Raw genomic sequence first — 115,343 nt, 5'->3', positions numbered from 1 at the left:
TTCCGCCACCAGCTCGAAGCCGATATCGAGCCTTTCCGTGGCATCTTGCTCGGCCTGTTCTTCCTCGCGGTCGGCATGTCGCTCGACTTGAGCGTTGTCGCTGCCAACTGGAAGACCGTCATTTTCTACGTCATCGCCTTCAAGGTCGTGAAAGCGACAGGGATCTATGCCGTTGCACGGCTGCTGAAATCATCCAACCGCGAGGCGATCGAACGCGCCGTCATCATGGCCCAGGGCGGAGAATTCGCTTTCGTGCTCTATGCGACCGCGACGGCCGTGGGCATTCTCGACGGCCAGGCAAATGCAATTCTTACCGCCGTGATCATCTTCTCGATGTTTCTGACACCCCTGCTTCTCGTTGCCCTGCGTTTTCTCATGCCGGAAGAAAAACAGGACCTGGAAGCGGTCGAGGTGGCGGAAGGCCTTTCGGGCAACGTGCTGATCATCGGCTTCGGCAGGTTCGGACAGATTTCCTGCCAGCCGTTGCTGCTGCGCGGTGTCGATATCTCGATCATCGACAACGACGTCGAAATGATCCAGGCGGCATCGCAATTCGGCTTCAAGGTCTATTACGGCGATGGCACTCGGCTTGATATTCTGCACGCCGCCGGCGCCGGTCGGGCCCAGGCGGTTCTCATTTGCGTCGACAAGGCGGAGACAATCCTTTCGATCGCCAATCTGCTCAAATCCGAATTCCCGCTCGTGCAAATCTATGCTCGCGCCTACGACCGCGGCAACACGATCGAACTCATCAAGATCGGCGTCGATTACCAGATGCGCGAGACCTTCGAATCGGCGCTGATCTTTGGCGAGAATACGCTCGTCGGGCTCGGCGTCGACAGGCGCGAGGCCGCCGACGTGATCGAGGACGTGAGACGGCGCGACGCGGAACGTCTCGACCTTCAGGTGGCTGGCGGCATTCGCGCCGGCATCGACCTCATGAAGGGCAATGCCCCGGTTCCCGGCCCGCTTATCAAGCCGCGCCGCGCCGGTCAGGTAATCAACCCCGAGGTCGCCGGGGTGCAACCGCCGCAAAACGCCGACGCAAATTGAAGGGATCATCATCATGCCTGACACGGACGATGCGAAGATCACAGCCATTGTCGATTTCTGGCGCGAGGCCGGAGAGGAAAAATGGTGGACCAAGGACGAGGCATTCGATGAACTGTGCCGCGCACAGTTTCTCGACGACCACTATGTCGCAGCGCGCCGCGAATATGAACACTGGGTCGATACTCCCCACGGAGCTCTGGCACTGATGGTTTTGCTCGATCAGTTTCCCCGCAATTTCTTTCGCAATACCGGCCACATGTATGCGACGGACTCGCTGGCCCGCATGTATGCCCACCGCGCGCTCGAACAGGGTCACGATATCTCCATCGAAAATCCCTTGCGCGCCTTCTTCTATCTCCCCTTCATGCATTCCGAAGACCTCGACGATCAGAGGCGGTGTGTCGAACTTTGCAGCGGTGGCTCGCCGGCCAATGTCGAATACGCCCATGACCACTACGATATCATCCAGCGCTTCGGCCGCTTTCCGCATCGCAACGCCATTCTCGGCCGCACAATGACTGAGGACGAACAGGCATTTCTCGATACCGGCGGGTTTGCCGGGTAGCCAAAACACCCGGCTACCCCTTGAACTCGGACCTTGCGGCTGCCATTATAGGCGTATCTGGCACACGCAATTTTCACTTTGACAGCCAGTCAAACAGGGACTGACCGCGCATCGATGCCGGACGATCAATCTGAAGAGCCTCCAAGTCCGGACTTGCGAAGCATGCCGACTCTGCATGCGCAGCGTCAGCGACTACACTCCTATTGCGCTATTTATTCCGTTTTCCCCCACGCCCGCGGTTCCCGCTGTGGCGTTGCGTTGTCACGCGTCGGCGCGTCCGCCCGCCGCGCTGCGCGCTGATCATTTTCTTCGAAAGGACCTGACGTTCCAATGGAATGGACCCTTGACTGGATTGCCGATCCCAATGCCTGGATAGGACTCCTGACCCTGATCGTACTCGAGATCGTTCTCGGCATCGACAATCTCGTCTTCATCGCGATTCTTGCCGACAAGCTGCCTGCGCACCAGCGCAATCGCGCGCGTATTCTTGGCCTTTCGCTGGCGCTGATCATGCGCCTGCTGCTGCTTGCCTCGATTTCCTGGGTGGTAAAGCTCACGACCCCGCTGTTCAGCGTGGCAGGCTTCGGATTTTCCGGGCGTGACATCATCCTCATAATCGGCGGCGTGTTCCTCCTGTTCAAGGGCACGATGGAACTGCACGAGCGCCTTGAAGGGCATCTTTCCGCCAAGGAAACGAATGCCGCCAACGCGGTCTTTTGGCAGGTCATCGCCCAGATCGTGGTTCTTGATGCTGTGTTCTCCCTTGATAGCGTCATCACCGCTGTCGGCATGGTGAAGTATCTCGAAGTCATGATGATCGCGGTCGTCATCGCCGTCGGCGTGATGATGCTGGCGGCAAAGCCGCTCATGAATTTCGTCAATCGCCACCCGACGGTCGTCATCCTCTGTCTGGGCTTCCTGATGATGATCGGCTTCAGCCTCATCGTCGAAGGCTTCGGCTTCCACATTCCGAAGGGCTATCTCTACGCTGCGATCGGCTTCTCGGTCCTCGTCGAAGCGGCCAACCAGCTGGGACGCCACAACCGTGAAAAACACGTCACCACGATGGATCTGCGCGACCGCACCGCCGGCGCCGTGCTGCGCCTTCTCGGCGGCGGACGCGGCGCGGAGGCGCCGCATTCCGATACGCTCGATGTCATTGCCGAGCACAGCGCCGCAAGCGACGTTTTCCATCCGGAAGAGAAGGAAATGATACGCGGCGTGCTCGACCTCGTCGAACGCCCGGTGCGCTCGATCATGTCGCCCCGCAATGAAGTCGAATGGCTCGATCTCGACGAGACCAACGAGGAACTCCTTGCCGAGATCCGCACCCTATCCCACAGCCGTGTGGTGCTGGCGCGCGGGCGCGTCGATGAATTTGTCGGCGTTGCGCTGACCAAGGACCTCCTGTTTGCCATACTCGACGGCGGCAAGATCGATTGGGAAAAAGTGACGCGCCAGCCGCTGATCTTCCACGAAAACGCCAATGTGCTGCGCGTCATGGAACAGTTGCGCGGCTCATACGTGCAGATGGGCGTGGTGCTCGACGAGCATGGTTCGTTCGAGGGCATCGTCACGCCTACCGACGTACTTGAAGCGATCGCCGGCGACTTCCCCGAGGAGGGCGAGGATAGTCCGGTCATCGAGCGCGCCGAGGACGGCAGCATGGTCGTTGACGGCTATATCGACATTCGCCGCCTTGGCGGCCTGATCGATCGCGACCTGGTCGACGATGGCGACCGCTACACGACGCTTGCGGGCTATATCCTGTGGAATATGGGTCACATTCCCGCAGCGGGCGAGAAACTTACCGTCGACGACCTCGAATTCGAGATCGTCGAGATGGAGGGACGCAACATCGGGAAGGTCCGCATTTCGCCGGCCCAGACCGCAGCCTTCATCTGACGCCAGCCGCGGTCCGGACATTCCGGACCGCAGTTGCCATCAACTGCCGAGTATGGCCTTTTTGAACGTCTCGATATTGTGGTGCATCATGTCGATGTAGGTGCTTGCACCCTCGTTCGGCTTTGACAATGCATCCGAATAGAGCGTCCCGCCGACCTTGAGCTTTGTTTCGCTGGCGATCTGCTCGATGAGGCGGGGATTGGTGATGTTCTCAACGAAAATCGCCGAGGCCTTGTCTTCCTTGATCTGCTTGATCAGGGCGACAATATCGGCGGCAGAGGCCTCCGAATCCGTCGATATTCCCTCCGGCGCGAGGAAGGTCAGACCATATTCATGCTGGAAATAGCCGAAGGCATCATGTGACGTGATGACCAGCCGCTTAGACTCCGGGATAGAGGCGATTGCCGCCTTGACCTCGGTTTCGGTGGCGTCGAGCTTTGCCGTATAGGCGGCCGCGTTGCTTTTATAAGTGTCGCAATTTGCAGTGTCGGCCGTGCAGAAGGCATCGACGATATTCTTCACATAAATCTTGGCGTTGCTGATCGATTGGAATGCATGTGGATCGAACGCCTCATGTTCTTCGTGCTGCGTGCCGCCGGCGGCTTCATGATGATGTTCGTCCTCGGCGCTCTTGATCGGCTCAACGCCCTTGCTCAGTTCGACGATCGGCGCCTTTGTGGCGCTCGCCTCGACGAGACGCGGCAGAAAGCCTTCGAAATGCAGGCCATTCACCAGCACCACATCGGCGCTGGCGACCGCCGCGGCATCAGCGGGCTTCGGTTCATAGACATGCGCATCGCCGTCCGGGCCGACGAGGGTCGTCAGCTTGATCTTGTCGCCGCCGACATTTTTGGCGAAGTCCGAAATCACCGTGAAGCTGGAGACCACCTTGAGCGGATCCGCAAATGCGGTCGAGTAGGCCCCGCTCAGTAATAGTATAACATTCACAGTTGCGGCAAGTTTGAAGGCTTTTTTCATGGATTCCATTCCTGGTTTGGCTAGGCGGTTCTGTGGCGGTGAGGACGCAGGCGGCTATTGATGATGCCACGTGTGCCGATAACGATCGAACTCAGATAGATCGCACCGGCCGATAGAATGATGGCGGGTCCTGAAGGCACGGCAAAATGATAGGAAATCAAAAGCCCGCCGGCGCATGAAATGCAGCCGATGACGATGGCAAGACCGCACATCGGTCCGACGCGCGAGGTCCAGAAGCGGGCAGCGGCGGCCGGCAGCATCATAAGGCCTACGGCGAGCAAGGTGCCCAGCGCCTGGAAGCCGCCGACGAGGTTGATGACAACCAGGGCAAGGAAAATGAAATGCACCGGCGTGCCGATGCGGCTTACCGAGCGCAGGAAGAGCGGATCGAGGCATTCGGCGACAAGGCCGCGCCAGAAAATAGCGAGCGTGACGATGCTTATGGCGGAGATTATCCCGATCAGGCTCAGCGCTTCATTGTTGAGTGCAAGCACCGTTCCAAAAAGCACATTCATCAAATCGACATTCGAGCCGCGCAACGAGACGATCAGGACCCCGAGCGCCAGTGAAATCAGATAGAAGGCCGCCATCGACGCGTCCTCCTTCTGGATGGTGAAGCGCGAGACGGCGCCGGCGCCGAGCGCGACGATGACGCCGGCCACAAGACCTCCAATGGTCATCGGCACGATTTGCAGCCCGTAAAGAAGAAAGCCGACCGCGGCGCCAGGCAGGATGGCATGCGCCATCGCATCGCCGGTCAGGCTCATGCGCCGCAACATCAGGAACACACCGACCGGGCAGGAACCGAGGGCAAGCGCGATCGAGCCAAGCAAGGCGCGCTGCATGAAGCTGTAGTCGGCGAACGGCGCGATAAAGAAATCATACATGGTCGCGCTGCCCGTGATGATGGTGCTCGTGATCATGATGCGCGTGATGGTGATGACCGTCGTCGTGGTGGTGCGCCGCTATATGGGCGTCATCGTCCTCGCACCAGGGCGCACCCTCTTCCCAGGCCTCGTGAAATTGACGCGCATGCAGGAGATTTTCCGGCCGCAGCGTCTCACGCGATGCGCCCCAGGCGATGGGTTTTCGCGCAAGGAGCAGCGTCTCTGGAAAATGCTCGCGCACAAGGTCGAGATCATGGACGACGACCATGATCGTGCGATTTTCGCCGTGCCAGCGTTTGATAAGATCGATCAGGTCGCTGACGGTTTTTGTGTCGATCGCATTGAACGGCTCATCGAGCAGGATGAGATCCGCATCCTGCAGCAGGACCCTGGCAAATAGAGCACGCTGCAACTGTCCGCCGGACAGCGTGTCGATCGGGCGCAGTTCGAAGCCTTCGAGCCCGACGCTCATCAGAGCCTTGGACACTCTTTCCTTGTCTTCAGCCGTGATGCGTCCAAGCAGACCGCGCTTTGGCCAAAGGCCAAGCGAGACGAGATCGACAACACGCGCAGGGAATGAGCGGTCGAGTTCGGACTGCTGCGGCAGGTAGGCAATGCGCGTCCCCTTCTCGACCGTACAGGACCCCGACATCGGCTTTAAAACACCGACAATCCCCTTCATAAGAGTGGATTTGCCCGACCCGTTCAGGCCAACGACGGCCGTAAGCGAGCCGCGGCGAACGCTTCCATTCAAATGATGCACGGCCGGGTGCCGGTGATAGCCGAGCGTAAGGTCGCGAAAGGTCAGGCAGGGTACGGGCATTGTTTCTACTGCGTTCGCTGAAGGTGCCGCCAGTGCGCGGGCTTTGCCAAATCGATATGTGATGTTATTACATTAGTCAACAATGGCGAATTTGAGAACCGCCGAAAATCGTGTATCCACTGGCACCAAGGCCCAAGACTGACTATCTGCTACTGATGATCAAGGAGCATTTTCGGCAATGACATCGACGCAAGAGCTGACCAAGAACCAGGCGCTGGTTTTCAATGCCCTGGCTCGCGCCGAGGGGCCTCTCAGCGCTTACACTATACTCGACCAGCTGCGCGGCGAGGGTTTCCGCGCCCCGCTCCAGGTCTATCGGGCCCTCGACAAATTGCTCGACTACGGCATGATCCACCGGCTCGAAAGCATCAATGCCTTCGTCGCCTGCTCTCATCCACACAACCACAGCCATAGCCATGGCATGACCGCCTTCGCCATCTGCGAGAAATGCGGTCAGGTATCTGAATTCTCCGATGATGTGATCACCGGACGCGTGCGGGAGTGGACAAGCGAAAACGGCTTCAGGCAGTCGAAAACCACGATTGAAATACGCGGCGTTTGCGCCAACTGCGCGGCAGCCTAGCCGCCATCTTCAATTAGCGTTTGTAGGCCTTCAGCCAAATATCCACGCCGGATGTCACCGTCTTGCGAATAAGCGCGGGCGACGGAGGCGTCGCCATGCAGCCGAATATGCGCTTCTTGAAAAGTCCCGACATGAAAAGGTCAGCCAGCTGATAGGTTGCAAGCTCGGTGTCCTCGATGTCGAGGGTCCCAGCGGCGACATGCTTGTCGATCAGCGCCCGCATCAGTGCCTGGCCACGCCGCGGACCCCTTTCGTAGAAATCGCGGCTCATTGACGGCATACGCTCGGCAACGCCGATGACGACCCGCTGGGCGCGGATGACGACATCGGAGGTTACGACCGTCGCCAGAGCAGTGCCGAACTCGATCAGAGCGTCGCGCAGATCGCCTTCGCTTTCCAGCGCATGGTAGATGTCGGCAAACAGCACTTCGCGATAGTGATTGCAGAGCTCCATGAAGAGCTCTTCCTTGCTGTCGAAGTAAACGTAGATCGTGCCCTTCGAAACGCCGGCCTCACGCGTGATGTCATTCATGCTGGCCGCATCAAAACCCATCTGCGAGAAAATGCGGTTTGCCCCCTCGAGGATCTGCTGACGCTTGGCCGGATCCTGGCCCGCTGCAAGACGACCCGGACGGTCCCCATCGGTCATGAACTCGGCATCCGAAAGGGGGTGCGCCTTCACGACGTATGGCTTGGTAGACGACATATGAAAGTATTTTCCTTATTTCCGATTCTTTTTCGAACCAGTCGGTTCGATCCACTTGATATGCGCCTCCATTTGCGCTATGTCAATGATCGAACCGATTGGTTCAATCACTTTTCAGAGTGAATTCCATAAGAAAGAGCCTTTCAATGCCAGCGTCCAAAGCAAAGAATGAAGCTGATATCCGTCAGTTTCCGGCCCCGGCTCCTGCCGCCAAGGTAGAGGCTCCGGCGAAGGTCGAAGCGCCGCAAGCCGACGTTGCCGCGGCAGCGCCGGCAGCGCCGAAGAAGCGTTCGAAGAAGCGCTTGATCCTGCCGGTCGTGGTTGTCGCTGCCCTGTGCGCAGGCGCCTGGTACGGCCACGAATGGTGGACGACGGGCCGTTTCATGGTTTCCACTGACGACGCCTACGTTCAGGGCGATATCACCGCCATTGCCCCGAAGGTCATGGGCTATATCGACACGATCAATGTCGTTGCCAACCAGCGCGTTAAGGCGGGCGACCCGCTGATCACGCTCGACAATGGCGACTATACGATTGCCGAGAAGCAGGCCGAGGCGCAGATCGAAACGCAAAGACTTTCTCTCGACCGTATCAAGGCGCAGACGGAAGCCGCCAGGGCTTCGTTGCAGCAGGCCCAGGCTGGCAAGCTCGCTGCCCAGGCCGTGCTGACCAATGCGCAGAACTCTTCGGTTCGTGCCAAGCAGCTTCATGCAACGAGCTTTGCATCGCAGTCGCAGCTCGACGACGCGACGGCAGCTCTCGACCAGGCAAAGGCAAACATTGCCTCGTCCGATGCACAGATTGCCACGGCAAACGCCAATATCGGCGTGCTCGACGCCCAGTATAAAGAAGCTGAAAGCGCGATCGCCTCGCTGCAACTCGCCAAGGACAAGGCCGCTCGCGACCTGGGCTTCACCATCATCCGCGCGCCCGTGGATGGCGTCGTCGGCAATCTTGCCGCCAAGAAGGGCGATCTTGTCAGCTCGGGTCAGCGCCTCGCGGCCCTCGTTCCGGTAAACGCGCTCTATATCGATGCAAACTACAAGGAAACGCAGCTCAAGGATATCGAAGTCGGGCAAAAGGTGCATGTACGTGTCGACGCGCTGTCGGGCGAGACCTTCGAAGGCACCGTTGCCTCCGTGGCGCCCGCATCCGGCGCCGTCTTCTCGCTGCTTCCGCCTGAAAACGCGACCGGCAACTTTACCAAGGTCGTTCAGCGCGTACCCGTCCGTATCGCCTTGCCTGCCGACGTGCTTGCCAGCGGCAAGCTCCAGGCTGGTTTGAGCGTCGTCGTCGACGTCGATACCCGCACGACGCCGAGCTCATAGCCGGATAGGCCGAGAATCATGTCAAAAGCCGCCGCCATCGGAGGGCCCGCAACACCTGCGGTTCCGGACGAACATATCGATCCGAAGAAGGCTATCGCCTTCCTCGCCATGGTCTTCGGCATGTTCATGGCGATTCTCGACATTCAGATCGTCTCGGCCTCGCTGGCCGAAATCCAGGCCGGCCTCAGCGCCAGTTCCGATGAAATCTCCTGGGTGCAGACGTCCTACCTCATCGCCGAAGTCATCATGATTCCGCTGTCCGGGTTCCTCGGACGGCTGCTTTCGACACGCGTCCTGTTTTCGGCATCGGCCGCCGGCTTCACGCTCGCCAGCATTCTTTGTGCGACGGCGACGAACATCGACCAGATGATCATCTACCGCGCGATTCAGGGCTTTATCGGCGGCGGCATGATCCCCAGCGTTTTTGCTGCGGCCTTTACCATCTTCCCGCCTTCCAAGCGCTCGATCGTTTCGCCGATGATCGGTCTCGTCGCCACGCTCGCGCCGACAATCGGGCCGACAGTCGGCGGCTATTTGAGCAACGCTTTCTCCTGGCACTGGCTCTTCCTCGTCAACGTCATACCGGGCATTCTGGTCGCCGTCGCCACCTGGAACCTCATCGACTTCGACAAGGGCGATCGCTCGCTGCTCAGCAAGTTCGACTGGTGGGGGCTTGCCGGCATGGCAGCGTTCCTCGGTTCGCTCGAATACGTTCTGGAGGAAGGCCCGCGCAATGACTGGCTGCAGGACACGACGATCTTCTATTGCAGTATCGTGCTCGTTATCGGCGCCGTCACCTTCTTCTATCGCGCCTTTACCGCCGAACAGCCGATCGTCGACCTTTTCGCCTTCAAGAACCTGAACTTCGCGTTCGGGTCGGCATTCTCATTCGTCCTCGGGATCGGCCTCTATGGCTTGACTTATATTTATCCGGTCTATCTTGGCCGCATTCGCGGCTACGACGCGCTCATGATCGGCGAGGCGCTGTTTGTCAGCGGCCTTTCCATGTTCCTGACGGCACCGATTGCCGGCTTCCTTTCCGGCCGCATGGATCCGCGCATCATGATCATGATCGGCTTCCTTGGCTTTGCCGCAGGCACCTGGACCATGACGCATCTCACCGCCGACTGGGATTTCTACGAGCTTCTCATTCCGCAGATCCTGCGCGGCTGCTCGCTGATGCTGTGCATGGTGCCGATCAACAATCTGGCGCTCGGCACATTGCCACCGTCGCGATTGAAGAATGCTTCGGGCCTTTTCAACCTGACGCGTAATCTCGGCGGTGCGGTAGGGCTTGCGGTTATCAACACAATTCTCACGGACCGGGGCGCATTACACTATGCGCAGCTTTCGGAGAATGTTCGCTGGGGTAATCCTGAAGCGCAGGAACTCATCGACAGCATGACCAGGAAGTTTGCGGCCAACGGCCTCGACGGCCCGACAACGGCGCTGAGCAAGGTCTCGGGGATGGTGCATCAACAGGCCTCGCTGCTGTCGTTCATGGATGTTTTCTACATTCTGACGCTGCTCTTCGCCTCGCTTGCGGTCTTTGCCATTCTCATGCGCAAGCCCGGCGCACCTGCGCCCGGTGGCGGCGGCGGCCACTGAGCGGAATAACTATTTAGTCGGCGCATATTGCCTGCGGGTTCCCCTTGCCATTTCCGGGTCGGCTAAGCTACTCGAACTAATGCGTAAGATGTACCTTTCGTATTAATTGCTAAGCCACGAAAAAAGTGGTTCACTCCAGCGTACCCGCTCAGGGAGAAGACGTTCACCAGCTTGTCATCGGTCTGTCATCCAACTGACATGAGAGACCTTTATCGGGGAGCAGAACGTCCAAAAGAGCCAATGACGTATCGCAAAAGGGGTTTACCAAATGATCGATTATTCCAAACGATTGCTCGCGCTGTCGACGGCTGTGCTGTTCGCGGGTACGACGATTTCGTTCGCCGAAGCACCGGCCGAACTGGTCGCCGCGGCTAAGAAGGAAGGCACGTTGACGACGATCGCCTTGCCGCACGACTGGTGCGGATATGGTGACATCATCGCCGGCTTCAAAGCCAAGTACGGCCTCGAAGTCAACGAACTCAACCCGGATGCCGGTTCGAAGGACGAAGTCGAAGCCATCAAGGCGAACAAGGACAACAAGGGCCCGCAAGCTCCTGACGTCATCGACGTCGGTCTTTCGTTCGGTCCGGATGCCAAGAAAGACGGCCTGACGATGCCTTACAAGGTATCGACCTGGGATTCGATCCCGGCCGAACTGAAGGACGCCGACGGCCATTGGTTCGGCGACTATTATGGCGTCATGTCGCTGCAGGTAAACACCGATATCGTCAAGAACGTCCCGAAGGATTGGGCCGACCTGCTCAAGCCGGAATATGCCAACAGCGTTGCGCTGGCCGGTGATCCGCGCGCCTCGAACCAGGCGATCCTCGCCGTCTCGGCTGCCGGCGCCTCGACAGGCGCCAAGCCCGGCGCCGCAGGCGGCGAAGCCGGCTTGAAGTACTTTGCCGAACTCAACAAGGCTGGCAACTTCGTTCCGGTCATCGGCAAGTCCGGCACGCTCGCACAGGGTGCAACCCCGATCATCATCAGCTGGGACTACAATGCTCTTGCCGGCCGTGACACGCTCAAGGGCAACCCGCCGGTTGAAGTCGTCGTTCCGCCGTCCGGCGTTCTGGCCGGCGTCTACGTCCAGGCCATCAGCGCCTACGCACCGCATCCGAATGCTGCCAAGCTCTGGATGGAATACCTTTATTCCGACGAAGGCCAGATCGGCTACCTCAAGGGCTATTGCCACCCGGCCCGTTTCCAGGACCTGGTAAAGAACAACAAGGTCCCGAAGGAACTTCTCGACAAGCTTCCGCCAGCAGCAGCCTACGAGAAGGCATTCTTCCCAACGCTCGATGAACAGGCTGCCGCCAAGGAAGTCATCACCAAGGGTTGGGACAAGGTCGTCGGCGCCAACGTCCAGTAAGCCGCATTCAGCGATCCCCGCGGAGCACTCCGCGGGGATTCCTGCATTGGGCAACGCGTTGTGCTAGGTTGCACACGCGGGCTTATCTGAAAGCGATTGTCGGCTCATCCTGTGCTGGTATCCTGCACCAGGAATTGGAACCCAAGAAGCGGTCTCGAACACTCCATGAGTGCAATCTCAGAACCAGGTCCTACACTTCCAGTCGCCGCGGCCGAGAAAAAGCGGCTTTCGCTCGATTGGCTCGGCGTCATGCCGTTCATGATCTTCGCCCTCCTGTTCCTGGTCCTGCCGACCGTCTTTCTCGTTGCAGGCGCATTCCAGGATCCGCAAGGCAAACTGACCTTTGCCAATATCGCCAACCTCTTCCAGCCGTCGATCCTCAATGCCTACTGGATCTCGATCAAGATTTCGCTGGCCTCTGCCCTTCTTGGCGCGGGAATTGGCTTCGCCATCGCCGCCGCCGTCGTCCTCGGCGGTCTGCCTGCATGGATACGCGCACCGTTGATGACCTTCTCCGGCGTCGCATCGAACTTTGCCGGCGTTCCCCTCGCCTACGCCTTCCTGTTCACATTGGGGCGCACCGGGCTCGTTACCTACCTTTTGTTGAACGTCTTCGGCTTCAACCTCTACGCCCACGGCTTCAACTTGCTGAGCTTCTGGGGCCTGACGATAACGTATCTCTACTTCCAGATCCCGCTGATGGTCCTCATCATCACGCCGGCGCTTGACGGACTGAAGCGGGAATGGCGGGAAGCTGCGCTCATTCTCGGCGCGACGAAGAACCAGTATTGGCGAATGGTTGCGTTTCCGATTCTCTGGCCGGCATTGCTGGGCACGATTCTGCTATTGTTTGCAAATTCGTTCGGAGCAATCGCCACCGCCTATGCGCTGACCGGGTCTTCGCTCAGTATCGTTCCTATCGTCCTTTATGCGCAGATTCGCGGCGACGTCCTGCAGGACCCGCAACTCGGCTACGCGCTCGCCTTCGGCATGATCGTCATCACCGGCATTTCCAACGGAGTCTATATCTGGATGCGTGCCCGCAGCGAACGGTGGCTCAAATGAAGACGAATCGCTTCTGGTCCTGGCTCGCGCTCGCCTTCGGCATCCTCTATTTCACATTGCCGCTGATCGGTCTTCTCGAGTTTTCGCTGCGGATGCGGCGTGGCACCTATTCGCTTGACGCCTACTGGGTCGTCTTGAGCGATCCCGGCTTTCAGGCAACCTTCGGTTATTCCGTGGTCATGGCCATCGCGACGATCATCGTCGGCGTAGTCCTGGTCGTTCCGACCGCCTATTGGGTACGGCTGCGACTACCGGGGCTGCGTCCATTCATCGAGTTCATCACCCTGTTGCCGCTGGTCATTCCCGCAATCGTTATCGTCTTCGGCTATATTCGCCTCTATAATACCTCGTCGATCTTGCCTCTGACCGGATCTGCGATGGGAACCAACATCCTGCTTTGCCTCGGCTATACCACATTGGCGCTGCCCTATATGTACCGTGCTGTCGACACGGGCCTTGGCGCCATCGATATACGGACCATGACGGAAGCCGCAGAAAGTCTCGGCGCAAGCCGGATCACCATCATGTCGAGCATTATTCTGCCGAATGTGCTTGTCGCCGTGCTTTCGGGTGCATTCCTGACCTTCGCCATCGTCATCGGCGAGTTCACCATGGCGGCGCTGCTCAACCGGCCCGCATTCGGCCCGTTCCTGCAATTGCTCGGCGCCAACCGTGCCTATGAACCGGCGGCGCTATCCGTGATTGCCTTTGCCATTACCTGGGTCTGTATGGGCCTCATCCAGGTCGTTACCCGCCTTAACAAATCTCTCGCTGCGACCCGGCGATAATCGGAAGAAACAACACCATGTCGTTCCTTACCATCAGCCATTTGAAAAAGAGCTTCGGAGCCACAACCGTCGTTCATGATTTCAATCTTAACGTCGAGAAGGGCGAATTCATTTCGTTCCTCGGGCCGAGTGGCTGCGGCAAGACGACGGTGCTGCGCATGGTTGCTGGCTTCGAAACGCCATCTTCGGGCAGCATCAGCATCGGCGGCAAGGATGTCGTCAACTTGAAGCCGAACCAGCGCAATATCGGCATGGTCTTTCAGGCCTATGCGCTCTTTCCCAATATGACGGTTGCGCAGAATGTTGCCTTCGGTCTGAAGGTGGCAAAGAAGCCGCAGGCTGAAATCACTGCGACGGTGCAAGAGATGCTGTCCTTGATCAAACTCGATCACCTGGCCGAGCGCTTCCCCTATCAGCTTTCCGGCGGACAGCAGCAGCGCGTCGCGCTGGCGCGCGCGCTCGCGACGAAGCCGCAGGTGCTGTTGCTCGATGAACCGCTCTCGGCCCTCGATGCCAAGATCCGCGTATCGCTGCGCGAGGAAATCCGCGCCATCCAGCGCAAGCTCGGCATCACCACCATCTTCGTAACGCATGACCAGGAAGAAGCCCTGTCTATATCCGATCGCATTGTCGTCATGTATGAGGGCCGTGCCGAGCAGGTCGGCGCTCCCTTCGAGATCTATAATCAGCCGGCATCACGCTTTGTCGCTTCGTTCGTCGGAACGCTGAATACGATCGACGCCGTGGTTCGCGACGCCAAGACGGGCATCATCACGGTTGACGGCAAGGATGTCGCCATCGGTCCGCGCCTCAACGGTCACCAGTCCGGCGACCGGATTTCGCTCGCGGTGCGCCCCGAGGCGGTCAGCCTTGGCGAAGCCACGGACAAACGCGAGACAACGCTCGACGGAAAGATCAACAGCGTGCACTTCCTTGGCTCGGTGATCCGTATCCGCGCATCGCTTGGCGAAAACGTCGTCTCGTTCGATACGTTCAACAATCCGAGCGCTCCGCCGCCGGAACCCGGCGAGAACGTCAAGGTCAGCCTTGCGGCAAAGGATCTCCTGGTGCTCGGGCACTAAGTCTTGAACTCACGAGCCATGCAATCTATGTTAGCTAAGTAACTCTAGCTAAGGCTTGGTCAATGGTTACCGTAAACATGCATGACGCAAAAACGCGTCTGTCCAGTTTGGTTGAAAGCCTCGAGCTTGGACAGGAAAGCGAATTTATCCTGGCACGCAATGGCGAGCCGGTTGCGAAGCTTGTGCCATTCACCCTGCCCAAACGCATTGGGGCAGCGCGTCACATTCTCGCCGGCCTCGACATTCCCAAAACCGTGGAAGCTTTTAATGCCGGCGACCCAGATGCCAGCGAAGATTTCGAGAGCAGCGCTTCGAAGGCGATAATCCCGTGAAGCTTCTACTGGATACGCATATAGCACTTTGGATTGCCGAGGGTTCCGATAGTCTCTCGAGTAAAGTCATCGAGATGGCCGCAAATCCAGACAACAGCTTGTACATCAGCGGTGCCGCCATCTGGGAAATTTCGATCAAGCACTCGAAGGGCAACCTCAAACTGCATCCCCGCGATGCTCGCTCGGCGTTCCATCTTGCAGGGATCGTCGAACTTCCGGTTTCGGGTAATCATGCGGAAGCCGTGGCATCACTTCCATACTATGCCGATCACTCTGATCCATTCGATCGCATCATGGTCGCCCAGGCACTGCACGAGGCTATGCCACTGCTCACCGCCGATGCCAGGCTGTGGCGCTACCACGCGACACTCGTAATTCCTGCCTGACATCCACTCAATTTGACTGAAGGGAGCGCCGTTCCCGCGCCCCCTTGTTTAATCGCAGTATCTACGGCTATCCCGCAATTGCCTCATCAAGCAGTTTCAGCGCCGCTTTCTTGGTGAGTTTCACTGGATTGCCGCCGGCCGTCGGATCGACAATCGCCATATCCGCGATGTGTTCCTTCTGCTTCTTGCTCATGTCCAGATCCTTGATAAGGCCGGGCAGCGTATGCGGGACTTTCAGCTCCTTGCGCAGTTTGAGCACCGCCTTGGCAAAGCCGTCGAAGCCCCCCTTGATGCCGATATAGTCCGCAAGGCGGCCAATTCGCTCCTCGACGGCGTCCCGGTTGAAGGCGAGCACATAGGGCATGAACACCGCATTGGTCATGCCGTGATGCGTGTCGTAGATCGCGCCGATCGGATGCGACAGCGAATGGATTGCGCCAAGACCTTTCTGAAACGCCGTTGCACCCATGGCCGCTGCGCTCATCATGTGTGCACGCGCGGTCAAGTCCTTGCCATCGGCAAAGGCCTTGGGCAGGTTTTCGAATACCAGCCGGATGCCTTCGACCGCGATGCCGTCGGCCATCGGGTGATAGCCCGGCGCGCAATAGGCTTCGAGGCAGTGGGCGAGCGCATCCATGCCCGTGCCTGCGGTGATGAATGCCGGCATGCCGACCGAAAGTTCAGGATCGGCAATCACGATCGCCGGCAGCATTTTCGGGTGGAAGATTACCTTCTTGGTGTGGCTTTCCTCATGGGTGATCACGCCGGCACGGCCGACCTCGGACCCGGTTCCCGCCGTTGTCGGGACGGCAATGACCGGCGCGATCGCATCGCTATTTGCCCGCGTCCACCAGTCGCCGATGTCCTCGAAATCCCAGAGCGGTCGTGTCTGCCCGGCCTGAAAGGCGATCAGCTTGCCGAGGTCGAGCGCCGAACCGCCACCAAAAGCGATGACGCCATCATGCTTGCCCTTTTTGAAGGCGGCGATACCCGCCGTCAGGTTCGATTCCACCGGATTGGGTTTCACATCCGAGAATACCCCATAGGGCACTTTGGCGTCGTCGAGGATTTTCAGCGTGCTCGCTACGACCGGCAGTCTGGCGAGCCCTGGATCGGTGACGAACAGCGGATTTTTGATCCCCGTCGCTTCCAGCACTTCCGGCAGTTCCTTGATGCGCCCCGCGCCGAAACGAACCGTCGTCGGATAATTCCACTTGGAAATGAGTTTGCTCATGTGATTTTTCTTTCGGATGGATGGGATCAGTATGTGAGGCTACCTCCTCTGTCCTGCCGGACATCTCCCCTGTCGGGAGATGGGCGGTAGCCCAGAGAAGGGTAGATCATCATCAAATGGCTTCGCGCAAATGATACGACTTCGGCCGGGTGAGATTGCCATAGCCGATCGCCGACATGGCACCGCCCTTGCCCGTCTCTTTGACCCCGGTCCAGACCAGCGCCGGATCGATATAGTCGCAGCGATTCATGAACACTGTGCCGGTTTCAATCCGATCGCCGATCTTGGCGGCGTGGTCGGTGTCGGTCGTCCACAGCGATGCCGTAAGGCCGTACTGGCTGTCGTTCATCAGCGCGAGCGCCTCCTCGTCATTACGCACCTTCATGATGCCGACGATCGGGCCGAAACTCTCTTCTCGCATCACGCTCATCTGATGGTCGACGCCCGTCAATACCTCCGGGGCGAGGTAGGGCGAACCTGCAATGTCCTTGGCGACACGCATGTTGACATGGGCCTTGGCTCCCTTGCGGAGTGCCTCCGCCTTTTGCTCGCGGACAAGATCGGCAAAGCGCGTCTGCGCCATCGGTCCCATTGTCGTCTCCGCATCCAGCGGATTGCCGACCACATATTGCTTGGTCAGGTCGATGAAACCATCGACGAAGCGGTCATAGACGTTCTCATGCACATATATGCGCTCAATGCCGCAGCAGCATTGTCCCGAATTGAAGAACGCGCCATCGACGAGGTTGGCGACGGCATGGTCGAGGTTAACATCCGGCAACACGTAGGCCGGATCCTTGCCTCCAAGTTCAAGGCCAAGCGTCATGAAGGTTCCCGCTGCCGCCTTCTCGATGGCACGACCACCCGCCACCGACCCGGTGAAATTCACATGGTCGATACGGCCTGAACCCAGCAGCTTTTCGGTCTGGGTGTGGCTGAGCACGATGTTCTGGAAGACACCCTTGGGTAGTCCCGCCTTCTCGAAAGCCTCCGCGAAGCGTTCTCCAACGAGCAGCGTTTGCGCCGCGTGCTTGAGGATCACGGCATTGCCGGCCATCAGCGCGGGAATGATCGTGTTGACTGCAGTGAGGTACGGATAGTTCCACGGCGCAATGACCATGACGACGCCGAGCGGCACATGCTTGATGTAACGGCGAAAGCCCGGCCTGTCGTTTTCGACGACCGGCGCAAGCGCCTGCTCGGCGATGCGGACCATATAGCGGGTACGCTCCTCGACGCCGCCCTTTTCACCGCCATAGCGCACGGGACGGCCCATTTGCCAGGCGATCTCCGGCACGATCTCGTCATTCATGGCGAGCAGCGCGTCAAGCGCCGCAAGACAGAGCCGTCCCCGCTCTTCGACGCTCGTCTGCGCCCAATCCGTCTGCGCAAGTTTCGCTGCTTCCACCGCTGCATCCACGGCCTTGTCGGTAGCGATGGGGCGTTCCGCATAGACGGAGCCGTCAATGGGGGTAATCAGTTTGACCGTGTCGGCCATGGTTCAACCTCTAGTTTGGTTCTGGTGTCCGTCTTCAATACCGTTCGAAGCCGCGATGCAACTCCCAGTCGGTCACGCGCCGATCATATTCGAACTGTTCCCAGCGCGCGGTGTGGACATAGTGCTCCACCACATCGTCGCCCAGCGCGGTTTTGAGCATCTTGGAACGGGCAAGCGTTTCGGTGGCGTCACGCAGTGTCTTCGGAATTTCCTTGAGACGAGCGCCGCCATAGGCGTCACCCTTGAAGGGCGCGGCAAGCTCCAGTTTCTCGTCGATTCCCGCCAGCCCCGAGGCAATCAGTCCGGCGAAGGCTAGGTATGGATTGAGGTCCGCGCCGCCGATGCGGCATTCGATGCGGATGCCCTTGGTGCCTTCGCCGCAAAGACGGAAACCGGCCGTGCGGTTGTCGAGGCTCCATACATTCTTCGTCGGGGCGAACGTACCGGCCTGAAAGCGCTTGTAGGAGTTGATGTAGGGCGCGAGAAAATAGGTGAAATCATCGGCATATTTCAATTGGCCGGCCACCCATTGACGCATCAGGGCCGACATCGTGTGTTCGGCGTTCTTGTCGTAGAAGAGCGGGGTCTTGCCGTCGGCGCTCCATAGCGAATTATGGACATGGCTCGAACTGCCGGCGAGAGAATAATCGTACTTTGCCATGAAGGTGATCGCCTTGCCCATCTGGGTGGCGATCTCCTTGCAGCCATTTTTCATGACGACGTGGCGGTCGGCCATTTCCAGCGCCTCGGCATAGCGCACATTGATCTCTTCCTGGCCCGGGCCCCACTCGCCCTTGGAATTCTCGACTGGAATGCCGGCGTCGAACAGGCCATTGCGGATCGCCCGCATGACCACATCTTCCTTGGTCGTCATCTGGATAATATAATCCTGGATATAGGGCGAAGCGGTGGCCATGCCCTTCCAGCTCTTGGCCCGTGCCGTCTCATAGGTCTCGTCGAAGAGATAGAATTCGAGTTCCGATGCAAAATAGGCGAGATAGCCGCGGTCCTTCAGTCGCGCGATTTGGCGCTTCAGGATGCTGCGCGGCGAATGCGGCAGGTCCTCGTGATGGTGATGGTCGAGAATATCGCAGAGAACGAGGGCGCATTTTTCGAGCCACGGAATATGGCGGATGGTCGAAAGATCGGGCTTGATGACGAAATCGCCATAGCCCTGCTGCCAGCTCGCGGCCTTGTAGCCTGGCACTGGCTCCATATCGATGTCGTTGGCCAGGAGATAGTTGCAGCCATGCGTTTCGTCATGCGCCGATTCGACGAAATAGGAAGCGTGGAACCGCTTGCCGACGAGGCGGCCCTGCATGTCGACGAAACAGGCCAGCACCGTATCGATCTCGCCATTGGTCACGTGGCGCTTTAGTTCGTCGAAACTCCAATGTCCGGGCATAGTCTTTCCTTGTACGAGAGATAGTCATCGCGGGCAAAATAAGGGCGGCGACCAGCAAGCCGGTCGCCGCCTTTGCGGTGGGTCAGCTTCGTTCGCCGACAGCCTGCTCGGCCGCCTTGATCGCAGCCTGACGTGCGGCAATGATTTCGCCGAGTGGCGGGCCCTGGAACCGGCGCTTTTCGAAGGCGAACCAGACGATTGCCGTCAGGATGAAGAAGCCTACCGTGATGTAGAGCGCCCAGTCATTCGGCGGTTGAATGCCGATGATGAAGATCAGGATCATCGAAATAACCGACAGGATCGCGAACAGCGTGAAGATGCCGCGTCCCATGTTCCACGGTCCCATCTTGTCCCACTTCGGCGTTCCCCAGGCGAGGAGGCCGAGAACGATCGGAACGGTGAACGACAGGAACAGGAAGATGACCGTGCACGAAACGACGATCGTATAGGCCGAGGTACCGGCAACGGAGACGATCGACGAGCCCCAGACGAACAGAACCGAAAGCACTGCGGCCGTCCAGATCGCGGCAACCGGCGTGCGGTAGGTCGGGCTGACCTTGGCGAGTGCAGCGGAGCCCGGCAGGCCCCCGTCACGCGAGAATGCGAAGATCATGCGCGACGCCGATGTCACCGTGGCGAGACCGCAAAGCAGCTGCGCCAGGAAGACGACGATATAGACGAATTCCTTGAGGCCGGTGCCAACGCGCTGGTCGAAAGCCCAGAAGAAAACGTTCCAGCCCTGTGCGGCGGCCTCGTCCATGTTCGGAATCATCAACACGAAAGCGGCAAGGAACAGGTAGCCGAAGATCGCCGACCAGACGACCGACATGACCATCGCGCGCGGCACGGAACTTGCGGCCTTCAATGTTTCTTCGGATGTATGCGCGGAGGCATCGTAACCGGTGATCGTATAGATCGGCAGCAAGAGCCCGAGTGCGAACACCCATGCGTTCGATACCGACGGCCAGACGTTGCCGCCCGCTTCGCCGGAATAGTTGTGGAACGAGAAGAGACGGCTGAAGTCCCAGGTCTCGGCGGAGAGCAAGCACACGACCGCAATCAGGATCGACCCGAAGAAAATCAGATAGCCGGAGAAGTCGGTGAGTTTCGCCGTGAGCTTAATGCCGAGGTGGTTGATGAGCGCCTGGGCGCCGGTGATGATCACAAGAAAGATCATCTGCGTCGTCAGCGTGTTCTCAATGCCGAGCGCCGGGCCGAAGGCACCGACGAAGAACGTCCAGGTGCCGACATTGATGGCGCCAAGAACGGTGATGAGACCAAGGAGATTGAGCCAGGCCGTCACCCAGCCGGTACCGCGATTGCCGAGGATCGAGCCCCAATGGTAGAGACCGCCCGCCGTCGGATAGGCGGAGCTGATCTGCGACATGGCGACGGCAAAGGTCAGCGAGACGAAGCAGCCGACCAGCCAGCCGATGCCGATGCCGATGCCGCCCGCGCCCGAAGTGGCCTGGGCCAGCGAGTTGATACCGCCGGAAAGAATGCAGATGATCGAAAAGGAGACGGCAAAGTTGGAAAAGCGGCTGAGCCGCCGCTCCAGTTCCTGGGCGTAGCCCATGCTATGAAGGACCTTTATGTCCTCCGATTTGTCTGTGTCAGTATAGTCCTGCTGTGTCATCACGTTCCCCTGTTATTCTGGTAAGTTGCAACGTCAGATACTCGCGAGCGCTACTCCGTAGGTTTTGTCTATGCCGTCCCCGTTCTTGGTGAGCTCACCGCTTGCGCAAGCGGCCGCTCCACAATCTCCCTGAGCAGCCTTGAGAGCGTTTCGCCCCAGGCCATTTCTTTTTGGGCGGTGGTGATGAGATCGTTACGGATCTCGATCATCACTGCCGGAAACCCGAGAGCGGACGCGTGCCGCTCCAAAGTGTAATAAACGCGGTCCGCCGGCGAATAGGGTTCGTTGACGCCGACGCAAAATTGCGTCAGCGCCTCAAGGCCGGCAATGAGGGGTGCGGCGATCCTGTCATCGGCATCGTGGATGATGCCGATGTCCCAGGGGCGCGAAATTCCCCGATAGACCGGCGTATAGGAATGCACGGCGACATAGATCGGGTCGGGCAGACCCTTCGCGGCACGCGCACGCGCCAGATCCTCGATCGCCGCATGATAGGGTCGATGCGAAATGCCAATGCGCCTTTGTCTCTCTTCCTCGCTCAATTCGGCATTGGCCGGAATTGTCGTTGATTCGCTGAGCGAAGGAATGAGGTCGGGCGCATCCAGCGGGCGATTGCAATCGATGATCAGCCGCGACACGCAGGATTCGACCAGCGGCGCATCGAGAAGGCTGCTCATAACCATGCTTACGCCGATGGCGCCGGGATCCCAGGCAATATGCCGCTTCAGGTCGATCGGCGTGAGTCCAAGCGTGCCATAGCCCTCGGGTATATGATTGGACGCGTGATCGCATAAAATGATGAACGGGCCGGCGCCATCCGCGTTAGACACACGGACCACATCCTCGCTTTTTACCGTTGCCTGCGACATTCCCATTGCGGCTCTCTGGCAAGCTGTAATTTACGTTACATTTTGTATTTTTGTTTCCACTCGCGTATGATTTGATACACAACGATAAAATTTGTCAAATCCGAATTTACGTTCCAGCGGATATTGGCGGCGAAGATGGGGAAGCACCGATGCAGACCAGCATTTCCGAGCTGATCGCCGAAAGAATCGACAGTATGTCGACCTCGGAGCGCAAGGCAGCACAGACCCTCGTCGCCAACTATCCATTGATCGGACTGCGAACGGTCGCAGAATTTTCGACTCAGGCGGGCGTGAGTTCACCCACGATACTGCGCTTTGTCTCGCGCCTTGGCTTCCAGAGCTACCCGGAATTCCAGGGCGCGCTCCAGGAAGAGCTTGCTGCCCAGTTGCAGTCGCCCTGGAACCGCGCGGCAACCATCCAGGCGAGCAATAACAGCGCCGAATTTCCGTTGATGGAAGCCGCGATAGACAATATCCGCGAAACCTTCCAGCATCTTTCCGTACAGCAGCTCGGCGATGTCGTCGAGGCGATCAGCCGCGCACGCGCCCGCATCTACCTGCTTGGCGGGCGCTTTACCGATCCCATTGCCCGCTACATGGCGGCACACCTCAAAATAACGCGTCCGGGCGTAACGCACCTTACCGGCCAGGAAAGCCATTGGCGCGATCAGCTGATCGACATGGGCAAGAAGGACGTCCTCGTCATTTTCGACATTCGGCGCTATCAGGACAGCCTCATCCGCTTTGCCGAGAAGGCACAGGCTCGGGGCGTGGAAATCGTGCTGATCACCGACCAGTGGCTCTCGCCGATTGCGCGCTTTGCACGGCACGTGATCGCCGGCCGCACCGCGGTCCCATCGCCATGGGATTCGTCCGCAACACTGTTTCTCGTCGCCGAGACCTTGATCGCCGAGGTCACGCGCAAGCTCGAAAAAAGCAGCGCCAACCGTATACGCGACATGGAGCAACTGCGCGACAAATGACAGGCGGGGCATTGCCCCCTCGCCCGATTGATATACAAATGCGGTTCCCGGCCAGCGGGCCCGCCAGGCGCGTGCCTGCGCTGAAAATATTATCGGATTGATCAAGGACAAATATCATGCAGCAAGCTGACATCGGATTGATCGGCCTTGGCGTCATGGGCGCCAACCTGGCGCTCAATATTGCCGAGAACGGTTATCGCGTCGCGGTCTTCAACCGGACGGTTGCAAAGACCCACCAGTTCTACGAGGACGCCGGCGACTTGAAGGACAAGATAGTTCCTTGCGAAACGCTCGAAGATCTTGCGAAGAACATCAAGGCGCCGCGTCCGATCATCCTGATGGTCAAGGCTGGCGAGGCCGTCGACGAGCAGATCGCTGCCCTCAAGCCGTTCCTCGCCAAGGACGACATCATCATCGACGCCGGCAATGCCAATTTCCATGACACGGTGCGCCGCCTGGCCGCTCTCGGCCCCAATGATCCGACCTTCGTCGGCATGGGCGTTTCGGGCGGCGAGGAAGGGGCGCGACATGGTCCCTCGATCATGGTGGGCGGCACGCCTGAATCCTATGCTCGTATCGAGCCGGTGCTCACGGCCATATCGGCAAAATACAAGGGCGAGTCCTGCTCGGCGCTGCTCGGGCCCGATGGCGCCGGTCACTTCGTCAAGACCATCCACAACGGCATCGAATATGCCGACATGCAGATGATCGCCGAGGTTTACGGCATATTGCGCGACGGCCTTGGCCTTGCGCCGGATGCCATCGGCAAGATTTTCGAGAAATGGAACGAAGGCCCGCTCAATTCGTACCTCATCGAGATCACGGCCAAGGTTCTTGCGGCCACCGACAAAGATACCGGCAAGCCCGCCGTCGATGTCATCCTCGACAGCGCCGGCCAGAAGGGCACGGGCCGCTGGGCCGCCATCGAGGCGCAGATGCTGGGCATCCCGGCAACGGCGATCGAAGCGGCGGTCGCGGCGCGTTCGATCTCCTCGCTGGTGGGTGAGCGCAAGCTGGCCGCGGACGCCTACGGCGATCTGCTTGCCGGTAGAAAGCTCGTCCATGATGCCGCGTTTATCGACGCGCTTGAAGATGGACTGCTTGCCGGAAAGATTGCGGCCTATGCGCAGGGCTTCGAAGTCATGGCAGGCGCTTCAAAAGAGAATGGCTGGAACGTCCCGCTGGCGACAACTGCCCGTATCTGGCGCGCGGGATGCATCATCCGCTCGCAATTTCTTGACGAGATCGCTGCCGCCTTCGAAGGCAGCGAGGGCAAGAACCTGCTCCTGGCGCCAGCCTTCGTCGAGCGCATGAAGACCGGGTCGGCATCCCTGCGCAAGGTGGTCGCGGAAGCGGCGCTCGCCGGTCTCCCGACACCTGCTCTATCGGCCGCGCTCAACTATTTCGACGGCTACCGGCAGCAACGTGGCACGGCCAATGTCATTCAGGCGCAACGCGATTTCTTCGGTGCCCATGGCTTCAAGCGGCTCGATCAGGACGGTGACTTCCACGGCCCCTGGTCGGACGTCGATTGATTTTTGGCGTCGTCGCGGCGCCATTGTCTACGGGACGGCGACAATACATCAAGCGGGAGCCGGGTTTAAGCATGCCCGGTTCGGCGACATATAGCAGGCATGTAACCTAACAAGAGGGCCGGTAAATACCGCGCCGGAGTGACGGATCATGTCAGTCAGCAGCTATCACCATCACATTCACAAAGCAGGGGAACCGGGCAAGCCGCTGTTTTTCGTTTTCCACGGCACCGGCGGCGACGAGAACCAGTTCTTCGATTTCGGCCGCAGGCTGCTTCCTGAAGCCGGCATCGTCTCGCCGCGCGGCGATGTCTCCGAACATGGCGCAGCCCGGTTCTTCCGTCGCACGGGCGAAGGCGTCTACGATATGGACGATCTCGCCCGGCGCACCACGGCTATGGCCGATTTCATCCGTGCCCACAAATCTGAAGCCCAGCCTTCGAAGCTCATTGGCCTTGGTTATTCCAATGGCGCCAATATTCTTGCCTCAGCCCTATTGGCGCAGCCCGATCTCTTCGATGCAGCCGTGCTCCTGCATCCGCTCATCCCGTGGCAACCGGCGCCGCAGCCGGCGCTCAAGGGCAAGCATGTGCTCATCACGGCGGGACAGCGCGACCCGATCTGTCCGCCCGCGCTGACGCAGGCGTTTGCGGATTATCTGACGGCGCAGGGCGTTGATACCGAACTCGTCTGGCATCCGGGCGGCCACGAGATTCAGCAGAGCGAAGTCACCGCCATCGAGCGTTTCGTTAGGGAATTTGCCTGACAATGCCTGGCCCCCTCTGGTGGAGGGGGCTCTCGCGGCTACATCGAAAAGCGCAGGGAAACCGGCGCCGCCTGTGTTGCACGTGACGGCTTGCGACCGCGCGGCGACAAGAGGCCATGTGCACCCGCAAGGTGGCCGGGCTTGAGTTCCAGCGCCAGGAACCGGCGGCGCTCGACTGGGCCAGGCATGGCAAGCAGCGCTGTCTTCTCGCCCTCAAAGCCAAAGCGCTCATAATATTCCGGATCGCCGACGAGGATGATCGCGCCGTGACCAAGGCGAGCAGCCTCGCTGATGCCATGGCGCATCAGGGCAACGCCGATGCCGTGACCCTTGAGTGTGGGCTCGACGGCAAGCGGTCCGAGCAGGAGCGCGCGCACCGGCTTGCCAGCCGCGTCATGACCTGCCTGAATATCCCAAAGCCGCACCGAACCGAGCAGCATTCCGTCATTGCCGCGAGCGACAAAGGCGAGGCCTTCGGAAGGCAGGCGCCCACGCCGCAGCTTTTCCGAAGACTTGCGGCGACGTCCCTCGCCCATGGCGCGGTCGAGCAGCGCTTCGCGCGACGCTTCGTCCTGCGCCGTCTCGTTGCGTATCGTATAGGCCTGTGCACCTTGGACGTGCAGGTTCTGGTTGAAATCTACTGCGTTCATCTTCTTGACCAATCTTCAATCATGGGCGTCATCAAGGCCGGCAAATTGCCGGCCAAATTCCAAGATCGGGCGATGCCCGATCAGATGACGTATGATCGGAGTGGTTCGAAGCCGTTGAAGGCAACCGCCGAGTAGGTCGTTGTGTAAGCGCCCGTTCCCTCGATCAGCACCTCGTCGCCAATGGTCAGCGAGATCGGCAGCGGATAGGGGTTCTTCTCGTACATCACGTCGGCGCTATCGCAGGTCGGGCCGGCGAGAACGCAAGGCGCATTGTGATCGCCATCACGCGGCGTGGTGATCTGATAACGGATTGCCTCGTCCATCGTCTCGGCGAGACCGCCGAACTTGCCGATGTCGAGATAGACCCAGCGCACATTGTCGTTGTCCGCCTTCTTCGAGACGAGAACGACCTCGGCCTTGATGACGCCGGCATTGCCGACCATGCCGCGGCCGGGCTCGATGATCGTCTCTGGCAGGCGATTGCCGAAGTGACGGCTCAGCGCCTGGAAGATCGCCTGGCCGTAGGCCTGTGCGGTCGGCACGTCCTTGAGGTAACGGGTCGGGAAACCGCCGCCCATGTTGACCATCTTCAGCGTGATGCCTTCCTTGGCAAGCGCATCGAAAACCTGCTTTGCATCGCCAAGCGCGCGATCCCAGGCAGAGAGATCCGTCTGCTGCGAGCCGACATGGAAAGAAACGCCATAGGAGTCAAGGCCGAGCTTCTGCGCAGCGCGCAGGACGTCGACAGCCATCGCCGGAACGCAGCCGAACTTGCGCGACAGCGGCCATTCAGCGCCGGCGCCATCGGTCAGAACGCGGCAGAACACGCGCGAACCGGGAGCGGCGCGGGCGACCTTTTCAACTTCCTCGACGCAATCGACGGCAAAGAGACGGATGCCGAGTTCGAAGGCACGTGCGATGTCGCGCTCCTTCTTGATCGTGTTGCCGAACGAAATGCGGTCCGCCGTTGCGCCGGCGTCCAGAGCCATTTCGACTTCGGCCACGGAAGCCGTATCGAAGCTCGAGCCAAGCGAGGCGAGCAGGCGCAGGATCTCAGGCGCGGGATTTGCCTTCACGGCATAGAAAATCTTCGACTCCGGCAGAGCCATTTCGAAATTGTGGAAATTTTCCCGAATGACTTCAAGATCGACGACGAGGCAGGGGCCGTTCGGGCGTCGGGTGTTGATGAAGTCGAGGATGCGCTGCGTAGCCATCTTGGGTCTCCAATCCGTAGCGGCACTTGTGGCCGCCTTGAGCAAGTGGCGGTTTCATGGGACGCGCCCGATGTACCGCATGGACAAAGTGCATGAGTCGGTCCTGCGTGAGGCCAGCCTTTGGAGATGCTGAAACCACGAGACTTTTTTCATGCGGCGATGGACCGACGCTGAATCCAGCGTAAATCCGCTTTGTCTGCCTTGGCTTGGATGGACCCATCCGCACTACAGGCAATGAAGGTGTGCCTCTTCAGTAATCCCGGCTTATGGACAGCCGGAAGACACCAGAAAGGCCCGCACCGTCGTTGCTTCAAGATGTCCTCAGTTCAGCAGTAGGCCGCTAAACTGACTGGAGGGGTTAGTTCCAGGTACCATACCGTTTCCTCACCATTATGAAGATCGGCGGACACCCACAGGCACGTGCGACTTTGGGCAAGCGCCATATAAGGTGAAAGATGTGTCCAATCAATGAAAATTCTGCGGCAACGCCAATTTTTTTATTCGTTGAACAACGTGACGAAAATGGCCTAGAATCATTGAACGATGCACACAATTCCGCCCCTGAATGCCCTGCTCGACGTTCCGTTACCCGCGCTTGCTTCGGGGCGCGGGCCCCTGACCGGCGAGACGCTCGCCGTAAAGGACATTTTTGATGTGGCCGGGATGCTAACGGGCGGCGGTAACCCGCAAAAAGCGGCCGAATCACCCCCTGCCATGCACACGGCGCCGGCCATCCAGATGCTGCTCGACAACGGGGCGAAATTCGCGGGAAAATCCCAGACGGACGAATTTGCTTTCTCGCTGCTTGGCCAGAACGCCCATTTCCCGCATCCGGTCAATCCGGCAGCGCCCGACCGCGTGACCGGAGGATCGTCGTCAGGTTCAGTCTCCGCCGTTGCGGGCGGTCTGGTCACCATCGCAGCGGGCTCCGATACGGGCGGTTCGATCCGCGCACCGGCAAGTTTTTGCGGGCTCCCGGGCTTGCGGACGACGCATGGGCGTATCACGCTCGAAGGTGCATTGCCGCTCGCGCCTTCGCTCGACGTCTTCGGCTGGTTCGCCAAGGATATTGCGCTTTACGAAAAAGTCGGAGCTGTCCTTCTCGGCGCCGACGCGCAGGAATTCAAGCTGACGCGCCCGCTTTTCATCCCGCTGCTCGAACATTTTCTGATCGGCGAGGCAGAGGATGCCGCCTATAGAAAAATGTACGCCATCGTTTGCGCCTATCTGGGCCAAGCCCGTTCCGCACGCCAGCCGACTGCGTCAATGGACGATCTATATCTGTGTTTTCGCCAGACACAGGGTTTCGAGGTCTGGCAGGCGCATGGCGCATGGATCGCCGCCAAGGATCGCGGCCTTGGACCGGGCGTGCGCGAGCGTTTCGAATATAGTTCAAAGATCGACCGGGCCACTTACGATACGCAGACGCGCCGCCGCGATCTCTTCCGTTCCGAACTCGGCGACCTGTTGCGCGACGATGGCGTCCTCATCCTGCCGACTGTGCCCGGCGCGGCGCCGCTTACCGCAGCGGCCTTCGACGATCTCCAGACCTATCGCGAGCGTATGCTTCATCTCCTTTGCCTGTCGCCCCTCTCCGGCTTCCCGCAGTTAACCTTGCCGCTAGGCGAGGTGCACGGCGCACCTTTCGGCATATCGCTGCTTGGACCGAAGAACAGCGACCGCGCGCTGATCAGGCTCGGCCGGGCTATTCTCGACACATCGCCAAGGGCGATCTGAGATGGACACGCTCACCCGCATGCGGGCTTTCATCGACGTGGTCGAGGCCGAAGGCTTTTCGGCGGCGGCGCGCAAGATCGGACGTTCCAAGGCCCTGCTTTCGAAATATGTGCGGGAACTCGAAGATGAACTCGGAGCGCTGCTCCTCAATCGCACCACGCGGCAGTTCTCGCTGACCGAAGCCGGGCACACCTACTACCAGCGCGCCAGCGAAATTCTGCGCGAAGTCGAAAGCCTGCAGGAGGCGGTGCGCGAATCGAGCAGCGATATCAAGGGCCGCATCAAGATATCCGCGCCGCGCACCTTTGCCGATGCCGAGATCGGCCAGTGCCTCATCGACTTTTGCGCCGAGCAGCCGGACATCGTCCTCGACGTGCGGCTCGACGACCGCTTCGTCGACCTTGTGGAAGAAGGGTTCGACCTTGCCATCCGCATCACCCGCATGCAGGACTCCTCGCTTATAGCCAAGCGCCTCGCACCCTTCCATGTCATTGCCTGCGGCTCGCCGGACCTGATCGAGCGGCTGGGGCGCCCGCAGCGCCCGGAGCTTCTCGCCTCCCTGCCCTGCCTTGTCGATACCAACAATCGCTCGCGCAATACCTGGCAATTCCTGAATGAAGACGGGGCACCGTTATCCGTCCAGGTATCGGGGCCGATCGAAATCAACAGTCCGCTTTCAACGCGCCGGGCCGCCCTTGCCGGCCTCGGCTTTGCCCTGCTGCCGGATTTTGTTGCCCAGGCCGATATTGACAGCGGCAGGCTGGTCAGCGTTCTTGAGCAATTCATTCCACGCGATGCCGGCATTCATGCGGTCTATCCGCACCGCCGCTACCTGCCTGCAAAGGTGCGCGTGCTCGTCGATTATCTCGCCAAGTGGTTCAAGGACAATCGCCGCCCTTAATTATGTTAAATGTTATATTATATCGTCCCAATTTCGCCAATTTCGGCATATCCCTTAGCGCAACTCACGAAAGGCTTTTCATGCAGCAGAGATTCGCGGTTTTTATCGGCGCAATGGCGGCGGGACTGATCTTTGCCACCCCTGCCTATGTGCATCCGCATGTCTTTGCCGAAGCGCGCCTGGATGTGTCGATCAAGCCCGATGGGACCGTTGAAAAGCTCGGCCATGTCTGGCGTTTCGACGACATCTTTTCGAGTACTGTGCTGGTCGAGTTCGACAAGAACGCGGACATGAAACTCGACGAAAAGGAACTGACGGAACTCGCCTCGACAATCAACGCGTCGATATCGGAATACGACTATTTCCAGTCCGTCACGCTCGATGGCAAGCAGATCGCCATGGGAGCGCCACAGCACCTCATCGCGGACTTTCAGAACAACCAGTTGTTGATCATCTTCGAGAGTGCGCCGAAGCAGCCGCTAAAGCTCGGCAAGAAGACCAGTTTCGGCGTCTATGACCCGACATTTTATACGGCAATCGACTATGTGAACGACACGGACATCCATGTCAGCGGCGTGCCCGCCGGCTGTACGCAGAAGGTGGTCCGTCCTGACCCCGACGAAGCGATCGCCGCCAACCAGGCGACGCTGACCGATGCCTTTTTCAACGATCCAACAGGGACCAACATGTCGAAGATCTTTGCGACCCGGCTGGAAATCGAATGCCCCAAGGGCTGAGTGAAGGATAGACCATGCGCAAACGCACCCTGGTGGGTACCCTGGCAATCCTCGTTCTTGTCGGCGGGCACGCCCTCGCCCAGACCTCTTCGCTCGGGATCGGCTCCAACGAGGTTGCCATGCAGCCGACAGGGCCGTTCGCCGAGCTCATCCTCTGGATAAACATCCAGCAGCGCAATTTCTATCTCGCCATGACCCACGCCCTGAAAGGCATGCGCGAGGATCCCTGGCAAGTGTCGATCCTCGTCGGCCTGTCATTCCTCTACGGTATCCTCCATGCCGTCGGCCCGGGACATGGCAAGGCTGTCATCTCCTCCTACATGTTGGCCAATGAGACGACCTTGCGGCGTGGCGTGCTCCTGTCATTTGCGTCGTCCATGCTGCAGGCGTTCACCGCGCTCTTCATCATCGGCCTGACATTTCTGGTGCTACGCGGCACCACGGTTTCGATGAACGACGCGGCTCGATATATGGAGATCGCGAGCTTCGTACTGATTATCGCCTTCGGCCTTTCATTGCTCTGGCGCAAGGTTCCGCTGCTGTTTCACCCGCGCGTGGCTCAACTCGTGGCACACAGCGACGGCACTGCGGCACTCGCGCACGATCATCACCACCACCATCACGACAATGATCATCACGCCCATCACCAGCATGATCACGTGCACCATACACATGCCGGGCACGATCACGATCATCACCATGCTCATGGTCATCATCATGGCGAGGGCGACGTGTGCGAGACCTGCGGGCATTCGCACGCGCCGGATCCTGCCATGCTTGCGGGGGAGTTCAACTGGAAGACAGCCTGGGCCGCGATCGTTGCAGTCGGTTTGCGTCCCTGTTCGGGCGCGCTGATCGTCCTTACCTTCTCGCTGCTCAACGGGCTTGTTCTCGGCGGTGTGCTTTCGGTGTTCGCGATGGCGCTCGGAACGTTCATCACCGTCGCGGTCCTCGCCACACTGGCAGTGACGGCAAAGAATGTAGCGCTGAGGGTTTCGGGTGCCTCCGCGCTTTCCGGGCGGGTCCAGAACATTATCGAAGTTGCCGGGGCACTCTTCATCGTGCTCTTCGGAATCCTGCTCCTGACCGCATCGCTGCGATTCTAGAGCTCGGGATCAGTCGTCCTTGTGCTGCCGTCTGGCACGCAACCAGAACACCACGAAGAAACCGGCAACGAAGACGATGGCAAGGACCCCGGCGGCCGGTGCCGATCGCTCGCCAAGCGCCAGCATCAGCGTCGGCATGAAATAGGCGACAATGCCAAAACCAAACATGATGCAGGCAGCCGCGATGGCGGCACTACGGGTTTTCGGATCCATCACGCTTCAAACGCCTCGATTGCTGTTGGCAGGTTTGTAGCGGCAGCACGTATTTATGCAAGGGGCGCTTTCACGCAGCGCGAAACTCTTCGAGCCGCTTGATCTGCTTGCCCGCGGCATCGAAATTCTCCGGTGAAAGCCATTTCTGGTAGGCGGCCTTCAGCGCCGGCCATTCACTGTCGATGATCGAGAACCACGCCGTATCGCGGTTCTTGCCCTTTTGCACCATATGCTGGCGGAAAATGCCTTCGAACTTAAAGCCAAAGCGCTCTGCCGACCGTTTGGAGGGCTCATTGGCATTGTTGCACTTCCACTCATAGCGGCGGTAGCCGAGTTCGTCGAAAATATAGGCCATGAAAAGAAATTGCGCTTCGGTGGCTGCGGGTTTGCGCGAGATCAGCGGGCCCCAATAGATATTGCCGATTTCGATCACGCCGAACGCCGGATCGATGCGCATCAGCGTCTGCCGTCCGGCGACCTTGCCGCTCGCCTTGTCGATGACGGCAAAGAACAGTGGGTCCTTGCTCGCGGCAACCTTTTCCAGCCATTCATCGAAAGCCGCGCGGTTCTCGGGCGGAGCCTCAAACAGATAGCGGAAACGGTCGCCGGCATCGGTGACGCTCGATGCCTCGAAGAGGCCGTCGCCATGTTTTGCCGGATCCAGCGGTTCGAGGCGGGCGACGCGCCCTTCGAGGGGTTCGCGCGCAGGCACGGGCCGGGGTGTCCAGTTCGTCAGGTCGGTCATGGTGAAATTTGCTCGCTCAGCGTCATCCAGAATGTTTGACTTGTTACTGTACTCAAAGCACAAAGCAGAAGTTGAAAATTGTATGTGGGACAAGAATATGCTGCGCACTATTCCGGGGTTTGACCGCATCGGTGAAGAGAATGCGTTTGCCGTGCTGGCACGCGCGACTGCTCTGGGCGCCCAGGGCAAGGACATCATCAATCTCGGCATTGGCCAGCCGGACTTCAAAACGCCCGCCCACATTGTGGACGCCGCAATAAAGGCGCTGCGCGATGGTCACCATGGCTATACGCCTGCCACAGGCCTCGTCGCAGCGCGCGAGGCCGTCGCACGGCGCACCCTGACAACGACCGGCATCGAAGTCTCGCCGGACAACATCATCATCGTCCCTGGCGGCAAGGTGACGATGTTTGCGGCGATCATGATCTTTGGCGAACCTGGCGCCGAAATCCTCTATCCCGATCCGGGTTTTCCGATCTATCGCTCCATGATCGAGTTCACCGGCGCCAAGCCTGTTCCCGTCCCGATACGGGAAGAAAACGGCTTTGCCTTTTCGGCGGATGAAACGCTGGCGCTGATCACGCCGAAGACGCGTCTCCTGATCCTCAACTCGCCGGCCAATCCGACTGGCGGCGTTACGCCCCGCGCGGAAATCGAAAAGCTGGTCAAGGGCCTTGAAGCCCACCCTCATGTTGCGATCATGTCGGACGAAATCTATGACGTCATGACCTATGACGGCGAGGAGCATCTCTCGCTCCTGACCTTCCCCTCAATCCGCGACCGTCTGATCGTGCTCAACGGTTGGTCCAAGACATGGGCGATGACCGGCTGGCGCATGGGCTGGTCGATCTGGCCGGACCAGCTTTACGACAAGGTGCGCAAGCTCGCGGTCAATTGCTGGTCCTGTGTTAACGCGCCAAGCCAATATGCCGGCATCGCCGCCATCGACGGGCCGCAGGACGATGTCGAAAAGATGTGCCGGGCCTTCGACAATCGCCGGCGCATTGTCGTCGACGGGCTGAACAGCCTGCCCGGCATCAGTTGCGCGACGCCGAAGGGCGCCTTCTATGCCTTCCCAAATGTCAAGGAAACCGGCTGGCCTGCCAAACAGCTGGCGTCAGCCCTACTCGAGGAGGCAGGCGTTGCACTGATCGGAGGGCCGGATTTCGGCATTCTCGGCGAAGGATATGTGCGCCTTTCCTATGCCAACTCCGAAGAGAACATCCTGCGCGCCATCGAGCGGATCGAGAAGTTCCTGGCGAAGTAGGGCGGAGATTTGTCAGCGTCCATGGCCGGGCGCGGGAGAGTGGGATGCTTTTGATATCCCGCCGTGATCTCGCTTCGCCCCTGCACTGCCGTCCTCCTCTGCGCCCCCACACCACCGTCATCCTCGGGCCCTTGTCCCGAGGATCCACTTCTATGACAAGTGATGCGTCGATGGCTTGAACTGCATGGTCATGGACCGGGACAAGAACCCGAGGATCCAATTACAGGGCCCCGAATCCCTCTACGCAGAAACGCGCCTTAAGCGGCCGTGTTCGCCTTGGCGTTCGCGACCGTCGCCTCAATGTGATCGATCAGGCTGTCCGGCAGTTTCAGCCGGCCTGCAAGCAGGTCGAGATAGCCGCGTTCGGCTCGGGTCTTCGGATCGATCGCAAGGCGGGAAGCCGTATAGAGCTCAACTTTCTGCGCGTCGGTGACGGCCGCGGCAACGATCGCGTCGAGGTCGACGGGCGCATTGAGTTCGTTCGTGAGAAACGCCTGCGTATCGCTGTTGAGGCCGGAAAGGGCGAGCTTGTCGGCAATGCGCTTGCGCTCCTCATCATCCACATGGCCATCGGCACGGGCGGCCGCAATCATCGCGCGCACCAGCACCAGCGCAAATTCGTGCTCGCCCTGCGGCGCGGTTTCGGGATGGAAGCTCGAGTCATTCGGAGGCGGCAAGAGTTCGCCGTCGAGCGCCGTCGGCTGCTCGGACTCGGCAGGCGTCTTGCCCGACTGGTAATTCTGATAGGCTTTGTAGGCGAGGCCCGCCACGGCGGCGAGACCGCCGAGCTTCAGGGCACCGCCCGCAACGTCCCGGCCAGTTCCGGTGCCAAGCAGGATAGCTGCGATCGCGCCGGCTGCCAGCGGATTGTCCTTGGCCATCTGCGTCGCCTTACCCGCAGTGTCCCGCACGGACGTGCCGACGCCGGGGATATTGCTTCCAAGGAAATCATCGAGAATCTTCTTCGGATCAAGCATGCTAATCTCCTCTTTGGCTGCATGAACTGGCCTGGCTTAGTTAGGACCGGGTTCATGGCATTGCAATGACAGGAAGGAGATTTGTCGTCCGGGCTTCAGCGGCGCGGGCCTACGAGCCTATGTGCTCTTTGGCGCCACGCGCACGGGCAAGACGCACCTGCTTCTGCCGCTCGGCAAATCGGGCACGGTCAGCCTCGGTTCGCTCATGATAGCAATGGGGGCAGGAAACGCCTTCTTCGAACAGCGGCGAAAGCTTATCCTCGGGCGCGATCGGATTGCGGCAGGCGTGGCAAAGCTCCGCCTCACCCTCGACAAGACCGTGACCGACCGACACTCGCTCGTCAAATACGAAGCATTCGCCTTCCCAGCGGCTTTCCTCGGCCGGCACGTCCTCGAGATATTTCAGGATGCCGCCTTTGAGGTGATAGACGTCCTCGAACCCGAGGCCCTTGACGAAAGCCGTCGCCTTTTCGCAGCGTATGCCCCCCGTGCAGAACATGGCAATCTTCTTGCCTTCCAGTTCGTCGCGGTGGTCTTCGACCCATTGCGGAAATTCGCGGAAGGTCTTTGTCTGCGGATCGACCGCCCCGGCAAAGGTGCCGATCGCCGTCTCGTAATCGTTGCGCGTGTCGATGAGGATCGTATCCGGGGCCGCGATGAGCGCGTTCCAGTTCTCGGGCTCCACATAGGTGCCGACGCTTTGCAAGGGATCGATATCAGCGACCCCCATCGTGACGATCTCCTTCTTCAGCCGCACCTTCATCCGCTTGAAGGGCATTTCGCTGGCATAGGAATATTTCAACTCCATGCCGGCGATAGCAGGCTCGGCATTAAGGAAATCGACAAGCTGCTGGATGGCTGCGGCCGATCCCGCGACAGTGCCGTTGACACCTTCGGCGGCAAGCAACAGGGTTCCCTTGATGCCGAGACCGCAGCAAAGCTTCGCCAGCGGCTCCTGCAGCGACTGGTAGTGATCCAGTCGCGCAAAGCGATAGAGCGCGGCCACTTTGAAGGGCAGGTTTGAAGAAAGGTCTGTCATGATCGCCTCCAACTACTGTGCCGGCAGGCGGATTTCAAGCATTTTGGCAAATCGGCGCGGTCGCCTCACACTCTCGTCGCACTTGTTTGCCAGTATTTGCGGGTTTCGATGGACAAAACCGCCCCCCGCTACTAAATCGATTGAACCCAAGGCTAGTGGAGAGAATGACATGACCCAGAAGACCGATTTGCTGTTACCCGTCCTCAAGGGCCAACCGGTCATTCCGGTCATTCTCGTGCACGATGTAGCGCACGCCGTGCCGCTCGCGCGGGCGCTTGCTAAGGGCGGCCTGCCGGCGATCGAGATCACCCTGCGCACGCCCGCCGCCCTTGACGCCATCCGCGCTGTCGCCGCGGAAGTGCCCGAAGCGATTGTCGGCGCGGGCACGATTCTCAATGCGCGCCAGTATGAAGAGGCCAGCGCTGCGGGCTCGCGCTTCATCGTCAGCCCCGGGGCGACGCCGCAATTGATCGAGGCTGCGAGCGACAGCAACGTGCCTCTTTTGCCCGGCGCGATAACGCCTGGCGAGATCATGGCGCTGCGCGAGGAAGGCTATACGATGCTGAAGTTTTTTCCGGCCGAGCAGGCAGGCGGAGCGACTTTCCTGAAATCGCTGGCTTCCCCGCTTGCGGGCACCATGTTCTGCCCCACGGGCGGGGTCAGCGCCGCCAACGCCAAAACCTATCTGAGCCTGCCGAACGTCGTCTGTGTCGGCGGATCGTGGGTTGCGCCGGAAGAGCATGTCAAGGCTGGAAATTGGGACGAGATCACCAGGCTTGCGGCAGATGCCGCAAAGCTGGCGGGCTGACGTCGCGTAGCTCTGGCCTCTCCGACGTCATCTTCGGATCGACAGTCTCGCAGGGCATCCTCCGCCTCTGCCCCGCCATACCCTACACTCCGCCGTCCTCGGGCGTTGTACCGTGGATCCACCTTCAATTCGGATACGTGTGCGGCTCGGTTACGTGGTTATGGGTCCTCGGGTCAGGCCCGAGGATGACGGCGGTGGTGGTGGATAATGGTGGTGCTGGATGAAGGCCGGGATGGATGGATCGATGTATGCATGACGCCAGTCTTACCGGATAAGGTGATACTATCCACACGCATTGGGAGGTGGTCACGTGACCGCGATGTTATCCGCAGTTCAATCGCATTCCCGCACTATCCCGCGGCGACCACCGCGACACTGCTAATTCCACACTGGATTTGAACGGCCAATAACGGGTTCGGAGGGGTGTCTTCTCTAATCCCTACCCTCCGCCGTCATCCTCGGATCGAGCGTCTCGCGGCATCCCCCGCCTCTGCCCCGCAGTACCCTCCTCTCCGCCGTCATCCTCGGGCGTTGTCCCGAGGATCCACCTTCGATTCGGAGGCGCATGCGGCTCGGCTACGTGGTTATGGGTCCTCGGGTCAGGCCCGAGGACGACGGCGGTGGTGGTGGTGGGACGAAGGTAGTGACGTATAACGCCTGTAGTGGCTTATAAAACACTACCCTCTCAGTGTCGCGGGAGGGGAACTTAAGACCCGCTAGTCGGGCTGAACTTTGCGATCTGCAGGAACGTCACGGCCTTGCCGGTGAATTTGTTGGCGTCGACCGGCGCATCATGCTGGAAGCCCGTGACATAGACTGTCGTCGGCGCGGTGCGCAGCAAGGCGTTGCGGATCACTGCCGGTTCGACGTGCGGCGCCACCGCTGCTACCTGCCGGGTCGAGAGCGCGCGATCGGGCACCTCGTTGCCAACCTGGATTGCCCGCGGAGCCTGTTCCTCCGCCGCCTTCCGGTGCGGTTTGGCACCCTTCGTCGTCGTCACGACGCCGCTGTTGAGCATCGCGGCAGGATCGCCTTTGGCATGCAACATAGTCTCGCGCAGCGTCGCCATCGGCCCGGCTGAAGCCAATTGCAGGTTTTGCTGCGCGGCCGGTTGCGGGTGAGCCACGCGGCCACCTGTCGAACTTTGAACGGTTGGCAGAACTTTGGGCTGCGACGCCGCTACCGACTGGCGCAGCAGCGCCTCCGGTGTCGGGTCCTCGTCCGGTATGGTGATGACATCCTGTTCGGCCAAAGCGTTCTGCGCTGATGGAGTGTTTGCCACGGCTGAAGCACTCGCGAGCGCGGGCCGCTGATCGGGAACGATCGACGCCATCAGCATGTCATTGTGCTTCGGCTTTTCGAACGGCACGGGCACCAGCGCATTGACCATCTCGGCCTGCGCCTTGCCGGCATCGCTGTCGGCATCGTCGGGGTTGGCCGCGATCAGCTCGCGGATGGCGCTCGCGCTATCCTGGGGACGCGGCTCGGGCAAAGCAGCTATCACCGTCGCCTTGTCGGACGCTAGCGCGTTGAGCGTTGCCGGAGCCTCCGGCGCGGGCGTCGGCGTATAATCGGGGCGGCGCAGCGGCACCGGTACGTTCAAGGCCAATGTCTGGCTGTCGTCCGGCGTACCGGCTTGGTCCTGTTCGGCCGGTTGCGGCGCCTTGGCCGTCGTCGCGACCGGAGCGGCCGTACCCTCGGCCTCATCCGCGACGGATGCGGGCTTGGTCACGGTGCTTTTCGCCGGCTTTGCCGCCGACGCTACAGCAACTGAACCTTCGCTGTTGTCTTCGTCTTCGTCGGCACCGCCGCCAAAGAGCATGCCGAACAACGTCTTGCTGCGGCCGGAGCGCGAAGCGCTGGCGATCTGGATGGAGCTACCATTGCGGCGGCGCGCTTCATAGGCGGCAACGGCCTGTTCATAGCCAGGCAGCGGCTTGCCATCCGAAGGAATGTGCAAAGTCTTGCCATCGGGGAATACGGTGAGCAGTTCCTTGCGGCTCATGCGCGGCCAATAGCGCACATTACCGACATCGGTATGAACGAAGGGCGAGCCGGATGTCGGATAGTAACCGACGCCGCCGGCCTGGAACTTCAAGGCGGTGTAGCGAAGCGTTTGCAGCTTCACGCCCGGCAGGTACCAGTCCATGGCCTTGCCCAGAATATGCTGGCTTTTTTCAGCAACGCCGCGCGAGCGCGAGCGCAACATGGAATTGGTCGATGGCGAACGATAGCCGCAGACAACATAAATATAGTCGCGACCGCCGACCGTCTGGTAAATCTGCCAGACCAGATCGAACAGGCGCGGATCCATCTTGGTGGGTTCGTTGCGGCGCCAGTCGCGCAGGAACTGGTTGAGCTTGTTCAAACCATCCTGCTGGAATCGGCCATCTTTCTTGAACGTGACTTCGATGCGTTCATTCGTGTGGACGGCGTAGAGCTTGAGGGTGCGGGTTTCTGCATTTGCCTGGGTGGAGGCAAAGAGCATCGACGCGAAGATCATTGTGACGGCAAACCACGCAGTACGCGCGAGCGAGGCAACCGTCAAACCGCCGTTCTTTGCATGCTTCATATATGCCAATTTCGTCCCAACCCTGACCGCGATACACAACCCCCGGATGGCTGAATTATCGGATTTAATGGTTAATGGTCGCTTTACTGAAGAACAAATACGTTGAGAGCATGGCAAAAACGCACGAAGAATCCATCGTTTTGTGACATGGTCAACGGGTTGTTAACAGCACAATTAAGGCGTTTTAACGAATGAATCCATCCTGCAAAAGTCTAAAAAGTGCTTCAATGTAAAATAAGCTAGATGCTACTAGGACCATTGCAAACTCGTTTTTAAGGTTTAGCAATTTCCGACTGATCACTCCGATTCGATCCTTCACGGATTGTTTCACTGCTTTAACATGGTGCTGAAATGACTTTGGAAACAGATAGATACAGAGGCGAAGATGCTGTGCGGGCTGCTCCTGCAAAGTGTGCTGGCAATCCGGCGAAGGCCGACCAGGCCGCACTCGGCGCGCTTCCAGTATGGAACCTGGCGGATCTTTATCCTTCCGCGGACAGCAGTGAACTCAAGGCCGATCTCGTCCGCGCCAACGCGCTTGCGGTGTCATTCGAAGACCGCTGGAAGGGCAAACTTGCCGCTGAAGCCGGAAAGCCGAACGGGGGCGACTTCGTTCAATCCATCACCGAGTTCGAGGCGCTTGAAGAGTTGATCGGCAAGATCGTCTCGTTTGCCGGCCTCGTCTATGCCGGTGATACGTCGGACCCCAAGCATGCCAAGCTTTATGGCGACATCCAGCAGAAGATGACGGATGCCAGCACCCACCTCATCTTCTACAGTCTCGAATTGAACCGCATCGATGACGCCATTCTCGACAAGGCGATGAATGACAATCCCGCAATCGGTCACTATCGCCCCTGGCTGACGGATCTGCGCAAGGACAAGCCCTACCAGCTCGAAGACCGACTGGAGCAGTTGTTCCACGAAAAGTCGATAACCGGGCGCGGTGCCTGGAACCGTCTGTTCGACGAAACGATGACGGCGTTGCGGTTTACGGTAAACGGCGAAGAAATGGCGCTGGAGCCCACTCTGAACCTGCTGCAGGATGCAGATCCGGCTCTCCGCAAGGCTGGATTCGAAGCACTCGCTGCAACATTCAAGGACAATTTGCGCACCTTCACCCTCATCACCAACACGCTCGCCAAGGACAAGGAAATCTCAGATCGCTGGCGCGGCTTTGAGGATATAGCCGACAGCCGGCACCTTGCGAACCGGGTCGAACGGGAGGTGGTGGATGCGCTGGCGGCGGCGGTTCAGGCCGCCTATCCGAAACTGTCGCACCGCTACTACGCGATGAAGGCGAAGTGGCTCGGCCTTGAATTTCTCAACAACTGGGATCGCAACGCCCCGCTGCCGGAAACGCCACAGGCGGTCATCTCCTGGAACGATGCGCGTGAAACCGTGCTTTCCGCCTATAGCGGCTTTGCCCCCGAAATGGCCGATATTGCGCGCCGGTTCTTCGACAGGAACTGGATTGACGCACCCACCCGGCCTGGCAAGTCACCGGGGGCCTTCGCACACCCCACCGTTCCCTCCGCCCATCCCTATGTGCTTCTCAACTATATGGGCAAGCCGCGCGATGTGATGACGCTTGCCCATGAACTCGGCCACGGCGTGCACCAGGTGCTTGCGGGCGGTCAGGGCGCCTTGATGGCCTCGACACCGCTGACGCTTGCAGAGACGGCATCCGTCTTCGGCGAAATGCTGACGTTCCGATCGCTCCTCGAACAGACGCGCGACAAGCGCGAGCGCAAGGCGATGCTGGCACAAAAGGCCGAGGACATGATCAACACCGTCGCGCGCCAGATCGCCTTCTACCAGTTCGAGCGCCGTGTTCACACCGAACGCATGGAAGGGGAACTTACCTCCGACCGTATCGGCGAAATCTGGCTCGACGTGCAGAAGGAGAGCCTTGGGCCGGCGGTGCATTTCGCCCCGGGCTACGAGACCTTCTGGACCTACATCCCGCATTTCATCCATTCGCCGTTCTATGTCTATGCCTATGCCTTTGGCGACTGCCTGGTGAACTCGCTCTATGCGGTTTACCAGAATGCCGAAGCGGGCTTTCAGCAAAAGTATTTCGACATGCTCAAGGCCGGCGGCACCAAGCACCATTCCGAGTTGCTGGCGCCATTCGGCCTCGATGCCACCGATCCGGCTTTCTGGCAGAAGGGCCTTTCGGTCATCGAAGGCATCATCGACGAACTGGAAGCCATGGACGCCGACTGATGGATGCAGAGTCACCCTGGCAAGCCCCGACGCACACACCCTATGACGGTTCGGCGCAACCTTTCACCATTGGCTTGCAACAGCTCGACCACAGGGACTGGATCGAAATTGACGATCATCTGCTCGGCTATCTTGCCGAAAAGCAGCGGCTTTTTGCACGCCACGGCGAGAAGATTTTCGTAGAGGGGCCAGGCAGCGAACCGGGCCAGAAGGAGGTTTTCGACCTGCTGACCGCCCACCTCATCGAACATTTTCCCAAACGATATGAGCGCAAGGGCGATGCTGTCATTGTCTCTGGCAGGGACGATGCCATTGCGCTCGGCGAAGCCGCAACGCCCTACCTGCACCAGGCGGCAAACCTCGTGCAAGAGGACCTTGTGCTCATGCGCAAGGACGAAAGGCGCGGCTGGCACCTCGGTGCCGCCTCGCTGTCCTTTCCGTCATCATGGACCCTTCTCGAAAAATTCGGCCGTTCCATGGAAGAGATTCATGCGCCCGTCCCGGATTTCGGCGCAGGCACCCGCAATGCGGGCCTCATCGCGCGCATGTTCGACAATTTGCGCCCGGACCGCTCGGTTTTCCGCATGAACTGGTCGCTTCAGCCGGATGGCGAGCTCTACCACCCCTTGGCAAGCCATGAGAAAGGCGCGCTCTACACGGACGACGACATTGGAGCGCAGAGTTTCGTTCGGGTCGAGCGTCAGACGTTGCGCAAGCTTCCCGTCTCCGGCGATATTCTCTTCACCATCCGCATCCACCTCGACCCGATAAAGGCGCTCAAGAAACACCCGGAGTGCCGAGCCGTCGCTGAAGCTTTTTGCCGGCAACTCGAGGCATTGAACCCGGCGCAATTGCACTACAAAGGTATTATGACGATCCGCGATCGGCTTTTAACCGCGCTGAGAACCCTATAATCGCGCCTCGATTAACAGTAGATTGAAATTTTCAACATGCGGCGCAAAGGGTTGTTTGCTCTTTGTCACATCTATGCTCTATGGTTTCTTTGATGCCGATCTATAGCGGCTGCCTCAATGATGGAGATCAAAATTAGGAGCACGAAAAAAATGGCGAAGGCTGAATGGCCTATACATGGAGAAATTACTGGTCCGATCGTGATGATCGGTTTTGGATCCATCGGTCGGGGTACCCTGCCCCTCATCGAACGCCACTTCAAATATGACAAATCCCGCCTGGTCGTTATCGACCCCAGCGATGCCAACAAGAAGCTGCTCGACGAGCGCGGCATCCGGTTTATCCAGCAGGCGATCACCAAGGACAATTACAAGACCGTCTTGAAGCCCCTTCTTACCGAAGGCGGCGGCCAAGGCTTCTGTATCAATCTTTCCGTCGACACCTCTTCCGTCGATATCATGCATTTGTGCCGCAAGAACAACGCACTCTATATCGACACCGTGATCGAGCCGTGGATCGGCTTCTACTACGACAACGACATGGACAATGCCGACCGCACCAATTATGCGCTGCGCCAGACATTGCTGGCGGAGCGCAAGAAGCATCCGGGGGGACCGACCGCTGTTTCGTGCTGCGGCGCGAATCCCGGCATGGTGTCGTGGTTCGTCAAGCAGGGCCTGCTCGAGCTCGCCCGCGATCTCGGCATCGACCATAGCGAACCGGCACGCGACGACCGCAAGGGCTGGGCCAAGCTGATGAGCAAGGTCGGCGTCAAGGGCATCCATATTGCCGAGCGCGATACGCAGCGCGCTGGCGACCCGAAGCCCTTCGGCGCATTCTGGAATACGTGGTCGGTCGAAGGGTTCATTTCCGAAGGCTTGCAGCCCGCCGAACTCGGCTGGGGCACCCATGAAAAGTGGATGCCGAAAAATGCGCGCAAGCAAAAGAAGGGCAACAAGGCGGCGATTTTCCTTGAGCAGCCTGGCGCCGACACGCGCATTCGCACCTGGTGCCCGACCGAAGGCGCGCAGTTCGGCCTGCTGGTGACCCATAACGAGTCGATCTCGATCGCGGATTTCTTCACGGTGCATGACAAGAAGGGCAAGGTTTCCTACCGCCCGACCTGCCATTATGCCTATCATCCCGCGAACGTCGCGACGTTGTCGCTCGACGAGATGTTCGGTGCCGCCGGCCAGCCGCAAGCGATCCAGCACGTGCTCGACGAGTCTGAAATCGTCGATGGCGCCGATGAACTCGGCGTTCTGCTCTACGGCCATGAGAAGAACGCCTACTGGTACGGCTCGCAACTGACGATCGAGGAAGCGCGCAAGCTTGCCCCTTACCAGAACGCGACCGGACTTCAGGTCTCGTCGGCGGTCATGGCGGGGATGGTATGGGCGCTGGAAAATCCGGACGCCGGCATTGTAGAAGCCGACGAGATGGATTTCCGCCGCTGCCTCGAGGTGCAGACGCCCTATCTCGGACCGCTCAAGGGCCACTATACGGACTGGACGCCGCTCCACAACCGGCCGGGTCTGTTCAAGGAAAATCTCGACATGGATGATCCCTGGCAGTTCCGCAACATCCTCGTCCGCTCGTGACGCAAACGGCAGCCTCCGGGCTGCCGTTTTCATCCGCCTCCGAGCGTCATTCCCTACCCCTCGCCGTCATCCTCGGGCCTGTCCCGAGGATCCATCTTGCAAGAATGACTCTGCGAAGACGACCAGTAGAACCGCCGAGGGTGCGGCACCCAAGCTTCAAAGCGATTCTCCTGACCGCCTGACCGCGCCTAAGCCCATTTGCAGACATTCGCGTCAGTTTTGCACGCGGAAAGCCGTTGCGGGTCGTTCGCGTGATCGTCATCACACAACTATATGGTGGACCGGCGAAGAACGAGGCAGGAATTGATCGCATCCCTGCCTGTCGCGGTTCGAACGATCATCTAGACCCGCTGGGAACAGTGTCAAGCTGGATGCATACCGAGAGTTGAATGTCTGGATGGAACAAATGGTAGCCTCAAACACTTCACGTCTGCAACTAAACTTAGGTCTTGTTTCTGCTTGATTTTAACGGCATCTAGATATCCAGAACCATGGGAGAATATTGGATGAGACGTTTTTCGCTGCCCGTCGCCGTTACGCTTAGCCTTTCCCTTGCCGGCTGCGTGAGCGGGTCCATGCAGGATGGCGCAGGCGTGCAGGTCGCCAAGCCGACGGACGCCGTCCAGGGCCAATGGTTCGACACCTCGGGCGTCGCCTTCTCGAATTTCAACGGCGGCGTCTTCGAGACCCGCGCCAATGATACCAAGGAAAAACTCGCTGAAGGCAATTATCGCTTCGCCTCCGCCAATCTGATCGAGATCAGCATGCGCTCGCTCGCGCGCGGCACCCAGTCCAAGGTGAATTGCGCCCTCGTCAGCACCGGCCAGCTCAACTGCACCTCGTCCAGCGGCCAGCAATTTTCGCTGACGCGGCGCGGCCCGCAAACGGGCTGACGCCGAAACATTCGACCAATTGCTCGATTGCATGGCGGTCAAAGGAATGAAACCATTGCTCGTCAACCGATGCTCCACGCGCCGATTTGGAGCCAGTCAACCGGGAGCAGATCATGTCCGGAATTATTGCCCGACTTCTCGTTGCAACTTCAGTGGTTGGCCTGTCGGCCGGTGCGGCGATGGCCGACTATACGCTCAACATCCTGCATATCAACGACCAGCATTCGCGCATTGAGCCGATAAACAAGTACGATTCGACCTGCTCGGCTGAGGAAACAGCCAAGAACGAGTGCTTCGGCGGCATAGCCCGGGTCAAGGCCAAGATCGACGAGCGCCGCGCCGCGCTGTCGAAGGATGGCGGCAATGTTATCGTCCTCGATGCCGGCGACGAATTCCAGGGTTCGTTGTTCTACACGACCTACAAGGGCGACGACACCGCCGAATTCATGAACCAGATGGGCTTCGACGCGATGGCCCTCGGCAATCACGAATTTGACGACAAGCCGGAAAGCCTCGCGAAGTTCCTCGAAAAGGTGAAGTTTCCGATCATTTCCAGCAATACGGAAGCCGCGCCGGATTCGCCGATCGCCGGCAAGTTCAAGCCCTATCTCATCAAGGAGATCGGCGGCCAGAAGATTGGCATCATCTCGGCCTTGACAACCGATACGGCGGAAATATCCAGCCCTGGCCCGAGCGTGAAATTCGCGAATGAAGCCGATGCATTGCAGAAGGTTGTAGACACCCTCAAGGGCGAAGGCGTCAATAAGATCATCGCGCTCAATCACGATGGCTATCTCAGGGACAAGGAATTGGCGGCTAAGGTCGACGGCATCGACGTCATCGTCGGCGGCCACAGCCATACGCTGCTCTCCAACACCGATCCCGAAGCAATCGGCCCCTATCCGACGCTGGTCAAAGGCCCTTCCGGCCGCGATGTGCCGATCGTCCAGGCCAAATCCTATTCGAAGTATCTCGGCGAACTCAAGGTCACCTTCGACGACGAGGGCAATGTCATCAAGAGCAAGGGTGCGCCCATCCTCCTCGATTCGACCGTGACGCCTGACCCGGCCTTCGTCGCCCGTATCAAGGAACTCGCCCAGCCAATCGAGGAATTGAAGTCGCGCAAGGTCGGCGAGTCGACCGGCGTGATCGAAGCCGCCCGCGAGGTGTGCCGCGCCCGCGAATGCAGCATGGGCGATCTCGTTGCCGATGCCATGCTGGACCGGGTCAAGGGCCAGGGCGTGACGATCGCCATCATCAATGGTGGCGGCCTGCGTGCCTCGATCGATGCGGGCGACGTGACCATGGGCGAAGTGCTGACCGTGCTGCCGTTCCAGAATACGCTGGCGACATTCCAGTTGCGCGGATCGGATGTCGCTGCCGCACTCGAAAATGGTGTCAGCCAGATCGACCAGGGCGCGGGGCGCTTCCCGCAGGTTGCCGGTCTCAAATACACATTCGACATATCAAAGCCGGTCGGCAGCCGCATCTCCGATATAGCGGTGATGCAGGGCGACAGCTTTCGGCCGCTCGATCCTGGCGCAACCTATGGCGTGGTTTCGAATAATTACATGCGCGCCGGCGGCGACGGCTACAAAATCTTCTCGACGAACGCAGTCAACGCGTATGATTACGGTCCGGGACTGGAACTCGTTCTTGCCGATTATCTCGGCCAGCACGTCCCCTACAAACCCTATACGGATGGGCGCATAACGATGGCCGCGCCGGTTGTCGATCCGGTGCCAGCGCCCCCAGCGCCGCCCGAAACGCCGAAGGCGCCCGAACCGGCAAAGCCGGCCGCGCAAACCGCCGCCAATCATCATCCGGACAGCTATACGATCAAGCGCGGCGACAATTTCTGGGAGATTGCTGAGGAGATTTACGGCAAGGGCATCGAATGGAAGAAGCTTGCCGGAGCCAATCCCGGGATGAAACCGCTGAAGCTGCCGATCGGCGCGCAAATGAAGGTGCCCGGCCTTTAGCCTGATTGTACATGACCGCGCCTAAAGTGGATCCTCGGGACGAGGGCCCGAGGATGACGAGCGGAGGGGCTGGGTCGGTGGAGCAGGCGGACGCGATGCGGCGAGGGTCAAAGATTGCAGCGCGCAGCCGGGAAATCGATGAAACCCTCCGCTCCCGTAGTTGCCAATTGAAGCCGGCGGCTTCGCCGCGACGCGATCGGCTCGCGCGGGAGGCAACGCTGCGACTTGATGGCGCTGTGAGCACCGATACCATCCGCTCTAACTACTCGACCGTGATCGCCAGGACCAGCGCCACCAGCACCGCCGTCGTAACCACACTGCCATCGTCCATTCCCACTGCCGTCATCTTCGGGCCCTTGTCCCGAGGATCCATGATCATTTGTTCAGAACCACAGCATCCCTCGAGGTTGATCATCGCATCAAAATCCAAGGACAAGCATGCGGCCTTTCGCACTCTTGCAATAAAGCCTGCCCGCTCTACGTTCCACCGCGCAAGCGTGGAGTATGGATATGGCAATTTCAGACGAGGCCCGGGTGGCGGTGCGCAAGCCCGGCGATCATCCGGCAATCGAAACGTCGAAGGTCGGCGTTCTTCTCGTCAACCTTGGAACGCCCGATGGCACCGACAAGGTTTCCATGCGGCGATACCTTGCCGAATTTCTTTCGGACAAGCGCGTCATCGAGTGGCCGCGGGCCATCTGGCTGCCGGTGCTCTACGGGATCGTGCTCAACACCCGCCCGAAGAAATCCGGCGCGCTCTACGACAAGATCTGGAACCGCGAGCGCAATGAGTCGCCCTTGCGCACCTATACGCGTTCGCAAAGCGAAAAACTCGCCGCAGCGCTTTCCGCCCATCCCAACGTCGTCGTCGACTGGGGCATGCGCTATGGCCGGCCCTCCATCGAGGAAGCGCTGCAGCGGCTCGACCGGCAGGGCTGCAAACGTATCGTCCTGTTCCCGCTCTACCCGCAATATTCAGCGACGACCACGGCAACGGTGAACGACAAGTTCTTCGAGGCGCTGGTCAAAATGCGGTTCATGCCGGCGACCCGTACCGTTCCTTCCTATCAGGACGAGCCGGCCTATATCGATGCCCTGGCGACCTCGATCGAAAAGCACTACGCGTCGCTGAGCTATGAGCCCGAATTGCTCATCGCTTCCTATCACGGCATCCCGCAAAGCTACTTCAAGCGCGGTGATCCCTATCCATGCCACTGCTGGAAGACGACGCGACTGCTGCGCGAACGGCTCGGCTGGGGCGAAGACAGGCTTATCACCACCTTCCAGTCGCGTTTCGGCCCGGAGGAATGGATGCAACCCTATACCGACAAGACGTTGGAGCAGCTTGCCAAGGACGGAGTGAAGTCCGTCGCCGTCTTCAATCCGGGCTTCGTTGCCGATTGCCTCGAAACACTAGAAGAGATTGCCGGCGAAGGCGCGGAAATCTTCCATCACAATGGCGGCGTGAATTTCACGCATGTCCCCTGCCTGAATGATTCGCAGGAAGGCATGAAGGTCATCGAGACCCTTGTGCGCCGCGAATTGCAGGGCTGGATTTAGAGGGACCCCGCGGGCTCGCTCGAATCGCTGCTTTGTTCTATCTTGCGCTTGCCGGCTCACGGGCGGTAACATTTCGTAACGCCGCTTGAGCGGTTGTCGGCCAGGGAGAGCAGCATGCCGTTGAGCGGATTCGACTTCACCATACCGGTTCTGGTCATCCTTGTGCTCGTGGTCCTGTTTGCCGGCGTCAAGACGGTGCCCCAGGGCTATAATTACACCGTCGAGCGCTTCGGCCGCTATACGCGCACGCTCGCGCCGGGTCTCAACCTGATCGTGCCCTTCTTCGACCGCATCGGCGCCAAGCTCAACATGATGGAGCAGGTGCTTGACGTTCCGACCCAGGAAGTCATTACCAAGGACAATGCCAACATTGCCGTCGACGGCATCGCCTTCTACCAGATCCTCAACGCGCCGCAGGCGGCCTATCAGGTGAGCGGCCTGCAGAACGCCATTCTCAACCTGACGATGACGAATATCCGCACGGTCATGGGCTCGATGGTGCTCGACGAACTTCTCTCCAACCGTGATGCAATCAATGACCGGCTGCTGCGCGTCGTCGACGAGGCGGCGCATTCGTGGGGCATCAAGATGACACGCGTCGAGATCAAGGATATCAACCCGCCAAAGGATCTGCTCGATTCAATGGCAAGGCAGATGAAAGCCGAGCGCGACAAGCGTGCGGTCGTTCTTGAAGCCGAAGGCACGCGGGCGGCGCAAATCCTGCGTGCCGAAGGTCTGAAACAGTCGCAGATTCTCGAGGCTGAAGGGCGGCGCGAAGCCGCCTTCCGCGAGGCGGAAGCGCGCGAGCGCCTGGCGGAAGCCGAGGCCAAGGCGACGGAAATCGTCTCTGCCGCCATTGCGGGTGGAAACGTCCAGGCGCTCAATTATTTCGTTGCCCAGAAATACACCGAAGCTTTCGGCAAGTTTGCTGGAAGCTCCAACCAGAAGATCATCTTCATGCCGATGGAAGCGTCTTCACTCGTCAGCACGCTGGGAGGCATTGGCGCGCTCGCGCGCGATGTCTTCGGCGACGGCGCGCAACCGGCTTCGCCATCACCCTCGACGCCACCGGTGCGCGGCCGAACGGTGCCCGGTACTGGCGGAACGAATAGCTGACGCCGGCGAAGGAGCATAGCCATGCTTGAGCGCCTGTTTACCGAACTTGGGCCATGGAACTGGGTGGTGCTCGGCCTCGTGCTGATGATCTTCGAAGTTGCGGCGCCCGGCATCTTTTTCCTGTGGTTCGGCATCGCAGCCATCATCGTCGGCGGGCTCGCGATCCTCTTTGCCGAGGCGCTCGGGCTTACCTGGCAAATCCAGGTCATCATCTTCCTTGTGCTTTCCGTAATTGCCGTCTTCATCGGCCGCAAGCTTATCGGCGCGACAGATGCCGTCTCCGACGAGCCATTGCTGAATCGCCGCGCCGAACAGATGGTCGGTCTTGTCGTCACGCTGGAGGAAGCAACCGTCAACGGACGCGGCAGAGCCCGCGTCGGCGATAGTCTGTGGCGGGTTAACGGACCGGATCTCGCCGCCGGCACGCGCGTGCGCATAACCGCCGTCGATCATGGGATCCTGGTCGTCGAAGCAGCCTAGGCCGCTCCAATACGCAACAGGTCGTGGAAATGCACGATCCCAACCGGATAGTTCTTCTCGGTCACGATCAGCGCGCCAATATTGTGCTGGTTGAGTAGCGCAAGGGCGGCGCTCGCCAGCATGGTCGGGGGCACGGTCTTCGGATTGCGCGTCATGATGTCTTCGACATTCATGGCGATGAGGTTGCGATGCAGGTTGCGCGACAGATCGCCGTCGGTGATTATGCCCGCGAGCGTACCTTCCTCGTTCTGCACTGCAATGCAGCCGAAGCGCTTGGCTGCGAACACCTTCATTGCGTCGGGAATGGGCGTTCCGAGCGGAACAAGCGGTATCTGGTCGCCGCTATGCATGATCTCGCGTACATGGGTCAGGCTGGCGCCGAGCGACCCGCCCGGATGGAAGGTCTTGAAATCCCCGGCGGTGAAACCGCGTGCCTCCAGCAATGCGATGGCAATCGCATCGCCCATGGCAAGCTGCATCAGCGTCGATGTCGTCGGCGCAAGACCATGCGGACAGGCTTCCGTCACGCGGGGCAACAGCAACACCACATCGGCGGCATTCGCCAAGGCCGACGTCTCGCCGGCCGTCACCGCAATCAGCGGAATACGGAAGCGCATCGCATAACTGACGATGCCCTTGAGTTCCGCCGTCTCGCCCGACCATGACAGGGCAATGATCGCATCGTCGACCGCGATCATGCCGAGATCGCCGTGATTTGCCTCCGAGGGATGCACGAAGAACGCCGGCGTGCCGGTCGAAGCAAATGTCGCCGCTAGTTTCGAACCGATATGGCCGCTCTTGCCGACCCCGGTCACGATGATCCGCCCGCGGATCGAGGCGATCTTTTCGATGGCGCGGCAGAACGGTTCGGCCAACGGGCCGCCGAGCGCTTCGCTCAGCGCAACGAGACCGTCGGTTTCGGTTGAGATGGTCCGTTTGGCGGATTCGACCGCTGCGGATTTGTCGAGATCGGTGTGATTGATAGCCTGCATGGCGAGAACCGTTAGCGCTTTGCATCCCGGCTGTCCAATTTTTGTTCAAGGCAATGCCCGGGAATGGCATCGAACGACCGCGAATTAGCAGGTCATTAACCATGCCTCTTTACCATCCCTCAACGTTCGAACTCATTGGCAAACCTGCATATGCATCCTCGGCACCCACGTTTGGAAGCCCCGCCTGGCGGCAGCTTCAGACCTGCCAGCATCGTCTGTCTCCTGACAGCGCTGCTCGGCACGACCGTGCTTGCCCCCCACGCACTTGCCCAGCAACAGGCCCCCCTGCGCGGTCCCGTCGGCGAAAATGTGCTGCAGGCACAGAGCAATAGCCGGCGCATTCTCGCCCAGAATACCGTTCCGCCGACGGGCACCCCACCTCCCGACAGCGGTATCCCCTCGCGACCCTACGAACCCTTGAGCCCCGGCGCGCTTCCGCCTGGGACGGGCGATGAAGGTCTTGGCTTGCGCGGCGTTCCGCCGGACAGCGATCTCCTGCCTTCCGGCCCCGCCGATGACAGCAACAATCTTGGCGCCCAGTCACCGCCAGTCGATCAGTTCGGACCGATTCCCGAGGACAGGGCGGCACGCACCGTGGCGTCGCGTCGCCTCCGCGCGGCTGTTGACGAGGCGACGACCAATTCGATCCCAAACCCGCCGATCGAGCAGAACCGGGAGGCAAACCCGCCAGCGGGCCCGGCCGAGCGCGACAATCTGCCGGAACCCGCCATCGAACGGCGCGCCATTCGCCCCGATCCAGAACCTTTTGCGCCTTTTGGCATTAGAGCCGGCACGGTAACGCTGCGCCCGTCGATCAGCACGGGGCTCCGCGCCACGACCAATGCCGACGGCAGTTCCGATGGGTCCGGCGCGCTTTTGTCGGAAACGCGCCTGCGCGCCCGCGCCACAACCGATTGGTCGCGTCATTCCGCCTGGCTGGATTTTGATGGCCTCTACGACAAATCCCTCGCCGGCGAGGACTATTCGGCACCCAACATCGCCCTGCGCAGCGGATTTCAGCTCGACCTCGGCGCGCGCACCACGGTAAAGGGCGAGGTCGGCTATCGCTACCGGCAGGAAGACCCAAGCGCGCCCACGACGATCGTCGGCACCTCGAATCGCCCGGCCGTGCAGGATATCGACGCCAACCTTGGGGTGCGCCGGGAATTCGGCCAATTCTTCGCCGACGTCAAAGGCAATGTCGACCACACCACCTACGGCAATGCCGAATTCTCCGACGGCACCACAACGAGCCAGAAGGACCGGGACAATACCTTTGCGAGTGTCGCGTTGCGCGGCGGCTTTGAAATGTCGCCGGCGATCAAGCCGTTCGCCGAGGTAGAAATCGGCAAACTGATGTATGATGAAGCCGTCGATTCCAATGGTTTCCGCCGCTCCGGCATGCGCACGGGGCTGCGCGGCGGCGTCGAGCTCGATATCCGTGAAAAGCTGACGGGAGAACTGGCGCTCGGCTATCTGCGCCAGGACATCGAGGACGATCGCCTTAATGCTGTCGAAGGCCTCAGCGTTGATGGGGCGATCAAATGGTCGCCGCAGCGAGGAACCGACGTCGATATCGGCCTTCTCACCCGCATCGAAGGGGCGACGGCACCCGGCGATAGCGGCTCTGTTTTCTATGAAGGCACGGTCGGCATCAAGCGGCAGGCGCGCGCCAATCTCGATTTCAAGGCTAATCTCTTCGTTTCGCTGCGCGACAACAAGGACGATACCGGCTGGGACAAGGGTTTCGGTGCCGAGATCGGCGCTACCTATTGGTTCAACCGTTTCTTCGGTCTTGATATCAGCGCCCGTCACGAACTGACGCGCAGCGAGGTGGACACCCGCAATACGAACGAGACCAGCATATTCGTAGGGGTCACGCTCCAACGATAGGCGGCCATGGCGAGGCCGGCCCTTTGCGTCCGGAAGTCAGCGGCACTCCGCGACTGACACGGCGTTCGTACACCCCACTGCTATCTACCCACCACCGCCGTCATGCGCGCGCCCTTGTCCCGAGGACCCACGATGACGGCAGATAGGGGAAAATTCCGTGACGGCGCGGACCACGAACAAGGATGCCGGCGGAGAGGAGACAGAGAGAGCGGGAGCCCCCAGTCGAGGCTCCCCGCCAAACGCCCACTCAGTCCTTCGGCTGGATCGTCTTCAGCATATTGCCGATATTGTCGATAACGCCGCCGCGGATGTCGTTGCGCCACAGGGCAAAGGCGACATTGGCTTCGACGAAACCTTCCTTCGACCCGGTGTCATAGGTACGTCCCCGGAAGTGGTAGCCGAAGAAGTCCTGTTCCTTCGTCAACTTCAGCATGGCGTCGGTCAACTGAATTTCATTGCCTGCGCCCCGCTCCTGATGCTCGAGAATGTCGAAGATTTCCGGCTGGAGGATGTAACGGCCATTGATGTAAAGATTGGACGGCGCCGTGCCCTTGGCCGGCTTCTCGACCATCTCGGTCAATTCGAAACCCTTGCCGACCGGCCTGCCCTGACCGACAATGCCGTATTTATGCGTTTCGGCCGGATCGCATTCCTGCACGGCGATGACATTGCCGCCTGACTGGTTATAGAGCTCCACCATATCGGCCATGCAACCGGTCGATTCGGGCTGCATGATCATGTCAGGGAGCAATAGCGCGAATGGCTCATCGCCGACGATGTCGCGTGCGCACCAGACCGCATGGCCAAGCCCCATGGGCACCTGCTGGCGGGTGAAGCTCGTTGTTCCCGGTCCTGGCTGGATGCCTTGGAGTTCCTCGAGAAGTCCGGTCTTGCCGCGTTCTGCGAGCGTGGCATAGAGCTCGTACTGCGCGTCGAAATAATCCTCGATGACAGCCTTGTTGCGTCCGGTCACGAAAATGAAATGCTCGATGCCGGCCTCGCGCGCCTCATCCACCACATATTGGATGACCGGCTTGTCGACAACGGTCAGCATTTCCTTGGGAATGGATTTTGTCGCTGGGAGCACGCGGGTACCAAAACCCGCAACTGGAAAGACGGCCTTACGGATTTGCTTTCTCGTCGTCATCGTTACCTCGTCAGTGTTGCACGCTTCGATTACTGACGATGCATTCTGCACAAGATGCAAGCGAACAGTATCATTTCAAATTTACGCATAAACTTGTACAAAACCGCCGCCGGCTCTGGGTTTATGCGCTAGACAATTCGGTCTCAAAGACCCAAAATACATAACGCTGTAAAATAAATATTCGTTGCCGTTGTTAATGTAGCCTGGCAGCGCGCGTTTGCCGATGCATGGTAAACCAATTCCTAACTTTGCCATGTCTATTTTATCGTTTGACCCAAAAATGTGGAAACACAGTTCGAGGAGAAAACATAATGGTGAGTTCAACGGGGTTCGCACGGCGCGTCATGATCGCTGCAGCGGTTGCATGCCTTGGACTGGCAGGATCGACGGGGATCGCGGCAGCCGACGCGAAGTTCCAAAGCTGGATACAGGATTTTCGCGCAACCGCGTTGAGCAGCGGCATTTCCGCTGCCACCTACCAGCGTGCCTTCGCCGGCGTGACGGAGATCGACCCGGAAGTCCTGCAGAAGGCTCAATTTCAGCCGGAATTTACCGAACCGGTCTGGGGCTATCTCGACAATCGTGTGAATGAGCATTCGGTGCAGACGGGCCGCGAAATGGCGCGCAAGTATAGCCGCTGGCTCGGAGCGATCGAAAAATCCTTCGGGGTCGATCGCAACATCCTGCTTGCCATCTGGTCGATGGAAACCAATTTCGGCGAGATCATGAAACGCGACGATGTGATGCGCGACGCGGTGCGTTCGCTTGCGACGCTCGCTTATGCCGATCCGCGCCGGGCAAAATATGCGCGCACGCAACTTGTCGCAGCGATGAAAATTCTGCAGACCGGTGACATCGACCGCAGCCATCTGACGGGTTCGTGGGCGGGCGCGCTCGGTCACACCCAGTTCATTCCGACCAGCTATCTTGCATACGCGGTGGACATGGACGGCAATGGCAAACGCGACATCTGGAATTCCGTACCCGATGCGCTCGCCACTGCCGCAAACCTCTTGCGCAAGAATGGCTGGGAGAGCGGCCGCACCTGGGGCTATGAAGTTGTCCTGCCGGCCGGCCGCAAACTCCCCGGCGGCTCGCACACCATCGCCGAATGGCAGCAGCTTGGCGTCGTGCGCGCCAATGGCAAGCCCTTCCCCCGCGGCAGCGAGAAGGCGACGCTTAAGGTGCCGGACGGTCGTGCCGGCCCTTCGTTCCTGATGACACGCAACTTCTTCGTGTTGAAGAACTATAACAATGCCGACAAGTATGCGCTCGCCGTGGGTTTGCTCGCCGACCAGATCGCCGGTGCCCCGGGCTTGCGCCAGGACTGGAACCGCCCCTTCACGCCGATCACCATGAAGGAGCGCGAAGAATTGCAGAGCCATTTGCGCGAACTCGGCTATTATGACGGCAAGGTCGATGGCAAGATCGGTACGAGCTCGCGGGATGCCATCCAGGCGTTCCAGAAGCAGATGGGACTCGATCCGGACGGTCATCCCAGCAAGGAAGTGCTGACCGTCATCCGGAAAAAATAGCTAAGTGAAGCAGATGATTGGGTTTGGCAGGTGCAGATTTCGTTCGCGGGTGGGTTCACGTCCCGCTCTCCTGCTGGCTTGCCCTGCTGCAACGCCAACCGTCCTTCGGTCGCCGTCGCTGCTTGCAATCGCCATTGCCCTCGCCGGCACCTTCCTCTTCATCGAACACGCAACTGCTCGCACGCTGCTCGACATGTTGTTCGGGCCGCGTATCTACCGCGAAAACACAGACCGCCTGATCGATGACGGCAGGCGCGCCCGTCCGCCGAGCAAGAGCAGGCCGCCGCTAAAGCGCGCCCGCCCGCGGCCGGACACGGTAAGGACATCGCCGGTTCCCAACAGCGAGGCTCCGATCCAGGCAAAATTGCCCGACGCAAAGCCGGTGCTGGTCGTCGGCGACTTCATGGCCGGCAGCCTCGCTGAAGGGCTCGATGCCGCGTTCATCGATGCACCGGGCGTGCGCGTGATCGACAAGGCCGATGGGTCTTCGGGTTTCGTGCGCAGCGATCATCGTGATTGGCCGGCCTCCATCGGCGAAATGATCGCCAAGGAAAAACCGGCCGTGGTGGTCATCATGATCGGGGCCAATGATCGCCAGCAATTCTCGGATGGCAAGGTGCTCCTAACCGACGACTGGACTAAGGAATACCAGGCGCGGATGAACGGCTTTCTCGATGCGGTGAAGAAGGCTGGCCAACCTGTCGTATGGGTGGGCCAGCCTGCCTTCAAATCGAAAAGCATCACCAACGACGTCCTCGCCTTCAACGAGTTCTATCGCAATGCTACCGAAAAGGCGGGGGGCACTTTTGTCGATGTCTGGGACGGTTTTGTCGATCAGAGTGGCAACTTCACCCTGTCCGGCTTCGATGTTTCCGGCCAGACGGCGCGCCTGCGCAACAATGACGGTATTGGCATGACTGCCGCCGGTAAACGCAAGCTGGCATTCTACGTGGAAAAGCCGCTGCGGCAGATGCTCGGCAATGCAACGTCGCCGGACATTGCCGCGATCAAACCGGGTGCTCCGGTTCAGGCACTGACCGGCGCGCCGGGGGCGCCCGCCAAGATCGACCGGCTTGCTCCGGTCAGCCTCAACGATCCGGAACTGGACGGTGGCACCGATCTGCTCGGCGCTGCTCCCCGTCCGGCAGTTGGCGGCGACAAATCCGCGCGCGACCGGCTCGTCATCGACGGCGTAGCGCCCGAGGGGCAGCCCGGCCGGGTCAACGATTTTTCATGGCCGAAACAATGAGGCCTCTATCGCCATTTCTTCTTAAGACGGTGTCTTCGCTTCGGCCTCGGACGGGGCCTTGACCGGGATATAGATGACCGGCATCGGCTGAGGCTGATCGATGGCGCTGGTGGCGACGGAAGCCTTTGCGGGCGCATCGCCCTGAACGGCAGCTTCCGTGACATCGTTGCATGCGGCTAGGCCAAGCAAGGCGGCAGTAAGCAGAATTCTCAAATACATTGGTTAAATACTCCACGACAAACTGGTCTATGAACGGTCTGGCGACCTAAATCAATTAGTCAAAAGTTTAATAGTGATGGGTCTCGAGCTCGGTAAAGCCGAAATCGACAGGGTTTGCGACCGGCACGCGATTTAAGACGTGCCGGCCCTTTGCGTCAGCGGGGGAGGACCGAGGAACCCATGATCGCGGCGTCGATGGCATGGGCAGCCTGGCGGCCTTCGCGAATAGCCCATACGACCAGCGACTGACCGCGGCGCACGTCGCCGGCGACATAGAGCTTGTCGACACTGGTCCGATAGTTCTTGTCGTCGGCGGAGACGGAACGATTGCCGCGCCGGTCGGCGCGCATGTCGAGTGAGCCCGAGAGCTCCTTGACGATATTGTTCTCGAATGGGCCGGAGAAGCCGATGGCGATGAACGCAAGATCGGCCCTGATGAAGAAGTCCGTTCCGGGGATCGGCTTGCGGGCCTCATCGACTTCGCAGCACTTCACATGGGTCAAGCTGCCGTTTTCGCCGATGAATTCGAGCGTCGCCACCTGGAATTCGCGATCCGCGCCTTCAGCCTGTGAGGATGACGTGCGCATCTTGGTCGCCCAGTAGGGCCAGACGCTGAGCTTGTCTTCCCTTTCCGGCGGCTGCGGGCGAATATCGAGCTGCGTAACCTTTACAGCGCCCTGGCGGAAGGCTGTACCGACGCAGTCGGACGCCGTATCGCCGCCACCGACCACGACCACATGCTTGCCCGACGCGACGATTGGATCGCTCGGCCAGGCGACCGACTCGATGTTCTCGCGGCCGATGCGCCGGTTCTGCTGGACGAGATAATGCATGGCGTCGTGGACGCCCTCGAACTCAGCGCCGGGAATGCCGGCCGGACGGGGGGTTTCGGCGCCACCGCAGTAAAGCACCGCATCATAGGTATCGATAAGCTCCTGGACCGGCTTGTCCACGCCAACGTTCACGCCGCAGAAGAAGGTCACGCCCTCGCCTTCCATCTGCGCGATGCGCCGGTCGATGAAATGCTTCTCCATCTTGAAATCGGGGATACCATAGCGCAGCAGACCGCCCGGGCGGCTTTCCCGCTCGTAGACATGTACCTCGTGGCCGGCGCGGCCAAGCTGCTGGGCGGCGGCAAGGCCCGCCGGACCCGAGCCGATGACCGCGACATTCTTGCCGGTCTTGGCAAGAGCCGGCTGGGGAATGATGAAACCCTTTTCATAGGCCTTGTCGGCAATCGCCTGCTCCACCGTTTTGATCGAGACCGGTACGTCCTCGAGGTTGAGCGTGCAGGCTTCCTCACAAGGCGCGGGGCAGATACGGCCGGTAAACTCCGGAAAGTTATTGGTGGAGTGAAGATTGCGGATCGCCTCATCCCAATTGTCGTTGTAGACGAGATCGTTCCAGTCCGGAATCTGATTGTGGACCGGACAGCCCGTCGGTCCATGGCAGAATGGAATGCCGCAATCCATGCAGCGCGCCGCCTGCTTCTTCACTTCGCTGTCCGACATCGGGATCGTAAACTCCCGGAAATGCCGTATGCGATCCGACGCAGGCTGATACTTGCCAACCTGCCGGTCGATCTCGAGAAAACCTGTAACCTTACCCATAAAACTTCTCTCCCTCGCCTCTCGGGGGACTACCCTCGCCTTTTCAGGGGTTAGGGCAGCATTTGCCCCATGCCGAGCGTCTTGATGAGACACTCGAAGCATGGTGCTTGTTGACTTTATTCGGCTGCGACGCCCATGCGCATGCGCTCCATATCTTCGAGCGCGCGACGGTATTCGACCGGCATGACTTTTACGAATTTCGGCCGGAAGCTTTCCCAATTGTCGAGAATTTCCTTCGCCCGCGCCGAACCGGTGTAGTGCATGTGGTTCGAAATCAGTTGCACAAGCCGTTCCTCGTCGTGCCTCGTCATATTGGCGGAGACATCGACGCGACCCTTGTGCATGAGATCGCCGCCGTGATGATGCAACTTTTCGAGAATGTCGTCCTCTTCCGGAACCGGTTCGAGTTCGACCATCGCCATGTTGCAGCGCTGCGCAAAATCACCGGCTTCGTCGAGCACATAGGCGACACCGCCCGACATGCCCGCCGCGAAGTTGCGCCCGGTCTGGCCAATGACGACGACGACCCCGCCGGTCATGTACTCGCAGCCATGGTCACCCGTGCCTTCGACGACGGCAATCGCCCCCGAGTTGCGCACGGCAAAACGTTCGCCGGCGACGCCGCGGAAATATGCCTCGCCCTCAATGGCCCCGTAAAGCACGGTATTGCCGACGATGATCGAGTTTTCCGGGACGATCCTGGTGTTTTCCGGCGGTCGGATGACTATGCGTCCGCCGCAAAGGCCCTTGCCGACATAGTCGTTGCCATCGCCGATAAGATCGAACGAAATGCCCCGCGCGAGGAAGGCGCCGAAGGATTGCCCGGCCGTCCCATGGAATTTGACCGAAATGGTTTCGTCCTTGAGCCCCTTGTGCCGGTAGCGCTTGGCCACTTCGCCCGAAAGCATGGCACCGGCCGAGCGATCGACGTTCTTGATGTCCATCTCGATCCTCACCGGGATCTTGCTTTCGAGCGCGGTCCTTGCCTGCTCGATCAGCTTGCGATCAAGAATATCGACGATCGGATGGTTCTGCCGCTCGGTCCACCGCGTCTTTTCTTCGGGCGCCTCGGGCTTGTGGAAGATGCGGGTGAAGTCGAGACCCTTGGCCTTCCAATGTTCGATTGCCTCGCGCTTCTCGAGGAGTTCGGTCTTGCCGACGATCTCTTCGAGCCGGGTGTAGCCCATTTCGGCGAGGAACTGCCGCACCTCTTCCGCCATGTAGAAGAAGAAGTTGATGACATGCTCGGGCGTACCCTTGAAGCGCTTGCGCAATACCGGGTCCTGCGTCGCGACGCCGACCGGGCAGGTGTTGAGGTGGCACTTGCGCATCATGATGCAGCCCGCCGCGATGAGCGGCGCTGTCGAGAAGCCGAACTCGTCGGCGCCAAGCAGGGCACCGATGATCACGTCGCGTCCCGTGCGCAGACCGCCATCGACTTGCAGTGCGATGCGCGAGCGCAAGCCGTTGAGGACGAGCGTCTGCTGCGTCTCGGCAAGGCCCATTTCCCAGGGGCTGCCCGCATGCTTCAGCGAAGTCAGGGGCGACGCACCGGTTCCGCCGTCATAGCCGGAAATGGTGATGTGATCGGCGCGCGCCTTGGCCACACCGGCCGCGACCGTACCGACGCCGACCTCGGAGACCAGCTTCACCGAAACATCCGCCTCGGGGTTGACGTTCTTGAGATCGTAGATCAGCTGCGCCAAATCTTCGATCGAATAGATGTCATGGTGCGGCGGCGGCGAGATAAGGCCAACGCCGGGCGTGGAGTGCCGGGTCTTCGCCACGGTCGCATCGACCTTGTGACCGGGCAACTGTCCGCCCTCGCCGGGCTTGGCACCCTGCGCCACCTTGATCTGCATCATGTCGGAGTTGACAAGGTACTCCGTCGTCACTCCGAAGCGACCCGATGCCACCTGCTTGATGGCCGACCGTTCCGGGTTTGGCTTGCCGTCCGGCAGCGGGTAGAAGCGGTCTGGTTCCTCGCCGCCCTCGCCGGTGTTGGACTTGCCGCCAATCCGGTTCATGGCGATGGCGAGCGTCGTATGCGCCTCGCGGCTGATCGAGCCGAATGACATCGCGCCCGTCGAGAACCGCTTGACGATCTCTTTAGCCGGCTCAACATCGTCGATCGGTACCGGCTTACGGCCCGCATCTGTTGCGACCCTGATCTTGAAAAGGCCGCGAATTGTCTGCGCACGTGCCGACTGGCTGTTTACGAGGTCCGAGTATTCCTTGAACGTTGTGGCCGATTCCGTGCGCACCGCATGCTGCAGCTTGGCGACCGCATCGGGCGACCACAGATGCGCCTCGCCGCGAATGCGGTAGGCATATTCGCCGCCGACCTCAAGCGTGCTCGACAGGACAGGATCGTTGCCGAACGCATCGCGGTGACGGCGCACCGTTTCCTCGGCAACTTCCTCGAGACCAACGCCCTCGATGGTTGTTGCCGTGCCAAAGAAGAAGCGGTCGACAAAATCAGTCTTCAGGCCAACGGCGTCGAAAATCTGCGCACCGCAATAGGACTGATAGGTGGAGATGCCCATCTTGGACATAACCTTGAGGATGCCCTTGCCGATCGACTTCATGTAGCGCGAAACGACTTCCTTGGCGTCGACCTCCGGCGGGAACTCGCCGCGCTTGTGCATGTCGAGCAGGGTGTCGAACGCGAGGTAAGGGTTGATCGCCTCCGCGCCATAGCCGGCGAGGCAGCAGAAATGGTGCACTTCGCGCGGCTCGCCCGATTCCACGACGAGCCCCACCGAGGTGCGCAGGCCCTTGCGGATCAGGTGATGGTGGACTGCGGCCGTCGCCAAAAGGGCGGGGATCGGTATGCGGTCCGGACCAACCTGGCGGTCGGAAAGGATGATGATGTTGTAGCCGCCATGGACGGCAGCTTCAGCTCGGTCGCACAGGCGTTCGACCGCACCGGCGAGACCGGCAGCACCTTCATCGACGCTATAGGCTATGTCGAGCGTCTTCGTATCGAACCGATCTTCGGTGTGGCCGATGGAACGGATCTTCTCGAGGTCGCCGTTGGTCAGGATCGGCTGGCGCACCTCCAGCCGCTTGCGGCGCGAGGAGCCGACGAGATCGAAGATGTTCGGACGCGGGCCGATGAACGAGACCAGGCTCATGACCAGTTCCTCGCGGATCGGGTCGATCGGCGGGTTGGTGACCTGGGCGAAGTTCTGCTTGAAATAGGTATAGAGCAGCTTCGACTTGTCCGACATGGCCGAAATCGGCGTGTCAGTGCCCATCGAACCGATTGCTTCCTGGCCCGTCGTCGCCATGGGCGACATCAGGAGGCGCGTGTCCTCCTGCGTATAGCCAAACGCCTGCTGGCGATCGAGAAGGCTCACATCCTTGCGCAGCGCGCGCGGCTCGACCGGGCTCAGTTCTTCAAGAATGAGCTGCGTGTTCTTCAGCCACTGCTTGTAGGGGTGACGGGTCGCGATTTCTGACTTGATCTCCTCGTCAGAAACGATGCGCCCCTTCTCGATGTCGATCAGCAGCATGCGGCCGGGCTGCAGGCGCCACTTCTTGACGATCTTTTCTTCCGGCACCGGCAAGACACCGGCTTCCGACGCCATGATGACGTAATCATCGTCGGTCACGATATAGCGCGCGGGACGCAAGCCGTTGCGATCGAGCGTCGCCCCGATCTGGCGGCCATCGGTAAAGGCAATCGCCGCCGGGCCATCCCATGGCTCCATCAACGCCGCATGATATTCGTAGAACGCCTTGCGCTCTTCCGACATCAGCTTGTTGCCGGACCAGGCCTCGGGAATGAGCATCATCATCGAATGCGCGAGCGAATAGCCGCCCTGGAACAGGAACTCCAGCGCGTTGTCGAAGCAGGCGGTATCGGACTGACCCTCATAGGAAATAGGCCAAAGCTTGGAGATGTCGTTGCCGAAATACTCGCTGTCGACCGAGGCCTGGCGTGCCGCCATCCAGTTGACGTTGCCGCGCAGCGTGTTGATCTCGCCATTGTGCGCGACCATGCGATAGGGATGCGCCAGCTTCCATGACGGGAAGGTGTTCGTAGAAAACCGCTGGTGGACAAGAGCAAGCGCGCTTTCAAAGCGCGGATCCTTCAGATCCCTGTAGTAGGCACCAACCTGATAAGCGAGGAACATCCCCTTGTAGACGATGGTCCGCGCCGACATCGAGACGACGTAGAAATCGCTCTCCTTGCCGCCGTTCTCCTGGTAGATGCGGTTCGAGATGACCTTGCGCAGGACAAAGAGCCTGCCCTCGAAATCCTCGTTGGTTTCGATATTGGGGTTGCGGCCGATGAAGACCTGCCGGTGGAACGGTTCGGTCGCCGCAATATGCGGTGCCTTCGACAGCGAGGAATTGTCGACCGGCACGTCGCGAAAGCCAATCAGCGACTGGCCTTCCGAAGCGATTACCTCCGAAATGACGGTTTCGATATGCGCCCGCTCTTCCGCATCCTGCGGCATGAACAGGTAACCGACCGCATAATGGTTGACCGGGGGCAGCTCAACACCTTTTTCGGCCCATTCGGCCCGGAAAAACGCGTCTGGAATCTGGACGAGCATGCCTGCGCCATCGCCCATGAGCGGGTCGGCGCCAACCGCACCGCGGTGGGTGAGGTTTTCGAGCATGAACAGGCCGTCTTCGATGATCTTGTGCGACTTCACGCCCTTCATATGCGCAACGAAGCCGACGCCGCAGGCGTCATGCTCATTGCGCGGATCGTAAAGGCCCTGTTTTGATGGAATACCCGACGATTTATTGGTTTTGACCGCACGAGTCTGTACGGCCTGAGCAAGTTCAGTCGTTACAGATGGCGTCAAATCCGTCATCGTCAATTCCTCCAATTCGGCCCATTGCGGGCGGTCAATCTCTCATGGGACGGAATAGCATAATTCCAGTCCCGCCTCGGTGCGGCATATCTTCCGGTTGCAGGCTGCGGTCACCATTCTAGGGACGGAAGCAAGATTGCCCACCATCCCGTCTCGGTTCACGCAAATAGGACAGCAATGCTGTCTTATTGTGGTATGCCAGAATAAACGCCATCACACAAGATGGAAAAGTAAAAAATATGCGCACTGCGCGAAACATCATTGCGCAAAAGACCGCCAAAGTATCGCGATAGTTTCGGTTAGGGTGATTTCCGCCAAAAATGCCAAGGAAAACAGCTGCTTCCTCCGCAGCCTCATGCGAGCATGGCTTTCCACGCGTCTGCTAAAGGGATATGCCAGCCGCATCAGATCGTATTGCAGGACAATCTCATGCATTTTGCTTCCGACAATTGGGCCGGCGCCCACCCCAAGATCGCTGAAAGCCTCGTCAAGAATGCAGGCGGCTTTGTGCCGGCCTATGGGTCGAGCGCGCTCGACAAGGCCGTGGAACAAACCTTTTGCGAGATATTCGAACGTGAGGTCGCGGTTTTCTTCGTTGGAACCGGCACGGCGGCCAATTCTCTGGCGCTCGCAAGCTTTGCCAAGCCGGGCGGGATGACGTTCACGCACCGGGAAGCGCACCTTATTGGCGATGAGGCCGGGGCTCCCGAGTTCATCAGCGCAGGCGCGCGCCTGCGTCCCGTTGATGGGGCGACCGGACGCATGGATTTGAATAACCTCAGATCCGCTCTTGAACCCGTCACGCCCGGTAACGTCTTTATCGGCCAGGCGATGGGCGTGTCTATTACCCAGGCCACCGAGATCGGAACGCTCTACGAACTCGCCGACATTGCCGCGATCTCCGCGCTCTGCCGCGAGCACGATCTGCCGCTGCATATGGATGGCGCCCGCTTTGCCAATGCACTGGTCTCGCTTGGGTGCTCGCCGGCAGACATGACCTGGCGGCAGGGTGTGGACATAGTCTCGTTCGGCGGCACCAAGAACGGCTGCTGGTGCGCCGAAGCGTTGGTGTTCATGGACCCGGCAAAAGCGGAGGGCTTCCCCTTCCTGCGCAAGCGCGTCGCCCAACATTTTTCAAAATCGCGTTTCATCGCCGCCCAGTTCGAGGCTTACTTCGCCGGTGGCCTATGGCTGGAACTTGCGGCCCACGCCAATGCCATGAGTGCCCGCCTCGCTGGCCATATTCGCGCATCAAAGCAACTACGCCTCGCCTGGGAGCCACGCGCAAACGAGGTGTTTCCCGTGATGCCAAAAGAGACTGCGGTAAAACTGCGGGAAGCAGGCGCTGTATTTCACGATTGGCGAGCGCCGCATTTTGAATCAAAGGTTGCCGCTGAAGGCGAATCGCTCGTTCGGCTGGTCACTAGTTTTGCAACGACGCCGGATGAAGTAGACCGCTTCGGCGCCCTCATCGCATGAAAAAAGCGGCGCTTTCACGCCGCTTTCTCCCGTTGCACCTGCCAATCGCTTAGCGGGCGGCTTTAGCTTCAATCTGCTTGGCTTCCGTGTCCGACAGGGAAGTCACGGCAATCTTGCGCGGCTTCATCTCTTCCGGGATTTCGCGCTTGAGATCGATGTGCAGCAGGCCGTTTTTCAGGCTGGCACCACTGACCTCGACGAAATCGGCAAGATGGAAGCGGCGTTCGAAAGCCCGCGAAGCAATGCCGCGATAAAGCGTTTCGGCATTTTCATCGGGTTTCTCGGCATTCTTTTCGCCGGTGACCTTCAGCTGGTTGCGATGTGCCTCGATCTGGATCTCGTCCTCCGAGAACCCGGCAACGGCCATGGTGATGCGATAGGCGTTGTCGCCGGTCCGCTCGATATTATAGGGCGGATAGGTCTGGGCGCCTTCCGGCTGAGCCAGCGAATCAAGAATGGTGAACAGCCGGTCAAAGCCGACGGTAGAACGGTAAAGGGGTGAGAAATCAACGTGACGCATGTTTAAGCCCTCCTTTAGAGCGACAATGTTTGCGTATTTTGGTTCGATTGAGAGCTCCTGCAGTGGCAAGCCCTCGTGAACCAGCGACCCCGTTATGGCGGTCACAACGTCTATTTGGTTAGGTATTTTCTCGATTTCAAGGGCGCGGCAGGCATCAAAAAGTCCAGCGCCAGCGTGACGATCCCGGCAGGCAGATGAACGCAAAATGAACATGTTCTTCGGAATACGTTCAGCTCGATGCCGCTAAACCTACACTCAATCTGGCATTCGATCCGACACGACAAAGGACTTTGAAATGAAAAAAAACGTTCTTGCGCTCACGTCAGTGGCGCTTCTGATCACCGGCTTCTCGGCTTCGGCTTTCGCCGATGGCCGCTACTACCGGAACAGCGCGCCGGCGATCTACGTGGACGACGAAGATTACAATGATGGCTATCTGGTACAGGACCGCCGCTACTACGAAGGCTACCGCGATGACCGTCGCTACCGGTTCGGACCGCGCGATGTTACCCGCATGCTCGAACGGCGCGGCTACAGGGTGCGCGATGTGAACTTCGATCGCGGTCGCTACTTTGCCCGCACCTCGCGTCGCGGCGAGCCCGTCCTTGTCGTTGTATCTCGCGACGGCGACATTCTTGAAACCCGGCGCATGGGCCGCGATCGTTACTACGACCGTCCGAAGAGCGGGTTCAGCATCGAAATAAATCCGGCTTACTGATCAATCAAGCCGAGATCGTTGCGGATGTAACGTCCCTTCCAGCCGCAACGTATTGACCGGAAACTCCCAGGCAGGGTTTCCGGTCATTCTTTTCTGGATGCCGCCGTTTGACCTTTAAGGCGGCGCATCCTATCAAAAGCGCATTCAACCATCACATCGAGCGGGCACCGACGTGGACCAGCCAACGCAAACGATCCGCCCTCTTGTCGAGACCGCCGCCAACCCGATACCGGCGGGCACGCGTGTCGAAGGGCTCGATCTCGGCAAAGGCAAGGTGCTCCGCTATGCGATCACCCTCGCCTCCAGCCACCCGCTGCATGGCACGATCATCATTCTGCATGGCCGCAACGAGTGCATCGAAAAATATTTCGAGACGATTACTGATCTCGCCTCGCGAGGTTTTGCGGTGGCGACCTTCGACTGGCGAGGGCAAGGTGCGTCAAGCCGATATTTGCGCAATGCCGCCAAGGGCTTCGTGAAGCGTTTCGATGATTATGCGGGCGATTTCGAGCTGCTGTTCAAGTCCGTCATCCTGCCCGATTGCCGTGGCCCCTATTACGTTCTCGCCCATTCGGCCGGAGCACTGGCTGCCCTCGTCGCCGCACCGGCCTTTGCCAACCGGATAAGGCGGATGGTGCTGATTGCACCACTTCTCGACATCAATTCCAGCCGCGCCCGCAAGCTGACCGCGCGGGTCATCGCCAATACGCTGCGTTCAACCGGGCTCGGCGGCACATATATGCTCGGCGGTCCGCATGTCTTGCGCCCGTTTGCGGCCAATGAGGTGACATCTGATGCGAGCCGCTACGATCGCAATTGCGGCGTCCTTGAAAGCGCGCCGGAGCTTGCAATCGGGGGCCCGACCGCAAGCTGGATCGTCGCCGCCGCGAGGGCGATCAAGCGCGTAACCAGGCCCGACTACGTCGACACGATCCGCATCCCGACACTCATCGTCGCCGCCGGGGCCGACACCGTCGTCTCGACGCCGGCAATCGAACGGTTCGCCGTGCAGATGCGCAATACGACGCTGCTTACCATCGATGGCGCGCGCCACGAGATCCTGCAGGAAAAGGATTTGTACCGAGAGCAGTTCTTCGCTGCCTTCGATGCCTTCATCCCTGGCACCGGCGGTGACGATGGGTCCGTTCTGGCGGAGGCTGGCGAAGAAAACGAGCCTGCCCTGGACGTCAGCGCCTGAAAACCGACGAGGCGCGCAGGCGCCGCCGCATGTCGTGCTCTACCCGTTCAAAACCTCAAGAGCCTGGGCATGGAGTTCGGCGTTGGCGGCGGCAATGATACTTCCGGCCTTTTCGGCTGGACCGCCATCCCAGGTTGTCACAACGCCGCCCGCCTTTTCGATGATGGGTATCAGCGCAACAATGTCATAGGGATGAAGGCCGGTCTCGATGACGAGATCGACAAAACCCGCAGCAACCATCGCATAGGCGTAGCAATCGGTGCCGTAGCGGGCGAGCTTGACGCGTTGTTCGACGCGATCATAGGCGGTCCGCTTCTCTGCCTTGAATATAGCGGGCGTCGTCGTGAACAATGTCGCATCGGCGAGGTCGCGCGTCTTGCGTGTCTCAAGCCGCCGCGTCCCGCCCGGACCCTCATACCACGACGCTTCGCCATCACACAGGAACAGCTCTTGGGTAAATGGCTGCGCCATGACACCGGCAACCGCGTCACCATCCACAGTAAGCCCGGCCAGGGTACCCCAGACCGGGATACCGGAGATAAATGCGCGCGTGCCGTCGATCGGATCGATCACCCAGATATGCGAATGGTCGAGATTCTCGCCGCCATATTCTTCACCCAGAATTCCGTGGTCTGGATGCTCCGCATTGATCAGCGCGCGAATCGCTTTCTCGGCCTCCCGATCAGCCTCGGTAACCGGATCAAACCCCGACTCGAATTTATTGTCGATGAGCGAAATATTGCGGAATCGCGGCAAGGTCTGCTCTGCGGCGACACTCGCAATCCGCTTTAAAAAGGAAAGTTCTACGACCAAAATGGCTCCTCGCGATTAAAACATTCTCATATAGGTGCATTATGGATGAGATTTGTGCATATTATTTGAGCAGTCGCCATCGGTGCACAAAAACATACACAAATTTCTTGACATTTGTGCGACGCAGCATAGAGTTGTGGGTGAACGGGGCGACCTGTTCTGCCCTCCTTGGGCGTTTCCTCCCTAGACTTGGACCGCGCTTCATGCGCGGTCTTTTTTATTGGCCGCGCGAATACGTCCCTATTCCGCCGCGAGCGGTTGGTCGAGAAAATAAAAATCGGGCAGCGAGACGAGGTCGGCAAGAAACTGGGCGATATCCCGCTGTAGTTGATCGAAACCGGACTTCTTCTCGTAACTCTGTTCGTTGAGATAAAGGCCGCGATTGACCTCGATCTGCAGCGCGTGAAGGCCCTTCAACGGGCTACCGTAGTGTTCCGTGATATAGCCCCCGGCATAAGGCTTGTTATGCGCAACGAGGTAGCCCATTTCCCGCAGGAGATGGATGGCGGAATTGGCAAGTTCCGGCGCGCAGCTCGTTCCGAACCGGTCGCCGATGATGAAATCCGGGCGCATCCCGCTCTCCGGGAAGCGGATACCTGTCGGCATCGAATGGCAATCCACCAGGACGCCGTAACCGAAGCGCTGTCGCGTTGCCGAGAGAAGGCCGCTGAGCCTGGCATGGTAGGGCTTGTAGATCGTGCCGATGCGATCCAGCGCCTCGCCCAGCGGCAATTTCTTTGCATAGATTTCCTGGCCCTCGCCAACGAGGCGCGGCACGGTACCGAGGCCTCCGGCGACACGGGCGGAACTTCCATTGGCATAGGAAGGCAGCGCCTCCTGAAACATCTTGGCGTCGAGTTCGTAGGGTTCGCGATTGACATCGAGATAGGCGCGCGGGAAGTGCGCCAGCAACAAGGGTGCTCCAAGCGGCACGGCAGAGGCGAACAGCTGGTCGACGAAACAATCCTCAGACCGGCGAATGGTCTGAGGGTCGAGTTGCGACTGTTCGAGGAAAGCGCGCGGGTAAAAGCGGCCGCTATGTGGGGAATTGAAAACGAAAGGAATGCGCTGGTCGGATGGTTGCCGCACTTCGAACGGCTGGATATCGGTGAAATCGCGCTCGACTGTCATCTTCTGCTTCAAGGTTTCGCTGCAAGGCGGGCTGGTTTTCCCCACTCTAGTGCAAGTTTCTACGATAGGGAATTGATGAACGGTTCGAAACGGCTTGTCCGCCAACTTTCCCCGGCGTTAAGGCTCAATGCTGATCACACTGGCGACACCTCGACTTTTGCCCCGTTCGCCCTTATTTCTAGCAAATCATTCACGCGATCTTTACCAAAAAAGCGTTTTGTTAAGAGTAGTACGACGCAGGGTTTGGGGATGATCCGGCGCTAGAGAATTCGGACGGACTGATGAAGAGAATCCTTCTTGCAGAAGATGACAATGATATGCGGCGCTTTCTGGTCAAGGCGCTGGAAAAGGCGGGCTATCACGTCACGCATTTCGACAATGGTGCCAGCGCCTACGATCGCTTGCGCGAAGAGCCGTTCTCGCTGCTTCTGACCGACATTGTCATGCCGGAGATGGACGGGATCGAGCTTGCACGGCGCGCCTCGGAGATCGACCCTGACTTGAAGATCATGTTCATTACCGGCTTTGCCGCAGTTGCCCTCAATTCCGATTCGAAGGCGCCTAAGGATGCCAAGGTGCTGTCGAAACCCTTCCATCTGCGCGATCTCGTCAACGAAATCGAAAAAATGCTGGTCGCAGCTTGAGAAGCTGCGACATTCTTTCGTTCCGGCAAAGAAAGCCTGATAAGTTCTTCAGGCGCTATTGACGGGGCTGATTCAATATGGTGTATGCGCCCCGTCAGATGGGCGTGTAGCTCAGCGGGAGAGCACTACGTTGACATCGTAGGGGTCACAGGTTCAATCCCTGTCACGCCCACCATCTGAACCCCCCTCATAGTTCGTATGTCAAATGTCTGCAGCGCAGATGTTGAGGCTGGGCGAGCCAGAAATCCTAAACCTTCGCACGCTTCAAGACGTCATTGATTTTACTCTGCCAGCCCTTGCCCGTGGCTTTGAACTTGGCAATGACGTCTGGATCGAGACGGATCGTAACCGGCATTTTGGTTAGTTCCGCCTTTGGCCGGCCGCGTCTGGCAATTTCTCTGTCCATCTCGGTGGCAAGCTCTGGAAGAGCTTCACGGAAGGGCTTCGCTTGGGCGATCTCCTCCGTCGTCAACGGCGGGCTATCGACCGCGTCCCAATCCTCTTGCGTGAAACCACGACCCGGTTCAAAGCCTGTCTTGAACGTTTTTTTGACCATCAGAGCAAACGCCTTTCGTCTATACGTGCTGGACGCATCGAGATCACCGACAATGCTTCTTTTCCAAGCACGTTAAAGACCACCACAATCGGTCTCGAAACGACCGATAGCTTTGCTGCGGCCTGCCCTGGCTGGAATGATCATCGAAGCAAGAAAGAACTCAAACGACAAGGCAGCAAAGTCCAAGCCATGCTTCGATATGTTAGCCAATTGTTTAGGTTCGTCCCAAATGATCTTCATTTATAATGTGCGTACATTAATTCATTAAACAAGGGTCTTTGCGCACAGTTAAACCCATTGCATTCTCGTGGCGCAAGCGTTCTCCCCCATGTATGATCGGTGCGAGCGTAAACGAGCGCGGGGGCATCATGGATTGGAACGAGCTTTCAGGGCCGCAGTTGAAAATCCTGCGCGAGGCTATACTGCGCTCGTTTCCGACAGTGTCGCGCTTCGACATGTTCCTCTCCGACGAACTCGACAAGGGGTCGCTCGCCAATGAGGTCGGGCCCGGCAGCTTCGAGCAACAAATCCAAGCCTATCTGAAAAGCATCCAGAGCGAGGGATGGACCGACAGCCTCGTCGACGCCCTGCAGAGACAGCGCGGCAAAAATCCGTGGGTGCGGCGGCTGCCGGATGCCATACGTGCAGCGGGGACCTCCGCACCGGAGCGCTTGGCCGCCGCCCCCTCGATGCAGCTCGAAAAGATCGTGCAGGGTGGTGGCTTTGCCGATCTGAGGATCTGGGCGCAAAGCCTCGCTCTCGTTAGCGCGGCGACGTGCAGGATCGAGTTTCCGAGCGGCCAGGCCCAAGGCACCGGGCTTCTCGTCGCGCCCGATCTGGTCCTCACCAATTATCATGTCGTCAAGCGGCAGTTGAACAAGGAGGCGAGCCCCGCCAATATCGTTTGTCGTTTCGGGTATGCCCGCGATGCCAATGGGCTCGACGAGGGCACGCCCTATAATCTTGCCGCAGGGGACGCATGGACGCTTGATGCCAGCCCGTTCGATACGGTCGACACCGGCGGTGCAGGCATCGCCAGCGCGTCGAACCTCGATTACGCGGTGCTGCGTCTCACATCGCCGCTGACCGACTGGAAGCCGATCCGCGTTGCAGCCAATATCGCTCTTCCCAATGCAGATTTGCCAGTTCTCATCGTTCAACACCCGGCAGGAACGCCGCAAGCGCTGGCGATCGGCAAATCACTCGGCACCAACGAGAACGGCTCGCGCTTCCGCTATGACGCCGATACGCTCGGCGGCTCGTCCGGTTCGCCGGTCTTCAACCAGCGTCTGGAACTCGTCGCCCTGCACCATGCAGGCGATCCGCGGTCCGAGATTCGTGCCGCGTACAATCAGGGCATACCGATTGGCCTTATCGTCGCTGCCTGGCAGGCCAAGCAGCTTCCCCCGTTCTGGCAATAGGTTAGCCTGCAGCCGCAATGAACGCGGCGGCCTTCGGCGCCGCGGCGAGATTGCTCTCGATTTCCGCCAGCACCACATCGGCGACCGCCTGGTGCGACAGGCGGCAGAACATGGTTTCGGTGCTGTTGAACGTTCCGTTCTCGAAGAGCTTGTTGACCGGCGCGCCGCCCATGCACAGGTTGAAATAGGCGCAGCTTGCCTTGCATCGGCTGACCCCTTCATCGATATCGTGCCACATTGCCCGGAACGCAGGCGATGCCAGCGCGCTGGACGGCGTCGCTTCGGCTAGATTTCCAATACAGAAATCCCCAAAGGCTTCATTTTTGAGGCCGGCAAGTTCGGGCGAGAAAGTGAAGAGATCGCCGCCGGACGATACGGTCACGATCCCGAACGGAGCGTTCTGCGAATTGTAGCCGAAGTGGCCGAAGGCCGGGCTCTGCAGGCAGGCGAGAAGGTCTTCGCGTTCGCGGATCAATATGGGAGGATCGGCTGCGCGCGCTCTTTCGCTCACGTGGGCGAAGAAACGGCGGAATGCGGTATCCGAGCCTTCCGCCTCAAGCGTCGACGTTTCAACGGAGCCCTCTATTTCCTCGACGTTGAAACCCACATGGCGAATATCCTCCGCATTGAAGAAATCCATCAGTTCTTCCGCAGCATCGAGGGTCGCCTTGCCGACTACGCAGATGATATGGAAGGGGACGCCGCGGCAGCGCAGATGATCGATGCCGCGCATGACCTCATCATGCGTGCCTTTCCCCGATCGCGTTTTGCGCCGTGCATCATGCAGCCGCGCTGTTCCGTCGAGGCTGACACCGACACGCATATGCGTTTCCAGGAAGAAGTCACACCATTTGTCGTCGATCAGCATGCCGTTGGTCTGCATGGCGTGCGGCACGGCGAGTCCGGCCGGCGCCACCCGGTCGAAAAGGGCAATGGCCTGACGATACCATTCCGGCGCAACGACCAGGGGCTCGCCGGCGTGCCAGACGATTGTAAAGTCCGGCGCATTGAGTCGTGCATCGAAGATGAAGCTGGCGGCGCGGCCGACTGTTTCCAGCGGCATGACCGTTTTGTCGTTACGATGCGGCAAATAGCAATAATCGCAATTGATGTTGCAGAACGCCGTCGGCTGCATCACCAGCAGCCGGGTCGTGCCGCGCAAGGACTGCGCGTCTAATAATTCTGCCATCCATTCGCCCAGTTCGGAAAATTACCGAAGTTCGGAAAATTCTGCCACTGCGCAATCTGCGTACTGTCAGGCTCTTCTGCCAGTTCGGGCTTGCCGATTGCTTTCAGATAATCCGACCTGATCTGACCAAGCCTGTCGATCGCCCGCAGGTTTTCCACGGCGACAGGTGCTTCGGCCGATGCGTTCCCCGGCTGGGTCAGTGCGACCGCCGCCAGGGCGCCGAGACCCAAAGTTCGCAGATTACTCGTTACTTTCATCTTCAACTCCAGGCCAACCTTTATCGGGTTTCGACACAAATGCCCTGCATTCCGCGATGTCCTTGCACGTCTGCGGCAAGCGATATTTGAAACCGGCAGCACCCTGAAGCGAGGCTCCGCTGGCATTCTGCCACCGCATCTCGAGGATATCGCTCAGCGGCTGGGTTCCAACGAGATATCGCCACTTGCGCAATTTGACGTCTTCGAGCCACAGCCAATCGCCCTGAACGCCTGCGTCGATGATTTTGGGACCGATATATACGATGCGGGTCCGAGCCGTATGCCCGTCGTCCGGCTCGGCAAGGCCATTTGCAGCATCCCTGTACTGCACCTCTATCGTGTTCTGGCAGTCCGACAGATCATCGAGGCATTTCTTGTTGTCATAACCTGCCCTGTATACCACAAGCTGCTTGTCATTTGTATCAAGATCGACGGGACCGGCGTCACAGGTGCGATAGGTCGGCCTCGTGTCGAGGCCCCTGACATCTTCGGGTCCGCCCTTGCCTGCCGTCGCCCTGAAGAGGTTCACCTTGTAGGACCGGCACGCCCGCCCGTCTTTCGCCGCATCATTCCCTTGGCCGGGGGCCAGCAGCCCTGCGCCCGCCATTCCGGTCGGGACCTGGATCGGATCAGAAAGGCCTGTCGTTGTCCACAAATACACATTCGTCCGCTTGCCCGCATGTTCCGGACCAATGTTCGGAATCAAAAAACCGACGACCGCGCCAGCCTGGACGAACTTCACATCCTGGATTTTTACATCCGCTAGCCGCGTGCGTATCTCGCGATCCTGGACGAGGAGGTTGATTTTCTCGCCGCTTTCGGTCGAGCGCGGTCCGCGAACGCCAAATTGCGTCGGTGTGTTGAGCCGCCGCAGGCCGACATAGGTGTCGAGCCGCGTGGTCATGTTATTGCTGGGTGATTCCGATACGTCGAGACGGAAAACCCAGTTACCGTCCTTCGACCCGCATTCAAGTTTTGTAACCGTGCTTATGGGGTTTCCATCGAAGGGTGACGGCACCTTGAACGCTATCTTGGACGCATCTAATGCGCCGGAATTCTCGGTCGCCTTCTTGCAGTCCACGTTCTGGATTTCGCCCTTCGGCAAGCCAGGCTCGAACGAAACCATAAGATCGGCGCCATAGACCGCGCGCGCACCGGTATCGATGAGGCCGATGGTTTTACGCAGCACGGATTTCTGCTGTTCGTCATGCGTAGATTGATAGTCCGCTTTTACTGTGTCGATCAGCCATTTCAGGGCGCGATCGTCAGCACCGTTACGAGGGGCGGTCGAGTTGGCGAAATCATTGACCGCGAGCGCACGATTGAGTTGCACCGCAAGGCCGTCTGCCCTGACGCGCTCATTATTGGCCCACAAGGAAGCTCCGAGCGCGACCATGGCCAGAACAGCGATGGCGCTGACGCCCCACATGACGAGGGTCTGCAACTGGTTGACCCATTTGCTGCCCCATTCGCGCCATTTGACCGCGTCGCGCCAGAGGTCGCCTATCCAACGAATACGCTTGTCCGGCTCTATGAGGGCCTGGCCAGTATCGCCGATTGAAACAAGTTGCTTCTTTTTCTCGACAAGAACGTCCTTGGCCCATGCGCCGCTATAGCGGGAATCCGGGCCGAACAGCAGGCGTAGTGTGGCCTGACTTTCCGAAGGGATGAGCGTGCTCGCCGCCTCCCAGTTCCTGTGGAACAACCGATGCAGCAGCCCGCTTTCGATATTGTCGATCGCGGGAAGCTCCTGGATTGCGAGCTGCGCCAGGCGCTGTTCGAGGCGCTTTTGCAATTCGAGATGCTGCTTGTACGCCGCCCAGTTACGGATGAGCGACTCGTGCGTGACATTGTAGATGTCCGACCTCTCTCCGCTCTCGGATGGCAGGAGTTCGACGAGGCCCGCATCCTCGAACTTTTGCAGCGCATCGCGCAGGTAGGACCGAAGCAGCCCCTTCGCCGCCTTCGATGTTCCGAGCCGAACCGCGCCGGCGCTCGTCGCCAGCATCTCGTCGACCGAAACGAATTTTCTCACCGCCTGGCCGCCATCATCGAGCTGCGCCAGGCAGCACAAGGAAACGGAAAGAATTCCTTCCGCCTCAAGACGCAAATCATTCTGGCCGCCCTTGAAGCCTTGCTCCTTCGCCATCGCCGTCATCACGTCCTCGGCCTCGGCGAAAACCCGATCGGCGGCGGCGTTGAGACAGCGCCCGAGCCGGCATACCTGCTCGTTGGCCGCCGTTGGCGTCCAACCGGGAACGGACGCAAGGTGCTGCGTGTCGATTTCGAACTGCGCATCCCTGTTCTTTGCCCGCCTCGCAATCCAGTCATCGACGGCGTGTTCCCAGACCAGCGGCAGAAAATGCTGCAAGAGGGGCAACTTGTCGGCCTTGTGCTGCAGCGCTTCGCCGGCCTCCCGGTACGCCTCCTTGAGTTCCTTCACCGATTCTGCCGTATAGGGTGCGATCCGCGTTTCGGTGGCGGCGTCAAGCGGCAGTTCCCAGAGCTTGGCAAGTCGACCTGCCGGCTCGACGATTGCCGCCTCGATGTCATCACCGGTGACGAGGTCAACCAGATACATCGAGGAATTGATAACCTCGGCCATGCCGGCATACTCAGAGAAGCGGTGCAGTTCCTCGCTGCGCATCGTGGCAACCGCGAAAAGACAGGCAGGCTTGTACTCGTAGATATCGCGGAGCAGGCCGATCAGCGCCTTGCGGCCATCCGCGTCGCACTCCTTGCGGAATATCTCCTCGAACTGATCGATGTGAAGCAACAATAGCGGCCGTCCGCTCCGCTCGCCATAGCTTGCGGCTTCGTCAAAAGTCGCGAGCACTTCACTGACGAAATCGAATACCGATCGGGTCGATATCGTGCCTTTGATCGGCGAAATTTCGCGATCCAGCCATCGCAGCGTTGCTGTCTCGACATCGTGCTGTGTTGCATCGTCGGGCCATTCGATGCCGAACTCGCGCGCTGCTCCGCGTATACGGTCCGTTGCCCCACGGATCGAGGCCGATTTTTCCGCGGTCGAACGCTCGGGGAAATCGCCTTTGGGCATGTCTTCGGTATCGGGATCGACATAGGCGAGGTCGATAATCGAACGTAGAACGCTCCATAAAGCTTGTTGGAGTTGTCCGATCGGGTCTTTTGCCGGTCGCATTTCGGCGACATACCATGCGCCCCACTGCCCCTTGATCGGAATACTGTCGAGTTCCGCGATAAGGCCAGCGCGTGTCAGCGAAGATTTGCCGCTGCCCGAGCCGCCGACGACAAAGGTCATTCTCCCGGATGTCGCCGTGTTCTCGGTCTCGCGATTGGCGAAGAATTTTTTCAGATCGCGCTTTTGTGTTTCGCGGCCGCAGAAATACCGCGCAAGGTCCCTGCGAAAACTGCGCAGGCCCGGATACGGGGTCGTGATGAGGATACCCGCCCCCTTGGCAAAACACGATTTGTCACCCGCTAGCCAGCGCCGGATGAAGATCTCGGCATGGGTCTCCGGCAGGTCGGTCGCTGCACCGGGGATTACGTTCACGCGTACCGCCTCCCTAGTGGTGCATCATGTCTTTGGCCGCATCGATCAGATGGTTCATATCGCTGCTGTTGAAATCGATCTTGTTGTTGTCGCGTCTGACCTTGAGCAGGTTCCAGCGCCGCACAGAAAGGCCTTCGTCAAATTTGAGACCATCGAACTTATCGAAATTCTGAAACAGCACGGCGATACGGAAAATCTTCGGCTCGCGATCGGGAAAATATTGTCCGACCAATCGGTCGATCCGCGTATCCCAATCTTCGAAATGGTTGATCGTATGCTGCTTATCGCCGGGCCTGGTCCTCTGATCATGGGCGGCGACGATATTCAGCTGCGCCCGATTAAAACGGCTCACACTCTCCTCGAGGCTATCGAGCGATACGGCGACCGTTTCATACTCGCCAGGCTTCACCACAGTCTGGCCGAGCTTTTGCAGGTTGGTCGAAAGAAGCTGGCGGTTCGGATCGCTGTCTGGCAGATTTTCGAAACGCGTCCGCAGCTTGCTCTCGCAAAGGTCGCCGAAGCCGGCAAGTTTGGCAAGCTTTGCCCCGATTTCTTCGACCGAACCTTTCCAGGCGTTCTCTGTTTTCGGATTGATCTCCGTGCTGTCCCACCACTCGCCCGCCGAGCGCCAGTAGACGCGCTGGAACTTGCTGACGCTATCGCGCCAGATGCCCACCACATCGTCGTTGGAATACCCGAGGGCGTCCATGAGCAGCGGGATCATCTTGTCCTTTAAACCGCCGACCGTGGTGTTTCGCTCCGATGCGGAGCGTGTAAAAATCGGCGGATATCGGAAGAATTCGTCGCGCTGCGGCACCGTCATCCGCATTGTATCGCCCCAGCCATCCTCCCAGTACTGCACACGGTCGGCGTTGTATCGGCGCAGATATTGAAAAAGCGCAACGTCGCCAGCCTGCGTGCCCGGATCGGTGTCAGCGGTCGACGGCGTCCCAAGCAACAAGACATTGGACAATTTGGGTGACAGCGGCTCGTCCGGCAGATTGAGAAAGGCCTGAAGCTCAGCGCGGACGCTAGCCCGGTCTTTTGGATCATTCTTAAGCTCCCGCAAGAATACGGGCTCGTCATCGATGGCAGGATACTTGGCGCGATAGCGGTCCTTCCATTTGTTCCACCAGTTGCCCATCTCCTCCTTCTCGTAGATGAGCATGAAACGTTTGCGCGCCTCAGGAGGACCCGAACGGGATTTGAGCCAATCGTTGAACGCATGGTCGAACACCGTACCATCCGTCGCTTCCAGATTTTCGAGATCGACCGGCGTTACAATAGCGAGGAAATACTTGGACTGACTGATCTGCTCCGCTTTGAGTTCCGTAACTTTTCCCCACAACTCAGCAGTAAATGGATGGTATTGTGCAAAGTAATCGAAGACGCCTTCGTCATCGCAATACTTGAAAGCGACTTCCCCTTGCATGTAGGTCCGGAACCACATGTTGCCGTCGATATCGACTGGGTCCATAAGCGACTGGATCTGCGCGCGGATTCGCTTCTTTGTCGTCAGAATGCGCAGGAACTTGTCCATCAGTGCTTCGGGAATAATCGTATCGACAATGTAATCCTGCAGCGCCTCCTCATAGCCGAGGTCCGGATTGACCACCGTTGCGGGAAGCGGCAAAAATTCCTGATCGGATAGAAAGATAGAGAAGAGGTTCAGGTTGGGAAACGCCTGACCAATCAAATATCGAAGCAATTTGATTTCACTGCCACTCAAGTCACTCACGCAAGCGTCCCCCGAGACACGAGAACTCTGATTGGTCAATATAGCATAAATTACTTAAAGTTCACTCGGATAGACTGGAGAATCTTTAATCACTTGGTATTAACATGTTGGACCATAACTTGTTCATCGCCCGTCTTCTACAACTAAGTACTCGATTTCATTGCAAAAAACACTGAATAGCCGCGCAGAGGGTCTTACTTTACGTAGCGTGGCTCCGAAATAGCGCCGTCACAATCACTGATCTATCATTATGTCATACGGCCAGAACGCTCTCGAAATACTGAACGGCCCTTTCGACAGGATGGATCGCCGCAATCGCCTCTTCTTGAACCAACTAATTCCTTTGGAGCAAATGGGGCAGGCTCCAGCAGATTTCGCTTGATCAGGCGCGATTTTGTGTCAAGATCGTCAAATATTCGCTTGAATAGTACATGTTACTAAAGCATTTTAAACAACTTATAGTTGATAATACTGGAGTTTATTAGGTTTATTGGTCTTGCACCAATGCTGAAGATTCCGGGTCGAATTACTTTGCCTATTGAATAGCAGTGCATGGCGGCAACCCGAGGTACGCGACCTGACAGCGATATCGGGAATTGACGTGGACGGCAGACTGGAGTTGCGCCCGTTTTACGAAGCCAGGCGTTGGCGGGTCTTGGACCATGTTCCATTTGCGGAGGATAGGATGCCTGCGACCCCTCAACTGCTCGATCTGACGGCACTCAGCACCATTGGCGGCATGACGCTTGCAACGACCGCAGTAACGAACGGCCTTTGGCGTTCCCTAGGCTGGCAGCCGCGATGGCTGGGGCTCGCAGTGTCTTTAGTGATCTGCCTCGCAACCGCGTTCTTTGCCGGCAGCACCGCCGGAGCCGACCTCTTCCTTGCGGTGCTCAATGCCTTTGTCGTCTATCTCGCCGCAGCTGGTACGAGCGGCGCCGGCGCCGCGCTCCAGGGCGGCGAAGCACCCGCTCCCGCAAATGAGGGGCGCGAACTGCCCGGAGTGGACGAGGGACCAGCGGAGAGGCAGTTCCTGCGCTCCTGGTTTTGACGAATGGAGCTTTTGCAATGAGTGGCGCCTGAGGGCGGACGGGTGGGGAAAATGGGGAATACGGACGCTGACAGGCTGAAGGATTATCTGACGCTCATCACCAGGAAACATGGCGGTATCGAGCCCATCAGAAACATGCTGGAGGAGCGGACCAAGGCTGGAGGCGATTCCGGTCTCGAAAGCATGCCCGGCGATACGGATGAGACGAGGCTCGCCAAATCGGGCCTCGAAGCGATCGAGCTTGGCCGCGATCCCTCCGAGGGTGAGCTTTACGGCCTTGAAGCGATCATCCTGCCGGACTTGCGGCCGGCGATCGACATCGTCGACAATACCTTTACCGTCAAGCATCCACTCTGGCGACGCCTGTCGGATGATGCTGCCATCCGCACCAGGATAGAAGGGGTCATTCCGTCGATCGGCCGCATCGAATTGCCGGGCAACAACAAGTATCCCTATGGTGGCACCGGCTTTGTCGTCGGCGACGGCCTGCTGATGACCAACAGGCATGTCGCCGAAATTTTCTCGAAAGGGCTTGGCGACCGCAGGCTCGCCTTTATCGACGGCGCACGGGCGGCCATTGATTTCAAGCGCGAACAGGGACGGCCGACCGGCCCGATGCTCGACGTCGTTCGCGTGGTCATGATCCATCCCTATTGGGACATGGCAATTCTTGCCGTGAACGGGCTTCCCGCAACCGCCAAGCCATTGAAACTATCGCTATCGGATGCGCGCGACCTTACGGGCCACGATATTTTCGCCATCGGCTATCCTGCCTTCGATCCCCGCAACCCCTCCGATGTTCAGAACGATGTCATGGCGGGACGTTACGGCGTCAAGCGGTTGCAACCGGGCGAACTCCAGGGCGGCATAACGACATCGAGCTTCGGCAAGATGGTGCCTGCGGCGACACATGATTGCTCGACGCTGGGCGGAAACTCGGGCTCGGCAATTCTCGACCTTGATAGCGGCGAGGTAATGGGCCTGCACTTCGGGGGCCTTTACCAGAAGCAGAATTATGCCGTGCCGGCGTATGAGCTTTCGCGCGACAGCCGCGTAATTGCGGCCGGCGTGCAATTTGCCGGAACGCCGGGCGGCGGCGCCAATGATTGGGGCGATTGGTGGCAGCGGGCCGATGGTGCCGAACTTGTTGCGAATGGCGTAGACCCGACGATTTCCGGCACCGGGGATACCGCTTCCGGTGCCACCGCCAACGCCGCATCGTCGATCACGATCAAGCAAGAACGCGAGGTGGGACGCATCGTCCTGCCGCTACGCATTACCATTTCAGTCGACCTCGACGATCAGAAGGCCGTGGTCGTGGCAAGCGAAAGTGTGAGCGCCGACGACGCTGGCATGACTGAGTCCGCGCGGGCGCCGTTCCGCGATACGGATTTCAACACGCGCAAGGGCTATGACGCATATTTTCTCAATGACCCAAGCCAAGAGGCGCTCCTCGCGCCGGTCGTGGTGGCCATGCCACAGGCAGCGGATGCGAGCGTGCTCGCCAGGACGCTCACGGGATCGGACACGCTTCACTATGAGAACTTCTCGATCAAGATGCATGCGCAGCGCCGCCTCGCTCTGATCACAGCGTCCAACGTCACCAAAGCGCCTGAACTCAAACGGCCTGAACCCGGTCGCGACTATACGCGGCGCGGCCTTTCCGGCCTCGGCGAGAGCGACCAGGAACTATGGTTTACCGACCCGCGCCTCGATGAAGCCCTGCAGATTCCGGATGTGTTTTTCACCAGGGATCGCAAAGCTTTCGATAAGGGCCATATCGTGCGCCGCGACGACGTTGCCTGGGGCGCGACCTACGATCAACTGCGTCGGGCGAATGGCGATACCTATCACGTTACCAATTGCTCGCCGCAGGTCGCGGGGTTCAACCGGGCCGCCAGCGGCCACGAAAATTGGGGCGATCTTGAAAACTGCGTGCTCGCCGAGGCAGCCAACGAGCGGCTCTGCGTTTTCGCCGGACCGGTGCTCGACCCTTCAGACGAAGTCTTCACCGGTGTCGGCGACGGGCGAACTGTACTGCGTGCCAAGATCCCGTCCCGCTACTGGAAGGTGATCACCAGCCGCGTGGCCGATGGCATCGCCGCCTATGGATTCATGCTTGAGCAGGACCTTGCCGACGTCGATTTCGAGTTCGCCGTGCCGGCCGAATTCGTGCCGGCAATGTATCCGATTGCCGACATCGAACGCCTCGCTGGTGTCCGCTTCGACGAACAGGTGCGCAAGGCCGATCAGTACGAGACGGTTCGCGGAACCGAAGTCGGGCTGCACGCAGGCACGCGCCGGAAAAAAATCGCGGCAGGCGGGCCGGCTCAACCCGCTCGAACGCAAAAATAAGGGAGGGAACAATCGATGCCACGTTGTCCTTTTGCGACCTGGAAGCCGATCAGCGGTTCGTCTGGAACCTATACCGGCGGCCCGTTCAAGATCGTTCATCACACGACGGAAGGAAGTTCGGCGCAAGGCGCATTCGCCGCGTTCAAGGCGAACAGGTCCGATCCGCATTTCACGGTCGATGCCACCACAATCTACCAGCACATCGATACGGACACTGCGTCACGGGCGCTCAAGAACCTCGCTGACGGCGTCCAGACGAACCGCGATTCAGCCATCCAGATCGAAGTCGTAGGGTTCGCCCACCGGCCAAAGGTTCGCGCTACCCTCGATAATGTTCGACGGCTTTGCCGCTGGCTCGAAGCCACCCATTCCATTCCGAAAGTCTGGCCGAACGGCTTGCCCAAGCCTGCGGTCAACGGTCAGGATCCGGGCGGCCATAACCGCAACGCCAGTATCTGGGATACGAAGGGCGGCCATTACGGCCACAGTAACGTGCCGGAAAATACCCACTGGGACCCGGCCTACACCAAGCCGGAAGTCGATTACCTGATGCTGGAAGATACTGAGGGACCGGAGGTCGTGGAGGGGCTGGAAACCATTCCGTTTTCCGATCCCGGGCTTGAAAGCGACCATTCGCATATGCCGGACCATGCCGATCCGCAAGGCACGCATACTGAAATGCCGGCAAGGCGACCGGCACGTGCCCGGGCCAAGCCGGCTGCAAAGGCGCCTTCGCGGCCTAAGAAGACCGTCAAGTTTGACGAGAGCCCCGTGGGCACAGTCAAGGTCGCAAGGGCAGCAGCCGAAACGAAGAAGGCCCCGCGGACGCCTGTAAGGGACAAGGCGCCGCGGAAGATCGACTAGGCCTTGCTAGGCGGCACAGGCTTCGCAAATGGCGGCGACGTGCCGATGATCGGTGCCGCAGCATCCGCCGAGGACGCGCATCCGCGGAAACGCGCGGGTCAGTGCTTGATATCGGCGTCCGAGATCGAGTGGATCGCCCGCATCGAGCGTGGTTGAGTCGTCTAGTTCAGCGTGACTTTTGGTCGAGGCATTGGCTCTCAGCCCGCCAATGCGGCGGGTCCACGCTTCGCCTTGCTCCAGGACCTGCGCAAAGTGCGTGGGATGCGCACAATTGATCATGTAGTATTGCGGCGAACCACCCGTCGCCTCGTCGACCCGTTCGATCGCTTCCCGCAGAGACAAACCCGTCACCAGCTTGCCATCGGTTTCCACCGTGAACGATATCACACAAGGCATTTCACTGGCTCGGGCCGCGCGCGCGATGCCGATCGCTTCATTGTAGTTGGTAAGCGTGTAGGCGGCGACCAGATCGGCTTCGGTATCGGCAAAGGTTGCGATCTGCGCGGCATGATAGGCTTCGGCCTCATCGGGATTCATGTTGCCGGCCTTGTAGCCGTCGCCGCGCGGACCGATTGCGCCGCTGATGACGCAGGGCGTTGCAGGCGTTTCATATTCCTGGCGAAGTTCGGCAAGCAGGTCCACCGAACGGCGGTTGACGGCGTCCAGGTCGGCGGGGCCGTAGCCGAGCTTGGCGCCCCAGTCCGCGTTTGCCCGCCATGTCGGCGTGTCGAGGATGAAGCCGGTACCGTTCTCTTTCGCCACTTCAAGATAGCGAACATAGTAGTCTTTGAGATGCTGCCGTCCCTCGTCGGTCGACATCAATACGAATGCGGCGAATTCCGGCAGCTCAATGCCTTCGAGGAATATGAGCGTCGTTTCCATCCCCCCATCGCTGAGGAAAAAGCTGCCGGAAAGCTGCGGCAGATTGTGGCGATATTTTGCCATGATCGTCTCCAAGGTTACTGCCGCACTCCCCGGTCATTTGACCCTTGTCGGCATGGTCCTTTTTGCGCTCTTTGGGCTGCACGATCTAGAAAGCTTGCGGTGCGGCGGCGGATCGGCTGACAAACCTGTTGTCGTATCATAGACTTAGCTGCCGCAATGGCCGGGATCGCCCTTTCCATGCTATGCTCACCAATCGCAAAACTGTATCGACAGTACAGTAGTTCTGGGGAAGGCCATGGGCAAGGGCGCGGAAACCCGCGAACGGATCATCGAAATCGCAGAAGCTTCGGTCCTCGCCAAGGGGTTCGGCGCAACGTCGATCGAAGAGATCATTGTCGAGGCTGGTATCACCAAGAGCGGCTTCTTCTATCACTTCAAGGACAAGAACGAACTCGCCCACAAGATGGTTCGGCGCTACGTTGACGAGAACAATCGCGTTTTCGACGAGATTTTCGAACGCGGCCATCAATTGTCAGACGATCCGCTTCAGGCCTTCCTCATCAGCCTCAAGCTTCTTGCAGAAACCATGTCCGACCTTCCGAGCGGGCATCCCGGCTGTCTCATTGCCAGCATCTGCTACCAGGAAAGGCTCTTCGATCGCAATGTGCGCAATCTTATCGCCCAATCGGTAAAGGAATGGCACATGCGCTTCCGGGCGATACTCGACGACATTGCCGATGTTCACCGCCCGCGCGATGCGATCGATCTCGGCGATGTGGCCGACATGCTCTCATGCATCGTCGACGGCGCGATCATCATGTCGAAGGCGCTCAACGATCCGAAGCGTATCGAACGTCAGGTGTTGGCATTTCGCAGCTTCGTCAAACTGTTGTTTTCATCCGCAACCGCCCAGCTCGAAAAACCACCTGTTCCGGACAGCATACAGGCCGCATGAGATGGTGCTCCTTTATGACGGGATGACATTCACGCCATAACCCGCTATCGAACAGCCTTGAATAGATCACAAGACGTTCGGAAAGCGCGAAGTTATGAAGGAAGCGATTTCACTCAAGCAGTTGAAGGAAGCGGTTGGCACCGAGGTCGGCTGCTCGGAGTGGCGGGTGGTCAGCCAGGAAATGATCAACCAGTTCGCAGATGCCACCGGTGACCACCAGTTCATCCATACCGATCCGGAGCGCGCAGAGAAGGAAACGCCCTTCGGCGGGACGATCGCCCACGGGTTCCTGACGATTTCGCTGCTTTCGACGCTCGCCTATGAAGCCTTGCCGATGCTTGAGGGCGCGACCATGGGCATCAATTACGGTTTCGACAAGGTTCGGTTTATGGCGCCCGTAAAGTCCGGTAAGCGGGTTCGCGCCCGCTTCAAGCTGGCAGATGCCGATATCCGCCCTTCGGGCCGCGTGCTCAACAATTACGAAGTTACCCTGGAAATCGAGAACTCGCTCAAGCCTGCGCTGGTCGCCAATTGGCTGACCATCGCGGTCCTCGAAAATCCGCCTGAAATGGATTGACGGCGAGCGCTTGCCTCAAGCGGCGAGCTTGCCTTCCAGATCGAGCGGCGCCGCCACCCCCTTGTATTTCGTCACCAGATCCTTGAGCGGAAACGGCCCCTGCACGAACATGCCCATGTCGTAGGGGTTGCGAATCTGTGCGCCCTTCAGGAACAACAGGTGCATCTTGAAGAAGTTTTTCCTGGCACGGGCGTAACGCTTCGGGCTGTGGATGCGCTTGAAACGAATGCGCTCGATGACCGGAGCCTGACGTGGCTTTATACCAAGAGCCACTGCCGGATCGGATTTGTAAAAATGCACGATGTCGGTGACCGTCTGAAACTCCGCCCACAGGACCGGGCTCTCTTGCATGACCACACGCACATCTTCACGCAAACCATTGACGCGCGGGTGCAGGGCGATCATCAGCAGGCAGGAACCCGCAGCGACCAGCGACACCGGCTTGCGCCTGAGCAATTCCGGATCGATGCGCCATACGTCAGCGATGGCCTCGACCGCGGGCACCGTACCTAGACTATGGGCGATAATGACGACCTCGTCAGCGTCGGTCGCTCGTAGCTTCTCGGCCAGATTGGCTGCAAAGGCCTTGCGGCGTTGGTTGAGAGCGGTATTACGGCCGTAAATGCGGTCGGAAGCTGCCGCCCAATCGTCGAGCAAGTACGAGAAGAACACCTTCTCCCCGGGCCAACGAATGATCACACGGCCAATGACGAGCGCAAGCGGCACCGTCCATAGAAGGTGAAGCTTGCTGTCCTCTGCGAGCAAGGGAAAGAGCCCGACCGCCAGCGCGGCAAGCGTCACGAAGCAGGCATAGGCGAACGGCCAGAGAAAGAAGATGCAGAAGCGCCAGCTGGTGCGCAGATATCGCCAGAAGGTGCCGGTCAACAAAATGTCTAGGAACGCCACGAGACCGGTTGCGAAACGCGTCACGACGTTGCGCGCTGCATAGGCGTCGAAGATATCGGCCGAACCATACTGGCAGAATTTCGTTTCGGTTTTCCAGTCGCTGCCGCGCGTCGCGATGTTCATGGACGCGATGTTGTCGCCTTCGGCAGCCATCGCACCGGCAACGGTTCTTGCGCCCCAGAGCTTGTTGAAATCCGCGGCGCTATTGAGATAACGCCCGCGCACCGCATCAGGGTGCAGGCCCTCATAGCCGGTGAAATTGACGACGAGACGCTTTCTGACGGCCATTTCACTTCTCTCGGCAAAGAGACCACGCGAAATCGGCAGTCATCACAATAGCTGCAAATGCGGCAGCCACCCAAAGTGGAAGGCCACGCCGCATGATCGCGCCGTTTACATGAAAATGGCCGGCCTGCACAACCGGAACTTCATGCAGTCCTAAAAATCAGCCGTCGATCAGACCCAGATGTCGCGCGCCGATTCCTGCAGGAAAGCGAAAGCATAGGGAGAGAACGAGCGCCAGCATTCGACGCGGAATGTGTTTTCGGCCGTGCGCCAGAGGACGATCTCGATCTTGCCGAGAACCGTGCGGGAGGCGGCCCCCACCGGGAAGGCCCGTTGCGAAAGGTCCTGAGGACAGCCGCCATTGACGACGCCTTCCGCCCCTTTGCCCGAAACGATGATCCCGACATTGCGATGGGAAACGTCGACTGCCGAATGCAGTACCTTGGCTTTGGCGAGGTCCGCAACGAGGTTGCCTTCGCCGTCGTCGATGATCAGCCACTCGTCGGGGCCAAGCCACAAGGCGGCGCGGCTCCCATTCACGGCGGTCGATTTCGGTTTTGTCGGCAGCGCCAGACCGAGTGCTTTCGAAAGAGCAGCGACAGCGTCCGTGCGGGCCCGCAGCGAGATACGTGTCGCATTATCAGCCAGCGTCACCGAAACCGCGGCCGGACCGGTGCGACCCGACTGCAGCGGATGCAAGCGTGTTGCCTGGATCGTCTCAACCATTCAAACGCTCTCCCTTTTCATCGAAGAATACAGTTCCGGTGACTTCGACTTCGATCACTCCATTCGGCATCGGCACATAGAGCGTCTCGCCGAGCCGCTTCGTGCCATCGATAACCAGCGCGAGGGCAATGGAGCGGCCGCAATTTTCCGACCAGTAGGATGACGTCACATGGCCGATCATTGTCATCGGCACAGGCTGGTTCGGATTGGCAACGATCTGCGCGCCTTCCTCCAGTACCACCTTCGGATCAACGGTCTTGAGACCGACGAGCTGCTTGCGTCCCGGGGCGACGAGATCGCGGCGCAAGAGCCCGCGAATACCGACATAGTCGGTCTTGTTCTTGCCGATAGCCCAGGTCAGCCCTGCATCCTGCGGCGTCACCGTGCCGTCAGTATCCTGACCAACGATAATATAGCCCTTCTCGGCGCGCAGGATATGCATCGCCTCGGTGCCATAGGGCGTCAGGCCAAGCGGTTTGCCGCGTTCGTAGATCGCTTCCCAGACCGCCTGCCCGTAATCGGCCGGAACGTTGATTTCGTAGCCGGTCTCGCCGGTGAACGACATGCGGAACAACCGCGTCGGCACGCCGCAAATCTTGCCTTCGCGCACGCTCATATGCGGCATGGCTTCATTGGACATGTCGATCCCTTCGACCAACGGCGCGATGATCTCGCGCGACCTTGGCCCCTGCACGGCAATAACCGCCCATTGCTCGGTGGTCGAGGTAAGCCACACATCAAGGTGCGGGAACTCGGTCTGCAGGTAGTCTTCCATGTGGTTCATGACGCGGGGCGCACCACCGGTCGTCGTCGTGACGTGGAAGCGGTCCTCGGCGAGGCGGCCGACAACACCGTCATCGTAGATGAACCCGTCTTCCCGCAGCATGATGCCGTAGCGCAGGCGCCCGACGCCGAGCTTTTCCCAGGGATTGGTGTAAAGCAGTTCCAGGAACTTCGCCGCATCGGGGCCAACAACCTCGATCTTTCCAAGTGTCGAGGCATCGAAAATGCCGGCCTCCGTGCGAACGGCAACGCATTCGCGGTTGACCGCGGCATGCATATCCTCGCCGGCCTGCGGATAATACCAGGCACGCTTCCACTGGCCGACATCTTCGAAGGCAGCGCCCTGCGCCGCATGCCAGGCGTGCATCGGTGTGCGCCGGGTCGGATCGAAAAGATCGTGCCGGGCATGATTGACGATGGTGCCGAACGTCACCGGCGTGAAGGGGGCGCGGAACGTCGTGAGGCCCACCGCCGGAATCGGCTTGTTCAGAGCCTCGGCAGCGATGGCAAGGCCGTGGAGGTTCGATGTCTTGCCCTGGTCGGTCGCCATGCCGTTCGTGGTGAAGCGCTTGACGTGTTCGATCGAGTGCATGCCTTCGCGCACGGCGAGCCGGACATCCTTGGCCGTGACATCGTTCTGAAAATCGACGAAAGCCTTGACCGTCGTGTCTGGGCCGGCGCCGGCCGCCGAGCCGATCATCCCGCCGATCCAGCTTGCGCTGCCGGCGGCGGTCAATGATACCGGCGTACCCTTGCCGGCAAAACCCGCCTGTTCGGCCGATGATCCGCCGGCGGCGACGGCCTCATTGATCACGTCCTGCAAGCCGTCCGTGCCGTTGCAGGCCCCGACCGACAGGCAGTCCTGCGCGTAAGTGCCGGGAAGGAACCTTTCGTTTGCCGCGTCCCACGCCACCTTGCCGCGCGATTGTGAGAAGAGGTGAACCGAGGGCGTCCAGCCTGCAGAGACGATCAAGGCATCGACGGCGACCTTGCGCTCGTTGCCGCCCCTGTTGGGCTTGATCAGCATCGATGAAACACGACGCTTGCCGCCCGCGCTGAAGACCGCATGTCCCGGCAGTACCTCGATGCCCAGCGATCGCGCTTCCTCGACGATGGCCGATTTCGGGTTGTCGCGCGTATCGACGATGATCGGAACGTCGATCCCGGCCCGCTTCAGGTCGATCGCTGCCGCATAGGCCGAGTCGTTGGCGGTGTAGACGCCGACCTTGCGGCCGATCGCAACACCGTAATGATTGAGGAACATGCGCGCAGCCGAGGCGAGCATGACGCCCGGGCGATCATTATTCGCAAAAACCATGTGCCGTTCGATCGCGCCGGTCGCGAGCACGACCTTCTTGGCGCGAATCTGCCAGAGGCGTTCGCGCGGCATTTCGGCTGCCGGAGTGCTGAGATGATCGCTGATCCGTTCCGCGAGACCGACGAAGTTCTGCGCATAGTAGCCGAAGGCCGTCGTGCGGGTCAGAACCGTGACATTGTCCATGGCGCGCAGCCTGGCGATGGTCGCCGTCGCCCATTCGTAACCGGGCACGCCGTCGATGGTGACATCGCTTTCATAGCGCAGCGCTCCACCGACTTCGGGCTGTTCATCGCAAAGGATGACGGTTGCGCCGGTGGCTGCGGCACTCAACGCTGCGGCAAGGCCTGCCGCACCGGCCCCGACGACAAGCACATCGCAATGGGCAAAGCGGTTGGAATAGCGGTCGGTATCCGGTTCGCCAGGAACCACGCCGAGACCGGCGGCTGCGCGGATCTTCGGCTCGTAGATCGTCTTCCATGCGAATTTCGGCCACATGAACGTCTTGTAGTAAAAGCCTGCCGGCAGCATCGGCGAGAAAACATCGTTGATCGCGCCGACGTCGAAGGTCAGCGACGGCCAGCGATTTTGCGACTTAACCTTCAGGCCGTCATAGATTTCCTGGACCGTTGCGCGGACGTTGGGCTGCTTGCGTGACTTGTCACGCTCGATATCGACCAGCGCATTCGGCTCTTCGCTGCCTGCCGACAGGATGCCGCGCGGACGGTGATATTTGAACGAGCGTCCGACCAGATGGATGCCGTTGGCGAGCAGCGCCGATGCAAGCGTGTCGCCTTCAAGGCCGGTAAGGCTCTGGCCGTCAAACGTGAAACGGACTGTCTTTGCGGGTGTCAGCCGGCCTGCGCCGGAAATGCGGTTGCTGCCGGAATGAACCTGGTTGGTCATGGCTCAGGCCTCCGCTTTCTTGGCGCGCGGCGTGCGCGGCGCGGGAGATTCGACGACCGCTTCTGCCGGCGTCGTCCCTCGTGTCACAAGTTGCTCGACATTCGGCTTCGGTTCGCCAGCCTTGTAGACGGTCAGGAACTTGTCGGAAACGGAATCGCGCACGGCATTGAAGAACCGTCCGCAGCCATGAATGTGCCGCCAGCGCTCGAACTGAAGTCCCTTCGGATTTTGGCGGAAGTACAGGAAGGCGGCGAAATCATCGTCCGACTGGTCAACGATCGGGTTTGCACGGACCAGATGCGCTTCGCCGGCATTGCGGAATTCCAGTTCCGGGCGCTCTTCTTCGCAATAGGGGCATTTGATGAGAAGCATGTCTTCGTCTCGTTTCTAAAAAAGTCAGTGCGCCACGGCAGCGGCGGCTGCCTCGTCGATAAGCCGGCCGCTGGTAAAGCGCTCGATCGTGAACGGAGCGTTGATACGGTGCGGCTCGTCGCGGGCGATCGTGTGGGCAAACACGTTGCCCGAACCCGGCGTTGCCTTGAAACCGCCCGTGCCCCAGCCGCAGTTGACATAGAGGCCAGGAACCGGGGTCTTGGCCAGGATGGGCGAGCGGTCGGGTGTGACATCAACGATGCCGCCCCACGAGCGCAGCATCTTGAGGCGTGTCAGAACCGGGAACATCTCGCAGATCGCATCGAGCGTATGATTGATGATGTGAAGTCCACCTGTTTGCGAATAGGACGTATACTGGTCGGTGCCAGCGCCGATCACCATTTCGCCTTTGTCCGACTGCGAAATATAGGCGTGCACGGTGTTCGACATGATCACGCAGGGAATCAACGGCTTGACCGGTTCCGAGACCAGCGCCTGCAGCGGGTAGCTCTCGAGCGGCATGCGGACGCCAGCCATGTTCATGAGTACCGACGTATGTCCGGCGGCGACGACGCCGACCTTCTTGGCGTTGATGGGACCGCGATTGGTGTCGACACCGACCACTGCGCCATTGGCGGCGCGGCGAACACCGGTGACTTCGCAATTCTGGATGATGTGAACGCCGCGGTCAGCAGCCGCGCGGGCATAGCCCCAGGCCACGGCATCGTGGCGTGCGGTACCGCCGCGGCGCTGCAATGCTGCACCGATGATAGGATAGCGCGCGTCGGCAGACAGGTTGATCGGCGGACAGAATTCCTTGACCTGCTCCGGCGTCAACCACTCATTGTCGATGCCGTTCAGCCGATTGGCATGGATGTGGCGCTTGAACACCTGAACGTCGTGGATGTTGTGCGCGAGCATCATGACGCCGCGTGCCGAGTACATCACGTTGTAGTTGAGGTCCTGGCTCAACCCTTCCCAGAGCTTTACCGCATGTTCGTAAATACCGGCGGATTCGTCATAGAGATAGTTGGAGCGGATAATGGTCGTATTGCGACCCGTATTGCCACCGCCGAGCCAGCCCTTTTCGAGCACGGCCACATTGGTGATGCCATGTTCCTTGGCAAGATAGTAGGCGGTTGCGAGACCGTGGCCACCGGCGCCGACAATGATGACGTCATATTCCGACTTCGGTTCGGGCGATGTCCACTGCTGTTCCCAGCCTTTGTGGGCACGCATGGCTTCGCGGGCCAGAGCAAATACCGAATATTTCCGCATTACCTATCCCCTTTGCGCACAACTTGGCTTCGAGCGCCGATTGTTCAAAGATTTCTCGCCGGTTTCCTGTCCCAAAGTCGACATGGACTTTATCGACATCCGCGGCGTGTTGGCGCATCACTATCGTATCTGTCCAAGCGTCTTTTGCCATTTTGCGACGGAGATTGGCGCGCGATGCCGGTCAGCCCCAAATTAAACCGTGGTCCATGGCTTTGGCGAACGAATATCAGCAATTCCATGCCAAATCGCCATGGACATCGTTTTGAGTTTCTGCTAATGCCGACCGCAGTTTGCGATGGATGACCGTCGCGAAGTCCGGTTTGTTGTCCCATGATCTTCGGTCGGGGATCGGTGGCCAGGCTCAGTGAAATCTAAGAGATACAGGATAAAACGTGCAGGTACTCGTACGCGAAAACAATGTTGATCAGGCTCTCCGCGTTCTCAAGAAGAAGATGCAGCGCGAAGGCATGTTCCGCGAAATGAAGATGCATGATCACTACGAGAAGCCGTCGATCAAGCGCGCTCGCCAGAAGGCGGAAGCAATCAGCCGCGCTCGCAAGCTTGCCCGCAAGCAGGCACAGCGCGAGGGTCTTCTGCCGATGCCGGCACGCAAGGCGCCGGTTCGCGCCGCCGCGGCTCGTTGATCAGCGGTTTATCGACGCTTTTAACCCGATATCGGGGTGGAGTGGCTTCACGCCGCGCCGCCCTTTTTTCGTTTGGTGCCATCGGAGCAAAAGAGCTTGCACGGCTCTGAGTTGTACGGGACACATAGACAATGACACATTCATCTGAACGCGCCGCCTACGGCAAATTTCCCTCGGTACGCTATGCCGGATTGTTGATCGCGTCGATCTCCGCGCTCGGCCTTGCCGGATGCCAGAGCACTTCGACCACCGACATGACCGGGATCGACAAGGCGCAAGGATCGACCGAGAACATCAGTTCGTTGAATGATGTCATCCGCAACAATCCGAAGGATCCCGAGGCATACAATGTCCGCGGTTCCGCCTATGGTCGCGCCGGCAAGAACAATGACGCGATCAAGGATTTTAACGTCGCGCTTCAGTTGAACCCGAACTTCTACCAGGCCTATTCGAACCGCGCGCTCGTCTATCGCAACATGGGCAACTCCGCCCAGGCGATTGCCGACTACAGCCGGGCGATCCAGATCAACCCGCAATATGATGCTGCCTATATCGGGCGCGGCAACCTCTACCGCCAGGCGGGGCAGCTCGACCAGGCGATGAACGATTTCAACCAGGCGATCCAGCTCAGCACCACGGATGCCCGCGCCTACCACAATCGCGGCCTCATCTATCAGGCGCGCAACCAGCACAAGCAGGCCATCGAGGATTTCTCGACGGCGATCTCGCTGCAGCCCGATGCTGCAGAGCCCTACAACGGCCGTGGCATTTCCTATGTGGCGCTCGGCGATGACGACAACGCCTTCGACGATTTCAACTCGGCGATCAAGCTCGACGGCACGATTGCCGAAGGTTGGGCCAACCAGGCGCTGATCTACGAGCATCGCGGCGACAAGGCCCGTGCCGCCAAGTCCTACGCCCGCGCCGTTCAGCTTGACCCCAAGTACAAGCCTGCTGTCGACGGTCTGGCGCGCACGCGCAAGTCCTGATGCAATAGATGGGCAGGAACGTCGTTGTCGTTTTTGCTCACCCTTTGAAAGACAGCCTTTGCGCGCACCTTGCTTCGCTCATAATCGCGAGGCTCGATGCGGCCGGTCACAGTATCACCTTCCTCGACCTGTATGAGCGCGGCTTCGACCCCCGCCTCACGGCAAATGAGCGGAAGGCCTATTACGCGGATGCTTATGACAGCAGCGCCGTGACCCTCGATGCAGAAGACCTCGTCCGCGCCGACATTCTGATCCTTGTCTTTCCGACATGGTGGTTCGGCCTTCCGGCAATTCTCAAGGGTTGGATCGACCGGCTGTTTGTGCCGGGTGTTGCCTATGACCATGCCCCTGATTATGGCCGTATGATTCCGCGGCTCGCCAGGCTCAAGTCTTGCCTTGCCGTCACGACGCTCGGCTCGCCCTGGTGGATCGACTGGTTCGTGATGTTCCGTCCGGTCCGCCGCATACTTTCGCGCGCCATCATCGGCACATGCGCGCCGCAAACGCGGTTCTCCATGCTCTCGCTCTACAAGACCGAACAATTGTCAGCGGAACGGTTGGCGGCCTTTGAGCGCCGGCTCGGGCGGAAATTGGGCCGCCTGATCTAACAAAAAGCCCGCCGATGGGCGGGCCTTTGCCTCATTCGTGAAACACAGGTTCAGTGGTCCAGCGCCTTGACGATATTCTCGACCATCTTTTTGGCGTCGGCAAAAAGCATCATGGTGTTGTCGCGGAAGAACAATTCGTTCTCGACGCCCGCATAGCCGGAGCCCATGCCGCGCTTGATGAAAAGCACCGTCCCCGCCTTGTCGACATCAAGAATCGGCATACCGAAGATCGGCGATTTCGGATCGGTCTTTGCCGCCGGGTTGGTGACGTCATTGGCGCCGATGACAAAGGCGACGTCGGCCTGTGCAAACTCCGAATTGATGTCTTCGAGCTCGAAGACCTCGTCGTAAGGCACATTGGCCTCGGCAAGAAGCACGTTCATGTGACCCGGCATGCGCCCAGCGACCGGATGAATGGCGTATTTGATTTCAACGCCTTCTGCCTTCAGCTTGTCGGCCATCTCGCGCAGGGCATGCTGTGCCTGCGCGACGGCCATGCCGTAGCCGGGCACGATGATGACCTTTGAGGCGTTCTTCATGATGAAGGCCGCATCGTCGGCGGAGCCCTGCTTGACCGGGCGCTGTTCGACTTCACCGCTGGCAGCAGTGCTGGTCTCGCCGCCGAAGCCGCCGAGGATGACCGAGATGAACGAACGGTTCATGCCCTTGCACATGATGTAGGACAGGATCGCGCCGGACGAGCCAACCAGCGCGCCGGTGATGATCAGAGCGAGGTTGCCGAGCGTGAAGCCGATGCCCGCTGCCGCCCAGCCGGAATAGGAATTCAGCATCGAGACAACGACAGGCATGTCCGCGCCGCCGATCGGGATAATGATCAGGCCGCCGAGCACCAGCGACAGGATGACAATCAGCCAGAAGATCGCATGGCTCTCGGTCAGGACCAGCGCGATCACCAGGAGCACGATGGCAGCAAGAAGAGCAATGTTCAGCACATGGCGTCCGGGCAGCATGATTGGCTTGCCGGACATGCGGCCGTCAAGTTTCAGGAAGGCGATGATCGAGCCGGTGAAGGTGATCGCGCCAATGGCGACGCCGAGCGACATTTCCACGAGCGCCTGACCATGAATGCTGCCGACTTCGCCGATCCCGAAAGAGTCGGGCGAATAGATCGCGGCCGCGGCAACCATGACCGCCGCCAGACCGACGAGTGAGTGGAACGCGGCAACAAGCTGCGGCATTGCCGTCATGGCGATACGCCTGGCTATGTAAGCGCCGGCAGCCCCGCCGATGGCAAGACCGAGGACGATCAGGCCGAGGCCCTTGAAGCTAGGTTCGGCAAGCGCCAGCGTTGTCGCGATGGAAATGCCCATGCCCGTCATGCCGTAGTAGTTGCCCTGCCGGCTGGTCGTCGGATGCGAAAGGCCGCGCAGCGCGAGGATGAAGAGCACGCCGGAGACGAGATAAAGGAAAGTTGCGATATTCACATTCATGCTCACTTTTCCTTCTTCTTGTACATGGCGAGCATGCGGTGGGTGACGAGGAAGCCCCCGAAGATATTGACGCTGACGAGGACGAGCGCGATGAAACCGAAGCCGGTCGCAAAACCGCTCGCCGACAGTCCGACCGCCAAGAGCGCGCCGACGACGATAACGGAGGAGATCGCGTTGGTAACGGCCATGAGCGGCGTGTGCAGTGCCGGCGTCACCGACCAGACAACGTAATAACCGACAAAGATCGACAGGACGAAAATTGCGAGGCGGAAGACGAACGGATCGACCACTCCGCCTGAGACGGCGTGAGCCGCGGCGCCGGCGGCTTCCGGCATGTTTTCAGCGGCCTGACGGACGATCTCGGTGGCCTGGTTCAGGGTCTCGAGGGCCTTTTCGAGTGTAGCATCAGCCATCATGCCTCTCCTTCAGTCTTTGGCGCCGCCTTGGATGCAGCAGTCTTTTTCGGCGCGGCTTTCTTGGCGGCCGGTTTCACTGCGGCGTCTTTTGGAGCGGCAGGCTTGGCCGGCGCGGCCTTCTTGGCGACAGGCCTGGCAGCCGGCGTCTCGGCAGGAGCAGCAACAGCCGCAGCAGCCTGGGCGAAGTTGGGGTGAACCACCTTGCCGTCATGGGTCAACATGGTCGCCTTGACGAGTTCGTCGTCGAAATTGATTTTCAGCACCTCCTTGTCGACCAGCGTCTCGACAAAAGCGACGAGGTTCTTCGCGTAGAGCTGCGAGGCAGTCGCCGCGATACGGCCCGGGACGTTGAGATGTCCGACGATCTTGACCCCATCGATCTCGGTGATCTTGCCAGCTACCGCGCCTTCGACGTTGCCGCCGCGCTCGACTGCAAGATCGATCAGAACCGAACCCGGACGCATGCGCGCATACATTTCGCGTGTCACCAGTCTCGGTGCCGGACGACCGGGGATAAGCGCCGTTGTGATGACGATATCCTGCTTGGCAATGTGATCATTGACCAGCGCTGCCTGCTTTGCCTGATATTCCTTCGACATTTCCTTCGCGTAGCCGCCAGCGGTCTCGGCAGCCTTGAACTCCTCGTCCTCGACGGCGAGGAATTTGGCGCCAAGCGATGCGACCTGCTCCTTGACCGCAGGGCGGACGTCGGTGGCGGTTACCACAGCTCCAAGGCGGCGCGCCGTTGCGATGGCCTGCAGGCCAGCGACGCCGACACCCATGACAAAGACTTTCGCGGCCGGCACCGTGCCTGCCGCCGTCATCATCATCGGCAAGGCGCGGTCATATTCCTCGGCGGCATCGATGACCGCCTGGTAGCCGGCAAGATTGGCCTGACTGGAAAGAACGTCCATCACCTGCGCGCGGGTGATGCGCGGCATGAACTCCATGGTGAAGGCGGTAAGCCCGGCATCGGCGAGTTCCTTGACGGCGCTGTCATTGCCGTAAGGATCGAGCATCGCGATGACGACTGCGCCTTTCTTGTAGGATTTGAGCTCCGGGGAAGCGGGTCGGCGCACCTTGAGGACAATGTCCGCGTCCTTGACGTCCGCGGCCTTACCGATGCTTGCGCCGGCAGCCGTAAACTCTGCGTCAGGAATGCGCGATGCGGTTCCGGCACCCGTTTCGACAACGACGTTGAAGCCAAGGCCAATAAGCCGCTTTACCGTCTCCGGCGAGCCGCCGACACGCGCCTCATTGGCATCGGTCTCTTTCGGTATGAATAGTGTCTGAGCCAAGCTCTTCACCCCCCAAAGCAAGTTTTCACTACAAGGCAGTGGCCTTTCGGACCAGCGCGCCTTCCCGCTTGTAACGATTGGCAGTCTTAAAGACCCGCCCGGTCAAGATCGAGCGGGCTTTGGACGGGCGTCCAGGCTCTTGAGAACCAGCGCGCCCTAAAGGAGGAACCAGGCAGCTCCGCAAATAACAAAGAAAAGAACCAGAGCAGAAAAGAATCCCCCGGCGAAAAAGCCGAAAGCCATGGCAACGACCAGCGCTATGCAGGAAACGAAGCCCCATTTCGAAAGCGAGAGAAAAAGATTGTAGGTCTTCTCATGCTCCGCATAGTCCATGGGGGCGCCCAGTTCTGCAGGCGTGGTGTCGTGATGTTCAGCCATCTTCAAACCTTTTCTAGTCGACGTCGTAAAGGCAATAGCGAAAAGCCGACAACTGCGCAATGCGCAGATCGTCGCTCACCCTGACCTCGATCAATATAAATCAAGAATAGAGTTTCATCGCGGTTGAGCCTAATTAACTAACCGAGAAGATGCGGAAAAAGACCGACAACGCCAATGATGATCAGGTAGAGCGCAACGACATAGTTCAGCAATCGCGGAGCGATCAATATGACGATGCCGGCGATCAGGGCGACGAGTGGAGCGATGGCGATTTCAGCAATCATTTCGGTATCCTTTGTGTGCGCAAGCTACAAGCTCAGAACAGAGCGCTATTCGAATACAATGATTCTGTCGGTAACGGACCGGGATCGTTCAATTTATATTCAAATTGGCAAACAACCGTTCAATGAAAGACGTGCGGGCCAGCTTCGTTGCCCACCAGCTTGTGCTCCATCGTCACGTCGAGCAGCTTCACAATGTCATCGGCTGACATCGCAGCACCGTAGAGAAAGCCTTGAACGTGCTCGGCGCCGACGAGTTGATTGACGAGCTCCGATTGCGCGCTCGTTTCGAGCCCTTCGATGGTCACTGACAAGCCGAGTTCATGTGACATGTGGACGATGCCGCGCAAAAGTTTCAGCGATCGTCCCTCTTCAGCGATGTCGGCGATGAAAGAACGGTCGATCTTGACCTTGTTGACCGGCAAGTTCTTGAGATAGCTCAGGCTGGAATAGCCGGTCCCGAAATCGTCGATGGCGACCTGCACGCCGTAACCCTTCAGCTCGGCAAGCACGCTGCCGGTCGTGGCGCGGTCGGTTATGAGCGCTCCCTCCGTAACCTCCACTTCAAGAAGGTGTGGCTCGATCGCATGCCGTTTCAGCGCGGATTGAATGACGCTGACCGTGTTGCGGTTCTGCAGATCATGCGAGGAAAGGTTGACCGAGACGGCGATGCGCGAATTCCAGTTGCGGCAATCCATCACTGCCCGGTCGATGACGTTGCGGGTCAGATCCGAGATCAGCCCCATTTCTTCTGCGAGCGGGATGAACTCTGCAGGCGATATGGCTCCGAATTCCGGATGGTCCCACCGCGAGAGCGCCTCGCACGCGGTCATGCGCGAGGTGCGGATATTGACGATCGGCTGGTAGGCGACCGAGAGAGTGCCTTCCGCAATGGCCCGGCGCAGATCGGCGCGCAACCGCTGCTTCGACCGGAACGTATGGTCCATGGTCTGGACAAAGACCGCCCAGTTCTTCTGGCTATCCTTCTTGGCGACATCGAGCGCCAGATCCGCATTCATGTGCATCACCGAGAGGTCAAACGCATCCACCTCGACGATGGCGACGCCAGCGCGGGCGCCGGTCTGAATATCGTGACCCGAAACACTGTACATGCCGGTGATAGCGGACATGATCCGCTCGACCGTTCCAATCGTTTCCTCGTGCGAGCAGGCGGAAAACAGCAGCACGAATTCGTCGCTGCCGAAGCGCGAGAGCAAGGGCCGGTCAGCCTCGACCAGGCTCAGCCGGTCGGCAAAGGCACGCAGCATCTCGTCGCCGAGGCGATGGCCGAAGGTATCGTTGGTTCGTTTCAGGCCATCGATATCGATCACCATGAGGGCGATCTGCGCGCCCTGCACCATGTCGTCGGCATAAGTCGCGGCGATCTCGGCAAACTGGCTGCGGTTGGGAAGGCCCGTCAGACTGTCGAAACGCGCCATGCGGTTGATCTGCGCTTCGGCGTCCGCACGCCGCGTGACATCCTGGATGACGAGCACGGTGCCATGCTCGGGATCGGGCGTCGCCGTGAATTCATAGTGGCGCTTGTTCGGTGATTCAAACGTGTCGCGCTGTTTTGAACCGGACAGCAGATCCTGCATCTTGGTGCGCAAGGATTGCAGTGCATCCTCGGGGAAATAGGAACGCGATTGGGCAAGGCGCAACAAGGTCGCAAGCGACCTCCCTTCGAGCTGAGCCGGAGAATCGAAGCCCATCATCTTCGCCGCCTTCATGTTGGCGACGGTTATCGTCTGCTGGCCGTCGAACATCAGCAGGCCCTGCGGCATACCATTGAGCGCAGCATCGAAATTGGTGGCGACGCGAGCCAGCTGGCGCTTGCCCAGCAGTGCATCGAAGAGTGAATTGCGAAGACTGCCGGCAACGCCGATATTGCTCCAGAAATAGGGAAGGATCAGCAGGGCAAGCAGCCAGTTGTAGACCCCACCGAGCAGCACCAAGGTCGCGCAAAGCGGTGCGAGAATTCCGATCGACAGGCCGAGGACGACCATCGGCGAGACGTAGTTGCGCGTGACAAGCGCAAGCATCGATCCAGCAACAATGATAACGCTGGTAATCGCAGCGGTCGCATCCGGAAGCATGTAGATGCTGACAAAGCATAGGGCGCCGAGCACCGAACAGCTTGCAAGCGCGCCAAGCAGATAGCGCCATTCCCACCGCTTCAGCGTTGCCGCCGAAGCTGACACAAGATTGGCGCGTTCGAAGGTGCCGGCATTGGCAGTGCGCGCGAGGTCGACCACAAGAAAGGCCAGCGCGAAGGCAAGATAGATCGCATGATGCGTCTTCAAATAGATTGTCGCCGTGGCGAGGATCTGAATGATCGAACTCCACCACGTCGCCTTGCCGTTCGCATATAATGTGCGAACCGCAATCAGCTCGATCGACAAGCCGTCGTTGGCTTCAACTTTCATCAATAGGCCCGCAAAACTTTGCCCGTACCGGGAATGTCGACGAGGAACGCCAACGATGCCAGCGTTATAAATCGCACTTCCGACTAAATCGTTTAATTCATCTTCTGTCGCCAGAAATTCCCAACAACCGGCAAATAGAATTACCAATTTCTAAAAGAAGATCGTCGCTATACCGGGCATATCGTCGGCGAGGCTGGTTCCTTGTCGGGATTGGGGTCGTAGAACGGTCCAACAACAAGTGGCTTGTCGGGCATAAGTGACTGATCGGTGTCCGAGATCATCTTTCGCTCGATGGTCTGGAGCACGACACCTTTTGCGTCTTCGAGCCGCATTGTCACCTGATACTCCCGGTTCGCCTTCACGCATTTGACCGGTGGGCTTTCGACGGTGATCTTGTCCATTGTCGGCCATATATCTTGCCGCACGACAAAGGGATCTCCACCAGCCGGATTTTCGAAAGTGGTCTCCAATGACGAGCCATCGGGAATCTTGCGCAGTTTCGCCAGAGTGAGAAGATAGGTCGCCTCGGCGATACGATAGTTGAAGACGAAAATCTTGCCGGAAACGTTGACATAGTCGCCCTGACCGCTATCGCGGCACGCCGCCAGCGCGACCGCAAGCGCGAGCAAACAGGTTGCCATCAGGCGCGAGGCATTCTTCGTCCTAGACATGGCCGCTGCCCATCTGCTTGGCGTTGCGATCATAATAGCGGCGCGCCTTGGCCCTGTTGCCGCAGACATTCATGTCGCACCAGCGGCGGCTGCGATTGCGGCTCTCGTCAAAGTAGAGCCAGTGGCAATTCGGGCAGACCTTTATGCGTTCCAGGCGCAAAGGCTCGAACAGACGCACCCCGGAGAGGAATGACGCCGTAGCCAGGGATATCTGCCCGCCGTCCCTGGAGGGCCGCGGCAGCGCGAGTGCTTGTTCTTCCGGTTCGTCGCCGACGAGTTTCGACCCGAGGCGCAAGAATTCGGAAAGCGGCGCAGGATTCAATCCGCTGCCATGCACCGCCGTCCTGAACAGGCGATTTATCGCTTCACGCATGTCGATCAGGCCTGTGATCTCCTGCTCGGAAAGTGGCGGGCGGAACTCGACATTTCCCCACTCCCCCTGACGGAAATCGGCCGCCGCCGCAGCAAAGCGCGTAACTTCGGCGGGATCGGAAAAGCGATCAAGCGACCGTTCCGGCGTCTCGCGAAAGACGACGGTATTGGCGAGGTCGAGTGCCAATACACCCCCGCTGAAACGATGTGCATTCCATTCAAAGGTCATCGCTAAATTCTAACTGGTAAAATAGGTTTTGCAAGTTAGAATAAGATGCAAAGGCGAGGAGTGATTGACCTATTTCCTGCAGCTCCTGTTGAACGGCATTCACAATGCGGCGCTCTACGCGCTGCTTGCCTATGGCTATGTCCTGATCCACGGTCTCACGCACAGGACTGACCTTTCGCTCGGCGCGATCTTTGCCTTTTCCGGCCAGACTTTTATTCTTGTCGCGGCCTTTGCCTGGTCGATCCTCTGGATGACCCTGCCCGCCGCCTTGGCCTTCGGCCTGCTGATCGCACTCGTCTATGTCATGACCGGCGGCTATGTAATCGCACGGCTGATTTATGCGCCGCTCGAAGCCGGCACGCGCAACACCATCCTTGTCGCAACCCTTGGCCTCAGCATATTTCTTGCCGAGCTTTCCCGCATCGCCGCCAACACGCGCGATTACTGGCTTCCGCCCATGCTGTCGCAGCCCGTGCCGGTCCTTGGCCCGCAGGTCGATATCAGCCTCACCCAGATGCAGGTACTCAACATCGCGGTGGCGCTTACCGTGATCGCTTGCGGTGAAGCGATCATGCTGCGAACGGCGGCGGGACGTATCTGGCGCGCGGTGAGCGACGAGCCGCAGGCAACCGCCATGTGCGGGATCGATCCGAAGCGAGTGAGAACGCAGGCCATCCTTGCCGCATACGGCATATGCGCGCTAGCGGGATTTCTGGCAGCGCTCTACTACGGGAATATCAGCTTCAACACCGGCATGATTTTCGGATTGAAAATTCTCTTCATCACTGCGGCCGGTGGCTTTTCAAGGCCGCTTCATGCTGCCTGTGGCGCAGCCCTTGTCGGCATGGTCGAATCGCTCTGGGGCGGATATTTTTCCGTGCTGTGGCGGGATGTCGCCATTTTTTCCCTGCTGGTCTTCGTACTCGCCACCCGCATCACGGGCCAGGACGAGGAGCGCATCTAACCCTGGAGGCTGTGGCCGCCATCGATGGTGATCACCGTGCCGGTGATATAGCTGCTCGCGTCAGACGCAAGCATGAGCACGGCACCGTCGATATCTTCCGGTTCTCCGAGGCGTCGCATCGGATTCTTGCCTTTCAGGAAGCCGCGCGCCGGCCCGTCCATCAAGTCTTCGTTGAGGCGGGTTGGAAACCAGCCGGGCGCCATCGCATTGACTCTTATTCCGCACGGCGCCCATTCGAGCGCCAGCGAGCGGGTCATCTGCGAAATGGCGGCCTTGGACATGGCATAAGCGGTGGACCCCTTGATCGGCGCGTCGGCAAGAATGCTTGAGAGGTTGATGATGGACCCACCGACGCCTTTGGCGATCATCCGCTTGGCGGCCTCCTGGGCGACGAAGAACGCGCCTTCGACATTGACCTCGAGAATGCGGCGCAACTGATCGCGCGTGGTGTCGACCGCCCGTACGATCTCGGCAACCCCGGCATTGTTGAAGAGGACCGTCACAGTGCCCTTCCAGCTCTCAGCCTCATCGAATGCACGTTCGATATCGGACGCTTTCGTAATGTCCGCGACAATGCTGAGGACGCTGGCGTTGCAAGACCCTTCCGGGACGGCCGTTCGCGAGATTGAAACAACATTTGCGCCGTTGGCCGCAAGGACTTCCACCATACGCAGCCCGAGACCGGATGATCCACCGGTGACCACAATGGTTTTACCTGCAACTGAAAGAGAAGATTCGCCTGCCATTCGCCCGTTTACCAGTAAGTCCTGCATCATCTGTCCAGCAACTGTTAGACCGCGGCTCGACACATGACAACTGCTGAACGTTATACCACTCGGCGCTGCACCTGCGGCCTATCGTATCCCTTTATGAACTAATCAATTCTGTTGATGGTTTCAGATCGTGCTGTTACCAGTGCGCGAAGATGTTCTTATAGGCAAGGCTGGGAGGGCCACCGCGGAGAGCGGGGTGTATTGCCGGCTATCTGAATGAATTGGGAGGACGCCAATGCCGGCTTTGCTCGCGATTTCGCGAACGATCGATCGTATCAATGAACTCGTCGGGCGCGCCGTCGCCTGGCTGATCTTCCTGGCGGTCGTCGTCAGCGCCGGCAATGCGATCATTCGCAAGGCGTTCAATGTTTCGTCAAACTCCTGGCTCGAACTGCAATGGTATCTCTTCGGCGGCGCCTTCATGCTTGCCGCCGCCTATACGCTGCAGCAGAACGAGCATATCCGCATCGATATCGTCTACGGCGCATTTTCAAGGCGCGTGCAGCACTGGATCGATCTTCTCGGTCATCTCTTCTTCCTGATGCCGTTCGTCATTCTGATGATCTTCTATTTCATCCCCTATGTGCGGCTTTCCTTCAACAGCGGCGAAGTCTCATCAAGCGCCGGCGGCCTCATTCTCTGGCCTGCCAAGCTCATTCTTCTCGCAGGGTTCGTACTCCTCGGCTTCCAGGGCGTCTCCGAAATCATCAAGAAAATCGCGGTAATACGCGGGGACATGCCCGACCCCAACCCACCCGTTTCGATGGAGGAAATCGCGGAACAGGAAGTGGCGACGATTGCGGGAGCGCGCAATGATTGAATTTATCGCGCAGAACATGGCGCCGATCATGTTCGCTTCGCTGATCATCTTCCTGTTGATCGGCTATCCCGTTGCATTTGCCCTCGCCGCAAATGGCCTTTTGTTCTTCTTCGTCGGCGTCGAACTTGCGCCGCTGTCGAACGGCAGCATCACGCTCTCCTGGCCGTTGCTCTATGCGCTGCCTGACCGGTTTTGGGGACAGATGTCCAATGAGACCCTGCTCGCCATTCCATTCTTCACCTTCATGGGCATCATTCTCGAGCGGTCCGGTATGGCCGAGGATCTGCTCGACACCATCGGTCAGCTCTTCGGACCCATTCGCGGCGGTCTGGCCTATGCCGTCATTTTCGTTGGCGCGCTGCTCGCGGCAACAACTGGCGTCGTCGCGGCGTCAGTCATCGCGATGGGCTTGATCTCGCTACCGATCATGATGCGTTACGGCTACGACAGGCGTGTCGCCTCGGGCGTCATCGCCGCCTCCGGAACTCTGGCGCAGATCATTCCGCCTTCTCTCGTGCTCATCGTCCTTGCCGACCAGCTCGGGCGCTCGGTGGGCGATATGTATCATGGCGCGATTATCCCTGGTCTCGTGCTGACCGGGCTCTACATGCTTTACATCCTTGCGATGACCTTCCTCAGGCGCGATTCGATGCCGGCCTTGCCCAAGGAAGCGCGCACGCTAGGCTCCGGCGTCACATCGCTGATCGTCGCCCTCGTCATTGCCGGGGCCATCGCCTATGGCGCGCATAAGATGCTCGCGCAAAGTGCCGGTGCGAACGCGGATATTTGGGGCGGCACCATCGCCATCATTGCCGTCTATCTCTATGCGCTCGCCGACCGGGCGTTCGGCATCAACACGATGTCGCGGCTTGCCCAGCAGGTGATCATCGTCCTCATACCGCCGCTCGCCCTGATCTTCCTTGTACTCGGCACCATTTTCCTGGGCATCGCCACGCCGACCGAAGGCGGCGCGATGGGCGCTGTCGGCGCGCTGGTCATGGCCGCCTCCAAGGGCCGCCTCAGCATGACCGTGATCAACCAGGCGCTGGCATCGACGACGCGGCTTTCATCCTTCGTCATGTTCATCCTCCTCGGCGCACGCGTGTTCTCGCTGACCTTCTACGGCGTGAACGGGCACGTCTGGGTGGAACACCTCCTGGTCTCCCTTCCGGGGGGCGAAGTCGGCTTTCTGATTGCCGTCAACCTGCTTGTCTTCTTCCTCGCGTTCTTCCTCGATTTCTTTGAGCTCGCCTTCATCATCGTGCCACTCCTGGCACCTGCGGCAGACAAGCTTGGCATCGACCTGATCTGGTTCGGCGTCCTGCTTGGCATCAATATGCAGACGAGCTTCATGCACCCGCCCTTCGGCTTCGCGCTGTTCTATTTGCGCTCGGTTGCGGCAAAGGTGCCCTATCTCGACAAGATTACCGGCAAGAAGATCCAACCGATCACCACGGGGCAAATCTACTGGGGCGCCGTGCCGTTCGTCGGCATCCAGGTGCTGATGGTGGCGCTCACCATTATGTTTCCGCAAATGGTCATGCACTACAAGGGCACCGGCCCGGTCGTCGACCCGTCGCAGATCAAGATCGAGGTTCCGGGTTTTGGCGGCGACAACGGGCTCGGCAACGGATTGGGTGGAGGCGGACTTGGCAATGGCCTCGGTGGGCCTGCCAATGATCTGAGTTCACCGCCGCCTTTGGGTGGGCCTGCGCCAAGTCCGGCAGCGCCCGGGCAACCGGCCGCCCCGGCGCAGCCGCCGGTGCCTGACCTTAGCCAGCCACCGAAGATGTGACGGCAACAAAAAACCCCGGGGACCGCAAGGTTCCCGGGGTTTTGCTTTTAACTGTATTCAGCGCCTAGAGCTTGCCGTTGCGCTGCTGGATCATCATGAACGTATCGAAGGAATATTCCGCGACCTGCGCATAGAGGAAGTGCTCGTTGCGGAAAGCCTTGATCGAATCCCAGATCTTCTTGAACTCGGGGTTTGTAGCTTCCATCTCGCCATAGACGCCGTTGGCCGCTTCGAAGCAGGCGCTCATGATTTCCGGGCTGAACGGGCGCAGTTGCGCGCCGCTCGCGACGAGGCGCTTGATCGCCGCCGGATTGAGCGAATCGTACTTCTGCAGCATATCGGCATCGGTGGCCTGCGCTGCGGTGCGGAAGAGGGACTGATAAGCAGGCGGAAGCGAATCCCACTTCGCCTTGTTGACCATGAAGCTGACCGTCGGACCGCCTTCCCACCAGCCGGGATAGTAGTAGAACGGCGCTACCTTCTGGAAGCCCAGCTTCTCGTCGTCATAGGGTCCGACCCATTCGGCAGCGTCGATCGTGCCTTTTTCCAGCGATGGATAGATGTCGCCGCCGGCGATCTGCTGCGGCACGACACCGAGCTTTTCGAGCACCTTGCCGGCAAACCCGCCGACCCGCATCTTGATGCCCTTGAGGTCTTCGACCGTCTTGATTTCCTTGCGGAACCAGCCGCCCATCTGCACGCCGGTATTGCCGCCGGGATAGACCTGCAGACCCTGTTTGTTGAAGAACTCGTTGAGGAGATCGATACCGCCCAAATGATACTGCCAGGCATTCATGCCCCGCGCATTCAGCGCAAACGGAACGGCAGCGCCGAGCGCCCAGGTAGGGTCCTTGCCCCAGTAATAGTAGGCGACCGTATGGCAAAGCTCGACAGTACCGGCTGCCGCCGCATCAGCAGCCTGCAGGCCCGGCACGATTTCGCCGGCAGCAAATGGCTGGATTACGAAATTCCCGTCCGTGGCTTCCTTCAGATACTTCGAGAGCACTTCAGCGCCGCCATAGATCGTATCCAGCGATTTCGGAAATGACGACGCGCACCGCCATGTGATTTTCGGCAGCGACTGCGCGATCGCGGGCGCAGCGAGCGTCGTAGCTGCGGCCGCGCCGACGCCGGCAAATCCAGCCTTTGTGATAAATGAACGACGATCCATAAAATCTCCTCCAAACAATTGATCTGGACCATTCTCCCGATCCCGCGATCACCATACACACTCACTATTTCAAGTCCAGCGGATGAACCGACAAAGCCGCACCGGCAGTAAGTGGATTGATATTGTTGTAGGATTCTCGTCGCAATTCCGATTCCGGCGCGAATGTCGCGGCGCCTCTCCGGCCATTGGAAACGCTGGGGAATTGCACTAAATAGAGGGAACAATCTTTGCGGGAGCAATTCCATGCGGCAACCCCTCGTCGCCATAACATCCGATGTACGCGCTTTCGAAAACTATACCTGGCACGCAGCGCCCGATCAGTACCTGATGGCTGCCTATGATGCCGCTGGCGTTATTCCGCTCATCGTCCCTTCCTTTGGGGATGGGCTTGATATCGACGCTGTTCTCGACGGGGTCGACGGGGTGCTGATTACGGGCTCCAAGTCCAATGTGCATCCCGCGCTCTATGGAGCGGAGCCCAGCCCGGCGCACGAGCCCTACGATCCGGCGCGCGACGCGACCTCCCTGCCGCTCATTCGGCGCGCCATCGAGCGCGGCATTCCGCTTCTCGCCATCTGCCGCGGCATTCAGGAGTTGAACGTCGCGCTCGGTGGAACGCTCGCCACGGAAATTCAGGAACTCGACGGCCGCATGGACCATCGCGCCCCGCAGTCGGATCAGCAGGCCGAACGCTTTGCCATTCGTCATCCGATACGCATTAAACCTGGCTCCTGTCTTGCCGACGTCATGAACAGCGATTCGATCAACGTCAATTCGGTGCACCGCCAGGCCATCGAGAAGCCAGCGCCCTCGCTTGAGATCGAAGCCGTTGCCGAAGATGGCACGATCGAAGCCGTATCGGTGAAGACCGCCCGCAACTTCGCTGTCGGCGTACAATGGCATCCGGAATACTGGGTGAAGACCGATTCGCCGTCGCGCAAGATTTTCGCCGCTTTCGGCGATGCGGCGCGGGCGCACAGGGCGAGTCGCGAGCGGCTGCACGCAGCCGAATAAGTATCTAGTACGTCAGCACGCCTTCGGTGGACATCGACAGCACGACGGAGCGCGGTTCGATGCTGATATAGGCGAGCCCGTCACCCGGGCTGAAGGCGACGATGGTTCGGCCCGTATCATCGGCAAGGTCGATCGTCCCGTCCTCGTTATTGTGCCAGGTCCTGGCTTGCGCCAGCGGCGGATAGAGCCCGGCGCAGCCCTGCTCTATCGTCAGCGCATTGTGGCCGGGAAGACCGTTTTCAGCTGGAAAAGCCTTGCATTTCGCACTGCCGCCAGGGCCGCTGATAACGAATGTCGGCACATCGAGAATACCGTTCTGTCTCGGCTCTTCGCTGGTGATCGACGCGGTGGTCACCGTATCGACATTCGTTTCCCCACCTGAGGTGTAGGTGGCGAAATCAAGAAACATGGCGATGACTGCAACTGCGCTCACAAGGGCGAGCAAGACCGTGTTGGCGGGTTTCATGCCAAGCTCCACAGGGGTCACTCTTTCGAAAACCCTAGTCCCGTAGCGTTAATGAACCGTGAACCATCGTCGCAGCACGCACTTCAGCGCTCTTTCGGCTTCGAGGTGGATTGGCGGATACGCAGTTCCGGCTTGATCAATTCCTGGCGTGCATGGGTGTCGGCGCCATTGAGCTGATCGAGAAGCGCCCTCGCCGCGCGCTGGCCGACTTCGCGCTGGCCGTTCCAGACTGTGGTGAGCGCCGGCGTCGCGATCGCCGCTTCCTCGAGATCATCATATCCGGTGACAGAGATGTCGACGCCTGCGACGAGGCCGGCGCGGGCGATGCCGTTCATCATGCCGATCGCAGCAAGGTCGTTCCAGCAGACGGCTGCCGTCGGGTGGTCCTTCAGCGCCAGGAATTGCGGCGCCGCATCGAAGCCGGCCTGCTTCGTGCGTGGTCCCGAAATTCGCCACTCGGGCTTTACCTCGAGGCCGGCCTTCTGCATGGCCTGGAGATAGCCTTCATAGCGGTCGCGGCCCGTCGACGTCTGGTCCGTTCCGCCGACCATGGCGATGCGCGTATGGCCGAGCGAAATGAGATGGTTGGTGGCAAGCCCGATGCCGTAGGCGTCGTCACCGCGGAAAACCGGGACATTTGCATCCTTGACGCTGCGGGCGATCAGGACGACCGGCAGGCCATTGTCTTCCGCCATGCGGATATCTTCAGCGGGCGTTCCGATCGCGGGCGACATGATGACACCATCGCCGCCAAGCTGCAGAACCGTGTCAATGAAGGTGCGCTGCTTGTCCAATTGGTCGTAGTGGTTGGAAAGGATGAATGTTTGCCCGGATCGGTCGAGTTCACCTTCGATGGCGCGCAAAATCTCGGCAAAGAAAGGGTTCATGATGTCATGGACGACCACGCCGACAATGCCGGATCGCGACGTGCGCAGGCTTGCCGCCCTCCGGTTGTAAATGTAGCCGATCGTGCGGGCGTGTTCCTTGATCTTCTCGCGCGTTTGATCGGCGACGAGAGGACTATCGCGCAGGGCCAGCGAAACGGTCGCAGTGGACACTTTCAGCGCGTCGGCAATCGTCGATAGTTTGATCTTTTGCGCCAAAAACCGCCTCCCGCAGTGTCGTCCGACAAATGTAATCTTTACACGGCGTTATGCCACCGCAACCGAATAAATCAAAGTTCTTTCGTTACGGGTATGGTCAGCCGTTTTTGCGCTCCTGGCGGGATTTTGCGACCGCTCGCAACTGCCGCTCGCGGTGTACCACGTAAAGGCCGCTCCCTATGATGATCACGGCTCCGCACAGCGTGTAGGCATCCGGAAACTGGCCGAAGATGAAATAGCCGAAACCCAGCATCCAGATGATCTGAAGAAACGGATAGGGCGCGAGCGCCGCCGTTGTTGCGCGCTTATAAGCGAGAATGATGAGGAAATGACCAAGTCCGCCAAAAAAGCCCAGAAGACATAGAAGCAGGATCTGGAACGGCGTTTGCGGAAGGACCGCCTGCGTGATTGCCGGCGACATCAGGATCGCCGGCGCAAGGGCGGAATAAAAGATGAGGCTTTCCGGCGATTCAGTCGCGGCCATCTTGCGCGTGAGCAGGACATAGAATGAATAGCTCAGCATTGCCGTGATCGAATATGGCAGGCCTGGATTGAGTTCGCCAAATCCCGGACGCGCGATGATTAAAACGCCAATGAAAGCGACGATGATGGCAAGCCAGCGCCGCCAGCCTGCCCATTCTCCAAGGATGGGTCCGGCGAGCGCCGTGATGACCATGGGCGCGGCAAAGGTAATCGTCATCGTTTCAGCCAGCTGCATGGTCTGCAGGGCGTAGAAGTTGAAATAGGTCGAACCGAACAGGCAGATGCCGCGCAATATCTGCATCGGCAGGTTGCGCGCCCTGAATATGCCGGGATTGGACCATGGCCGAAAGAAGATCAGGACCAGCAGCGTGTGCTCGACGAACCGCATCCATGAAACGAATGCGGTAGGTACGCCGGACAGCACCAGATATTTGGCGCTGGAGTCGAGACAGGAAAACAGGAACCCGGTTGCAAAAATATAAAGGATCGCAGCTAACGGCGCAGAGTCCTGTGACGTAGAGGGTGTGGAAGACAAGGAAACAAACCAATCAGGCGGGCGGGAGCGAGTCCCATGATAACAAAATAAGCTACTTTGTAACCGCCGATTGCGAAAACTTTCGACGAATAATCATTCGTCGTCAGCGTCCTCATCGTCGTGATCCTCTTCGGCCGCCGTCTGGCGCAGATGCTCGGCTGTAGAGAGATTGACCTCGAGGCGCGAGAGCATCTTGACGAAGGCCTTGCGCTCCTTCTTGTCAAAACCCTTCATCGCATCCTTTTCCGTCTTGCGGATCGATTTTTCGATGGCCTTGATCGCTTCATTGCCGGTTTCGGTCAAGAAAATATGAGCCTGGCGCTGATCCGTCGTCGAGCCCTGCTTCTTGACGAATCCCTGGGTCTGCAGTCGCGAAATCGTCTTGGTGATCGTCGGCGGGCGCACGCCCAGCCGCTTGGCAAGAATGCTCGGTGAAAGGCCGTCCTCATGCGCAAGTTGCAGCATTACGGCATCCTGCCCCGCATAGAATCCGTGACCGAGGAGCCGCATCGCCAATGCCGTCCGCGTCAGCCGCGCGGTCGATTGCAGACGATGAAGAATGAGGGGCTTACGATCCTTGACCATTCAAACTCCTGCTCGCTTTTCAGCGTTGTTCCGTTGATGATAAGACGGCTAGCTCTGTTTGGTGGATGGCAGTTAACAGACAAAGTTTATTACGCGGACAGTTACGAAGGAACGAGCAATTTGCTCGCCGAAGAGCGCACGCCATAGTTGACTTATACCCAATATCCGCCCGGCAAAATCGCGTTACAACGCTTATATGACAATCTGATGAAATTTGCCGACGAATTGCTCGTGGAGCAATAATAAGCGCATTGCTTATAGGCCGTAAGATGTAGGAGCGGCATTTCCTCCGCATGCGGATATCGATATGATCAGCCGAAGCGCCCGACAGATGAGCAACTCATGCCGATATCCTCTACACATATGATCGCCATTTTGCCCCTTGGCGCTCACGAGCAGCATGGTCCGCATCTTCCCTTCGAAACCGATACGCTGATCGCGACCGGATTGGCCGCGCGCCTAAAGGCAGCGCTTCCCAAGACGCTGTCCGTCGAATGGCTGCCGGTCGAGCCCGTTGGCTATTCGATCGAGCACATGGACGTCGCCGGCACGCGGACGCTCGCCTTCGACGAGGCGGTGCATCGCTGGATCGGTATTGGCGAAGCGCTGGCGCAACGCGGTATTCGCAAATTTGTCATCCTCAATGCCCATGGCGGCAATTCGCCCTTGACGACAATCGTTGCGACAGAACTCCGTATCCGTTTCAACATGCTCGCAGTGGCAACGAGCTGGACGCGCTTTGGGCTGCCGGGGGGACTTATCTCCCCCGATGAGAAGGCCCTGGATATTCACGGCGGTTTCATCGAGACCTCGGTGATGCTGGCGCTCTATCCGCAATATGTGGACATGACCAAGGCGGGAACCTTCGACTCTCGACAACGGCAATTTGCGAAAGACTACACGCACCTGCGCGCCTATGGCCCGCACGCCTTTGGCTGGAAGATGCGTGATCTCAACCCGCAAGGGGTTGCCGGCGACGCGGCACGCGCGACCGCAGCGGCTGGCGAAGCGATTATCGCCCATAGCGTCAAGGGCCTCGTCGAGCTCATTGAGGATGTCGACCGGTTTGATCCGGCTGTTCTTGTCTAGAACCATCAATGCTCAATGCGATTGAATGAGCCATTCATGCAATTGAAGGCGTTTGGTGTGGCAATATGTAATCTTATCACCTATATCGTGGGTCAATCCATCCAAAGAGGCGCACGATGAGTGAAGCTCAAACGACATCCGCTGCCGCGGCAGCAACGGGGCGCGCAGCCCAGATCCCGGTGACCGTATTGACCGGCTATCTTGGCTCCGGCAAGACGACGCTGCTCAATCGCATCCTCAGCGAAGACCATGGCAAGCGTTATGCCGTCATCGTCAATGAGTTCGGTGAAATCGGCATCGACAACGACCTCATCGTCGAATCCGACGAAGAAATCTACGAAATGAACAATGGCTGCATTTGCTGCACGGTTCGCGGCGATTTGATCCGCGTCGTCGAGGGCTTGATGCGCCGTCCGGGCCGGTTCGATGCCATCATCGTCGAGACGACCGGGCTTGCCGATCCGGTGCCGGTGGCGCAGACCTTCTTCATGGACGATGACGTGCGCAGCAAGACCGCGCTTGATGCCGTCGTCGCGCTGGTCGATGCCAAGCATCTGCCGCTGCGTTTGAAGGACAGCCGTGAAGCCGAAGACCAGATCGCCTTCGCCGACGTCGTCCTTCTAAACAAGACCGACCTTGTCTCCGCCGATGAACTTGCGGCAGTCGAAGCAACGGTTCGTGCCATCAACCCGCATGCGGTCATTCATCGTACTGAGCGCGCCGGCATTGACCTTTCCCGTGTGCTTGACCGCGGCGCGTTCGACTTGAAGCGCGCGCTCGAAAGCGATCCGCACTTCCTGGATCATGATCATCCGGACCATGCCTGCGGTCCGGACTGTGATCACCACCATCACGATCATGATCATGATCATGAGCACCACGACCACGCGCACCACCATCATCATGAACACGCGTCACCCATTCACGACGTGACCGTCCAGTCGGTTTCGCTGCGCACCGGCGAACTCAACCCCGACAAGTTCTTCCCCTGGGTTCAAAAGATCACCCAGGAACAGGGTCCGAACATCCTGCGTCTCAAAGGGATTATGGCCTTTAAGAACGATCCTGAGCGCTATGTCATCCAGGGTGTGCACATGATCATCGAAGGCGATCATCAGCGCGCCTGGAAGGATGGCGAAAAACACGAGAGCCGACTGGTGTTCATCGGCCGTCAACTTGATCATGCCGCCCTGAAGGCTGGCCTTGAAAGCTGCCTCTAGGACAAGCCCTTATGCCGACAATTGCACCGCTCGATCTGGCCGGCCATTGCGTCGATGCGCGCTTCATCCGGGACGTTCCATTCTTTGCCCTGGCCGATGGCACGGTCCATCGCCTCGACAACGGTCATAAGACGAGCGAGGTCCACGACGGCCTCCTATGCGCCGTGCTTTCGGCCGATGGTAAGTCACTGCTTACGGGCGGAGAGGACGGCCGGGTCTGCTCGACCGGGCTCGACGGCGAAGTAAAAGAACTGAGCAAACTGCCGCGCAAGTGGATTACCGCGCTCGCGGCCGCACCCGGCGGAGCGATCGCCTTTGCTTCAGGCCGCTCGGCATGGCTCCGTTCAGCTGACGGAACATTGCGCGAGTTTGCCCATGAACGCAGCGCCGAGGGCCTCGCTTTCGCACCAAAGGGTCTCCGGCTTGCGGTTGCCCGCTACAATGGCGTTACGCTGCACTGGCCGGCGACGAACAGTGCGCCGACGGAACTCGAGTGGAAGGGCGCCCACGTATCCGTGATCTTCTCCCCCGACAACCGGTTTCTGGTCACGTCGATGCAGGAGAATGCCTTGCATGGCTGGCGGCTCGAAGACAGCCGCCATATGCGCATGACCGGCTATCCGAACAAGGTAAAGAGCTGGTCCTGGAGTGTGAAGGGCAAGTGGCTGGCGACGTCGGGGGCGCCCGCTGCCATTGTCTGGCCCTTTGCCGGCAAGGATGGGCCAATGGGCAAGGCGCCGCTGGAACTTGGAACGCGCGGCGACAGTCTCGTCACCGCCGTCGCCTGCCATCCGATCGAGGAGATCGTCGCGATCGGCTATTCGGATGGCATGATCCTTGTCGCCCGCTTCACCGATCAGAAGGAAGTGCTCTTGCGGCGCCCCGGCAAGGGTGCGGTTTCAGCAATGAATTGGGATGCGTCAGGCCATCGGCTGGTCTTCGGTTCGGACGCCGGCGATTGCGGGGTCGTGGATATAACGGCCTGACGGCCGACTGCACATCAAGCGTTCAGTGTTTGAAGCAATTTTCTCGATGCCACTGCAAAAACTGTGGATGCGGTCTTTGACTGACACGTGCTCGGCCGGTCTTGTTGAAGAGCATCTGGATGCCCTCTGGATCATTCGCCTGTCGCGAGATCAAAATCTCCAGATCATTGGAGAAGGCAATCAGCCCTCGATCGAACATCCAGCGCACGGCTCCAGAAAGCGGTGGATGAAAACCCCACTCAACCTTGAGGTAATGGCGAGCGTTTCGCCGTTTCGCAGCGGTTGGCTTCGATTGAACTTGCCGCTTGAACGCACAAAAGCCCGGGGGATGCCGGGCTTTTGTGTGGATTGTTGTTTTGTTGTGATTTTGGTTGCGGGGACAGGATTTGAACCTGTGACCTTCAGGTTATGAGCCTGACGAGCTACCGGGCTGCTCCACCCCGCGTCAATTGTGTGCGGTATGCGCTTGCGCTTTCCTTTGTTGCGAGGACTTGCGCTTGCATGGATAGGGCCGTT

Annotated in this window: 101 protein-coding genes, 2 tRNA genes and 2 pseudogenes (1 of these 105 running past the window's edge); 53 read left to right on the top strand and 52 right to left on the bottom strand. The window is 59.4% G+C overall.

Features of this window, described 5'->3' with window-relative positions; genetic code table 11:
* From AC1DNI_RS12370 to AC1DNI_RS12360, 3 genes are all read left to right on the top strand, one after another.
* Positions 1-1,053: the 3' portion of a monovalent cation:proton antiporter-2 (CPA2) family protein gene (locus tag AC1DNI_RS12370; protein WP_228017822.1), read on the top strand. 780 nt of this gene lie to the left of the window's left edge; 1,053 of the gene's 1,833 nt are visible here — the last part of the coding sequence; the start codon falls outside the window, past its left edge; the stop codon is at positions 1,051-1,053.
* Between the two features lie 13 nt (positions 1,054-1,066).
* Positions 1,067-1,618, top strand: a complete 552-nt coding sequence (locus AC1DNI_RS12365; RefSeq protein ID WP_477692057.1) for a DUF924 family protein — start codon at positions 1,067-1,069, stop codon at positions 1,616-1,618.
* 330 nt (positions 1,619-1,948) lie between these two features.
* Positions 1,949-3,523 carry a TerC family protein gene (locus AC1DNI_RS12360; protein WP_113280865.1) on the top strand — a complete coding sequence of 525 codons (1,575 nt, stop codon included), beginning with the start codon at positions 1,949-1,951 and terminating at the stop codon, positions 3,521-3,523.
* A gap of 39 nt (positions 3,524-3,562) precedes the next feature.
* On the opposite strand, the gene aztC is transcribed toward AC1DNI_RS12360, so the two are convergent.
* From aztC to aztA, 3 genes are read right to left on the bottom strand one after another with little or no spacing between them, the layout of a single operon-like run.
* Complete coding sequence (gene aztC, locus AC1DNI_RS12355) at positions 3,563-4,501, bottom strand: zinc ABC transporter substrate-binding protein AztC (protein ID WP_477692056.1); 939 nt, start codon at positions 4,499-4,501, stop codon at positions 3,563-3,565.
* 20 nt (positions 4,502-4,521) lie between these two features.
* Positions 4,522-5,388 carry a zinc ABC transporter permease AztB gene (gene aztB, locus AC1DNI_RS12350; protein WP_477692196.1) on the bottom strand — a complete coding sequence of 289 codons (867 nt, stop codon included), beginning with the start codon at positions 5,386-5,388 and terminating at the stop codon, positions 4,522-4,524.
* Positions 5,381-6,211 (bottom strand): zinc ABC transporter ATP-binding protein AztA, encoded by an 831-nt coding sequence (gene aztA, locus AC1DNI_RS12345; RefSeq protein ID WP_477692055.1) that lies wholly within the window; start codon positions 6,209-6,211, stop codon positions 5,381-5,383. Before aztA ends, aztB begins: the two co-directional genes overlap by 8 nt.
* Before the next feature lie 178 nt (positions 6,212-6,389).
* Between aztA and AC1DNI_RS12340 the strand changes: the two genes are divergently transcribed.
* Positions 6,390-6,794: a Fur family transcriptional regulator gene (locus AC1DNI_RS12340; protein ID WP_027229541.1), complete on the top strand. Its 405-nt coding sequence runs from the start codon at positions 6,390-6,392 to the stop codon at positions 6,792-6,794.
* Between the two features lie 13 nt (positions 6,795-6,807).
* Here the strand turns inward: AC1DNI_RS12340 and AC1DNI_RS12335 are convergent, their stop codons facing one another.
* The gene (locus AC1DNI_RS12335) at positions 6,808-7,500 is read right to left on the bottom strand and encodes a TetR/AcrR family transcriptional regulator (protein ID WP_091944045.1); all 693 of its coding nucleotides are present in this window, start codon (positions 7,498-7,500) and stop codon (positions 6,808-6,810) included.
* 146 nt (positions 7,501-7,646) lie between these two features.
* Between AC1DNI_RS12335 and AC1DNI_RS12330 the strand changes: the two genes are divergently transcribed.
* From AC1DNI_RS12330 to AC1DNI_RS12295, 8 genes are all read left to right on the top strand, one after another.
* On the top strand, positions 7,647-8,828 hold the full coding sequence (locus AC1DNI_RS12330; RefSeq protein WP_477692054.1) for an HlyD family secretion protein: 1,182 nt from the start codon (positions 7,647-7,649) through the stop codon (positions 8,826-8,828).
* A gap of 18 nt (positions 8,829-8,846) precedes the next feature.
* Positions 8,847-10,436, top strand: a complete 1,590-nt coding sequence (locus AC1DNI_RS12325) for a DHA2 family efflux MFS transporter permease subunit (RefSeq protein WP_477692053.1) — start codon at positions 8,847-8,849, stop codon at positions 10,434-10,436.
* A gap of 268 nt (positions 10,437-10,704) precedes the next feature.
* Positions 10,705-11,808 (top strand): ABC transporter substrate-binding protein, encoded by a 1,104-nt coding sequence (locus tag AC1DNI_RS12320; protein WP_027229537.1) that lies wholly within the window; start codon positions 10,705-10,707, stop codon positions 11,806-11,808.
* 165 nt (positions 11,809-11,973) lie between these two features.
* Positions 11,974-12,873 carry an ABC transporter permease gene (locus AC1DNI_RS12315; protein WP_091944038.1) on the top strand — a complete coding sequence of 300 codons (900 nt, stop codon included), beginning with the start codon at positions 11,974-11,976 and terminating at the stop codon, positions 12,871-12,873.
* Positions 12,870-13,661 carry an ABC transporter permease gene (locus AC1DNI_RS12310; RefSeq protein WP_027229535.1) on the top strand — a complete coding sequence of 264 codons (792 nt, stop codon included), beginning with the start codon at positions 12,870-12,872 and terminating at the stop codon, positions 13,659-13,661. Before AC1DNI_RS12315 ends, AC1DNI_RS12310 begins: the two co-directional genes overlap by 4 nt.
* Before the next feature lie 17 nt (positions 13,662-13,678).
* A complete protein-coding gene (locus AC1DNI_RS12305; protein WP_113280869.1) occupies positions 13,679-14,743 on the top strand; it encodes an ABC transporter ATP-binding protein in 1,065 nt (354 codons plus the stop codon).
* A gap of 62 nt (positions 14,744-14,805) precedes the next feature.
* Positions 14,806-15,075, top strand: coding sequence for a type II toxin-antitoxin system Phd/YefM family antitoxin (locus AC1DNI_RS12300; RefSeq protein WP_477692052.1), 270 nt, complete (start codon positions 14,806-14,808; stop codon positions 15,073-15,075).
* Positions 15,072-15,461, top strand: a complete 390-nt coding sequence (locus tag AC1DNI_RS12295; RefSeq protein WP_477692051.1) for a type II toxin-antitoxin system VapC family toxin — start codon at positions 15,072-15,074, stop codon at positions 15,459-15,461. The genes AC1DNI_RS12300 and AC1DNI_RS12295 overlap by 4 nt, the downstream gene beginning before the upstream one ends.
* 67 nt (positions 15,462-15,528) lie before the next feature.
* Here AC1DNI_RS12295 and AC1DNI_RS12290 read toward each other — a convergent pair whose 3' ends face one another.
* The 5 genes from AC1DNI_RS12290 to AC1DNI_RS12270 all read right to left on the bottom strand — a co-directional run bounded on the left by AC1DNI_RS12290 (position 15,529) and on the right by AC1DNI_RS12270 (position 22,109).
* The gene (locus tag AC1DNI_RS12290) at positions 15,529-16,695 is read right to left on the bottom strand and encodes an iron-containing alcohol dehydrogenase (protein ID WP_477692050.1); all 1,167 of its coding nucleotides are present in this window, start codon (positions 16,693-16,695) and stop codon (positions 15,529-15,531) included.
* A gap of 112 nt (positions 16,696-16,807) precedes the next feature.
* Positions 16,808-18,193 (bottom strand): aldehyde dehydrogenase family protein, encoded by a 1,386-nt coding sequence (locus tag AC1DNI_RS12285; protein ID WP_477692049.1) that lies wholly within the window; start codon positions 18,191-18,193, stop codon positions 16,808-16,810.
* A 34-nt stretch (positions 18,194-18,227) separates the two neighbouring features.
* On the bottom strand, positions 18,228-19,598 hold the full coding sequence (locus AC1DNI_RS12280) for a glutamine synthetase family protein (protein ID WP_477692048.1): 1,371 nt from the start codon (positions 19,596-19,598) through the stop codon (positions 18,228-18,230).
* Positions 19,599-19,680: 82 nt separating this feature from the next.
* On the bottom strand, positions 19,681-21,234 hold the full coding sequence (locus AC1DNI_RS12275) for an amino acid permease (protein ID WP_027229528.1): 1,554 nt from the start codon (positions 21,232-21,234) through the stop codon (positions 19,681-19,683).
* A 68-nt stretch (positions 21,235-21,302) separates the two neighbouring features.
* Positions 21,303-22,109 carry an N-formylglutamate amidohydrolase gene (locus AC1DNI_RS12270; protein ID WP_477692047.1) on the bottom strand — a complete coding sequence of 269 codons (807 nt, stop codon included), beginning with the start codon at positions 22,107-22,109 and terminating at the stop codon, positions 21,303-21,305.
* 143 nt (positions 22,110-22,252) lie between these two features.
* Here AC1DNI_RS12270 and AC1DNI_RS12265 point away from each other — a divergent pair, with 143 nt between their 5' ends.
* The 3 genes from AC1DNI_RS12265 (at position 22,253) to AC1DNI_RS12255 (ending at position 25,384) form a co-directional block, all read left to right on the top strand.
* On the top strand, positions 22,253-23,086 hold the full coding sequence (locus AC1DNI_RS12265; protein WP_477692046.1) for a MurR/RpiR family transcriptional regulator: 834 nt from the start codon (positions 22,253-22,255) through the stop codon (positions 23,084-23,086).
* Between the two features lie 116 nt (positions 23,087-23,202).
* Positions 23,203-24,621 (top strand): NADP-dependent phosphogluconate dehydrogenase, encoded by a 1,419-nt coding sequence (gene gndA, locus AC1DNI_RS12260; protein ID WP_477692045.1) that lies wholly within the window; start codon positions 23,203-23,205, stop codon positions 24,619-24,621.
* 148 nt (positions 24,622-24,769) lie between these two features.
* Positions 24,770-25,384 (top strand): alpha/beta hydrolase, encoded by a 615-nt coding sequence (locus AC1DNI_RS12255; RefSeq protein WP_477692044.1) that lies wholly within the window; start codon positions 24,770-24,772, stop codon positions 25,382-25,384.
* 38 nt (positions 25,385-25,422) lie between these two features.
* On the opposite strand, the gene AC1DNI_RS12250 is transcribed toward AC1DNI_RS12255, so the two are convergent.
* A complete protein-coding gene (locus AC1DNI_RS12250) occupies positions 25,423-26,034 on the bottom strand; it encodes a GNAT family N-acetyltransferase (RefSeq protein WP_477692043.1) in 612 nt (203 codons plus the stop codon).
* Positions 26,035-26,114: 80 nt separating this feature from the next.
* Positions 26,115-27,248, bottom strand: coding sequence for an ornithine/lysine decarboxylase (gene odc2, locus AC1DNI_RS12245; protein WP_027229522.1), 1,134 nt, complete (start codon positions 27,246-27,248; stop codon positions 26,115-26,117).
* Between the two features lie 543 nt (positions 27,249-27,791).
* Between odc2 and AC1DNI_RS12240 the strand changes: the two genes are divergently transcribed.
* From AC1DNI_RS12240 to AC1DNI_RS12225, 4 genes are all read left to right on the top strand, one after another.
* Entirely contained in the window at positions 27,792-28,985 is a 1,194-nt protein-coding gene (locus AC1DNI_RS12240) for an amidase (RefSeq protein WP_477692042.1), read from the top strand.
* Between the two features lies 1 nt (position 28,986).
* The gene (locus AC1DNI_RS12235; protein ID WP_477692041.1) at positions 28,987-29,886 is read left to right on the top strand and encodes a LysR family transcriptional regulator; all 900 of its coding nucleotides are present in this window, start codon (positions 28,987-28,989) and stop codon (positions 29,884-29,886) included.
* Between the two features lie 80 nt (positions 29,887-29,966).
* Entirely contained in the window at positions 29,967-30,623 is a 657-nt protein-coding gene (locus AC1DNI_RS12230) for a DUF1007 family protein (RefSeq protein ID WP_477692040.1), read from the top strand.
* Positions 30,624-30,637: 14 nt separating this feature from the next.
* Positions 30,638-31,729: a nickel/cobalt transporter gene (locus AC1DNI_RS12225; RefSeq protein WP_477692039.1), complete on the top strand. Its 1,092-nt coding sequence runs from the start codon at positions 30,638-30,640 to the stop codon at positions 31,727-31,729.
* A 9-nt stretch (positions 31,730-31,738) separates the two neighbouring features.
* Here the strand turns inward: AC1DNI_RS12225 and AC1DNI_RS12220 are convergent, their stop codons facing one another.
* Positions 31,739-31,942 (bottom strand): hypothetical protein, encoded by a 204-nt coding sequence (locus AC1DNI_RS12220; protein WP_477692195.1) that lies wholly within the window; start codon positions 31,940-31,942, stop codon positions 31,739-31,741.
* A 70-nt stretch (positions 31,943-32,012) separates the two neighbouring features.
* Positions 32,013-32,687 carry a GNAT family N-acetyltransferase gene (locus AC1DNI_RS12215; protein ID WP_477692038.1) on the bottom strand — a complete coding sequence of 225 codons (675 nt, stop codon included), beginning with the start codon at positions 32,685-32,687 and terminating at the stop codon, positions 32,013-32,015.
* 97 nt (positions 32,688-32,784) lie between these two features.
* Here AC1DNI_RS12215 and AC1DNI_RS12210 point away from each other — a divergent pair, with 97 nt between their 5' ends.
* On the top strand, positions 32,785-33,954 hold the full coding sequence (locus AC1DNI_RS12210; protein ID WP_477692037.1) for a pyridoxal phosphate-dependent aminotransferase: 1,170 nt from the start codon (positions 32,785-32,787) through the stop codon (positions 33,952-33,954).
* Between the two features lie 257 nt (positions 33,955-34,211).
* On the opposite strand, the gene AC1DNI_RS12205 is transcribed toward AC1DNI_RS12210, so the two are convergent.
* Together AC1DNI_RS12205 and trhO are read right to left on the bottom strand one after the other, a co-directional pair.
* On the bottom strand, positions 34,212-34,931 hold the full coding sequence (locus AC1DNI_RS12205; protein WP_477692036.1) for a tellurite resistance TerB family protein: 720 nt from the start codon (positions 34,929-34,931) through the stop codon (positions 34,212-34,214).
* Positions 34,932-35,040: 109 nt separating this feature from the next.
* Positions 35,041-35,970: an oxygen-dependent tRNA uridine(34) hydroxylase TrhO gene (gene trhO / locus AC1DNI_RS12200; protein WP_477692035.1), complete on the bottom strand. Its 930-nt coding sequence runs from the start codon at positions 35,968-35,970 to the stop codon at positions 35,041-35,043.
* Positions 35,971-36,139: 169 nt separating this feature from the next.
* Here trhO and AC1DNI_RS12195 point away from each other — a divergent pair, with 169 nt between their 5' ends.
* Positions 36,140-36,778 carry a 2-dehydro-3-deoxy-phosphogluconate aldolase gene (locus AC1DNI_RS12195; protein ID WP_477692034.1) on the top strand — a complete coding sequence of 213 codons (639 nt, stop codon included), beginning with the start codon at positions 36,140-36,142 and terminating at the stop codon, positions 36,776-36,778.
* Positions 36,779-37,484: 706 nt separating this feature from the next.
* Here the strand turns inward: AC1DNI_RS12195 and mepK are convergent.
* Complete coding sequence (mepK, locus tag AC1DNI_RS12190) at positions 37,485-39,350, bottom strand: peptidoglycan L,D-endopeptidase MepK (protein ID WP_477692033.1); 1,866 nt, start codon at positions 39,348-39,350, stop codon at positions 37,485-37,487.
* A 351-nt stretch (positions 39,351-39,701) separates the two neighbouring features.
* On the opposite strand from mepK, the gene AC1DNI_RS12185 reads away from it, so the two are divergent.
* The 8 genes from AC1DNI_RS12185 to AC1DNI_RS12150 all read left to right on the top strand — a co-directional run bounded on the left by AC1DNI_RS12185 (position 39,702) and on the right by AC1DNI_RS12150 (position 50,123).
* Positions 39,702-41,579, top strand: coding sequence for a M3 family oligoendopeptidase (locus AC1DNI_RS12185; protein WP_477692032.1), 1,878 nt, complete (start codon positions 39,702-39,704; stop codon positions 41,577-41,579).
* Positions 41,579-42,493: a heme-dependent oxidative N-demethylase family protein gene (locus tag AC1DNI_RS12180; protein WP_477692031.1), complete on the top strand. Its 915-nt coding sequence runs from the start codon at positions 41,579-41,581 to the stop codon at positions 42,491-42,493. Before AC1DNI_RS12185 ends, AC1DNI_RS12180 begins: the two co-directional genes overlap by 1 nt.
* A 150-nt stretch (positions 42,494-42,643) precedes the next feature.
* Positions 42,644-44,092 (top strand): homospermidine synthase, encoded by a 1,449-nt coding sequence (locus AC1DNI_RS12175; protein WP_027229508.1) that lies wholly within the window; start codon positions 42,644-42,646, stop codon positions 44,090-44,092.
* Between the two features lie 506 nt (positions 44,093-44,598).
* On the top strand, positions 44,599-44,985 hold the full coding sequence (gene omp10, locus AC1DNI_RS12170) for an outer membrane lipoprotein Omp10 (protein WP_477692030.1): 387 nt from the start codon (positions 44,599-44,601) through the stop codon (positions 44,983-44,985).
* A 113-nt stretch (positions 44,986-45,098) separates the two neighbouring features.
* On the top strand, positions 45,099-46,967 hold the full coding sequence (locus tag AC1DNI_RS12165) for a 5'-nucleotidase C-terminal domain-containing protein (RefSeq protein WP_477692029.1): 1,869 nt from the start codon (positions 45,099-45,101) through the stop codon (positions 46,965-46,967).
* A gap of 510 nt (positions 46,968-47,477) precedes the next feature.
* Positions 47,478-48,527 carry a ferrochelatase gene (hemH, locus tag AC1DNI_RS12160; RefSeq protein ID WP_477692028.1) on the top strand — a complete coding sequence of 350 codons (1,050 nt, stop codon included), beginning with the start codon at positions 47,478-47,480 and terminating at the stop codon, positions 48,525-48,527.
* Between the two features lie 120 nt (positions 48,528-48,647).
* A complete protein-coding gene (locus tag AC1DNI_RS12155) occupies positions 48,648-49,643 on the top strand; it encodes an SPFH domain-containing protein (RefSeq protein ID WP_477692194.1) in 996 nt (331 codons plus the stop codon).
* Between the two features lie 21 nt (positions 49,644-49,664).
* The gene (locus AC1DNI_RS12150) at positions 49,665-50,123 is read left to right on the top strand and encodes an NfeD family protein (protein WP_477692027.1); all 459 of its coding nucleotides are present in this window, start codon (positions 49,665-49,667) and stop codon (positions 50,121-50,123) included.
* Here the strand turns inward: AC1DNI_RS12150 and AC1DNI_RS12145 are convergent.
* A complete protein-coding gene (locus tag AC1DNI_RS12145) occupies positions 50,120-51,115 on the bottom strand; it encodes a KpsF/GutQ family sugar-phosphate isomerase (protein WP_477692026.1) in 996 nt (331 codons plus the stop codon). The two genes, AC1DNI_RS12150 and AC1DNI_RS12145, sit on opposite strands and share 4 nt — an antisense overlap.
* 171 nt (positions 51,116-51,286) lie before the next feature.
* Here AC1DNI_RS12145 and AC1DNI_RS12140 point away from each other — a divergent pair, with 171 nt between their 5' ends.
* Positions 51,287-53,008, top strand: coding sequence for an outer membrane beta-barrel protein (locus tag AC1DNI_RS12140; RefSeq protein ID WP_477692025.1), 1,722 nt, complete (start codon positions 51,287-51,289; stop codon positions 53,006-53,008).
* Positions 53,009-53,255: 247 nt separating this feature from the next.
* Here AC1DNI_RS12140 and galU read toward each other — a convergent pair whose 3' ends face one another.
* Complete coding sequence (galU, locus tag AC1DNI_RS12135) at positions 53,256-54,155, bottom strand: UTP--glucose-1-phosphate uridylyltransferase GalU (protein ID WP_091925786.1); 900 nt, start codon at positions 54,153-54,155, stop codon at positions 53,256-53,258.
* A gap of 311 nt (positions 54,156-54,466) precedes the next feature.
* Between galU and AC1DNI_RS12130 the strand changes: the two genes are divergently transcribed.
* Together AC1DNI_RS12130 and AC1DNI_RS12125 are read left to right on the top strand one after the other, a co-directional pair.
* Positions 54,467-55,690, top strand: a complete 1,224-nt coding sequence (locus AC1DNI_RS12130) for a lytic murein transglycosylase (RefSeq protein ID WP_477692024.1) — start codon at positions 54,467-54,469, stop codon at positions 55,688-55,690.
* A 49-nt stretch (positions 55,691-55,739) separates the two neighbouring features.
* Positions 55,740-56,939 (top strand): SGNH/GDSL hydrolase family protein, encoded by a 1,200-nt coding sequence (locus tag AC1DNI_RS12125; protein WP_477692023.1) that lies wholly within the window; start codon positions 55,740-55,742, stop codon positions 56,937-56,939.
* Positions 56,940-56,960: 21 nt separating this feature from the next.
* Here AC1DNI_RS12125 and AC1DNI_RS12120 read toward each other — a convergent pair whose 3' ends face one another.
* From AC1DNI_RS12120 to gltB, 3 genes are all read right to left on the bottom strand, one after another.
* Positions 56,961-57,158, bottom strand: a complete 198-nt coding sequence (locus AC1DNI_RS12120; protein WP_153668322.1) for a hypothetical protein — start codon at positions 57,156-57,158, stop codon at positions 56,961-56,963.
* Positions 57,159-57,313: 155 nt separating this feature from the next.
* The gene (locus AC1DNI_RS12115; RefSeq protein ID WP_091925422.1) at positions 57,314-58,768 is read right to left on the bottom strand and encodes a glutamate synthase subunit beta; all 1,455 of its coding nucleotides are present in this window, start codon (positions 58,766-58,768) and stop codon (positions 57,314-57,316) included.
* Positions 58,769-58,884: 116 nt separating this feature from the next.
* Positions 58,885-63,603: a glutamate synthase large subunit gene (gene gltB, locus AC1DNI_RS12110; RefSeq protein WP_477692022.1), complete on the bottom strand. Its 4,719-nt coding sequence runs from the start codon at positions 63,601-63,603 to the stop codon at positions 58,885-58,887.
* A gap of 429 nt (positions 63,604-64,032) precedes the next feature.
* Between gltB and AC1DNI_RS12105 the strand changes: the two genes are divergently transcribed.
* Positions 64,033-65,082, top strand: a complete 1,050-nt coding sequence (locus tag AC1DNI_RS12105; protein ID WP_477692021.1) for a threonine aldolase family protein — start codon at positions 64,033-64,035, stop codon at positions 65,080-65,082.
* Between the two features lie 49 nt (positions 65,083-65,131).
* Here the strand turns inward: AC1DNI_RS12105 and AC1DNI_RS12100 are convergent, their stop codons facing one another.
* Entirely contained in the window at positions 65,132-65,602 is a 471-nt protein-coding gene (locus tag AC1DNI_RS12100; protein ID WP_477692020.1) for an Hsp20 family protein, read from the bottom strand.
* 295 nt (positions 65,603-65,897) lie between these two features.
* On the opposite strand from AC1DNI_RS12100, the gene AC1DNI_RS12095 reads away from it, so the two are divergent.
* Positions 65,898-66,320: a hypothetical protein gene (locus AC1DNI_RS12095; RefSeq protein ID WP_477692019.1), complete on the top strand. Its 423-nt coding sequence runs from the start codon at positions 65,898-65,900 to the stop codon at positions 66,318-66,320.
* Between the two features lie 172 nt (positions 66,321-66,492).
* Positions 66,493-67,518 (top strand): alpha/beta fold hydrolase, encoded by a 1,026-nt coding sequence (locus tag AC1DNI_RS12090; RefSeq protein WP_477692018.1) that lies wholly within the window; start codon positions 66,493-66,495, stop codon positions 67,516-67,518.
* 39 nt (positions 67,519-67,557) lie between these two features.
* Here the strand turns inward: AC1DNI_RS12090 and hisN are convergent, their stop codons facing one another.
* Together hisN and AC1DNI_RS12080 are read right to left on the bottom strand one after the other, a co-directional pair.
* A complete protein-coding gene (hisN, locus tag AC1DNI_RS12085) occupies positions 67,558-68,331 on the bottom strand; it encodes a histidinol-phosphatase (RefSeq protein WP_477692017.1) in 774 nt (257 codons plus the stop codon).
* Positions 68,332-68,571: 240 nt separating this feature from the next.
* The gene (locus AC1DNI_RS12080; protein ID WP_091946356.1) at positions 68,572-69,462 is read right to left on the bottom strand and encodes an N-formylglutamate amidohydrolase; all 891 of its coding nucleotides are present in this window, start codon (positions 69,460-69,462) and stop codon (positions 68,572-68,574) included.
* Positions 69,463-69,743: 281 nt separating this feature from the next.
* On the opposite strand from AC1DNI_RS12080, the gene cpdR reads away from it, so the two are divergent.
* Together cpdR and AC1DNI_RS12070 are read left to right on the top strand one after the other, a co-directional pair.
* Positions 69,744-70,106 (top strand): cell cycle two-component system response regulator CpdR, encoded by a 363-nt coding sequence (gene cpdR / locus AC1DNI_RS12075; RefSeq protein WP_027229490.1) that lies wholly within the window; start codon positions 69,744-69,746, stop codon positions 70,104-70,106.
* Positions 70,107-70,206: 100 nt separating this feature from the next.
* A tRNA-Val gene (locus AC1DNI_RS12070) sits at positions 70,207-70,281 on the top strand.
* A gap of 72 nt (positions 70,282-70,353) precedes the next feature.
* On the opposite strand, the gene AC1DNI_RS12065 is transcribed toward AC1DNI_RS12070, so the two are convergent.
* Positions 70,354-70,662 (bottom strand): BrnA antitoxin family protein, encoded by a 309-nt coding sequence (locus AC1DNI_RS12065; protein WP_477692016.1) that lies wholly within the window; start codon positions 70,660-70,662, stop codon positions 70,354-70,356.
* Positions 70,662-70,902, bottom strand: a pseudogene (locus tag AC1DNI_RS12060) (BrnT family toxin). Before AC1DNI_RS12060 ends, AC1DNI_RS12065 begins: the two are co-directional and overlap by 1 nt.
* 128 nt (positions 70,903-71,030) lie before the next feature.
* Here AC1DNI_RS12060 and AC1DNI_RS12055 point away from each other — a divergent pair.
* Positions 71,031-72,083 (top strand): trypsin-like peptidase domain-containing protein, encoded by a 1,053-nt coding sequence (locus AC1DNI_RS12055; protein ID WP_477692015.1) that lies wholly within the window; start codon positions 71,031-71,033, stop codon positions 72,081-72,083.
* A 1-nt stretch (position 72,084) separates the two neighbouring features.
* Here the strand turns inward: AC1DNI_RS12055 and grrM are convergent, their stop codons facing one another.
* From grrM to AC1DNI_RS12035, 4 genes are read right to left on the bottom strand one after another with little or no spacing between them, the layout of a single operon-like run.
* Positions 72,085-73,272 (bottom strand): cyclophane-forming radical SAM/SPASM peptide maturase GrrM/OscB, encoded by a 1,188-nt coding sequence (gene grrM / locus AC1DNI_RS12050; protein WP_477692014.1) that lies wholly within the window; start codon positions 73,270-73,272, stop codon positions 72,085-72,087.
* The gene (locus tag AC1DNI_RS12045; protein WP_477692013.1) at positions 73,257-73,529 is read right to left on the bottom strand and encodes a hypothetical protein; all 273 of its coding nucleotides are present in this window, start codon (positions 73,527-73,529) and stop codon (positions 73,257-73,259) included. Before AC1DNI_RS12045 ends, grrM begins: the two co-directional genes overlap by 16 nt.
* Positions 73,513-77,064 (bottom strand): nSTAND1 domain-containing NTPase, encoded by a 3,552-nt coding sequence (locus tag AC1DNI_RS12040; RefSeq protein WP_477692012.1) that lies wholly within the window; start codon positions 77,062-77,064, stop codon positions 73,513-73,515. Before AC1DNI_RS12040 ends, AC1DNI_RS12045 begins: the two co-directional genes overlap by 17 nt.
* Positions 77,065-77,077: 13 nt before the next feature.
* Entirely contained in the window at positions 77,078-78,802 is a 1,725-nt protein-coding gene (locus tag AC1DNI_RS12035) for a hypothetical protein (RefSeq protein ID WP_477692011.1), read from the bottom strand.
* A 685-nt stretch (positions 78,803-79,487) separates the two neighbouring features.
* On the opposite strand from AC1DNI_RS12035, the gene AC1DNI_RS12030 reads away from it, so the two are divergent.
* The 3 genes from AC1DNI_RS12030 to AC1DNI_RS12020 are packed head-to-tail and all read left to right on the top strand — an operon-like array spanning position 79,488 to position 83,072.
* On the top strand, positions 79,488-79,853 hold the full coding sequence (locus tag AC1DNI_RS12030) for a hypothetical protein (protein WP_477692010.1): 366 nt from the start codon (positions 79,488-79,490) through the stop codon (positions 79,851-79,853).
* Positions 79,854-79,904: 51 nt separating this feature from the next.
* Positions 79,905-82,208 carry a DNA/RNA non-specific endonuclease gene (locus tag AC1DNI_RS12025; RefSeq protein WP_477692009.1) on the top strand — a complete coding sequence of 768 codons (2,304 nt, stop codon included), beginning with the start codon at positions 79,905-79,907 and terminating at the stop codon, positions 82,206-82,208.
* A gap of 15 nt (positions 82,209-82,223) precedes the next feature.
* Positions 82,224-83,072, top strand: a complete 849-nt coding sequence (locus AC1DNI_RS12020; RefSeq protein WP_477692008.1) for a peptidoglycan recognition protein family protein — start codon at positions 82,224-82,226, stop codon at positions 83,070-83,072.
* 6 nt (positions 83,073-83,078) lie between these two features.
* Here AC1DNI_RS12020 and AC1DNI_RS12015 read toward each other — a convergent pair whose 3' ends face one another.
* Positions 83,079-84,017 (bottom strand): homocysteine S-methyltransferase family protein, encoded by a 939-nt coding sequence (locus tag AC1DNI_RS12015; RefSeq protein ID WP_477692007.1) that lies wholly within the window; start codon positions 84,015-84,017, stop codon positions 83,079-83,081.
* Between the two features lie 235 nt (positions 84,018-84,252).
* Between AC1DNI_RS12015 and AC1DNI_RS12010 the strand changes: the two genes are divergently transcribed.
* Positions 84,253-84,912, top strand: a complete 660-nt coding sequence (locus AC1DNI_RS12010; protein WP_477692006.1) for a TetR/AcrR family transcriptional regulator — start codon at positions 84,253-84,255, stop codon at positions 84,910-84,912.
* 94 nt (positions 84,913-85,006) lie between these two features.
* Positions 85,007-85,489 (top strand): MaoC family dehydratase, encoded by a 483-nt coding sequence (locus AC1DNI_RS12005; protein WP_477692005.1) that lies wholly within the window; start codon positions 85,007-85,009, stop codon positions 85,487-85,489.
* 15 nt (positions 85,490-85,504) lie between these two features.
* Here AC1DNI_RS12005 and AC1DNI_RS12000 read toward each other — a convergent pair whose 3' ends face one another.
* The 5 genes from AC1DNI_RS12000 to AC1DNI_RS11980 form a co-directional block, all read right to left on the bottom strand.
* A complete protein-coding gene (locus AC1DNI_RS12000) occupies positions 85,505-86,683 on the bottom strand; it encodes an alpha/beta hydrolase (RefSeq protein ID WP_477692004.1) in 1,179 nt (392 codons plus the stop codon).
* Positions 86,684-86,851: 168 nt separating this feature from the next.
* Positions 86,852-87,406, bottom strand: a complete 555-nt coding sequence (locus tag AC1DNI_RS11995) for a sarcosine oxidase subunit gamma (RefSeq protein WP_477692003.1) — start codon at positions 87,404-87,406, stop codon at positions 86,852-86,854.
* A complete protein-coding gene (locus AC1DNI_RS11990) occupies positions 87,399-90,410 on the bottom strand; it encodes a sarcosine oxidase subunit alpha (RefSeq protein WP_477692002.1) in 3,012 nt (1,003 codons plus the stop codon). Before AC1DNI_RS11990 ends, AC1DNI_RS11995 begins: the two co-directional genes overlap by 8 nt.
* Positions 90,411-90,413: 3 nt before the next feature.
* Complete coding sequence (locus AC1DNI_RS11985) at positions 90,414-90,782, bottom strand: sarcosine oxidase subunit delta (protein WP_091925370.1); 369 nt, start codon at positions 90,780-90,782, stop codon at positions 90,414-90,416.
* Positions 90,783-90,806: 24 nt separating this feature from the next.
* Complete coding sequence (locus AC1DNI_RS11980) at positions 90,807-92,060, bottom strand: sarcosine oxidase subunit beta (RefSeq protein ID WP_477692001.1); 1,254 nt, start codon at positions 92,058-92,060, stop codon at positions 90,807-90,809.
* A 392-nt stretch (positions 92,061-92,452) separates the two neighbouring features.
* Between AC1DNI_RS11980 and rpsU the strand changes: the two genes are divergently transcribed.
* The 3 genes from rpsU to AC1DNI_RS11965 all read left to right on the top strand — a co-directional run bounded on the left by rpsU (position 92,453) and on the right by AC1DNI_RS11965 (position 94,301).
* Positions 92,453-92,704 carry a 30S ribosomal protein S21 gene (rpsU, locus tag AC1DNI_RS11975; RefSeq protein ID WP_027229472.1) on the top strand — a complete coding sequence of 84 codons (252 nt, stop codon included), beginning with the start codon at positions 92,453-92,455 and terminating at the stop codon, positions 92,702-92,704.
* Between the two features lie 131 nt (positions 92,705-92,835).
* Entirely contained in the window at positions 92,836-93,693 is an 858-nt protein-coding gene (locus AC1DNI_RS11970) for a tetratricopeptide repeat protein (RefSeq protein ID WP_477692000.1), read from the top strand.
* Between the two features lie 8 nt (positions 93,694-93,701).
* The gene (locus AC1DNI_RS11965) at positions 93,702-94,301 is read left to right on the top strand and encodes an NAD(P)H-dependent oxidoreductase (RefSeq protein ID WP_477691999.1); all 600 of its coding nucleotides are present in this window, start codon (positions 93,702-93,704) and stop codon (positions 94,299-94,301) included.
* Between the two features lie 50 nt (positions 94,302-94,351).
* Here AC1DNI_RS11965 and AC1DNI_RS11960 read toward each other — a convergent pair whose 3' ends face one another.
* The 8 genes from AC1DNI_RS11960 to AC1DNI_RS11925 form a co-directional block, all read right to left on the bottom strand.
* Positions 94,352-95,752: an NAD(P)(+) transhydrogenase (Re/Si-specific) subunit beta gene (locus AC1DNI_RS11960; protein WP_477691998.1), complete on the bottom strand. Its 1,401-nt coding sequence runs from the start codon at positions 95,750-95,752 to the stop codon at positions 94,352-94,354.
* Between the two features lie 2 nt (positions 95,753-95,754).
* Positions 95,755-96,165, bottom strand: coding sequence for an NAD(P) transhydrogenase subunit alpha part 2 (locus tag AC1DNI_RS11955; protein WP_027229469.1), 411 nt, complete (start codon positions 96,163-96,165; stop codon positions 95,755-95,757).
* Positions 96,165-97,466, bottom strand: a complete 1,302-nt coding sequence (locus AC1DNI_RS11950) for a Re/Si-specific NAD(P)(+) transhydrogenase subunit alpha (RefSeq protein ID WP_477691997.1) — start codon at positions 97,464-97,466, stop codon at positions 96,165-96,167. The genes AC1DNI_RS11955 and AC1DNI_RS11950 overlap by 1 nt, the downstream gene beginning before the upstream one ends.
* Before the next feature lie 156 nt (positions 97,467-97,622).
* Complete coding sequence (locus AC1DNI_RS11945) at positions 97,623-97,844, bottom strand: aa3-type cytochrome c oxidase subunit IV (protein ID WP_027229467.1); 222 nt, start codon at positions 97,842-97,844, stop codon at positions 97,623-97,625.
* Positions 97,845-97,981: 137 nt separating this feature from the next.
* Positions 97,982-98,128: a DUF3096 domain-containing protein gene (locus AC1DNI_RS11940; protein WP_081815702.1), complete on the bottom strand. Its 147-nt coding sequence runs from the start codon at positions 98,126-98,128 to the stop codon at positions 97,982-97,984.
* Positions 98,129-98,247: 119 nt separating this feature from the next.
* Complete coding sequence (locus AC1DNI_RS11935) at positions 98,248-100,551, bottom strand: putative bifunctional diguanylate cyclase/phosphodiesterase (protein ID WP_477691996.1); 2,304 nt, start codon at positions 100,549-100,551, stop codon at positions 98,248-98,250.
* Positions 100,552-100,718: 167 nt separating this feature from the next.
* A complete protein-coding gene (locus AC1DNI_RS11930; protein WP_477691995.1) occupies positions 100,719-101,222 on the bottom strand; it encodes a hypothetical protein in 504 nt (167 codons plus the stop codon).
* Positions 101,215-101,823 carry a CGNR zinc finger domain-containing protein gene (locus AC1DNI_RS11925; RefSeq protein WP_477691994.1) on the bottom strand — a complete coding sequence of 203 codons (609 nt, stop codon included), beginning with the start codon at positions 101,821-101,823 and terminating at the stop codon, positions 101,215-101,217. The genes AC1DNI_RS11930 and AC1DNI_RS11925 overlap by 8 nt, the downstream gene beginning before the upstream one ends.
* 64 nt (positions 101,824-101,887) lie before the next feature.
* Here AC1DNI_RS11925 and AC1DNI_RS11920 point away from each other — a divergent pair, with 64 nt between their 5' ends.
* On the top strand, positions 101,888-102,787 hold the full coding sequence (locus AC1DNI_RS11920; protein WP_477691993.1) for a branched-chain amino acid ABC transporter permease: 900 nt from the start codon (positions 101,888-101,890) through the stop codon (positions 102,785-102,787).
* Here AC1DNI_RS11920 and AC1DNI_RS11915 read toward each other — a convergent pair.
* On the bottom strand, positions 102,784-103,533 hold the full coding sequence (locus AC1DNI_RS11915; protein ID WP_477691992.1) for an SDR family NAD(P)-dependent oxidoreductase: 750 nt from the start codon (positions 103,531-103,533) through the stop codon (positions 102,784-102,786). The two genes, AC1DNI_RS11920 and AC1DNI_RS11915, sit on opposite strands and share 4 nt — an antisense overlap.
* A gap of 262 nt (positions 103,534-103,795) precedes the next feature.
* Here AC1DNI_RS11915 and AC1DNI_RS11910 point away from each other — a divergent pair, with 262 nt between their 5' ends.
* Positions 103,796-104,380, top strand: coding sequence for a TRAP transporter small permease subunit (locus tag AC1DNI_RS11910; protein WP_477691991.1), 585 nt, complete (start codon positions 103,796-103,798; stop codon positions 104,378-104,380).
* Positions 104,373-106,175 carry a TRAP transporter large permease gene (locus AC1DNI_RS11905; protein WP_477691990.1) on the top strand — a complete coding sequence of 601 codons (1,803 nt, stop codon included), beginning with the start codon at positions 104,373-104,375 and terminating at the stop codon, positions 106,173-106,175. Before AC1DNI_RS11910 ends, AC1DNI_RS11905 begins: the two co-directional genes overlap by 8 nt.
* A gap of 64 nt (positions 106,176-106,239) precedes the next feature.
* Here the strand turns inward: AC1DNI_RS11905 and AC1DNI_RS11900 are convergent, their stop codons facing one another.
* Positions 106,240-107,346 (bottom strand): TRAP transporter substrate-binding protein, encoded by a 1,107-nt coding sequence (locus AC1DNI_RS11900; RefSeq protein ID WP_113282305.1) that lies wholly within the window; start codon positions 107,344-107,346, stop codon positions 106,240-106,242.
* Between the two features lie 243 nt (positions 107,347-107,589).
* On the opposite strand from AC1DNI_RS11900, the gene AC1DNI_RS11895 reads away from it, so the two are divergent.
* The gene (locus AC1DNI_RS11895) at positions 107,590-108,360 is read left to right on the top strand and encodes a gamma-glutamyl-gamma-aminobutyrate hydrolase family protein (RefSeq protein ID WP_477691989.1); all 771 of its coding nucleotides are present in this window, start codon (positions 107,590-107,592) and stop codon (positions 108,358-108,360) included.
* 4 nt (positions 108,361-108,364) lie between these two features.
* Here the strand turns inward: AC1DNI_RS11895 and AC1DNI_RS11890 are convergent, their stop codons facing one another.
* The 4 genes from AC1DNI_RS11890 to AC1DNI_RS11875 all read right to left on the bottom strand — a co-directional run bounded on the left by AC1DNI_RS11890 (position 108,365) and on the right by AC1DNI_RS11875 (position 111,532).
* Complete coding sequence (locus tag AC1DNI_RS11890) at positions 108,365-108,826, bottom strand: hypothetical protein (protein ID WP_477691988.1); 462 nt, start codon at positions 108,824-108,826, stop codon at positions 108,365-108,367.
* 83 nt (positions 108,827-108,909) lie between these two features.
* Positions 108,910-109,929, bottom strand: a complete 1,020-nt coding sequence (locus AC1DNI_RS11885) for a LacI family DNA-binding transcriptional regulator (protein ID WP_091925340.1) — start codon at positions 109,927-109,929, stop codon at positions 108,910-108,912.
* A gap of 97 nt (positions 109,930-110,026) precedes the next feature.
* Complete coding sequence (locus AC1DNI_RS11880) at positions 110,027-110,947, bottom strand: DMT family transporter (protein ID WP_477691987.1); 921 nt, start codon at positions 110,945-110,947, stop codon at positions 110,027-110,029.
* Between the two features lie 93 nt (positions 110,948-111,040).
* Positions 111,041-111,532 carry a MarR family winged helix-turn-helix transcriptional regulator gene (locus tag AC1DNI_RS11875; RefSeq protein ID WP_081815700.1) on the bottom strand — a complete coding sequence of 164 codons (492 nt, stop codon included), beginning with the start codon at positions 111,530-111,532 and terminating at the stop codon, positions 111,041-111,043.
* A 342-nt stretch (positions 111,533-111,874) separates the two neighbouring features.
* Between AC1DNI_RS11875 and AC1DNI_RS11870 the strand changes: the two genes are divergently transcribed.
* From AC1DNI_RS11870 to AC1DNI_RS11860, 3 genes are all read left to right on the top strand, one after another.
* On the top strand, positions 111,875-112,621 hold the full coding sequence (locus tag AC1DNI_RS11870; RefSeq protein WP_477691986.1) for a creatininase family protein: 747 nt from the start codon (positions 111,875-111,877) through the stop codon (positions 112,619-112,621).
* Positions 112,622-112,737: 116 nt separating this feature from the next.
* The gene (locus AC1DNI_RS11865; RefSeq protein ID WP_477691985.1) at positions 112,738-113,841 is read left to right on the top strand and encodes a CobW family GTP-binding protein; all 1,104 of its coding nucleotides are present in this window, start codon (positions 112,738-112,740) and stop codon (positions 113,839-113,841) included.
* A gap of 11 nt (positions 113,842-113,852) precedes the next feature.
* Positions 113,853-114,827 (top strand): WD40 repeat domain-containing protein, encoded by a 975-nt coding sequence (locus AC1DNI_RS11860; RefSeq protein WP_477691984.1) that lies wholly within the window; start codon positions 113,853-113,855, stop codon positions 114,825-114,827.
* Between the two features lie 22 nt (positions 114,828-114,849).
* Here the strand turns inward: AC1DNI_RS11860 and AC1DNI_RS11855 are convergent.
* Together AC1DNI_RS11855 and AC1DNI_RS11850 are read right to left on the bottom strand one after the other, a co-directional pair.
* Positions 114,850-115,047 (bottom strand): annotated as a pseudogene (locus AC1DNI_RS11855) (HNH endonuclease); the annotation flags it as partial.
* Positions 115,048-115,195: 148 nt separating this feature from the next.
* Positions 115,196-115,272 (bottom strand) — tRNA-Met (locus AC1DNI_RS11850).
* Positions 115,273-115,343 lie beyond the last annotated feature (71 nt).

It is taken from the genome of Phyllobacterium sp. 01N428 (genome assembly GCF_056399405.1).
The sequence above is the reverse complement of the archived record's forward strand: the minus strand, read 5'-3'. Positions and strand labels throughout refer to the sequence as shown.

Coding starts and splice junctions, on each gene's coding strand:
- AC1DNI_RS12065 (WP_477692016.1), bottom strand. CDS start 70,662: ATGGTCAAAAAAACGTTCAAGACAGGCTTTGAACCGGGTCGTGGTTTC.
- AC1DNI_RS12015 (WP_477692007.1), bottom strand. CDS start 84,017: ATGGCAAAATATCGCCACAATCTGCCGCAGCTTTCCGGCAGCTTTTTC.
- AC1DNI_RS11890 (WP_477691988.1), bottom strand. CDS start 108,826: ATGAAACCCGCCAACACGGTCTTGCTCGCCCTTGTGAGCGCAGTTGCA.
- cpdR (WP_027229490.1), top strand. CDS start 69,744: ATGAAGAGAATCCTTCTTGCAGAAGATGACAATGATATGCGGCGCTTT.
- trhO (WP_477692035.1), bottom strand. CDS start 35,970: ATGACAGACCTTTCTTCAAACCTGCCCTTCAAAGTGGCCGCGCTCTAT.
- AC1DNI_RS12230 (WP_477692040.1), top strand. CDS start 29,967: ATGCAGCAGAGATTCGCGGTTTTTATCGGCGCAATGGCGGCGGGACTG.
- AC1DNI_RS12045 (WP_477692013.1), bottom strand. CDS start 73,529: ATGAAAGTAACGAGTAATCTGCGAACTTTGGGTCTCGGCGCCCTGGCG.
- AC1DNI_RS12315 (WP_091944038.1), top strand. CDS start 11,974: ATGAGTGCAATCTCAGAACCAGGTCCTACACTTCCAGTCGCCGCGGCC.
- AC1DNI_RS11935 (WP_477691996.1), bottom strand. CDS start 100,551: ATGAAAGTTGAAGCCAACGACGGCTTGTCGATCGAGCTGATTGCGGTT.
- AC1DNI_RS12145 (WP_477692026.1), bottom strand. CDS start 51,115: ATGCAGGCTATCAATCACACCGATCTCGACAAATCCGCAGCGGTCGAA.
- AC1DNI_RS12215 (WP_477692038.1), bottom strand. CDS start 32,687: ATGACCGACCTGACGAACTGGACACCCCGGCCCGTGCCTGCGCGCGAA.
- AC1DNI_RS12105 (WP_477692021.1), top strand. CDS start 64,033: ATGCATTTTGCTTCCGACAATTGGGCCGGCGCCCACCCCAAGATCGCT.
- AC1DNI_RS12205 (WP_477692036.1), bottom strand. CDS start 34,931: ATGCTTGATCCGAAGAAGATTCTCGATGATTTCCTTGGAAGCAATATC.
- AC1DNI_RS12240 (WP_477692042.1), top strand. CDS start 27,792: ATGCACACAATTCCGCCCCTGAATGCCCTGCTCGACGTTCCGTTACCC.
- AC1DNI_RS11895 (WP_477691989.1), top strand. CDS start 107,590: ATGCGGCAACCCCTCGTCGCCATAACATCCGATGTACGCGCTTTCGAA.
- AC1DNI_RS11970 (WP_477692000.1), top strand. CDS start 92,836: ATGACACATTCATCTGAACGCGCCGCCTACGGCAAATTTCCCTCGGTA.
- AC1DNI_RS11870 (WP_477691986.1), top strand. CDS start 111,875: ATGCCGATATCCTCTACACATATGATCGCCATTTTGCCCCTTGGCGCT.
- AC1DNI_RS12310 (WP_027229535.1), top strand. CDS start 12,870: ATGAAGACGAATCGCTTCTGGTCCTGGCTCGCGCTCGCCTTCGGCATC.
- AC1DNI_RS11930 (WP_477691995.1), bottom strand. CDS start 101,222: ATGTCTAGGACGAAGAATGCCTCGCGCCTGATGGCAACCTGTTTGCTC.
- aztB (WP_477692196.1), bottom strand. CDS start 5,388: ATGTATGATTTCTTTATCGCGCCGTTCGCCGACTACAGCTTCATGCAG.
- AC1DNI_RS11905 (WP_477691990.1), top strand. CDS start 104,373: ATGATTGAATTTATCGCGCAGAACATGGCGCCGATCATGTTCGCTTCG.
- AC1DNI_RS12010 (WP_477692006.1), top strand. CDS start 84,253: ATGGGCAAGGGCGCGGAAACCCGCGAACGGATCATCGAAATCGCAGAA.
- AC1DNI_RS12340 (WP_027229541.1), top strand. CDS start 6,390: ATGACATCGACGCAAGAGCTGACCAAGAACCAGGCGCTGGTTTTCAAT.
- AC1DNI_RS12130 (WP_477692024.1), top strand. CDS start 54,467: ATGGTGAGTTCAACGGGGTTCGCACGGCGCGTCATGATCGCTGCAGCG.
- galU (WP_091925786.1), bottom strand. CDS start 54,155: ATGACGACGAGAAAGCAAATCCGTAAGGCCGTCTTTCCAGTTGCGGGT.
- AC1DNI_RS12285 (WP_477692049.1), bottom strand. CDS start 18,193: ATGGCCGACACGGTCAAACTGATTACCCCCATTGACGGCTCCGTCTAT.
- AC1DNI_RS11995 (WP_477692003.1), bottom strand. CDS start 87,406: ATGGTTGAGACGATCCAGGCAACACGCTTGCATCCGCTGCAGTCGGGT.
- AC1DNI_RS12220 (WP_477692195.1), bottom strand. CDS start 31,942: ATGGATCCGAAAACCCGTAGTGCCGCCATCGCGGCTGCCTGCATCATG.
- gndA (WP_477692045.1), top strand. CDS start 23,203: ATGCAGCAAGCTGACATCGGATTGATCGGCCTTGGCGTCATGGGCGCC.
- AC1DNI_RS12255 (WP_477692044.1), top strand. CDS start 24,770: ATGTCAGTCAGCAGCTATCACCATCACATTCACAAAGCAGGGGAACCG.
- omp10 (WP_477692030.1), top strand. CDS start 44,599: ATGAGACGTTTTTCGCTGCCCGTCGCCGTTACGCTTAGCCTTTCCCTT.
- AC1DNI_RS12335 (WP_091944045.1), bottom strand. CDS start 7,500: ATGTCGTCTACCAAGCCATACGTCGTGAAGGCGCACCCCCTTTCGGAT.
- AC1DNI_RS12360 (WP_113280865.1), top strand. CDS start 1,949: ATGGAATGGACCCTTGACTGGATTGCCGATCCCAATGCCTGGATAGGA.
- AC1DNI_RS12270 (WP_477692047.1), bottom strand. CDS start 22,109: ATGGGAATGTCGCAGGCAACGGTAAAAAGCGAGGATGTGGTCCGTGTG.
- AC1DNI_RS12080 (WP_091946356.1), bottom strand. CDS start 69,462: ATGACAGTCGAGCGCGATTTCACCGATATCCAGCCGTTCGAAGTGCGG.
- AC1DNI_RS12095 (WP_477692019.1), top strand. CDS start 65,898: ATGAAAAAAAACGTTCTTGCGCTCACGTCAGTGGCGCTTCTGATCACC.
- AC1DNI_RS12275 (WP_027229528.1), bottom strand. CDS start 21,234: ATGACACAGCAGGACTATACTGACACAGACAAATCGGAGGACATAAAG.
- AC1DNI_RS12195 (WP_477692034.1), top strand. CDS start 36,140: ATGACCCAGAAGACCGATTTGCTGTTACCCGTCCTCAAGGGCCAACCG.
- AC1DNI_RS11990 (WP_477692002.1), bottom strand. CDS start 90,410: ATGACCAACCAGGTTCATTCCGGCAGCAACCGCATTTCCGGCGCAGGC.
- aztA (WP_477692055.1), bottom strand. CDS start 6,211: ATGCCCGTACCCTGCCTGACCTTTCGCGACCTTACGCTCGGCTATCAC.
- AC1DNI_RS12300 (WP_477692052.1), top strand. CDS start 14,806: ATGGTTACCGTAAACATGCATGACGCAAAAACGCGTCTGTCCAGTTTG.
- AC1DNI_RS12030 (WP_477692010.1), top strand. CDS start 79,488: ATGCCTGCGACCCCTCAACTGCTCGATCTGACGGCACTCAGCACCATT.
- AC1DNI_RS12165 (WP_477692029.1), top strand. CDS start 45,099: ATGTCCGGAATTATTGCCCGACTTCTCGTTGCAACTTCAGTGGTTGGC.
- AC1DNI_RS12325 (WP_477692053.1), top strand. CDS start 8,847: ATGTCAAAAGCCGCCGCCATCGGAGGGCCCGCAACACCTGCGGTTCCG.
- AC1DNI_RS12280 (WP_477692048.1), bottom strand. CDS start 19,598: ATGCCCGGACATTGGAGTTTCGACGAACTAAAGCGCCACGTGACCAAT.
- AC1DNI_RS11955 (WP_027229469.1), bottom strand. CDS start 96,165: ATGGCTGATGCTACACTCGAAAAGGCCCTCGAGACCCTGAACCAGGCC.
- aztC (WP_477692056.1), bottom strand. CDS start 4,501: ATGAAAAAAGCCTTCAAACTTGCCGCAACTGTGAATGTTATACTATTA.
- AC1DNI_RS12055 (WP_477692015.1), top strand. CDS start 71,031: ATGGATTGGAACGAGCTTTCAGGGCCGCAGTTGAAAATCCTGCGCGAG.
- AC1DNI_RS11915 (WP_477691992.1), bottom strand. CDS start 103,533: ATGGCAGGCGAATCTTCTCTTTCAGTTGCAGGTAAAACCATTGTGGTC.
- AC1DNI_RS11960 (WP_477691998.1), bottom strand. CDS start 95,752: ATGAATGTGAATATCGCAACTTTCCTTTATCTCGTCTCCGGCGTGCTC.
- AC1DNI_RS12020 (WP_477692008.1), top strand. CDS start 82,224: ATGCCACGTTGTCCTTTTGCGACCTGGAAGCCGATCAGCGGTTCGTCT.
- AC1DNI_RS11910 (WP_477691991.1), top strand. CDS start 103,796: ATGCCGGCTTTGCTCGCGATTTCGCGAACGATCGATCGTATCAATGAA.
- AC1DNI_RS12120 (WP_153668322.1), bottom strand. CDS start 57,158: ATGTATTTGAGAATTCTGCTTACTGCCGCCTTGCTTGGCCTAGCCGCA.
- AC1DNI_RS12225 (WP_477692039.1), top strand. CDS start 30,638: ATGCGCAAACGCACCCTGGTGGGTACCCTGGCAATCCTCGTTCTTGTC.
- AC1DNI_RS12330 (WP_477692054.1), top strand. CDS start 7,647: ATGCCAGCGTCCAAAGCAAAGAATGAAGCTGATATCCGTCAGTTTCCG.
- AC1DNI_RS11985 (WP_091925370.1), bottom strand. CDS start 90,782: ATGCTTCTCATCAAATGCCCCTATTGCGAAGAAGAGCGCCCGGAACTG.
- AC1DNI_RS12150 (WP_477692027.1), top strand. CDS start 49,665: ATGCTTGAGCGCCTGTTTACCGAACTTGGGCCATGGAACTGGGTGGTG.
- AC1DNI_RS11900 (WP_113282305.1), bottom strand. CDS start 107,346: ATGGATCGTCGTTCATTTATCACAAAGGCTGGATTTGCCGGCGTCGGC.
- AC1DNI_RS12210 (WP_477692037.1), top strand. CDS start 32,785: ATGCTGCGCACTATTCCGGGGTTTGACCGCATCGGTGAAGAGAATGCG.
- AC1DNI_RS11980 (WP_477692001.1), bottom strand. CDS start 92,060: ATGCGGAAATATTCGGTATTTGCTCTGGCCCGCGAAGCCATGCGTGCC.
- AC1DNI_RS12265 (WP_477692046.1), top strand. CDS start 22,253: ATGCAGACCAGCATTTCCGAGCTGATCGCCGAAAGAATCGACAGTATG.
- gltB (WP_477692022.1), bottom strand. CDS start 63,603: ATGACGGATTTGACGCCATCTGTAACGACTGAACTTGCTCAGGCCGTA.
- AC1DNI_RS12115 (WP_091925422.1), bottom strand. CDS start 58,768: ATGGGTAAGGTTACAGGTTTTCTCGAGATCGACCGGCAGGTTGGCAAG.
- AC1DNI_RS12025 (WP_477692009.1), top strand. CDS start 79,905: ATGGGGAATACGGACGCTGACAGGCTGAAGGATTATCTGACGCTCATC.
- AC1DNI_RS12100 (WP_477692020.1), bottom strand. CDS start 65,602: ATGCGTCACGTTGATTTCTCACCCCTTTACCGTTCTACCGTCGGCTTT.
- AC1DNI_RS12185 (WP_477692032.1), top strand. CDS start 39,702: ATGACTTTGGAAACAGATAGATACAGAGGCGAAGATGCTGTGCGGGCT.
- AC1DNI_RS11965 (WP_477691999.1), top strand. CDS start 93,702: ATGGGCAGGAACGTCGTTGTCGTTTTTGCTCACCCTTTGAAAGACAGC.
- hemH (WP_477692028.1), top strand. CDS start 47,478: ATGGCAATTTCAGACGAGGCCCGGGTGGCGGTGCGCAAGCCCGGCGAT.
- AC1DNI_RS12000 (WP_477692004.1), bottom strand. CDS start 86,683: ATGGCCGTCAGAAAGCGTCTCGTCGTCAATTTCACCGGCTATGAGGGC.
- AC1DNI_RS12175 (WP_027229508.1), top strand. CDS start 42,644: ATGGCGAAGGCTGAATGGCCTATACATGGAGAAATTACTGGTCCGATC.
- AC1DNI_RS12305 (WP_113280869.1), top strand. CDS start 13,679: ATGTCGTTCCTTACCATCAGCCATTTGAAAAAGAGCTTCGGAGCCACA.
- AC1DNI_RS12365 (WP_477692057.1), top strand. CDS start 1,067: ATGCCTGACACGGACGATGCGAAGATCACAGCCATTGTCGATTTCTGG.
- grrM (WP_477692014.1), bottom strand. CDS start 73,272: ATGGCAGAATTATTAGACGCGCAGTCCTTGCGCGGCACGACCCGGCTG.
- AC1DNI_RS11945 (WP_027229467.1), bottom strand. CDS start 97,844: ATGGCTGAACATCACGACACCACGCCTGCAGAACTGGGCGCCCCCATG.
- AC1DNI_RS11940 (WP_081815702.1), bottom strand. CDS start 98,128: ATGATTGCTGAAATCGCCATCGCTCCACTCGTCGCCCTGATCGCCGGC.
- AC1DNI_RS12250 (WP_477692043.1), bottom strand. CDS start 26,034: ATGAACGCAGTAGATTTCAACCAGAACCTGCACGTCCAAGGTGCACAG.
- AC1DNI_RS11925 (WP_477691994.1), bottom strand. CDS start 101,823: ATGACCTTTGAATGGAATGCACATCGTTTCAGCGGGGGTGTATTGGCA.
- odc2 (WP_027229522.1), bottom strand. CDS start 27,248: ATGGCTACGCAGCGCATCCTCGACTTCATCAACACCCGACGCCCGAAC.
- AC1DNI_RS12005 (WP_477692005.1), top strand. CDS start 85,007: ATGAAGGAAGCGATTTCACTCAAGCAGTTGAAGGAAGCGGTTGGCACC.
- AC1DNI_RS12320 (WP_027229537.1), top strand. CDS start 10,705: ATGATCGATTATTCCAAACGATTGCTCGCGCTGTCGACGGCTGTGCTG.
- AC1DNI_RS11875 (WP_081815700.1), bottom strand. CDS start 111,532: ATGGTCAAGGATCGTAAGCCCCTCATTCTTCATCGTCTGCAATCGACC.
- AC1DNI_RS11860 (WP_477691984.1), top strand. CDS start 113,853: ATGCCGACAATTGCACCGCTCGATCTGGCCGGCCATTGCGTCGATGCG.
- AC1DNI_RS11865 (WP_477691985.1), top strand. CDS start 112,738: ATGAGTGAAGCTCAAACGACATCCGCTGCCGCGGCAGCAACGGGGCGC.
- mepK (WP_477692033.1), bottom strand. CDS start 39,350: ATGAAGCATGCAAAGAACGGCGGTTTGACGGTTGCCTCGCTCGCGCGT.
- AC1DNI_RS12235 (WP_477692041.1), top strand. CDS start 28,987: ATGGACACGCTCACCCGCATGCGGGCTTTCATCGACGTGGTCGAGGCC.
- AC1DNI_RS12290 (WP_477692050.1), bottom strand. CDS start 16,695: ATGAGCAAACTCATTTCCAAGTGGAATTATCCGACGACGGTTCGTTTC.
- AC1DNI_RS12180 (WP_477692031.1), top strand. CDS start 41,579: ATGGATGCAGAGTCACCCTGGCAAGCCCCGACGCACACACCCTATGAC.